Here is an 88,347-nt window from a genome sequence, read left to right on the forward strand (position 1 = left end):
ACAGTAAAAAAGTTCCTGTGAAAGGCACTAACGAAGAAGAAAATAACATCCAAATTTCTTTAGATCCTATTGAAAAATTAATTACACCTGTGAAAATTGATTTAGCACCTATTTTCTTTGAATTTGATAAGTCTAACATTACAGCTCAAGCTGCTTTTGAATTAGATAAATTAGTTCAGATTATGAAAAAATATCCTGAAATAGTTATTAGTGTAACATCACACACAGATGAAAGAGGTCCTGAAGCCTACAACACAGGTCTTTCTGATCGTAGAGCAAAAACAACAGTACAATACGTAATATCTAAAGGTATTAATGCCTCTCGTATTTCTGGTGTTGGTAAAGGTGAATCTGAACCTAAAATAGATTGTTCTGCGGGTTGTACTAAAGAACAACATGCTGAAAACAGACGCTCAGAGTTCCTTATTGTAAGTGGTGCTCCAATGACCGAATAAAAAAAACATTAACTGAAGCGCAGAAATTAAATCTTAAGTTTTTGCATCTAATTGAGGTTATATTAATAGCTATATCTCTGCGCTTCTTTATAAAAAAGAAAACTAATTACACCGTATTTAATTAAATATACCATAAACAGTTTATTGTGAAAAAGACGTTATCTTCTAATACTATTATTCACCAAAATTCATTAAAATTTGAATTAATAGAGTTCTGCAAAAAAAACCAACTATTAACTTATGGTAGCAAAATAGAATTGGAAAAAAGAATAACAGCTTTTTTAAATGGACAAATAGAAAAAGACAAAAGCATACCTTCTCTTAAATGCAAAAGAAGAATTATAAAAAAAGTTATCTAAAATGTAATTTGTATCAGTTTTCAATACAAAATAACTAAACCTAAAGAATTAACCTGCATTTTATAGTTCGCATTTATATTTCTACAACACTACACTAGCCTATTAAGCTTAATGTCAATTCTATAAAACAATAGAATAGCACACATTAGAAAAACAAAACACACTTACAAAATCATTGTAAAAAAAAGCTCAAAAAGAGAGCATTCTGTTTTTAGTTTCGTGCTTTAATCTTTAAAATTTGCAATACCTTCTTTTAACCAAGCATTATAATCATCAATATTTGGAGTATAAGCAACAGGCTCATTAAGATTTTCTTCATTATGATCCATTAAAACATAATACGGCTGTGTGTTGGTTTTATATTTAATGGTTTGCATTTCGCTCCATAGCTGACCTTTGTTTCTTAGTTTTTTTCCTGGTCTTAATTTTGAATCTGGTGCTTCGCCTTCAGGAAAATCTATTTGTTCATCTACGTATAGTGAAATAAGCACAATATCATTTTTAAGCTTAGATAACACTTGAGGATCTACCCAAACATTTTGTTCCATCTTTCGGCAATTAACGCAAGCCCAACCTGTAAAATCGAGCATTACTGGCTTTCCTACTTTTTTAGCATAAGCCAAACCGGTTTCGTAATCATTAAATGCTAAAATATCATGTGGTGCTAGCAAATGAGCACCCTCAGGAATATCAGTTGAACTTACAGAACCGCCACCTTTAGAATTCCCTACTCCATATGGAGATTCAGAATAATCCAACGGAGGAGGAAAAGCACTTATAATTTTTAAAGGTGCTCCCCAAAGTCCTGGAATCATGTAAATGGTAAACGTTAGCGTTAGTAAACCAAATAATAAGCGTCCTACTGAGATATGCTTTAATGGTGAATCGTGTGGTAATTGTATTTTCCCAAAAAGATACAACGACAGTGTTCCAAAAATAGCAATCCATATCGCTATGAATACTTCACGTTCTAAAACATGTAATTGCAGTACTAAATCGGCTTGCGATAAGAATTTAAAAGCCAACGCCAATTCTAAAAAGCCTAAAACAACTTTTACTGTATTTAACCAACCACCAGACTTTGGTAATGAATTTAACCAACCTGGAAAAGCAGCAAATAATGCAAAAGGTAATGCGATTGCAGATGAAAAGCCTAACATTCCTATTACGGGTGCGATACCTCCTTTTGAAGCCGCTTCCACCAAAATAGTTCCAACTATTGGCCCTGTACAAGAAAACGACACAATGGCTAAGGCTAAAGCCATAAAAAAGATGCCAACAAGTCCACCTCTATCAGCTTGCCGATCAGCTTTATTTGCCCATGAATTTGGTAATACAATTTCAAAAGCACCTAAAAATGAAATGGCAAAAACCACTAATAATATAAAGAAAATAAGGTTAAACCAAACATTTGTGGCTAAGGCATTTAAAGCATCGGCACCAAAAATTGCTGTTATGATTGTACCTAACAAGACATAAATTACAATAATTGATAGTCCATAAATAATAGCATTACGGATGCCTTTGGCTTTAGATTGACTCTGTTTTATAAAGAAACTTACTGTCATTGGTATCATTGGAAACACGCATGGTGTTAATAATGCGACAAAGCCTGAAAAGAAAGCAATAATAAAAATAGACCATAAACCTTTACTTGACTCCTCGCCTTCTGTCTCAGAAGCTAATATATCTGTTGTTGCTGCAACAGTTTGAGTTAAATCGTATTCTAAATCTACATAGGTTGGCGCTGTACACTGGGTATCATCACAAGACATAAAACCAACCTCTGATACGACTTTAGAAATTGTAGCATCTGAAATTTTAATTTTCTGCCTGAATTGCGCCTTATTTTTAAAGTATTTAATCTTCATATCAAAGACCTTGTCTATACTTTCTTTCCCTTTTTCTTCGTTGGTAGACCCCACTAAAGTAACACCTTCTTTTAAGGTATAGTCAAAACTTGTTGGAATTGGCCCACCATCAGCAACATTTTGTGAATACAATTTCCATCCTTCATCTATTGTTGCTGTAGAAACCAAAATCAATTCGGAATCATTTATTTTTTCAACAGAAGTACTCCATTTTACGGGCTCTAAGATTCCTTCTAAACTACCCATTGCGTTTGTAGTAGCATCAGTTAAATCCAGAGACATTTCTGCAGAGTTAGCTTCTACAACCTCAGCGTTCTTTAAATTATACTGAAGGTCTATATAGCTTGGCGGTAAACATTTTTCATCGTCGCAGACCATAAACTCAACCTCCCCTTCTACTAAGGACAATTCCTTATTTAAAACTTTAATACGTTGTCTAAATTCTGCTTTACTATCGAAAAATTTAATTTTCATCTGAAAAATAGGATCATCTACTGTCTGACCTTCATCTTCAGAGGTTTTACCAACTAATTCAAAATTTTCATTTTCTGTATATGAAAAGTCTGTAGGAATAGGCCCATTGTCGGGTACACTTTGTGAATACAAATGCCACCCAGAATCAATAGTTGCTATAGAAATAAGGTTATATTCTGTATCGGAAATTTTTTCAACTTTGGTTTCCCATTTTACGGGATCAAAAACTTGAGAGAATAAATTAAATGAAAAACAAAATACAAAAAGGCTAAGTAGTAGTACTTTTTTAATCGTCATAAATAAAGCATTAAAACACAAAAATAATTGAAGTGTTTTTATTAATAATTAACAATCTACTAATTTATAAAAACCTTAGGAATTTCGTTTGTTTTTACAATAAAAAAACCGAACTAGATGTTCGGTTTGTTTGTTTTAAGATTTAACTTCAATCTTTATTTTATCGGAATGCTTCCATTTGGAAATTCCTCCTTCTAAATCGTATATTTTTTCAAAACCAGCATCTTTCATTTTTTTAGCACATTTAGCACTTCTCCCTCCTGACTTACAATACAATATTACGGGTTTCTTTTTATCTAATTTATTAATGTCTTCATCAAAAGTTGGAGACATAAAATCTATATTTTGAGAATTGGCAATATGAATTTGTTCGTGTTCTTTTGGAGTTCGCACATCGACTAATTGAACATCTTCCAATTCTAGAATAGATTCCATTTCTTCAGCCGTTACTAACTTTACTTCAGTAGTATTATCGAGTTTTTTATCTAAACAGCTTACATTAAAAACCATTGCTGTAAAAAGACAACAGATCACAAATACTTTTTTCATAATTACTTGAATTAAAATTAGTCTTTAAAGGCAACATCTCCTTGCCATTCGCTAAATCCTCCAATTAAATTATAAGCGTTATTAAAACCTAATTGATTCATTATTGCACAAGCCTGACCACTTCTACCACCAGATCGACAATACACATAATAGTTTTTAGTTTTATCTAACTCTTCAAGCTCATAAATAAAACCTTGACCTTTATAAATATCTATATGAATAGCATCAGTAATTATACCCATATCAACTTCTTCTTGTGTTCTAACATCTAAAACAACTGAATTATTGTCTTCTTCAAGTTGTTTTTTCCAATCTTCTTGGGATAAATCTGCCATAGTCTTCTTAATTATTAGTGCAAAATTAACATTTCATTGTGATATAGACGTAAAAAAACCCGAAGTGTTACATAACGGGTTCATTTTTTAACATATCTAATCTAAAAAGCACAAGCTCATGTCTATTTAATTACACTTTAATAGTACAACCTATTGCTTTTGTTTCCTTTACTTTAACGACTTCTCCTTTTAATAAAGCATCAACCGCATTTTCTACATATTTTACTTTTACAGCTTTCGCATCTTGGTAATTATCGTCTATCGCCCCAATATATTTTACTTCGTTACCTGCTATTGTTTTTTCTAAAATGTAAATATGTGGTGTCTTTGTTGCACCGTATTGTGGATAAATTTTCTGACCTTTATCTGTTAAATAAGGAAACGTAAAGCCTTTAGATTTTGCTCTTTCTTGCATTGCTTTCATGTTGTCGCCAGGCATAACATCTGTATTGTTTGGCATAATAGCGATAACAGGAAAACCTTTAGAAGCATATTTTTTATTTAAAGCCTCTATTCTATCTTCATAAGCTACAGCATAAGGACATGTGTTACAAGTAAAAGTCACAATAAAGCCTTTTGCATCTTTATAATCTGAAAGTGAAACCATATTGCCATCAATATTCTCTAGATTAAAATCTGTAGCCATATCTCCAACATTATACCCCTGACCATTTAGTTTTGTTGTAATAGCAGATAGTGTAACTAACATTACCGTTAGTAATTTTAATATCTTCATCTGTTTATTATTTTAAAAATTGTTTGAGTTCGGTTTCTAATTCTTGTTGCGTGAATGATTTTTCGTAAAACTGTCGTTTGTCATTACTGTAAATAATTGTCGCTGGTATTGCACCAGACCATTCTTCTGCTATTGCTGGGATCCATCGGTTTTGATCAACATCATCTAAAGCAACAACCTTAGCTTTTAAATTATTCTTTTCTATAAATGGCTGTAAGGCAGTGTCATATTTATTTGGAAAATCTAAACTCACCAATAATAGCTCTACACCTTTGTCTTTATACTTTTCATTGACAGCCTCAAAATAAGGCAATTCTTTAATACAAGGTGCACACCAAGTTGCCCAAAAATTTACAATATGAACTTTACCATCCGTTTTATTAAGTAAAGGTGCTAAACCATCATAATCATAAACCTCAAATTGACGATCTGCCTCTAATTGTGCTACATTAGGTACGATCTCAGGTTTTATAATCTCATTTGTAGTAGATGTATCCTTACACGACATCAAGATTAATAAAACTAAAACTGCTACATTTTTCATCTTATAAATTTATTAATCAAAGTCTATAACTTTATAAATTTAACAAAATATTAATTTCATATATCAATAAAAACTATACATTTGTATATACAATTGTTGTATATGAAAGAATTGAATGACATATTAAAAACAAAAGCTGACTTACCGATATCAAGAGCGACAGTAATTAACATTTTTCATACCACCACTTGGATAAAAGATGATTTGTTATTGGAGCTAAAACCTTTCGATTTATCCTTAGAACAATTCAATGTGCTTAGGATTTTAAGAGGTCAAAATGGAAATGCCATAAACTTACAAGACATACAAGAACGTATGGTAAATAAAATGAGTAATACCACGAGACTGGTTGATAAGCTGATAAAGAAAAAATTTGTAAAACGTACGATTTGCAAATCCAATAGAAGAAAAGTTGAAATCGTTATTACAGATTTAGGTTTAGAAACGCTAAAAACAGTAGACCCAATTATAGATCACACAGAAAAAAACATTACAAAAAACTTAACTCAAGACGAGTTAACACAATTGAACACCCTTTTAATAAAACTTAAAAACAAATAATTATGAAAAACAGAAATTCAAACATTGCCATGCTATTAGTTTTAGCATTATCATTTATGTCTTTTACGACATTAAAAGACAAAACCGTAAAAGTTGAAGAGAGCTCAGTAATATGGAAAGGCTATAAAGTAGGTGGAGAACATACTGGAACGATTAATCTAAAAAGCGGTACTTTATCATTTGATGGCAAAACGTTAACTGGTGGAAATTTCACCATAGATATGACCTCTATTAATACCACAGATTTACAAGGAGAATACAAAGGAAAATTAGATGGCCATTTAAAATCTGATGATTTCTTTGGTGTAGAAGAGTTTCCTACAGCAACTTTAGAAATTACATCTGTGACAGGTCAAAATGGTACTTTTAATGTATATGCAGATGTTACTATTAAAGGAAAAACGGAAGCGATCTCTTTTCCAATGTTAATTAAAGGCAACACAGCAACCGCAAGTTTAAAAATTGATAGAACAAAACATAACATCACTTACAAATCGCCTTCTCTTTTAGAAACCTTAAAAGATAAAGCTATTTATGATGACTTTGATTTAAATGTAACCCTTAAGTTTTAATCCCCCAATAACTAAATTTAGTCACATTTAAATTTTGATTCCTGTTTTAGTAAAAAAAACTAATACAGGAATCTTTTTTTCTTAAAGTGTTTGAAATCCGAAATTTGATTTCTATCTTTGATGTTCAGATGAAAATAAATACAAATCATACTTGGTGGTGGAATTTCTCAAACTTACGTTCGTGAAATAATCCTTGGTATGTAATACATATATAAAAAAAGGCTTGTCATTCACGACAAGCCTTTTTTTTATTTAACAAGGCTTCAGAAGCTATTAAATTGAAACCTGTCTCTGCCTAAAGAGATATCAAATTGAATTTGACATAAAATGAAAACATTTAGTTTAAACACACATTATAAAAAAATCTTAGCAGACACCATTACTCCTGTGAGTATTTATCTAAAAATTAGAGATAAATTCCCCAACAGTATTCTGTTAGAAAGTAGTGACTACCATGCTAACGACAACAATTTTTCTTATATATGTTGCAATCCTATTGCTTCTATAAAAGTTGAAGGCAATACCATTTACCAAACCTATCCCGACGGTAGTTCTAAAAATAGCCTTATTGAAAGCGACGGTGTTGTTGAGGAAATTCACAAATTCACACAACGTTTTAAAGTGGATTCAAATAAAGCATTCAAATTTATTAATAATGGAATTTTTGGATACACTGCATATGATGCTATTAAATATTTTGAAGACATTGAGATTTCAAAAAAAGACCATTCAGTGTCTATTCCTGAAATATACTATGCTGTATATCAAAACATCATCGCGATAGATCATCAAAAAAATGAAGCGTATATTTTTGCTCATTGTTTTCATAGCGAAAATAATATTGACGACATTTTACAATTGATCCAAACCAGACAATACGCTTCTTACGATTTTAAAACTAAAGGCAGTATTGAGTCAAATCTTACAGACGACGAATATAAAGCACACGTAGAACTGGCAAAAAAACATTGTGGTCGCGGAGATGTCTTTCAATTGGTACTGTCCAAACAATTCTCGCAACAATTTAGTGGTGATGAATTTAATGTTTACAGAGCCTTAAGAAGTATTAACCCTTCCCCTTACCTATTCTATTTTGATTATGGGAATTTTAAAATATTTGGCAGCTCACCAGAAGCACAATTAGTAGTTAGTGATGGTAAAGCCGAAATTCACCCTATTGCTGGTACTTTTAAACGAAGTGGAAATGACCTTAAAGACGCGCAATTAGCTGAAGAATTAATAAAAGATGATAAAGAAAACAGCGAGCATGTCATGTTAGTTGACTTAGCCAGAAACGACCTAAGTAGAAACGGAAGCAATGTTACTGTCGAAAATTATAGAGAAGTACAATTCTTCTCTCACGTGATACATTTAGTAAGTAAAGTTACAGGTACAATTCACAAAAATACCGACACCATGCAAGTGGTTGCAGACACATTTCCAGCCGGAACCTTAAGTGGAGCACCAAAACACAAAGCCATGCAGTTGATTGAAAAGTACGAAAAAACAAGCAGAGGTTATTATGGTGGAGCTATCGGTTTTATGGATTTTAACGGTAATTTTAATCATGCCATTATGATTAGAACATTTTTAAGTCAGAATCATAAATTATTTTGGCAAGCAGGCGCAGGATTGGTTGCCAAATCTAATCCCGAAAGTGAATTGCAAGAAGTTTATAATAAGCTTGGTGCTTTAACAAAAGCGATTGAACAGGCTGAAGAGATTTAAAATATAATTAAAAAGATACCTGCTTTCGCAGGCATTTAAGATGAAAAAAATATTAGTCATAGACAATTACGACAGTTTCACATACAATCTAGTTCATTATTTAGAGGACTTAGATTGTGAAGTCACCGTAAAACGAAACAATAAACTAACGCTAGAAGAAGTCGATGCTTTTGAAAAAGTTGTGTTGTCTCCAGGACCTGGTATTCCAGATGAAGCCGGTTTATTAAAACAGATTATAGAAACTTATGCACCAACCAAAAGTATCTTAGGGGTTTGTTTAGGGCAACAAGCTATTGGAGAAGTTTTTGGAGGTTCATTAGAAAATTTAGATAATGTGTATCATGGTGTAGCCACTAGCATTACACTTTCAGTGGATGATGAATCCCTTTTTAAAGGCTTAGGCAAAACTTTTGAAGTGGGCAGATATCATTCATGGGTCGTTAATGCCAATTTACCAGATTGCTTAGAAGCCACGTCTTTTGATAATAACGGTCAAATAATGTCATTAAGACATAAAGTTTACGATGTAAAAGGTGTGCAATATCATCCGGAATCGGTGTTGACACCAGATGGAAAGCGGATTTTAGAAAATTGGGTAAACAGTGAGAAGTGAGAAGTGAGAAAAAATTAAAATATAATTTGGGAAGAATACAATATTTAGTAAAAATTAATGCCCCAAATTTCGACATAGTCGGAAACATCAAAAATCAGAAATAATGAACGAAAGAACGAAGATGCGAGGCGTAGCCTCAAGCACGAAGTTCTGAAAGTGAATGATGCTTTAGCAATTTCCTATTTTTGATTGTGATTTTTTGGTTCGTTTTGTATCAAGACAAAATGAACAGAACTAAAAAAGATATTTAATTAAAAAGATATTCCGTTTTACGGAACATTGATATGAAACAATTACTAAACAGACTCATCAACCAAGAAAGTATCTCTAGTGAAGAAGCAAAAAACGTCTTGGTCAACATATCCGAAGGGAAATATAACCAAAGTCAAATTGCATCATTCTTAACCGTTTATATGATGCGAAGTATCACTACGGAAGAACTTCGCGGTTTTAGAGATGCATTATTAGAGTTATGTATTCCTGTAGATTTAGACAATTACGAGACTATCGATTTGTGTGGAACTGGAGGTGACGGAAAAGATACTTTTAATATTTCAACCTTATCATCATTTGTGACAGCAGGTGCTGGAGTTCATGTTACTAAACATGGAAATTATGGTGTGTCTTCGGCTTGTGGCTCTTCAAATGTTATGGAACATTTAGGCATAAAATTCACAAATGATACCGACTTTTTAAAACGTAGTATAGATGAAGCCGGAATATGTGTTTTACATGCACCTTTGTTTCATCCTGCTATGAAAAATGTAGCACCAATCCGAAAAGAATTGGGTGTAAAAACCTTTTTCAATATGTTAGGCCCCATGGTAAATCCTGCATTTCCTAAAAATCAAATGGTCGGTGTTTTCAATCTTGAGTTATTAAGATTGTACAGTTACTTATATCAAGAATCGGATAAAAATTATGCCATTGTGCATGCTTTAGATGGCTATGATGAAATCTCATTAACAGGAAAAACGAAAGTGATTTCTAATACTTCAGAAACCTTATTTGAACCGCATGACTTAGGAGTCAAACAAATCCAACAGTCTGAAATTTTTGGAGGAAACAGCGTAAAAATGGCTGCCGAAATTTTTAAAAGTGTTATCAATTATAAAGGTACAGAAGCACAGCACAATGTGGTGTGTGCTAACGCCGGACTAGCCATTGCTACGTCCAAACAAATTTCACATAAGGAAGGATTTGAATTGGCCAAAGAATCACTTGTAAGCGGAAAAGCAAAACAGAGTTTAGATAAACTAATTGAATTAAGCAAATGAACATCTTAGATAAAATAGTAATAGACAAACGCAAGGAAGTTAACCTTAAAAAAGGACTAATTCCTATTCAAGCTTATGAACAACTACCTTATTTCGGAATGAAAACAAGGTCATTGTCAAAAATATTACGATCGAGTAACACAGGAATAATTGCCGAATTTAAACGCAAGTCTCCTTCTAAATCTATTATAAATGATACTGCTCTGGTTGAAGATGTTGCCATTGGTTACGAAAACGCAGGAGTATGTGGCATGTCTATTTTAACGGACGAGATTTATTTTGGTGGTTCCATGGACGATTTAATGATTGCCCGAGAACATTGCGAATTGCCTTTGCTTCGAAAAGAATTTATAATTGATGAATATCAGATTATTGAAGCCAAAGCCATTGGTGCAGATGCTATTTTACTAATTGCAGCCATATTAACCAAAGCTGAGATTAAGCAGTTTTCTGAATTAGCAAAAAGCCTCAATCTCGATGTGTTATTAGAAGTCCATAACGAAGACGAATTACACAAATCCATTATGCCATCTTTAGATATGCTAGGTGTAAACAATAGAAATCTAAAAACATTTGAAGTCAGTTTAGACATCTCAAAACAATTAAGTGCATTGATCCCAAATGATTTTGTAAAAGTGTCAGAATCAGGTATTAGTTCAGTGGACACCATCAAAGAATTACAGCCTTATGGATACAAAGGTTTTTTAATAGGTGAAAACTTTATGAAAACAGATAATCCTGGAGCAAGTGCTGGTCAGTTTATAAAACAGCTAAGTAAATAAGTTGTCATTCCGCACGTGATGCGGAATCCACTATGAACTATAAGACTAATAGATTCCTGCCTTCGCAGGAATGACAGAAATTAACGTTAAGTGACCTGCAAGGTTTATAAAAGCTAGCAGGTCTAAAATTGAAAAGAAACAAATTAATTTTAACGTCACTTCGAGTGATATTTGAAGTACGAAAAAATTATATCGAAAAGAAATAAATAGATTCCTGCCTTCGTAGGAATGACAAGAATTAAACAAATAACGTTAAGTGACCTTCAAGGTTTCAAAAACCTTGTAGATCTTAACACATAACATACATAATAATTTAAAAAAGTCGAATGCGTGATGAGATTCCCGCTTTCGCTGGAATATATGAAACTAAAAGTCTGTGGCATGAAATATAATGACAATATCCAAGCTGTTGCTAACCTGCAACCAGACTATTTGGGCTTTATATTTTATGACAAATCAGCTAGACATTTTGATACTACGATTCCTGAATTGCCAAAAACCATTAAAAAGGTTGGTGTCTTTGTGGATGAAAAACTAGAAATTGTGAAAGACACTATTAAAAAATTCGACTTACAAGCCGTGCAATTACATGGACACGAATTACCAGAATATTGTGCAGCAATAAACACTGCTCAAGTTATAAAGGTGTTCAGCATTAAAGATGAATTCAACTTTGATGTGCTGCAACCTTTCGAAGATGTCTGTAATTATTTCTTATTCGATACCAAAGGAAAATTACCAGGCGGAAACGGTTACACCTTCAACTGGAATGTATTAGAACAGTATCCATCAACCAAACCTTATTTTTTAAGTGGTGGAATTGGATTACATGAAATTGAAAAAATAAACAGCTTTAAAGAAAGTCTAGCTTCAAAGTACTGTTATGCTATTGATGTGAATAGTAAATTTGAAATTGAACCTGGATTGAAAAATATTGAAGAGTTAGAAAAGTTTATAACTCATCTGTCATTCTGCACGTGATGCGGAATCCACAATGAAAATTAAAAATAATAGATTCCTGCCTTCGTAGGAATGACAAAGGCTTATGAAAAACACATACAAGATTAACGAAAAAGGGTATTACGGTGAATTCGGTGGAGCATACATTCCCGAAATGCTTTATCCAAATGTAGAAGAATTGCGTCAAAACTATTTAAAGATTATGGCTGAACCTTCGTTTCAAGAAGAGTTCAATCAACTTTTAAAAGATTATGTTGGTCGTCCTTCTCCTCTCTATTTTGCGAAACGTCTTTCAGAAAAATACAATACCAAAGTCTATTTAAAACGTGAAGATTTAAATCATACTGGAGCCCACAAAATCAACAATACCATTGGTCAAATTCTAATGGCAAAACGTTTAGGTAAAAACAGAATTATTGCCGAAACCGGAGCTGGTCAACATGGAGTTGCAACCGCAACCGTTTGTGCTTTAACAGGTATCGACTGTGTGGTTTATATGGGAGAAATTGATATTGCACGTCAAGCCCCAAACGTCGCCCGAATGAAAATGTTAGGCGCCAAAGTGGTTCCTGCGTTATCTGGTAGCCGAACGTTGAAAGATGCTACTAATGAAGCTATTCGCGATTGGATTAATAATCCGGTTGACACGCATTACATCATTGGTTCTGCTATTGGACCACATCCATATCCTGACATGGTGACCCAATTTCAATCTATAATTTCCGAGGAAATAAAGTGGCAATTAAAGGAAAAAGAAGGTCGAGAAAATCCGGATTACGTCGTCGCTTGTATTGGTGGAGGAAGTAATGCCGCAGGAACCTATCATCATTTTTTAGACCATGAAGATGTTGGTATTATTGCTGTAGAAGCTGCTGGAAAAGGCATTCACTCAGGTGAAAGTGCCGCAACTTCTGTTTTAGGGAAAGAAGGTATTATACACGGTTGCAAAACCTTATTAATGCAAACCAAAGACGGACAAATTACAGAGCCCTATTCTATTTCTGCAGGGTTAGATTATCCTGGTGTTGGGCCGTTACATTCACATTTGTATAAAACAGGTCGTGGTGAATTTTATTCAGCAACCGACGATGAAGCTATGGATTCTGGTTTAGAATTAACAAAATTGGAAGGTATTATTCCGGCTATTGAAAGTTCGCATGCTTTGGCTATTTTTAAACATAAAACCTTTAAACCTAGCGACGTTGTTGTGATTAATTTATCTGGTCGTGGTGATAAAGATTTACAGAATTATATCGATTATTTTAAGTTGTAATAAAAATTTAATGTGATACTTTGATAGAAGAATTTGGCTTTTTCAATTTGTCATTTGAAATTTTAAGCAATACATTTACAGTTACCAATTATTTATACTTAAAATATGTCCGAAACGGTTTTAGAACTTAGAGATGCTACGATTTATCAAGGTGACAGTATGGTGCTGTCTAAGGTGAATTTTGAAATGCAAAAAGGCGATTTCGTCTATCTTATTGGGAAAACAGGAAGTGGAAAAAGTAGTTTCATGAAAACGCTTTATGGTGATTTACAACTAACAGAAGGTGAAGGCTCTGTGGTTGATTTCAATTTAAAAACCATGAAAGAAAAAGATATTCCGTTTTTAAGACGAAAATTAGGTGTTGTATTCCAAGATTTTAAATTACTGCCAGATCGTACGATTAATGGCAATTTAGAATTTGTATTAAAAGCAACAGGTTGGAAAGAAAAAGACCGTATTAAAGATCGTATTGATGTTGTTTTAGATAAGGTAGCCATGAAGACTAAAGGCTTTAAATACCCTCATGAACTTTCTGGTGGGGAACAACAACGAATTGCTATTGCACGTGCTTTGTTAAATGACCCTGAATTGATTTTAGCAGATGAGCCTACCGGAAATTTAGATCCTCAAACCAGTATTGAAGTCATGGAAGTATTGCAAGACATTAATAAAAACGGTAACACCATTTTAATGGCCACACACGATTATGCTTTACTTTTAAAATACCCAAGCAAAACCTTAAAATGTGATGAAAACAAGGTTTTTGAGGTGGTGCAACGTAAGAGTTAAATACAATGTATAGAAGCTTAAAAAAAGTTGCAAAACAGATTCTTCCAAAACAACTTTTGGAAAAAAATGAATTCTTTTTAAGAAGACTCATAAGTGTAAAATACAAAGGAAATAACCTTCAATGTAATATCTGTAATTTCAACTTAGATCGTTTTATTGAGTTAGATGATAAGGATTTATTATGTCCTAGGTGTGGTAGTAGAAGTCGTACAAGACGATTATATAAGCTATTAAATGAGAAGAAAATATTAAACGGAACTGTTTTACATTTTTCACCTCCACGCGCACTTTCTGAGCAACTCAAAAAACTAGACACTATTAATTATTACAGTTCTGATTTTGAAAATGAATTTATTGCAGATTATAATTACGATATTACAGCAATAGCATGTGAATCTGATTTTTTTGATGCGATTATATGCTATCATGTTTTAGAACATATTGAAGATGATACCAAAGCCATGTCTGAACTGTTTCGTGTATTAAAACCCAATGGTATATGCCTTATACAAACCCCTTTTAAAGAAGGTGACATTTATGAAGACTATAGTATAACTACTAAATCTGCTCGTAAAATTGCTTTTGGACAAGACGATCATGTTAGGGTGTATTCTGTTGAAGGTTTGAGGAACAGATTAGAAGCTAAGGGTTTTAAAGTTGACATAGCGTCTTTTGATTCTAATACAAAAGATATTTTCGGGCTACAACCCGAAACAGTAATGCTAGTTAAAAAATAAATTTAAACACTTTTTATAATTTATGATTTCTGTATTAATTCCTGTTTATAATTATAATATTTCCGAGCTGGTTTCCGAAATACATAAGCAGTTATCTCATACAGATTATCCTTTTGAAATCTTATGTTTTGATGACTGTTCTAATAATGGGGATTTACAAGAAATCAACAAAACCATAAATACCTTTTCGTATTCCAAATATGTCATTCTTCCAGAAAACATAGGACGAAGTGCCATAAGAAACCAACTTGCTAAACAAGCAAAATACGATTGGTGTCTTTTTCTCGATGCTGATGTTATGCCAAAACACAATAACTTTATTGAGCGATATCTCGAAGCTATTTCAGAAAAAACTGAAATAATTTATGGCGGTATATTATATCAAGAAAACCGTGTTAATGATAGCTCCTTATTACGGTGGATTTATGGAAATGAAAGAGAAGCATTACCTACAGAACAACGCCAAAAGCACAAATATGTAAGCTTTTTAACTTTGAGCTTTTTAATTCATAAAAGTGTGTTTCAAAAAGTAAGTTTCAATGAAGACATTCCGAATTTAAGACATGAAGACACCTTGTTTTCTTACAACTTAAAAGAACAGAATATTGAGATTGAACATATTGAAAACCCCGTTTATCACCTCGGCATTGAAAACAGTGAAACATTTCTACAAAAATCTCTAGATTCCGTAGAGGCGATCAATTTATTTGTAAAACAAGATTTATTACCTTCAGATTATACTAAAATTACAAAGGTGTATGCCTCAATTAAAAACAACCGAATTTCGAAATTACTTTCAGCTATCTATGTAAAACACGAAAACACTTTCAGAAAAAATTTATTAGGAAAAAAACCGTCACTCAAGTTTTTTGATTTGTACCGACTTACGTATTATTGTTATATAAATTCGAAAAAATAATGGCTTTTTTTTCTATAATCATATCAGTCTATAACAAAGAAGACTACATAAAAAAAACGCTAGAAAGTGTTATAAATCAATCATTTATTGATTTTGAAATTATTGTTGTTAATGATGGCTCAACGGATAATAGTGTAGCAGCAGTTGAATCATTAAATGATAAACGTATCCAACTAATAACCACTAAAAACCAAGGTGCATCTCATGCAAGAAACGTTGGAATAAAAGCTGCTTCTGCATCATACATTGCACTTTTAGATGGCGATGATTCTTGGGAAAGCGAATACTTACAACACATGGTTGATGCGATTATTAAGTTTCCTGATTTAAAAATATTTTCAGCAGGAGTATCTCAAAAGTATCAGAATAAAATTGTACCAGTCACGTATAGCTTCAACCAAAAGGAACTCTATGGTATTCATAATTATTATGAGTCTAGCCGGAAATTTTCGATAATTCACAGCTCAAGTGTTGTTTTTAATAAATCAATTATAGAAAAAACGGGGTATTTTGATACGTCTATTGTATCTGGGCAAGATACTGATATGTGGATTCGGTTTGGTTTGTATTTTGACATTCTTTTTATAAACAAGCAATTGGCTCATTATAATTTTTATCCTTCAAGTTTGTCTAACACTACATTTGATCTCAGTAAAAAACCAAAGTTTGATAAATATCAAATTGAAGAAAAAGAAAACAAAGCCTTAAGCATTTTTTTGGATTTAAACCGTTATTCAATGGCTATACTTAGTAAGTTACAAAATGACAAAAACCACTTTTTATTTTACACTTCGCAACTAGACAAAAGCAATTTGAGTTTAAAACAAAATTTCTTATTACGTAGTCCTAAATGGTTGCTAAAATTATTGCTTCAAATAAAATCTTTGAAAGGAGAAAAGGTATTTTATTCTAGTAATTAACCTTTAAAAACCTCATAATCCCTTATATATTCGGCTTCATCATATTCCGTAGATGCCAAAACAAAACAAACCGCTCCGGAAGAGAAATTATCTATTTCTCTCCAAATACCCGTTGGTATATACAAGCCTTTATTAGGTTTGTTCAACATTATTCGTTTTTTAGAATTACCATCATCTACAACAACCTCAAAACTGCCACTTAATGCAATAATAACGGATTCTTGTTCTTTATGAGCATGTCCTCCTCTACTGCTTTCTGTAGGCACATCATACAGATAATAAACACGTTTAATACTAAAGGGAATGGTCTCTTTTTCTATAACCGCTAAAAAGCCACGTTCGTCATGAACTTTAGGGATATCAATTATGTTAACATTGTTTATAGTATTCATGTTCAGTTTTATTTTAATAAGTCTTGCCATACTTTGGTAATCTCTTGCCGTGAAAATTTACGGACACTAGATTCAGCATTAGCCTTACAATGTTTGTATAAATCAGTATCAGAACTTAATCGAGTTAAAGCATTTGCTAAAGCTTCTGTATTATAATTTTCTATTAAAAGACCATTATGTTCGTTAACTATGATTTCATTGGGTCCTGATTTACAATCTACAGAAACCACAGGAGTACCCAATACCAAAGACTCTAAGAGAACTCTTGGAAATCCTTCATACCTGCTAGTTAATACTGTAAATAACGCATTTGCTATGACTTCATTTGGGTTGGACATATAAGGCAAAAAGATAACATCATTTGAAAGATTCAATGCATCAATACGCAATTTAAGCATTTCAAAATCAGAACCTTCACCTAAAATTTTAAGTTTAATCCCTGCTTCTGCTAGTGATGAAGCAGCATAACCATCAAGCAACAGAGAAATATTTTTATGCGTATCGTCTAATCTTCCAAAAAAAAGAATATAGTCCTCAGAACTAGTTCGTTCAGATGCAATTGTTTTATTTTCAATGGTATCAACAGGATTATGAATTACTTTGGTATTTTTAAAACTATAATCTTCAATTAGCTTTTCGCATATTCCTTTAGAAACACCAACAATTTTATAAGCATTACCATATAAAAATTGTGCTAAAATCCTATTAGAATGCACATACAAGTCCACTTTGTAATTTCTCACACAATATATGGTCTTATTTGGTTGGTATACTAATTTTGAAATTATAAACTCTTTAAATAAACCTATTCGAGTTCGGTTATCAATGACATAATCAAAATTATGTCTTCTTAAATACCGTTTAAAAACTCGCAACCGATTTAACCTCCCTAAAACAGAATCATTTTCATCTTTTAATGCGCCTAAATTGAGTAACTTTCCTTTGTATGGAAATTCAATTGTATTTAACACACTCACTACGTGAATATCAAAACCAACATCAAAAAGCATTTGGGATAATAAGCCAGAAGAGCGTTCTGCACCACCTTTACCTAAAGAACTTACTACAATACAAATCTTTTTTTTATTGGCTTTTGTCATTAACGAGTATCTTTGAAACAAATGTAACGATATAAATGAAACATGCTTATTTGAATTATAGTATATGTCTCAAAAAAAAGTTCCATTTACTCACTCAATTTAACAATAATGAGACAATAGTCTCAAAATAAAACACCTCTATTTTTACATGAAAATTTTATTAGTTGGCGAATATAGCAGGCTTCATAATTCTTTAAAAGAGGGATTAGAATTACTTAACCATGATGTTACAATTGTGGCTGCAAAAGATGGCTTTAAGAATTATGAAGTGGACTTCCCTATTTATAAAACATATGAAAAAGGATTTCTAAGAAAATTCAAAAATCTTATTTATAGATTTACTAAAATTGACCTTGAATCAATTCAAATTAAAAAACAAATCATTAATCTGAAACCCAAACTCAGTGATTTTGATGTTGTTCAATTTATTAATGAAGCCTCATTTTTATGTACTGCCACTATTGAAAAAGAGATTTTCGATTTAATTTCAACTTGGAATAAAAACGTTTTCCTATTGTCTTGTGGTACCGATTACATAAGCGTGAAATATGCGTACGATAAAAAATTTAGATATTCAATTCTAACTCCTTATCTAAATGGAAAAGATCAAATTTTAAGCTCTTATGGTTTAAAATATTTAGAGCCCGATTTTGTAGAACTTCACCATCATATTTATAAATCTATCGTTGGCGTTATAGCATCCGATTTAGATTATCATTTACCACTATTAAATCATCCTAAATATTTGGGACTCATTCCAAATCCGATAAACACGGAACAATTAGAGTTTAAACCATTAAAAATTGAAGATAAAATCGTCATATTTCATGGTATAAATTCAAATAACTATTACAAAAAAGGTAATGATATTTTTGAAGAAGCCTTAGCGATTATAAATCAAAAGTATGCAGATAAAATAAAAATTATAACTGTAAGAAGCTTGCCTTATAACGAATACATAAAAACTTATAACGAAGCACATATAATGCTCGATCAAATTTATGCTTACGATCAAGGGTTTAATGCTTTAGAAGCTATGTCCAAAGGGAAGGTTGTTTTTACAGGTGCAGAAAAAGAGTGGCTAGAGTATTATAATATTAAAGAAGATACTATTGCTATAAACGCTTTACCAGATGCTAAAACCATTGCAACTAAATTAGAGTGGTTAATTCTTAATCCTGAAAAAATTCTTGAAATTTCGATACAAGCTAGACGCTTTGTAGAAACACATCATAATTATAAAACTTGTGCTGAGAATTACCTAAAAACGTGGCAAAATCATATTTGAGACTACTCCGTTTTTGAGGCCGTTTGATTGTAATAACCTCTAATTACAAAAACTACGACTATAAAGTAGATAATATACCTTACGAAATGCGCAATAACAATGCCTTCTGTACCATAGTACTGAATAAAGACTTTTGACAATACAAAAAACAATCCTAGAGAAATTATTTCAGTAAACACAAAACTTTTTACTAGTCGTTTAGCTAAAAACTGATGGGATAAGACTAAGGCGCCTAATCTTACAAAATCACCTAATAATTGCCATTTAAACAAAGGTTTCATTCCTGTAAAATCTGGGTAAATAAAAAGAATAATATAGTCTTTAAGACTATAAACTAAAAGCATTCCTAATCCAAAGATTGGCAGTATGGTTTTATAAATATTGACTACTTCAATCTTAAATTCGTGCTTATTATGGATGCTGGCGAATTTTGGTAACACATACAGCGTAAATAATCCTGTGGCAAACACCATATAGTTTTTAGAAATAAATGTAATTGCGGTCCAATACCCAGCTTCATTAATGTTTATTTCATCTGTGACCAAGGTTCTTATATTCAACTCTATATAATTCAACAAAAATGAAGATATAAAAGACATTAATGTAAATGCTAATAACTTATTTTTATAAATAAGGCTAAGCGTTAAAGACTTAAACTTTACATAGGTTTTTAACGTTTTTCCAAATACAAATGCCAAAACAACTAACTGAATCACTGGTGCTAGTACAATGGCTATAATTACGCCTTTTAATTCTGAAGTATATAAACCAATAACAACAGCAACGGTTGCCAAAAGATAACTGATGAGTTCTATTTTAGCATAGCGTTTATAATCTGATAAACCACTAACTACAGCATTAACCACGCGGCTTCCAGCAACAAAAGGCACAATAACCGCTAATAACTGAAAAATATAAATATACTCCTGAGAATGAAAAAGGTAGTTGGACAAATACGAGGCTCCAAAAAATAAAACAGCTGCAGAAACAACGGAACCAATTATAGCAAAAATGGTTACAGTTGAAAATACTTTTGAAAGTTCTGGCTGATTGTTTTTAAATTCAGCGACATACTTTACAACACCATTAAATGTTCCTAAGGTAGATGTACTTGTGAGCATTGCTAAAACATTCCTCACCTGACCAATACTTGCATAACCAGCTTCTCCAACAGTAACCGCAAGTAAACGCTGAATAAATGCAGAAACTATTAACCTAATAGTAATAACCACTGCATTAAGTGATGTAATCTTAAGCACGATATTATTACTAATAAATTTTGGAAGCTTCACTTGTTGGTTTTTATTAATTATCTAGGCCTTCTTCGGTAATAACCCCAAACAAAGAACTACTAAAAAGTAATAGTATTATTCCAAAGTACATAAAATAGCTTAAGCAGTGTCCCATTACTGCGCCTTTAAGTCCAAATTCATCAATAAGATAAATACTAGAAAAAAACATAACAACAAATAAGAACACTTCTAAAATAAGAAAGTGAGCAAACATCTTTTTTGCCAAAAATTGATAAGCAATAACCATAGAAAGTACACGTGCAATATCTCCTAATATTTGATAACCAAATAAATCCTCAACAGGTTTAAAGTCTTCAGTAAACAATAAGTTTACTAACAGAGATCTACTAAGGTAAATAATAAGTAACAATACTAAAAACACAGGCATTATGGTTTTATAAAAGCTAAAAACTTCTTTTCTAAATGCTGTTTTTGAATTGATTTCAGAAAATCGAGGTAAAATATACAGTGCCATTAACGAATTAATAAACATGAGATAATAATCTGAAACTCTGGTCATCGCTGTCCAATATCCAGCAGATTTTATTCCTACCTCATCAATGAGGTAATTCCTAATTATAATCATAACAATAGGTAAAGCAATAGCACTAACCAAAGCCATTATCATATAAGGACTCAGTTTATTTAAAATAGACAAACTTACTTGAGTAATCTTAATTGAAGACACTAAGCTTTTTCTGAATGCGATACCTACAATAGTAATAAGTAAATTTAATGCTGGTGTTATAACAACAGCCAATAATGCACCATCAATATTCTCTTGATAAATAAGAATTAAAGTCACTAAAAGTCCTAAAATTTGACTAAGAATATTAATAAGCAGTAAAAATTTATGCTTAGAAAACCCATTCATAATGGAAAACGCAAACATGTTTAAAGCATAAAACGGTAAGACAAGCGCCAAGGTTTCAATGACATAAATATAGTTGTAGTTTGAAGAAAATATAATATCATTTATAAAGCCTGCATTGAAATAACATACAAAAGCCAAAAACACAGAAGAAAAGAATCCGAAGTAAAATACTGTAGATAAAGTCTTGGTAAGCTCAACTGCATTATCTTTAAATTCATTAACAAATTTAACGACACCTTTGTAAAGACCTGAAATTGCTAAGGATTGAATGGCACTTAAGAAATTTCGTAAATTCCCAATGAAGGCCATACCTTGTGGACCTATGTAAATAGCTATGAACTTAGAAATTAAAATTCCGGCAATAATCCTAAGGCTAAGATTAGCCATATTTAAATTCGCTGCCTTTACTAAAACTTCGTCATTTATGTAATTAAAAAGCTTTTTCAATTAGTAGATATTTAAAATGTCTATAACAGTTTGAATGTCATTATCTGTCATTACAGGACTTATTGGCAAACTTATAATTCTTTTATGAATCTTTTCTGTAAGCGGCAGATTAAAATACGAAAATGTTTGCAAGGCTTTTTGCTGGTGTGGTGGAATTGGATAATGGATTAACCATTCAATAGCATTTTGATCTAAAAACTTAGTAAAATCTGCTCTATCCTCAACCTCAACAACAAATGCATAAAACACATGATTCTGAGATCCATCGTAAAACGGAAGTTTAATTTTTAAATTATTAACTCCTTTTAAATAAGCTTTTGCAATTGCACGTCGTCTTTGATTGTCTTTATCTAAAGTTTTCAGTTTGATACTTAAAAAAGCTGCTTGTATATCATCTAAACGGCTATTGTATCCCACAATTTTATTGGTATACTTTTCCTCGCTTCCATAATTACGCAGCAATTTTATAACTTCAATAAGTTCTGAATCATTGGTTGTAACTGCGCCTCCATCTCCGAGTGCTCCCAAGTTTTTACTAGGATAAAAACTAAATGCTGCGGCATCTGAAAGGTTACCTGCTTTAGGTGAAGTTGAAGTTGAACTGTCCTTTTTAGAATTTAAAATTGCTCCATGTGCTTGAGCTGCATCTTCTATGAGCAATAAGTTAAAATCAGACGCTATTTGCTGTAATGCTTCAACCTGAGCTAATTGGCCATATAAATGTACCATAATAACAGCCTTAGCTTCAACAAATAAGCTGTAATTAGTCTCTACTGAGATATTATAAGTCTCTGAATTAGGCTCAACTAAAACAGGAATAAGTTCGGCATGTAAAACCGACAAAATTGTGGCAATAAAAGTATTTGCAGGTACTATGACCTTATCTCCTTTTTTTAATTTTCCGAGATGTATATACCCTTTTAATATCAATGTGAGCGCATCTAAGCCATTTGCTGTACCTACACAGTGTTTTGTTCCGCAATAGGCAGCAAACTCATTTTCAAACGCTGTAACATTTTGACCTAAAACAAAATGAGAATCATCCAAAGATTTACTAAAAGAGGCTTGAAATGCATCGCGAAAACGGTTATTGATTTTATGTAGATCTAAGAATTTAATCATACCAGCACATCGTCGAACACGTTAAAATTTTCTGTAGTTATATTATAAAATTCTTGTGAAATTGAACGCGCCCCAAAACCCTCTTTCCAAAATAATAAGCCCTCATTTATGTGTTGACCTTGGTTTATATTAGACGTTCCAAAATTGAAATATTTTTTACTTTTAAAGACATTTTCAATGAGGTGATGATGCAGAAAATCTAAGCTTCCCAATTTATTTTTATCTACATTGCCGGAAATATATTGGCAATGTGCTACATTTTGTGTTTCAAAAATAGTCGTTCCACCAACAATTTCTTCTTTATAAAACACATTAAACTGTCTAATATTATTTGGAAATCGTGATTTTAAAAGTGTGATTTCTTCTATACTATGCACGGGTTTTACCGCATGTTTTATTTCTAAATTTGGAATTAGAATGGTATTCCAAAATAATTCAAAAGTTTGTGATTCTAAAACTTTTAATTTCGATTTAATTCCTCTTTTAAAACCTTCTTTTCTGCTGTTTGAATATGATTTATACTTTAAATCTACCACTGAATGCAAATCTGTTCTTAATAACTCAGCATTGGTTTTAAATAGTATATAAGCTATTGGATTATTAATCTGATTTTGCAGATAAATAGCTGGAAGTTCTTTTAAGATTAAGTTGGTAATTTTCTTTTGGTATAAAAACTCCAAAATTGATTTAAATACTTGAATATAATCGGTTGTTTTTATTTTTTTAGAATAAATTAAACTACCATAAGTCAATCCTTGATGCGAATACAACGAATTATCTACCAAATTTGCAGGCAATAAGGCAATAAGCTTTTGCTTTTTATAAATTAATAAGGAAAAGTCATGAAAAATATGGCTGTGATAATCCATAAATTCACGCTGGAACAAAAAGGTGTTTTGGTTGCTGTTCAAAACAAAATTGTTCCATGTTTCTTTATCCGAAGATTTATATAAAATGACTTTGTATTCTGACATTAATCAAAAATAATCCTATTTTTTATTATGTTATAATTACAGAGGTAAAATTACCATTAGAATTTATATTTCAACAAATTAAAATTTAAATTATCTACATTTGTAACTTACATATCTTTAATTAATAAATGGAATATCAGAAGAACAAGTATTTAACTAAAGAAACCCGTTTTTTATTGATTCTTTATTGCGGTGTCTTCCTCTTTTGTATCTTTTCAGATCCAATTTATTCTCACGACACATACAGCTATTTAAAAGCTATGCCCTACCGTCAATTGGGCTATGTAATTTTTTTAAAAAGTTTTAGTTTCCTTTTCGGTTTACATTTTGATGTAGTAGTTGTAACTATTCATGCCATATTTAGCTTATTTGGTGTTCATTTTTTTTATAAAAAAGCAACTTCACTATTTAATTTAAACAATCTCTATAAATTCTTCATAATAGCAATATTATTATTTCCATTTTTCCCACCATTACTTATTGCTAATAATTTGTGCTCGGAAGGTCTTGGTTATGGACTATATCTTATATTCATTGCCATTGGTGTAGATATACTTTTTAATAACAAACAAGAATATATTAAATATTATATCATTGTATTTCTTGGATTAGTTTTTATGAGAAGTCAATTTATAATTTCTACTTTAATTTTCGCAGGAGTCTATTTTTTAATACATAGAAAATATATTTTCAAAAGAAAGCATTTATTAACCATTTTAGTTATGTGTGGTGTGGTGTTGATTGCAAGCTTAACAGAGCGTAGTTATCATAAATTAAAAGATGGTTTTTTCAAACCTACACCATTGGGTTATACGAGTGCCTCAACAGCTCCAATTTATCTTTCTGATAGTACAGATTATTTGCTTATCGAAGACAAAGATTATAGAGAAATACTAAAAATTAGCTTTGATACTTTAATTAAAAAGGATTTACTCCTAAAAGCAAACGAAACCCCAAAACAAGACTACTTATTTTTCCATAACAACCTACCTAAAATATGCAACCAAACTGTTAGAAAACAAGGTGTTGAATACTATTTGAAAAAAGAACAACCAAAAGAATGGAGTTTTAATCAAGCAGCTTCTTATCCCTATTTTGAAACTGAAGCAGCTTGCAAAGTTTACACATTTACCTTAATTAGAACGAATTTTGGAAAATGGTTACAGTTGTTTTATACTAATATTACTCATGGCTTTTATACTCCACTACTCTTTTTCTTCGTGGTAATTATGTTCTTTTTTAGTTTGATAAAAACAACTTTCTATTATAAAAGGAGTTATGCTATTCTATTTTTATTATCGTCATTAATTTTATCAAATGCACTTTTTATAGCTTTCGCAAGTCATTCTATACAACGCTATCTATTTTACAATTATGCTTTGTTATTTTTGTTGTTTATTAGTACAATCAAATTATTAAAACGTGAACAGTAAAATTGAACTTTCTATAGTAATGCCGTGCCTAAACGAAGCAGAAACGCTTACTATTTGCATAACAAAAGCACAATTATTTCTTAACGAGAATAACGTTAACGGAGAAATTATAATTGCAGATAATGGAAGTACTGATGGCTCTATTGCAATTGCTACATCATTTAATGCAAACGTGGTCCATGTAGAACAAAAAGGTTATGGAAGTGCGCTAAAGTCTGGAATTGATGCTGCAAAAGGTTCATATGTTATTATGGGAGATGCTGATGATAGTTACGATTTCTCTAACCTTCTGCCATATCTAACAGAGCTAAGAAAAGGCAAGGATTTAGTAATGGGAAACCGGTTTAAAGGTGGTATAGAAAAAGATGCGATGCCGTTTTTACATAAATATTTGGGCAACCCTGTATTATCTTTTATTGGACGTTTATTTTTCAAAATTAAGATTGGTGATTTTCATTGTGGGTTAAGAGGTTTCTCTAAGAAAGCTTATAACATTATGAATTTAAAAACTTCAGGTATGGAGTTTGCGTCAGAAATGGTTGTAAAATCTAAGCTAAATAACTTATCGATTGCAGAAGTGCCAACCAAATTACATAAGGATGGCAGAACTAGACCTCCACATCTAAATACGTGGAGCGATGGCTGGAGACATTTACGTTTTTTAATGCTTTATGCTCCAAATTGGCTTTTTCTATATCCTGGAATCCTATTGGCATTCGTTGGAATTGTAATGTCAGTTATTCTTATTATAAACCCAATTAAATTTGAAAACTTCACTTTAGATGTACACACCTTACTATATACCACTGCATTTTTATTAGTTGGTTTTCAATTTATCATTTTCTATGGCTTAACAAAGATATTTGCGGTTGAGAATGAATTACTACCTAAATCTAATCGTTATAACAAACTCTTCAAATTTATTAATCTCGAAAAAGGTTTAATTGTTGGGATATTACTTTTACTTATCGGAGTGTTTTTAAGCTTTAAAGGTATAGCTTCTTGGAAGGAAATTCATTTTAGAGAATTAGATACTAGTACCACATTGCGAATTATAATTCCTGCTATAACAACTTTACAACTTGGGATTCAAACTATATTGTTTAGCTTATTTTTTAGTATTTTAGGGCTTAAGAAGTAAACTTATTCTAATTTTTCAAAAACAAATAAATTATTCAGTCCTAGTTGAAATCGTTTATGTTTTATAAGTTTGAATTGTTCTGAATTAAATATCAACGGCATATCTTCAATCTTAAAACCATAATGTTCTTCTAAAGACATACCATCAATTAATCTCAATTTGGTTAAAACCCAAAGAATATGATCTACAAATGGGGAGGGAACAGTTATAATTATTCGTCCTTTTGGGTTTAAATAATTGTAACAATTATTTTTGAGTTGAACTTGTTCTTCTGTAGGAATGTGTTCTAAAACGGCAAGCATCGTAATTCCATCAAAGGTCTGATTTTTTGGTAAATCATTTGGGAACTTCCCTGGAATTAGCGTGTAATTTTCTTTTTGAATTGTTTCCGTTAATAATGGATCTATACCAATACTAAATGAAATTGGTTTCGTTTTTAACTTTTCAAATAATGTGTTATCGTAACAACCAATATCCAAGATGCTGTCATTAGCTCTTACATGAGGCGTTGTCATTTTTATGCGCCAATCTCTTAAAAACCGATCTATAAATTTCATTTATATGTTGAATTATTTCAAATTTAAAAATACGAGAAAATAAAAAAAGAGAAACACTTTTCAGTATTTCTCTTTTATAAATCTATCAATTAATTTGTAATTACATATTCTTATTACGCTTACGATCTACTTCTTTTAAATAGATTTTACGTATTCTTAAGTGGTTAGGCGTTACTTCTACATACTCATCTTTCTGAATATATTCTAAAGCTTCTTCTAATGAAAACTTAATAGCTGGTACAATCTTAGCTTTATCATCTGCTCCAGAAGAACGTACGTTACTCAACTTTTTAGTTTTAGTAACGTTAACTGTCATATCATCTCCACGAGAGTTTTCACCAATAACCTGACCTTCGTAAATATCTTCACCTGGATCTACAAAAAACTTACCTCTATCTTGTAATTTATCAATAGAATAAGGAATAGCTTGTCCGTTTTCCATAGAAACTAACGACCCATTTTGACGTTCTGGAATTCCACCTTTTAACGGTTTGTAATCTGTAAAACGGTGTGCCATAATAGCCTCTCCTGCTGTTGCAGTTAATAATTGATTACGTAAACCAATAATACCACGAGAAGGGACTATAAATTGACATACCATACGGTCGCCTTTAGCTTCCATACTTATCATTTCACCTTTACGCATCGTAACCATTTCAATAGCTTTACCTGAAACATTTTCTGGCAAATCAATAGTCATTTCTTCAAAAGGCTCACATTTAACTCCATCAATTTCCTTGATGATTACTTGCGGCTGTCCAATTTGAAGTTCATAACCTTCACGACGCATTGTCTCAATTAAAACAGACAAGTGTAATACACCACGGCCAAAAACCATAAATTTATCTGCACTATCTGTTTCTTCAACACGTAATGCTAAATTCTTTTCTAACTCTTTAGTTAAACGGTCTTTAATATGACGAGATGTTACAAATTTTCCGTCTTTACCAAAAAAAGGCGAATCGTTAATAGTAAATAACATGCTCATTGTTGGCTCATCAATAGCAATGGTTTTTAAACCTTCAGGATTTTCAAAATCGGCAACAGTATCACCAATTTCAAAACCTTCTAAACCTACAATAGCACAAATATCTCCCGTTTGTACTTCGTCTACTTTTAAACGTCCTACACCTTCAAATGTATGTAGTTCTTTAATCTTACTTTTTACAATAGAACCGTCTCTTTTTACTAAAGAAATCTGCTGGCCTACTTTTAAACCACCTCTTGTTAAACGACCAATAGCAATTCTACCTGTAAAAGAAGAGAAATCTAAAGATGTAATTAACATCTGTGTAGTGCCTTCATCAAATTTTGGCTCAGGGATATGCTCAATAACCATATCTAATAAAGGCTCAATATTTTCAGTTTCATTTTTCCAGTCATCACTCATCCAGTTGTTCTTTGCAGAACCATACACTGTAGGGAAATCTAACTGCCATTCTTCTGCACCAAGTTCAAACATTAAGTCAAAAACTTTCTCATGTACCTCATCTGGTGTACAGTTTTCTTTATCTACTTTATTTACAACCACACAAGGCTTTAAACCTAAGTCAATTGCTTTTTGTAGTACAAAACGCGTTTGAGGCATTGGCCCTTCAAAAGCATCTACTAAAAGTAAAACACCATCAGCCATATTTAATACACGCTCTACTTCTCCGCCAAAATCGGCGTGACCAGGTGTATCAATAACATTGATTTTAGTGTCCTTATATATAACGGAAACGTTTTTAGAGGTAATTGTAATCCCTCTTTCACGTTCTAAATCGTTGTTATCAAGAATTAAGTCCCCTGTGTTTTCGTTCTCACGAAACAATTGACAGTGGTACATAATCTTATCTACCAATGTGGTTTTACCGTGATCGACGTGCGCAATAATTGCAATATTTTTAATCTTAGCCATAACTGATGCTGATTTTTAAGCGTGCAAATGTACGGTTAATTCTGCTTTTTTCGTTAATTAAATGTTATATTTTAATTATCAAGCAATTTGAGTTCATATCTTTAGTTAAATAATTGATTTACAATACAAAGCCTATCTGAAAAAACCAATCGTTAATTAGGCGTTTATAACTGTAGTTTTAAACCCCATTTAAACCTTTAATTATTAACAAATGCAAACCATTAATAAATTCACCAAGTTTATCCCTTACCTCTATTTTTTATCGGTAATTACCTATTGGTTTACTACTATAAATAAAACGGAAGGTATTTCTGCTTATCCTATTTTATTATTTGGAATTCCTTTTTTATGGCAACTCATTACACCTAATAGGAAGCTAAACTTCTCATTAGGAATTGTTTTTGTTTGCTTATCGTCTTACCTAATACTCGCTTATCTTTTTAACTTACTCAATATTATTCATTGGACAGATACAGCAAGAAAACTACTTTTCTATGGTGGTGTTTTAGTTGTTGGTAATTTTGTAATGTCGCTTTGGATGATACGAAATAGTATAAAAAAAGCATTTTAAATATTAAAAAAAGCCCTGAATTTTATACTCAAAACACAAATAACTAAAAATCTTGGTCCCAACTAAACATTCATAATCGTATCTTTGCACCTTAATTTTAAGTTTAAAGCTTTGATAACAATCCCAAAATTAAAACACACGCAATCCAATAATTTCTTTCTACTTTGTGGCCCTTGTGCTATTGAAGGCGAAGATATGGCACTTCGTATTGCAGAAAAAGTCATAAAAATTACAGACAAACTGGAAATTCCTTACGTTTTTAAAGGTAGTTTTAAAAAAGCGAATCGAAGTAGAATTGATAGTTTTACAGGAATTGGGAATGAAAAAGCTTTAAAAATACTAAGAAAAGTTTCTGAAACTTTTGATGTTCCAACAGTGACAGATATTCATGAAGCATCTGATGCGGCAATGGCAGCAGCATATGTAGATGTATTACAAATTCCTGCATTTTTGGTGCGACAAACCGATTTGGTTGTTGCGGCAGCTAAAACAGGAAAAGTAGTTAATTTAAAGAAAGGACAATTTATGAGTCCTGAAGCCATGAAACACGCTGTACAAAAAGTAAAAGATGCGGGAAACGAAAACGCATGGATTACAGATAGAGGAACAATGTTTGGCTACCAAGATATGATCGTAGATTTTAGAGGTATTCCAACCATGCGCCAATATGCACCAACAGTTTTAGACGTTACACACTCATTACAACAACCTAATCAAAGTATTGGTGTTACAGGTGGACGACCAGATATGATTGAAACAATTGCTAGAGCTGGCGTTGTAAATAATGTAGATGGACTATTTATTGAAACCCATTTTGATCCTGCAAACGCCAAAAGTGATGGAGCAAATATGTTACATTTAGATAATCTAGAAGGTTTACTAACTAATTTGGTCGCCATTAGAAAAACTATCAATTCATTTTAATTTCATTTTCTAGACATATTTTGTAAGCAATCGTATTTGATTGTGACTATCTCTTTTTTACTCCAAGCTTATGACAATTAACTTTAATAGAGCCTTAATTATTGGGGTTACTCTTTTTTATTCAACCTTAGGTGCACAAACACAAGAAAGTCCAAAATACACGTCTTCTAATAAAGGTAAATTCTTTATAAGTTGGGCCGGAAATAGAGATTCATATTCAAAGTCCGATATAAGGTTTAAGGGAAAGGATTACGACTTTACAATTAAAGATGCCACAGCTAAAGACAAACCTAAAGGCTGGCATGTAGATTATATAAATCCAACACGGATAACTATTCCGCAAACTAATTTTAAGCTCGGGTATTTTATTTCTAATCATTATATGGTTTCATTTGGAGTAGACCACATGAAATACGTAATGAACCGAGACAAATACAGAACTGCAGATGGTTATATCAATTTACCTGAAGATGAATTAGGAAGCACCTACAATGGGGTTTACGATAACGAAACCTTATTTGTATCTTCAGATTTATTAAAATTTGAACACACAAACGGGCTTAATTATGTCTATACAGAATTTGCTAGATACGATGATATATCCTCAATCTTCGGAATTAAAAATACGGATACCTTTCAAATAAATATCACAGAGGGATTGGGTGCAGGTGTGCTTTATCCTAAAACCAATACTACACTTTTACAAAAAGAGAGGTACGATGAGTTTCATGTATCTGGCTATGGTTTATCTGCTAATGTTGGATTAAATTTTACTTTCTATAAACACTTTTTTGTTCAATTAGAGGCAAAAGGTGGTTATATAGACATGAATGATATAAGAACCACAAATGATTCTGCAGATAGAGCAGAACAGCACTTTTTATTTTTTCAACGCATCATTGCTTTTGGTGGCATTTTTAGAATATAAATGATACAGGTTAGACAAGCACAAATAAAAGACAGTCTAGAAATTAGATCAATTTTTAGAGATACTATTATTAATGTTAATGCAAAAGATTATTCAGAAAAACAGATTGCTACTTGGGCTTCTGGTGCTGAGGATATTGAACGATGGGAAGAACGCATTAATACACTCTATTTTATTGTTGCTGAAACAGAAAACAACATTGTAGGATTTGCCTATTTAAAAAATGGCAATTATTTAGATGGCCTTTTTGTTCATAAAGATTTTCAACGTCAAGGTATTGGGTCAAAATTATTACGAATTGTAGAATCGCAGGTTATGATGAATGATTTTGAAGTTATTAAATCTGATGTAAGCAAAACGGCTTTACCTTTTTTTGACAACAAATATTACGACGTAATCAAAAAGCAAAAGAAGAATTATAAAGGCCTTGTTTTTGAGAATTATTTGGTTGAGAAACTATTTTAACCAAACTAAAATTCTGTAATTATTTTACAAAATCCTTAACTCCTGCTTTAATTTCTATATCAACATAATTAACTCTTGGCACTATTGGACAAGAAAATTTTTCATTGTACACACAAGCTGGATTGTAGGCTTTGTTAAAATCAATTTCTAAAGTATCTCCATCAGGTATTTTTAAATCTAAATAACGTCCACCTCCATAAGTTGAATCTCCATTGGTCTGATCTAAAAAGGGTAAAAACAAATAATCTTCAAAACCTTCCGTCTGCATTAATTCTTCACCTTGATACACGTTTAATTGAAATGATTGTCCTTTTATTTCAAACATTACAACACCATAAATACGCTCCTTAGAAAGTCTATCATCTGTTGTTTTCATATTAAACCACTCACTATCTGGTGTACGTTTTAATACCGCTTTTACAACAAACGTAGAATCAAATTTAAAAAAGTCTAAACCTTCAAATGTTTTTAAATCTTTTGCTTTTAAGGGAGATTTTGAAGCATCCTTAAACTCTGCATTCATTTTTTTCTGAAATGGCGTTTCGTCAACAATCCTTTTTTTACTTTCAGAACAACCAAACGTAAAGATGACCAAAAAAAACAATACCAAATTCTTCATTTCAAATTAATTTAAACTTCAAAAATACAACATATAGAATTTCATTTTAGTTTTATGAGATATTTAATAGTATACATTTTATAATTATCTACTTTAAATGTAATTTTAAACACTTATGAAAGAATTAGATTTAGACGTTTTAATTATTGGAGCAGGCCCAATAGGAATTGCCTGTGCTTTAGAATGTAAAAGGCGAAACTTAAATTATGTTGTACTTGAGAAAGGTGCTTTAACCAACTCATTATTTAATTATCCGTTAAACATGACCTTTTTTTCAACGTCTGAAAAATTGGAAATTGACAACATTCCTTTTATCAGTAACAATCCTAAACCAACACGAAACGAAGCTTTAGAATATTACAGACGTGTTAGTACTTCTAACGTATTAAAGATTCATCTTTATGAAAAGGTAACAGAACTCAACAAAACACCAAACGGTTTTACTATTCAATCTAACAAATCATTATACAATGCTAAAAATGTTATTATAGCGACTGGTTTTTATGACATCCCTAACCTCTTAAATGTAGAAGGTGAAGATTTACCAAAAGTGTTTCATTATTACAAAGAAGCACACCCTTTTTCGCTACAAAACATTGCCGTTGTGGGCGCCAGTAACTCATCTGTAGATGCCGCTTTAGAAATTTATAGAAAAGGCGGAAACGTTACCATGGTTGTTAGAGGTGATGGCATTGGAGAACGCGTAAAATATTGGGTAAAACCAGATATTTTAAACCGTATTGAAGAAGGAAGTATTAAAGCCTATTTTAATTCTGAAATTAAAAGCATAAAACCTTCCGAAATTATTATAAATACTCCTGAAGGTGAAAAAACAATAGCTAACGATTACGTTATTGCATTAACAGGCTACAGACCTAACTTTGAATTTTTAGAAAACGCTGGAATTGATTTTTCAAAAGATGGCAAATCCATTCCAAATTACAATCCAGAAACCATGGAGTCTAATGTAAAGGGACTTTATTTAGCTGGAGTGATTTGCGGAGGAAAAGAAACCCATAAATGGTTTATTGAAAACTCTAGAATACACGCGAAACGGATTACTAAACATATAGATAAAAACAGATAAATTTAGATTTTTATTTTACAGGTTTTATTTCACTGTATTTTATAACATGAGACAGCACAATTTGAGTCTTTGTTTCTCCGTATGTTATAAGCTGATCTATAAAAGCTTCTAAGTGTTTTTGATTTTTTAGAACAACTTCCATTACAATGTTTTCATTTCCTGTAATTCGGTAGCAATTCACAACCTCATCATAAGTTTTAACCTTAACCAAAAACGGTTTTAGCATTCCCATAAATGCACGTAATGTAATTAAAGCTTTGAGTTGATAACCCGCTTCAAAAGGAGACACAAAAGTGGTATAACCTTGAATAATTTCGGCATCCTCCATTTTTTTTATACGCTCAGAAACCGCAGGCGAACTAATACCTACACGTCTTCCTATTTCGGCATTAGACATACGTGCATTTTCTTGCAGGCACTTTAAAATCTTCCAATTTAAATTATCTATATTCATTTAAAGAAACTAAGGTAAAATAACATCAATATTAAAGTAAATATACAAAACGACTTTAAATATTAAAGTTCAATTTCATTTTTAGTGCTTAAATTCGTGTGTATTGCTATTAAAATTATGAGTTACCACCTACCATCGCATTTTTCCGAATTGCCTGTTTACCAAAAGGCTATGGACATTATTGTACTTTCACGAAGTATTTCAACCTACCTCAATCAAGATTTATCATATTTGAATGCTGATGGTTCAGAGGATGAACATATTTATTTTACAGGAGATATTATACAGCAATCTACTAATCTGGCCCCTCAAATTATTAATGCAGAACAAGAACGTTGTTCTCATAAAAAAAGTAAACATTTAGAAAGTTTAGATCGCCTAACCACTCGGTTATATAGTAATTGTAGGCGGTTAGAAAAATCAAATAGTAATGGAAGGGATTATTTACCTATTCTTAGAGGTGAATTAAAAAAGTTTAGAAAACTAAAGCGTCATTGGATGATGACCTTGTAATGCGCCATAACGCAGCTCTGTTCATGTCCTCTCGGAATTAATTCATCGTTTATATTATTTGCTTTTTATTAGGTGCGCATTACTCATAAAAGCATTTTGGTAGTTCTTTATTCTAGAATTCATATCATCTGCAATAATTACAAACTGACATTTATTAAGACTCTCTGATAATCGTAAAATATGATTATAAGCATTATTTCGACCTAAATAATCGGCATCTTCAATAGCAAATAGCTGAACTTCTCCTAAATGAATTCCATTTAAAAAATAAAGTTTACTCAGACGAGACGGAGTTGCGATTACAATATCTTGCCCATAATACACTTCTGTTTTCTGCTTTTCAATATCGTATTCATCATAAAGTGCATAAATTCTTAAATCTGTGTTTTTGGTAAATCTTTCATACTCCTCCATTAATTTTAGAACATCAGCTTTGTCTTTTGCAACAATAATTGCACGCGGAGAATCCTCAAAAGCAGCTGCTTTTAATTTATGAATAGCAGTAATTATGAGTGCCGTACTTTTACCACTTCCTTTGGGTGCAATGACATAAGCATCTGATCCCCCTTTTAAAATGGGTAATACTTTTTTCTGAAGCGGATTTGAAGTTTCATAACCAGCGTTTTCTAAAGACGCTTTTAATAAAGGATGTAATTTTTTGAAAGACATGTATGCAATTTTTAATAGTAAATTAAAGATTTACTAATGGCTGCAAAGATACCACTAATGACAGACTTTACAGTCGGCTTTGTCTTGTATTTCTCCAACTAAATGGCCGTCTTCGTTCATTTTAAAACCACAGCAATCCATAAAACCTTGTGCAATCTGTTTTCTTGCACGTTGAATTTGAGATTTCACCGTAGGTAATGATAAGTGTAACTGATTGGCAATCTCTTGTTGTTTTAAACCTTTAATATCGGATAAAAACAAAGGATCTCTATATTTTTTAGGCAAGCTTTTTATAATACCTCTAAGGCAGTCTTGCTCTGAATGTTGATGAGTTTCTGGTTCTGATGCTACTTCTAAATCATCTACAGCAAGTTCTTTTTTACGCGCTCTGAAATAATCTAAAATAGTATATCTAGCAATTGAAAACAACCATGGTTTTAGCTTGTCTTCATCTTTTAAAGTATGCAATTTCGTATGAACTTTAATAAAGGTCTCCTGAAGAATATCTTCTGTAACCACAGGATTCTTAACCTTACTTAAAATAAAGTGTCTTATATCTTCTGCATAAATACCCCAAACAGCTTTCGTAGTCATATTCTAAAGTAATTAAAATTAGTTCGGACACAAAACTTTGCATCCGAACTAACACTAATTTAACAATTGCAATTTGTACATGTACAATTATCGCATGTACAGTTTTGACAATTTCCTTTTGAGCAACCCTCACAGTTGCAAGTACAATCTTTATTTTTCATGATATCTGTTTTTTATATTCATATAATAGACGAGATAATCCCAAAAAAGATGCAAAAAAGATGATAATATTTATTGATATTAAATCATTTCACCAATACCAATGCATCATGAGTAATTGGAAAATTACAAGAATTGGCTATAAAGCATAAGCTGTTGGCTTCTTTATGTAAACTCAATGCCAATTCTTTTTGATTAACATCCTTTATCGTTACTACAGGTTTTAATCGTACGGTTTTAAAACTTCCGCTTCCCGAAGCATTCACTTCTAAATCACCTTCGGCATTATCTGTATAACTTAAGACTTCTATATTATTTTGAGCACAAACGTATAAATAAGACATCATATGACACGATATTAAAGCAGACAATAATAAGTCTTCTGGATTATATAATGTATCATCTCCTCTAAAGGGTTTCGCTGCGGATACGTGTAATGAGGTTGCCTTATTGTCTATTAACACCTCGTGATTTCGACTGAATGCTCTTGGGTTCTGTGTACTTTCGCCTTGGTTAACTGTCCAATTTACGTTTGCTTTAAAGGTGTGCTTAATAGACATGGTTTTTCTATTTTATAAAAAAAGCGCTTCAATTGAAACGCTTTTTTAAATTTATTTGTTGAGATTCCAAATCAAGTTTCGGGTAAACGATTCACACACTTTTCTAAAAAAAAGAAAAGTAGTTACATATTTCTACGATACTGACCACCAACCTCAAATAATGCTGACGTAATTTCACCTAAACTACACACTTTACAAACTTCCATTAAAGCTTCAAATATATTTTCGTTGTTTATGGCACGTTGTTGTAAGTCTTTCAGCAATGCTTTTGTATCGTTTGCTGCATGAAGATTTGCTAAGGTTTTAATCTGAAACTGCTTTTCTTCTTCCGTTGCTCTAATGACTTCCGCAGGCACAACTGTTGGAGACCCCTTACTACTTAAGAACGTATTTACTCCAATAATTGGGAATTTCCCGTTGTGTTTTAAGGTTTCGTAATACAAGCTTTCTTCTTGTATTTTGCTACGTTGGTACATCGTTTCCATGGCACCAAGAACACCTCCTCTTTCTGTAATTCTATCAAATTCTAAAAGCACAGCTTCTTCTACTAAATCCGTTAATTCTTCAATTATGAAAGAGCCTTGGATTGGATTTTCGTTTTTATTTAATCCTAATTCTTTATTGATAATTAATTGAATTGCCATCGCACGTCTAACCGATTCTTCAGTTGGTGTTGTAATAGCCTCATCATACGCGTTAGTGTGTAATGAGTTACAGTTATCATAAATAGCGTATAATGCTTGAAGCGTTGTACGAATATCATTAAAGTCAATTTCTTGTGCATGTAAACTACGCCCAGAGGTTTGAATATGATACTTTAACATTTGTGCTCTTGCATTGGCGCCGTATTTGTGCTTCATGGCTTTTGCCCATATTTTTCTGGCAACACGACCAATTACAGCATATTCTGGATCTATTCCGTTTGAGAAAAAGAATGATAGGTTTGGACCAAACTTATTAATGTCCATACCACGACTTAAATAATATTCCACGTAAGTGAAACCATTAGATAAAGTCAACGCTAATTGCGTAATTGGGTTGGCTCCTGCTTCTGCAATATGATATCCAGAAATTGATACCGAATAGAAGTTACGAACGTTATTCTCTATAAAATACTCTTGAACATCTCCCATTAAACGCAGTGCAAATTCTGTAGAGAAAATACACGTATTTTGTGCTTGATCTTCTTTTAAAATATCTGCCTGAACCGTTCCTCTAACCTGAGCAATGGTATTCTTTTTAATTTCTGCATATACGTCTGCTGGCAATACTTGATCACCAGTGACACCTAATAACATTAAGCCTAAACCATTATTCCCTTCTGGTAACTCTCCATTATAAGATGGACGTTCTTTACCTTTATAAAGCTTCGCTATTTTAGTCTCTACTTCTTTTTCCAGTCCATTTTCTTTAATATACAATTCACATTGTTGGTCAATGGCAGCATTCATAAAGAAACCTAATAACATTGGCGCAGGACCATTTATCGTCATACTTACCGATGTCATAACATTTGCCAAATCAAAACCAGAATACAGTTTTTTAGCATCATCTAAACAACAAATACTAACTCCTGCATTACCAATTTTTCCGTAAATATCCGGTCTTAAATCGGGATCGTTTCCGTAAAGCGTTACACTATCAAAAGCAGTAGATAAACGTTTGGCTGGTAAGCCTGCACTTACATAGTGAAAACGTCTGTTAGTACGTTCTGGCCCTCCTTCTCCTGCAAACATACGCGCTGGATCTTCGCCTGTACGTTTAAAAGGATATAATCCTGAAGTATATGGAAATTCACCTGGTACGTTTTCTTGCAATGTCCAACGTAATAAATCTCCCCAAGCTTGATACTTTGGTAAAGCAACTCGTGGAATTTGTAAGTGCGATAACGACTCAGAATGTGTTTCTATTTTTATTTCTTTATCTCTTACCTTAAAGCTATAAATTGGATTTTTGTATTTGTTTACTTTCTCATCCCAACCTGTAATGACTTCCCAATTGTAAGGATCTAAGTTTAATTTTACACGGTCGAATTCGCTAACTAAAAGTTTTACAAAATCTTCATTACCAGCATTCTCCGAGATAGATTCTGAAGCAATTCCTGCTTTGTCTAATTTTGGTGTTACTTCTAAAACAGATTCTAATGTTTTATAAATACCGTATAAACGTTGTGCGACTTCAACTTGCGTATCTGCTGTTTTATCGTACGCGCGATTATTCTCAGCAATTTCAGATAAATAGCGTGTTCTTGATGGTGGAATCACAAAAATTTTCTCACTCATTTCCTTAGAAATTTTGAAAGTCGATTTTAATTCTGAGTCTGCCCTTTCAACCAATTTATCCATAATGGCTTTATAAAGCGTATTCATTCCTGGATCGTTGAATTGTGAAGCTATAGTACCATAAACAGGCAAATCGTCTTGATGCACATCCCAAAGATTATTGTTACGCATGTATTGCTTTTTCACGTCACGCAACGCATCTAAAGAACCACGTTTATCAAACTTATTAATAGCTACCAAATCTGCAAAATCTAACATATCGATTTTTTCAAGTTGTGTCGCTGCACCAAATTCTGGTGTCATAACGTATAATGCCACGTCTGAATGTTCCATAATCTCAGTATCAGACTGACCAATACCAGACGTTTCTAATATGATTAAATCGTATTCTGCAGCTTTTAAAACTTCAATAGCTTCGTTTACGTATTTTGATAAGGCTAGGTTAGACTGACGTGTTGCTAAACTACGCATATACACTCTTGAGTTGTTAATCGCATTCATACGAATACGATCCCCTAAAAGTGCTCCTCCTGTTTTACGCTTAGAAGGATCCACTGAGACTAAACCAATGGTTTTTTCTGGAAAATCGATTAAAAAACGACGCACTAGCTCATCGACTAAACTGGATTTACCAGCTCCACCTGTTCCTGTGATACCTAAAACTGGTGTTTTAGACGTTTTATTTTTAATATGAATTTTGTCTAATGTCGCTTTTGCAACTTCAGGGAAATTTTCTGCTGAAGAAATAACTCTAGCAATTGCTTTTGGGTTTTTAGTAGGAAGAATATCTACCTCGTTACTTAGTGTATCTCCAATAGCAAAATCGGATTGTTGTACCAAATCATTAATCATGCCTTGTAAACCAAGTGCTCTTCCATCATCTGGAGAATAGATTCTGGTAATTCCATAATCCATTAATTCTTTAATTTCTTCAGGGAGAATAACTCCACCTCCACCTCCAAAGATTTTGATATGACCAGCTCCTTTTTCATTGAGCAAATCATACATATATTTAAAATACTCGTTATGACCACCTTGGTAAGAGGTCAATGCAATCGCATTTGCATCTTCTTGAATCGCCGTATTCACAACTTCCTCTACACTTCTATCGTGACCAAGGTGAATGACTTCCACTCCTGTAGATTGAATAATACGACGCATTATATTTATAGCAGCATCGTGTCCATCAAAAAGAGATGCGGCTGTTACTATACGTACTTTATATTTTGGTTTATAAGGTGCAACTTGTTCCATTCTTAAAAATCTTGCTTATTTGAGTGGCAAATTTAAGGAATATTCAAAAATCTAAAGCAATAATCATCAATTATCTAAAACTTAAAGAAAGTCAGGTTCACGCGGAATTTTAATTAATTTTAACAATTCATTAAAGATCAATTTTATGCAAAAAATCACATTACTTATTCATTGTGAAGACCAACCCAACATTATTGCATCTGTAACTAATTTTATAGCTACCAATGATGGAAACATCGTTTATATAGATCAACATGTTGATAGAGAACAAAATATCTTCTTTATGCGTTTGGAATGTGAATTTGCATCTAACACATTTGCTCTAGAAAACTTCAAACAACTTTTTAGTACAACCTTAGCTCAGAAATTTCAACTGGAATGGAAAATTTTTGCTGCTGAAAGAAAACCTAAAATGGCCTTGTTTGTTTCTAAGTACGATCATTGTTTATACGATATTTTAGGACGTTATAATTCTGGAGAATTGTTTCTTGAAATTCCATTTATCCTAAGTAATCATCTCGATTTAAAACCTATAGCAGACAGTTTTAATATTCCGTTTTATCATGTTCCGATAACTGCATCTACAAAAGATGAAGCCGAACAAAAACAATTAGAGCTATTGAAATCGCACGCTATTGATTTTATTGTTTTAGCGCGTTATATGCAAATTGTATCTAAAACTTTAATTGATAATTATCCTAATAAAATAATTAATATTCATCATTCCTTTTTACCTGCATTTGTTGGTGCCAAACCTTATCATTCAGCTTATAAACGCGGAGTAAAAATTATAGGCGCAACCAGTCACTATATTACAGAAGAACTCGATGCAGGACCTATTATAGAGCAAGATGTGGCGCATGTGTCCCACACGCATTCTATAAAAGATTTAATTGCCAAAGGTAGAGATTTAGAAAAAATCGTTTTATCTAATGCTATTAAGCTTCACACAAAAAGAAAGGTTATGGTATATAACAATAAGACAATTATATTCTCTTAAACATTAAAACACATACATTAAAACAAAAATTAAAGTGACTATTCATATTAACAAGTGTCTATAAATTAAGAACAATTTAGCTTTAAAATTTAAAGCATTTTTACCTATAAGAATTATCTTTACCAACAATTAAAACTACAATCATGATTAAAAGAATTTTTGCCCTACTAATTATTTTCAATTTAACAGCTTGCGCCGAGTTACAACAGGTTGTTGATTCTTTACCACAAGGTACAAGTGATGTTATAGGCAACGCTGATATCGCAGCAGGATTAAGAGAAGCGCTAGACGCAGGTATTGAGAAACAAGTAAGCAAATTAACCGCTGAAGATGGATTCTTTAAAAATGAATTAGTAAAAATAGTTTTACCAGAAGAACTACAGAAAGTAGACAGTGCACTTCGTAAAATAGGATTAAGCAGTTTAGCTGATGAAGGCTTAAAAGTTTTAAACAGAGCTGCTGAAGATGCTGTATCGGAAGCTACTCCAATTTTTGTAAATGCCGTAAAAGATATCACTTTTGATGATGCTAAAAATATTCTTTTAGGAGAAGATAATGCAGCAACATCATATTTAACATCAAAAACGCAGACCGAACTTTATAGCAAATTTCAACCTGTAATTAATAATTCATTTAGTAAAGTTGGAGCAGATAAAATCTGGTCTAATCTAATTACTAAATACAATAGCCTTCCATTAACTAGTGATGTAAACCCGGATTTAACGGATTATGTTACTGGCGAAGCTCTAAAAGGTGTTTATACAATGATTGCTGTTGAAGAAAAAGAAATTAGAACTAAAGTCTCTTCTCGAGGAACGGATTTATTGAAAAAAGTATTTGCTTTACAAGACTAAAACGTTAAAGTCATTATTTTTTGCTACAATTTTCTGTATTTTTAAAAGATAAATCACTAACTTTCAACGACTAACTAATATTTTTTTTCGTTGTGGCCCATATTGATAAACTTCTAAATAAAAGGAAAAGGCTAAATCATAAATATAAGCAGCTTATTGAAGATGCTTATAATTTAAGACAAACAGACCACGCATTAAGTGACTTTTCAGAATACAAAGCCACAAAAGTTCTCAATAAACTTAACAAGCTTAAATTTGTTGTTGGAGACGCGAAATTGCACGCTAATTAATTAAAAACCTTAAGTAATTAAACTACATTTAATTATATCCTAATATTAGCATAACATTTAACTTATAATATATCAACATCTTTGTAATGCAAAAGATTGAGATAGTAATAATTTTAATTGAAATTATGAATTAAAAGTCGGTATTTAATTAAATACCGACTTTTCTATGTTATAGTATTTCACATTTAATCATATCCTAATATTAACATAACATTCAAACTAAAGAATATCAACATCTTTGCAGTGCAAAAAAGATTAAGTTAGTTAAGTTTTAAAGCAGTTAGTTAGTCAGAAGTCGATATTTAGTTAGGTATCGACTTTTTTTATGTTTATTAATGAAGTGTTTGAAAATAGCTATAAGACTTTAGTAAACGACTACCATACCAAGAGAACAACTCTCCATCTACAACTTTTATCGTTTTTTCTGGGAATTTTGATTGCAACTCCACAACGTGCGCTTCTTTAAACGGAAAAGGTTCACTAGAAAGAAAAATCAGATCGGCTTCTTTTAATTTTGGATCATTTAAATCGATTTCAGGATAGCGTTTTTCATTGCTATAACTATTAATAAATCCAGCTTCCGTAATCATAGCATCTATAAAATTGTCTGATGCAGCAACCATCCACGGTTTTTTCCAAATAAAATAAGCCACTTTTAACTTATCTATATGTTGATATTGAAGTTGAAATGCTTCGCGTTTTAATTGAATATTGGCTACTAAAGTTGACGTGGTCCTTTTAATATTAAAAATCTCCCCATACATGGTAATGAGCTCAAAACAATCTTCTAAATTATAAATATCGCTGACGTGAATAGGCGCAATAGCTTCTAGGCTTTCAATAATATCCTTTGTATTTTCTTCTTTATTGCAAAGAATAATATCTGGACGAAGCGCTTTTATCTTTTCAAGACTAATTTGTTTTGTACCACCAACAACAGCTTTAGATATTCTAAGGTGCTTTGGATGCACACAGAACTTAGTCACACCTACAATTGAAGCTTCCAAACCTAAATCTACCAATAATTCGGTTTGCGAGGGCACTAACGAGATGATTCGTTTGGGTGTTTTTTTGAGTTGAATTTCTCGTTTAAGTTGATCTTTCATTTAATTTCACTTTCTAATCTCAGTTTACATGCTAAAACACACTGAAGACTGTGATTGAGATTATAAACTCAGAATTTCTGACATCTGCAACTGTAATTCTTCAGCTTTTTGAGCTGCAGCTTCTGCAAAATCTCCATCTTGAGATGCATAAATAATGCCTCGAGATGAGTTAATTAATAAGCCAATCGATTTATTCATACCATACTTACAAACCTCTTGAAGGTTTCCACCTTGAGCACCAACACCAGGCACCAATAAAAAGCTCTCAGGAATAATTTTTCTAATATCTGCTAAAAACTCAGCTTTAGTGGCACCAACCACATACATTAAGTTTTTAGCATTTTTCCAAGATTTAGACGTTTCTAAAACCTGTTTATACAACTCTACTCCATCGACTGATTTTGTTTGAAAATCAAAAGCACCTTGATTAGAAGTTAAGGCTAAAAGTATGGTGTGCTTATCTTTAAAAGCTAAAAAAGGTTCAACTGAATCTTTTCCCATATAAGGTGCAACCGTAACACTATCAAACCCTAAGTCTTCTAAAAAAGCTTTAGCATACATGGTGCTTGTATTACCTATATCACCTCGTTTTGCATCTGCAATGGTGTAAATTTCTGGATGATTTTTGTTAAGATAATTGATGGTTTTTTCTAATGCTTGCCATCCTTTTATACCGTATGCTTCGTAAAATGCTGTGTTTGGTTTATAAGCTACGCAAAGATGGTGGGTTGCCTCTATAATTGCTTTATTGAAAGCGAAGATAGGATCCTCTTCTTTTAATAAATGCTTTGGCATTTTATTTAAATCGACATCTAAACCTATGCAGAGAAAGGATTGCTTTTTTTTAATTTGGTCTATAAGCTGTTGTGTGGTCATAGTATAAAAAAAGCCTCAAAAAGAGGCTTCAATTTAAATTACATCATCGTTCGCCTTTAACAACTCAGTGTTTTCAGCTAACATTAATTCGTCTATTATTTTTTGAATATCACCATTAATGATATTTGATAAATCATAAAGGGTTAATCCTATTCTATGATCTGTTACTCGTCCTTGAGGATAATTGTAGGTTCTAATCTTAGCAGACCTATCTCCAGAACTCACCATACTTTTACGTTTTTCAGAATCGGCAGCTTGTTGTTTTGCTAATTCTAAATCGTATAAACGCGAACGTAATACTTTTAAGGCTTTTTCTAAGTTTTTATGAGATGATTTCTGATCTTGACAACTTACAATCATACCTGTTGGTTCGTGATGTAACTTAATAGCCGAATACGTTGTATTTACTGACTGACCACCAGGACCTGTTGATGTGGTACGCTCTATACGTACTTCCGTCATGTCTAATTCATAATCAAACTCTTCCGCTTCTGGCAATACCATAACGGTTGCCGCACTTGTATGCACACGACCTTGAGTTTCTGTTTGTGGTACACGTTGCACACGGTGTACACCAGCTTCAAACTTTAAAGTTCCGTACACATCTTCTCCAGAAACTTCAAAAATAATTTCTTTAAAACCACCAGATGTTCCGTCACTCTGACTTACCACATCGACTCTCCAGCCCTTATCACTACAATATTTAGAGTACATTCGGTATAAATCACCTGCAAAAATACTCGCTTCGTCACCACCTGTACCTGCACGTACCTCAACAACAACGTTTTTAGCATCATCAGGATCTTTAGGAATCAACATAAAACGAATCTCCTCTTCAAGTTTATCAATGGTTTCTTTTGATTCTTCAAGTTGCATTTTAGCCATATCTACCATTTCAGCATCAGAACCATCTGCAATAATTTCTTCAGCTTCAGAGATATTATCTAAGGCCTCTTTGTAAACCTCACCTTTGTCTACAATTAATTTTAAATCCTTGTATTCTTTCATCAGCTTCGTGTAACGTTGCTGATCTGATATAATATCTGGTTGAATGATAAGATCATTTACCTCATCAAAACGTTGTTTTATTATCTGTATTTTCTCTAACATCTCTCTTCAAAATTGGATTTCAAAAATACGATAAATTATGGATTTTGAAACGTTGGATATCAGGACATTTTAACTTAAAAAAAATAAAACACCTAAAACATACGTTATCTATCAAGTATGTATCGATTCCTAGCTATACTTGCATTTTACAGACCGTTTGTGGTTTGGTCTTTTATTGCGAATGCTATTATCGGATTTTTCAATCCTATTATAGCACCAGCCTTAGTAACCAAATTATTTCTTACGATTTTTGCATGGTATTATGTGAGTGAAACCAATAATAAGCGAAAATTAACCTTTTATAAAAATTTAGGTATTTCTACTTTAAAGCTTTTTTCCGTTATATTTATTCTAGACTGCATTTTAACCATTATCTTTCTTACAATATTTAAGGAATTCACTTGATAACAAAATGATATTTGAATTAGACAATGTAGAACTTTACTTTAAAAACAAACGCATTTTATATGGTATTTACTTAAAAGCTGAAACAGGAAAAGTAACAGCTATTTTAGGTAGAAATGGCTGTGGCAAAAGTTGTTTGCTCAATATTGCTTTTGGGAATCTGAAACCGAAATACAAATTGGTAAGACTAGACAACAAACCGCTTTTAAAACCTTTATTTTATACAAAAATTGCCAAATATTTACCACAATATAATTTTATTCCTAGCGAAATGAAGCTTTCATTTGTTTTTAAACTATACGCTATAGACTGGACTATTTTTATTGAAAATTTTAAAGCATTCGCAATCTATAAAAACTCAAAATTTAAAGCTCTATCTGGTGGTGAAAGGCGAATTATTGAAACTTATATTATTTTGAAAGCAAAAAGTAAGATTGTATTTTTAGATGAACCTTTTTCGCATTTGTCTCCATTACATATTGAAACCGTAAAACAACTTATTGAAGAAGAAAAAAAAGAGAAAGCTATTATCATTTCAGATCACATGTATCAACACATCATTACGTCTTCTGATATTATATACTTACTAAAAAACGGTACCACAAAGAAAATTGAAAAACTTACAGAGCTTGAAGATTATAAATACTTAAGTGAAGGTAGCCTTAGAAGCTAAACATGTAATACACTCATCTAAGACGAGCCATTTGATTTTATAATATTATCTAAATCTACAACCACACCAACACCTAAAATTTGTTTCCACTGTAACTTTGGACCTTCAATTACAATTTCTTCATTGGTCATTTCATTGGTTTCAACTTCAACTTTTATATCATCATCGTATCTGATATGCGACCCTAAAGTCGCTTTAACATACCTATTTACTTTCATGTCTAGGTTAAGTTCCCATTCAACATCTATATTTCCAAAACTATTTATATAATCTGTATATAAACGCAATAGACTGGTTATTTTAATATTCTCAAAGACCTCTTCTTCGTACTGGTTGGTTAGCAAAATACCCAATTCTTGTCTAACTCTTTTTCCATCTCTAAGGATATTACCATCTAAATCATAAATTGCAGGATCTACACCAAAAGACCCTTTGTCTGCCAAATCTTTATCTAAAACAAATGTGGTTTTTAAGGTAAAAGGCGAAGCATAAAAAGACAAACGTTCTATATGTCTACCATATTCCATTCCCAACCCAAAAAACATATAACCAGGTGCTAAAAATCTTGATATAGGCTCATCTCTATTAGGATAATTATATCCATTAGCTAACTGCGTGTTAAAACTAAACTTTGCCGAATAAAACCAATTACTTTTAGGATCTAATTCTAGGCCTGCATTAGAAATTACCTCAAAAACATCTTCGGTTTTTCTAATGTCTTCAGCTTCTTGCTTGTTTAAACCATAACGCACGTTAAGATTAGAGTTCCAAAACCATTTTTCTTGTTTGTATTTTGCTATTGCTTTTCCTGTTACGATTCCAGAAATAGAGTTTGTTCCTCCCGAATTCCAATTTGTAAACGAAACTTGATTAAGTGTTAAACCTACCTCTTTTTTTGTTCTCCATCCCAACTCTATAGGTTGGTCCTTTTTCTTCTGAAAATACAAAGAATCAGGTTGCGCAAATAGCATGCTAGAACATAACACAAAAATGCTAAAAAGAAACCACGAAAAGTTTTTCATACTTAAAATAAGATTAATATGTAAATGTTCCGTATGCGCTTTTTATAGTTAGTGCCTTTTGATCTGAAGCTTCTACTCTACCTATTATTTTGGCTTCTACATTAAAAGATTTAGAAATCTCAATAATAGTCTTAGCTACTTCTGGTTTTACATACAATTCCATACGATGTCCACAATTAAATACTTGATACATTTCTTTCCAATCTGTTTTAGATTGTTCTTGAATGAGTTTAAATAACGGAGGAACATCAAACATATTATCTTTAATGATGTGAAGATTATCTATAAAGTGAAGTATCTTAGTTTGTGCACCACCACTACAATGCACCATCCCATGAATATCTTCGCTTGTGTAAGTATTTAAAATTGCTTTTATAATTGGAGCATACGTTCGTGTTGGAGATAGCACCAACTTACCTGCATCTATTGGAGAATTTTCAACAGGATCTGTAAGTTTCGTTTGTCCAGAATATACTAATTCTTCTGGCACTGAAGCATCGTAGCTTTCCGGATACTTTTCGGCTAAATATTTAGAAAACACATCGTGTCTTGCCGATGTTAAGCCATTACTTCCCATGCCTCCATTATATTCGGTTTCATAAGTTGCTTGCCCAAAAGATTCTAAACCAACAATAACGTCACCATCAGTAATATTTGCATTATCAATAACATCGCTTCGTTTAATACGAGCCGTTACTGTAGAATCTACAATTATAGTTCTTACTAAATCCCCAACATCTGCAGTTTCACCTCCTGTAGAATGAATAGTAACTCCAAAGGACTTTAAATCTTCTATTAATTCTTCTGTGCCATTAATAATTGCAGATATAACTTCGCCAGGAATTAAGTTCTTATTTCTTCCTATAGTCGAAGACAACATAATATTGTCTGTTGCACCAACACAAAGTAAGTCATCAATATTCATTATTAACGCATCTTGTGCAATGCCTTTCCAAACTGAAACATCTCCGGTTTCTTTCCAGTACATGTAAGCTAAAGACGATTTAGTACCTGCACCATCTGCATGCATAACAAGGCAATAATCCGCATCATTAGTTAAATAATCTGGTACTATTTTACAGAATGCTTTAGGGAATAAACCTTTATCAATATTCTTTATCGCATTATGAACATCTTCTTTAGATGCTGAAACACCTCTTTGCGCATATCTTTTACTCACCGAATTACTCATAAAACTATTGTATTTAACATTGGTGTTGCAAAAGTAAGAATTGCGTTTAATTATATGGAATGATTAGATTGGAATTAATTACTGTTTTCATTTTTCTGCGTAATGCTTCTTTTTTCTTTTGGCCTCCAAAGTAGATATTAAGGCCTAAACCCATCCTAAAGAGTAAATCATCTGATTCTCCTTCTATAAATCCGTCGAGTTCGTCGGTAAGCATATAATTATACTCTCCAAAGAGTTTTACACCTATACCTTCTCTAAAAATAAACTCAACCCCTAATCCGCCTTGAGCTTTTGTAGCTGTTAGTTCAAAATCATTAGATGCATTATAACCACTTCCAGCATATAAATAAGGCGAAAATTTTGTGTATGGACTGAATAGGAATTCTAAATTTAAATCAAAAGACATAAAACCTTCGTTATAAATATCTTTTATAACAACGTTATATTTATTGTACGTAAAATTAATATTTAGATGACTTGTAATATGATGTTTATAGCCAATTCTAAAATACACATCAAACTCAGATTCTGGATAATCTCCATCTATTATTGCTGAACCAGCTGCTAGGTCAACAGCATTGGAACCTCTATAATCAAAAAAAGCATACCTACGATTAATAGATTTTTCACTACGTTCGTCGGTTTCTTGAGAAAATGAAAAATTAAAACTAACAATAGTCATTGCTATGCTTAATACAATAGCATTGATTTTAGGAATCATATATCTCTAATTAGAAGACAAGTCTATTTTCAGTGTAGATTTTTAAGGAGGTGTGCAATATAAAAAAATATTAATGATTTCATCGAAATCAAAAAAAATATAGGAATAAAAAAAAAGGATAAAATCAAATTATTGATTTTATCCTTTTATCTTAATAGCTGTGAATACTTAATTTTTAAGATTCAGCTTGTAGTGTAGATTGTATCTTTACAACATCTTCATTAGTCACTTCATTTAAATCATCAGAATTATCTTGTGAAAGAATTAAAGTTGCTCCAACAAGGATAGCTACACTAAGTAGTAACTTTTTCATTTTTACAAATATTGATTAATAGCCCTACAAAAATACAACATAACCGCATTATGGAAATAGCTATTTTGTTTTTTTTAATGCAAAACCACTACCTTTTCGACAACTAGTTTGAAGTCATCGACAAACGACACAAAACAGATTTTGTTCATATCATTTTATACGTAGAACTACGTATATATTAAGCGTAATTTCATATTAACACCAACTTAAATACCTGTAACGTTACTATTTAGTAAACAAAAGTTCTCTGTATTTTGTTAATGGCCACAATTCATCATCTATCATTATCTCTAACTTATCACAATGGTATCTTATCTCTTCAAATAAAGGTTTTACTTTATTACAATACCCATCTGCCTTCTTTTCTATATTAGCTTGTTTATTGTAAACTTTTCGTTCATCTGTCATTTTAGTTACTAATGAATTAATAGCTTCTATATGCTGTGATATTTCTTCTATTAATGCCATCTGTTCTTTAGCAAAATCTTTAAAACGATTGCCATAAATAGCTTTTAATCCTGTAACATTTTCTATTAAAATATTTTGATATCTAACCGCTGTTGGCACCACATGATTTCTAGCAATATCTCCAACAACTCTACTTTCTATTTGGATATGAAGAATGTAATCTTCCATTTCAATTTCGTAACGCGCTTCGCATTCTACTTTATTCATCACTCCTAAATCATTAAAAAGCTTTAAGGTTGTTTTATCCATTTTTACCTTCAAGGCTTCAGGAGTTGTTTTATTATTGCTTAAGCCACGTTTCTTAGCTTCCTTTTCCCATGCTTCACTATAACCATTACCTTCAAAAAGAATTGCTTTTGACGTTTTTATATATTCTCTCAATACATTGAAAATGGCATCATCCTTTTTCATGCTTTTCTTATCAATCAATTCATCTACTTCAATTTTAAAGTCCATTAATTGTTTAGCAACAATAGTATTTAAAATCGTCATTGGGTTAGCACAGTTAGCCGTAGAACCAACAGCTCTAAATTCAAATTTATTACCTGTAAAAGCAAAAGAAGAGGTTCTGTTTCTATCCGTATTATCTAATATTACTTCTGGTATTTTACCAACAACATTAAGTTTTAAGTCGGTTTTCTCCTTTGGTGATAATTTACCTTTAGTAACTGTTTCTAACTCTTTTAAAACTTTAGTGAGTTGTTCCCCTATAAATACTGAAATTATTGCAGGAGGCGCTTCATTTGCACCCAATCGATGATCGTTACTTGCAGATGCAATGGCAGCCCTTAATAATTCTTCGTGTGTTTGAACCGCTTTTATAGTATTAATAAAAAAGGTTAAAAACTGAAGATTACTCATTGGTGTTTTTCCTGGCGACAACAAATTGACTCCTGTATTTGTACTTAAGCTCCAATTATTATGTTTTCCCGAACCGTTAACACCCGCAAAAGGCTTTTCATGCATTAATACTGTAAAGTTATGACGTTTAGCTATTTTCTGCATAATATCCATAAGCAAAGTATTATGATCTACAGCTAAATTTGCCTCTTCATATATAGGAGCTAATTCAAATTGATTTGGAGCTACTTCATTATGCCTCGTTTTTGCAGGAATACCAAGTAACATACAATGATGTTCTAGATCTCTCATATAAGCTAATGCTCTCGCAGGTATGGTTCCAAAATAATGATCATCTAACTGCTGTCCTTTTGCTGGGTGATGACCAAAAACGGTTCTCCCTGTAAGCAAAATATCGGGTCTTGAAGCTGCTAAAGTACTATCAATTAAAAAATACTCTTGCTCCCAACCTAATGACGCAGATACCTTTTTTACATTTTTATCAAAATATTTACAAACGGCAACTGCAGCATTATCAACTGCTTGCAGAGCTCTTAAAAGTGGAGTTTTATAATCTAGTGCCTCACCTGTGTACGACACAAAAACGGTAGGAATACACAAGGTATCATCATATATAAAAGCAGGAGATGTTGGATCCCAAGCAGTATAACCTCGCGCTTCAAATGTATTTCTTATCCCTCCGTTAGGAAAACTAGAAGCATCAGGCTCTTGCTGCACTAGCTGATCACCTCCAAATTTCTCAATTGCAAGCCCATTTCCTATGGTTTCAAAAAAAGCATCGTGTTTTTCTGCCGTAGCTCCTGTTAGTGGCTGAAACCAATGCGTATAATGAGTTGCTCCTTTTGAAATAGCCCATTCTTTCATACCTGTAGAAATATGATCTGCTACTAGACGATCTATTTTAGTACCTTTTTCTATAGCCTCTAACACGCTATTTAATGCCGTCTTAGTTAAATATTGTCGCATTGCTGCTTCATTAAATACATTAGACCCAAAAATCTCTGAGCGTCGTTTGTCTATTTTAATCTTTAATGGCTTTCTGTTTATAGATGCTTTTACAGCATGAAATCTTAGTGTTGACATATTAATAAAATTTTAAGGCAAAAATACGAAATATTTAAAATATGTACATATACCCATTTAAAAATAGGGTTGTTGACAATAATTAGCAACATTTTATCTAAAATACCCTATTTTTTTTGACCTAATAAAAAAAAAAGCAATATTTGTATCCTATTTAGATATAAACAAACAATTTATTATGGCAAAAATTAAATTAGAATACATTTGGTTAGATGGCTACTTCCCTACGCAAAACATGAGAAGTAAAACCAAGGTAGAAGAGCACGAAAACTTTAAGGGTACAATTGAAGAGTTAGGTATGTGGTCTTTTGACGGGTCATCAACTAGACAAGCTGAAGGTGGAGCTTCTGACTGTTTATTAAAACCTGTAGCAATTTATCCAGACCCTGATAGAATTAATGGATACTTGGTAATGACAGAAGTTTTAAACGCAGATGGAACACCTCACGTTTCTAATGGTAGAGCAACTATTGATGATGACGACAATGATTTCTGGTTTGGTTTTGAGCAAGAATATTTCATCATGGACTCAAAAACACAATTACCTTTAGGGTTCCCTATTGGTGGTTATCCTGCTCCACAAGGCATGTACTACTGCTCTGTTGGTGGAAAAAACACACATGGTAGAGCTTTAGTTGAAGAGCATGCTGATTTATGTATTGATGCTGGTTTAAATTTTGAAGGTATCAACCAAGAAGTTGCTTCTGGTCAGTGGGAATTCCAATTATTTGCTAAAGGTGCTAAAAAAGCAGGTGATGAAATATGGATTGCAAGATATTTATTAGACCGTTTAACGGAAAAGTATGGCTACTACATTGACTACCACCCAAAACCTTTAGGTAAAGATATGGACTGGAATGGTTCTGGTATGCATGCCAACTTCTCTAACGAAGTATTGAGAACATGTGGATCTGAAGAAACTTACGGAAAAATCTGTGAAGCTTTCCGTCCTGTTGTAAAAGAACATATTGAAGTTTATGGTGAATTTAACGACCAACGTTTAACTGGCTTACACGAAACAGCATCTATTAATGATTTTTCTTGGGGAATTTCAGATAGAGGCGCGTCAATTCGTATTCCTATTATCACCGTAGAAAAAGGTTGGAAAGGCTGGTTAGAAGACAGAAGACCAGCGTCTAACGGTGACCCATACAAAATTGCTGGTAGAATTATTAAGACCGTAAAAAGTGCCGATATTTCTTAATTATTAATATTATAAATAAAAAAAAGCCTGTATTATCTACAGGCTTTTTTTGTGCTTATTATTTTAAAGCCACATATATAAAGACCAAATAAGCTCCAAACAATAACATCCCCTTTAACCTTCCTATCTCAAATCGTTTTGGAATCATAATTAAAGGAATTAAAATGGCCGCAAATGCAATCATCCACCAGATATTAGTTGATAATATTTCTGGAGTTGCCGGATTTACAGCAATTGGTTTAACAACTGCGGTTAAACCTAAAACAGATGCAATATTAAAGATATTAGAACCGATAAGGTTTCCTAAAGACAATGCTTTCTCTTTTTTTAATGCCGCAATAACAGAAGCAGCAAGTTCCGGGACACTTGTACCAATAGCTATTACAGTTACAGAAATAGCATAATCACTAATTCCAATTGCCGTAGCTAATTGTTTTGCTCCTTCAACTAACCAATCTGATCCAAAATATAATCCCGCAGCACCAATTAGCAACCACATTACAATTTTAAAGTTTGAAACTACTGCGAGCGCATCATCGACTTCCTCCATACTTGCCTTAGTCGATTTTCGAGAGCTTTTAATTAAAACAATTAAAAACACAATTAAAGCTATAAATAAAATTGCTCCTTCTATAGCTGTGAGGATATTATCATTCCATAAAAAATAATATAACACAAAGGAAGATAGCATCATCATTGGCCAGTTTAATTTATAGAAATCTTTATCAACTGCCAAAGGAGAAATTATTGCTGTAATACCTAGAACTAACCCAATATTTGCAATATTAGAACCAATCACATTTCCCAATGCAATGTCAGATACTCCATCTAAAGCAGCCTGTAAACTCACCAACAATTCTGGTGCAGAAGTAGCAAAAGACACAACCGTCATACCTATCACTAGCTTAGACAACTTAAGCTTAAAAGATAAACCAACAGCAGCTCTTACCAAAAAGTCCCCACCAACAACCAATAACGCTAAACCCGCTATTACTAGAAATACACTCATCTCTTATATCTATTATTTATTGACGTAATTTATTAAAAACGCAAAGATAACACTTCATTGTACAGAAACTAAAACTATTTTTTTCGTTAAATAACTACAATTTTAGTTATACAACTAAAAAAATAGTTATATTTGAATTCAACTAGAAAAATGCACCATACTCCTATGCAAAAACTAACAAATAAAGAAGAAGAGATTATGCACATTTTATGGAAGCTAAACAAAGCTTTTGTCAAAGATGTACTAGCAGAAATAAAAGTAGATAAACCTCATTACAATACACTCTCTACAATTATTAGAAATCTAGAAGAAAAAGGATATGTAAGCTATAATGTCTATGGAAAAACACACCAATACTACCCAATTATATCTAAAGAAGATTATAAAACCAAGTTTATGAATACTGCTATTGAAAACTACTTCAATAGTTCGTATAAAAACGTTGTATCCTTTTTTGCTAAAGAAGAAAAAATTAGTGTTGATGAGCTTAAGGAAATAATTGAGCTAATAGAAAACAAGAAATAATATGGAATATCTTTTAAAAGCTTCCATGGTAATTGCTCTATTTTATTTATGTTTTTTTATTCTACTAAAGAAAGAAACGTTTTTTCAACACAATAGAGGGTTTTTGTTAATAGGTTTAATAATCGCTTTAGTATTTCCCTTAATAGTAATTCCTGTCTATATCCCCATAACACCTTCAACAATAAGCGAAACGCTATTTGTTAAACCGACAGTTTCAAATTACAACACCTTAAAACCCGCAAACACTTTGGATTGGACAACTCATATTCCTATGATTTACAGCGTAGGATTAATGGTCTTTTTAATTCAATTTATATTTCAATTTGGATCATTAGCGCTATTGCTATTTAAAAACCCAAAAACTACAGATGACATTTACACCTATGTTATTGTAGAAAACAAATTATCACCTTTTTCATTTTTCAAATGGATAGTCTACAATCCTAACTCCTATAAATCAGAAGAACTCGATCTTATACTTACACATGAAAAAGTACATGTTAACCAATGGCACTCCATAGACATTTTATTTACTCAATTAACATGCATTGTATTTTGGTTTAACCCATTGGTATGGTTATACAAAAAAGAAGTAAGACAAAACTTGGAATATATCGCCGATACTCAAACACAATCAAAATCTAACACAAAAAAAGAATACCAGCACTTATTATTAAAAACAAGTATCGCTAATCATGATATTTTACTAACAAATAATTTTTACAATTCATCAATCAAAAAACGAATTCTTATGTTAAACAAATCACGATCAAACAAAAAAAATCAATTGAAGTACCTTTTAATTCTTCCCCTTTTAGCTGGTTTACTAATGAGTATGAATACGGAAACTGTTTATATTGAAGCACAAAACAACAGCATTAAAAACACCAGCACCGCTACTAAAAATTCCTTCACAACTGAAAGCATCAAGGTTAAGTTCACGAAAAAGATGACCGACAATTGCTTAAGTGAAATAAAAACATGGTTAAAATCTAAAAATATCACTATGATTATAAAACATATAAAGCGAAACAGGAACAACGAAATTTCGAATATAAATATTGATTTTATAACAGAAAGCGGCACCACAAATTACCATGTTAAAGACAAAAATGGTATCTCTCCTTTTGAATTTAAAATGGATGATGACGGTAGTTTTGGAGTTGAAGTCGTCCAACCAAATGAGCAAAAGAAAACAACCTTTATAATCGAAGAATTACGTGATAGCTTAGATGTTATAGTTGAAGACTCAACCTATATTGTCACTCAAATACCAAAACACGAAACATATATTAGAAAATTAAATACTACTGTAGTTTCAGATACTATTTATTTCTCAATGGATTCTTTAGAGATTAAGAATCAAATCAACACAAAACCTGATTTTTATTATGAAGATGGCTCTAAACCCAAAATTATAAGTCAAGAAGTCATCATTCATAATCCAACCAATAAAGCAATTTATAACTCACGTTATGATTCGCAGAATCCAAAACCATTAATAATTGTAAATGGTAAACCTACTACACCAGAATATTTAAAAACTATCGATGCTAATGCTATTGAAAGCATGACTGTTTTAAAAGGAGAAGACGCACTAGATGCTTATGGTAAAAAAGGAAAGCATGGTGTTATTACTCTAACAACAAAACCACCTCAAACATACAACAACACAGAAATCCAATTTTTAAATAAAAACAACTTTTTATACATTCTAGATGGTAAAGAAATATCTAAATCAGATTTATTAAAAGTATATTCAAAAGAAAGGGTTTCAAGTTTAATAATTTTAAAAGGAAAAGAGGCAAAAGAAAAATATGGTAAAAAAGGTGCCAATGGAGTTGTAGAAGTGATTTCTAAAAACAGCAACAAATTTACTCAGAGTAAAACCATTAAAAAAGATAACCCATGGAAAGTCGTTGGCAAACCAAAAATAAATAGCTTGACTTATATTGACGATGAAGATGCTTCAAAAAATGGATCCATTGCTTATATTTCAAAATCTACACCAGATCAAATTTTAGATTTTCACGTAAATGAACTTAAAAGAATTGGAATCACGGTTAAGTATTCCAAATTAAAACGAAACAAAAAAGGTGAAATTACAAGTATAAAAATCAGCCTCGAAGATAAAAATGGATATAAAAGTAGTGCAACCTGGAAAGCTACTGATGGTATTCCGAATATAGAATTTGGAAAATCAGAAGGTTCATTAATAGCGAGAACTCAATAGAAAAGCCATAAATATGAAAAAAGCCAAACTATTTAAATACAGTTTGGCTTTTTTTATTGAAGTAATATTATACGTTAATCAACAATAATTTTCTTGATTACAGAACGATTTTCACTTGTTAACTTCAATAGATACATGCCAGACGTAACATCTAAATCTATATAATCTGCAACAGATTGCGATTGCTTTAGACGTTTTCCGTCTACAGAGTAGACTTCAACTTCTGCATTAACAGTTAACCCAGAAATATAAACACGCCCTGTTGTAGGATTTGGAAACACACGAACATTAAGTTCTGTATCATCATTTACACTTAAAGGTTGGCTCCAATTTTCGCCAATCATATTTCCCCAAATATATTCTACCATATCTGGTTGGTCTATAAATGGATTTCTATTCTTTTGCCAATTATAAACGATATTATTTCTATTCATTTCAAAATCATCTGGCGGATCATTTCTATGCCAATCTAACAAGGTTGCCAAATCTCCAAATTCACCAACATTACCATCAGGAAAACCATTTACTATTTCTAAACCATTGTAACGAACAGCCATATAAAACACACTTCTGGCCACATCACCTTTAAATTTCCCTAAGGTGCCAACTGGCCCATTATACTCACCATAAAATTGATTATTTCTACTACTGTTTTCTGGTCCATCAGCTGCTCGTAAAGCGTGTGCATCAGAGTTTCCATGACGTAAAGAATCGGCTTTAGTTGTCCAATAGATATCAATACCATCTGCAATTTCATCCTCTTCTATACTATCAAATCCACCTCGAGATCTAGGAAATGTATGCTCTCTATTCCATTTACCTGTACTCAAAGAACTTGTTTGGTAATCTAATTTTGATCTTCCTTCTTCCAAATACACCAACCAAACCTGATTGCTGTTTTCTGGATTTTGATCTGCTTCTTTTAAAATATCAATAACATCTGTATAAGTCTGTGCTCTAACTGTACTTGGATCTGCAATTATACCCTGCATTGCCTGTCTTAACGCAACATCTGCCAACCCGTCTAAGCTATCATAATAGCCATCTGGCTGTGTACTTTGTACCATACCATAAGTAGGCTCTAATGGTGTTCCCCATGCTGCAACGGTATAATCATTATCTACCACCCTAACCTCAACAGCTCCGTTAGATGCCACTATAGGCTCTACTAAATCTAAAAATCTAATTTTTAAAACCTCATCACCTTCATCTTCAGTATCATCAACTAATGTAATAGTTGTGCTTGTTGTATTTTCACCAGATAAAATAGTAAGATCCGTGTTTCCTGTATAATCTGATGTATTAAATCCATCATTATCTAAACTAATAGTAAAATTAAGATCTGAAGTCACATTGGCTTCAGCAGTAAATGTTATATCAAAAGTAGCACCTTCATCATATTGCGTTTCTGCAATTGAAATTTCAATAGGGTTGATAGAAATACCTGAACCATCATTTTCTCTTCGAGGGGTTGGAGGCTCTGCAGAAAAGGTTACACCGCCCATACCATCTACAAAACGCTGAATTGATTTAGGATTTGCATTAGTTCCATTATCATTATGCTGTATAGTTTGCCCTAATTTCGTTAATAAACCTGTAGCATCTGAATCATTAGTACCATAAACCATTGCATCAATTAAATTGGTTTGAGACGCCACTGTTTCCTCTGGAAAATCATTTATCGAAGCTTGATAAATACCCACTGCATCTGGCCCATTTTGTATTACATTTTCTGCCATTAATGACTGCGGAAAAGGCGAAACATTTGCACTACCAACAACTAATAAACCATTAATATCTGTTGTTAGACCATTTAAATCATATACAAAATAACTAGCATCTCCACCACTACTAGAGCCATTAAAAAATACCAATATGTAACCATCTGTTGAAAAATTGGGTGTTGCCGATTTTAATTCAATAAACTCATGAGTATCTATACTAGGAGTATCCGCATCTAACTCATTAATAACCAAAATTTGAGACCAACTAAATCCCGAAATCAATAGTAATACTATAAAAGTAATTTTTTTCATCGCTTTATTTTTCACAAAGATAGTTTATTATTACATCTAAATGTTAAATGCCAATTAATTACAAAACACACCTTAAATAAAACATGAAATTTATCATAAAATAAATTTCAAAAAAAGATGAATTCTTAAAATTCAGCCCTTATAAAGACCAAAGCCCTCTACGATTTCGAAAAGCACTCCAAAAAAGCCCTACAAAAGTTACAATATAAAAACACAAAAACTACTTTATATATTAAATTAAAACTTCAAATAAGACAAGTCACATAATATTATAACAATTATTATCTTTTTAGTTGTAATTTAGAATTCAAATTTGTCGATTTACACAAAAACATTTGGAACATAATGAGTTGAAAATATATATTGAAAACTCAATCAAACAAACAAATCATTTTATTAACCCTAAAAACCAAAAAACTATGATGACATTAGCAAAACTGATTATTGAAATTATATTAGCAATATTTTAAAAAATTAAAAAACAACCAAAACAAAACCACCAATCAAAAACAAGTAAGACTTAGTTCTAGAATAAGTTTTACTATTTTTGCTAAAGATTTATTATTCAACCTCTAATGAAAAACAAAATCTTTAGAATTCTGGCTCAACTAAACAAAGCCATACTTCCATCTTACTCCAAAAAACAATTAGACCTTAGCAAAGCTTCTAAGCTACAACTTGCCATAATAGCTTGGCGTGTTTATGTAACTAAAAATGCACTTAGTTAATTAAAGACTTAGTGTTTGCCTATTTGAATTAAAAATCCATACCATTTATTGCACTACGCAATACAAGCTTTATAGTCATTTCATTAGCTCTTAAGCTATAGAAAGGCTATTGCAATAATGCTCTAAAACTTTCCAATTTTATGAGAAATTTAAGACTGTAAATTTCATCAAACTACTGCATGGTGTTATATTTAGTACATTAACCTTAAAAACTAAAAAAATAATGAAAACCTTATATGAAGCAACTACAAAAGCAGAAGGTGGCAGAACTGGACACATCACATCAGAAGACGGTATTCTAGATCATAATTTATCGGTACCTAAATCTATGGGAGGTGACGGTGGAAATGGCACAAACCCAGAACAACTTTTTGGTGCTGCCTATGCAGCATGTTTTGGTGGCGCATTGCAATCTGTTGCTAAAAACGAAGGTATTAAAATTGATGATGACGCATTAAGTGTCACAGCTATTATTGGCTTTTGTAAAGATGAAGATGGCTTTTTCTTAGAAGCGACTTTAGATTGTTACATCCCAGGAGTTGATTTAGAAACTGGTGAAGATTTGGTAGAAAAAGCACATGAAGCCTGTCCGTTTAGCAAAGCTACACGCGATAATATTACAGTAACCTTGAATTTATTACTAGACGAATAAGGCTCAGCTATTTTTAGCTCGCCAATAATCTAATTAATAAACCACGTTTATCGTTATGATTTTCGTGGTTTTCATGTTTAATAGAGTAAATTTTCTGCAAATAAAAAAACCAACACTCTCAAAAATCGCTTGAAAGCATTGGTTTTATTAGTGACCTCGACAGGATTCAAACCTGTAACCTCTTGAGCCGTAATCAAGTGCGCTATTCAGTTGCGCCACGAGGCCTTTTTAAGTGGGTGCAAATATAATACATTTATTAAATGATTGCCAAATTATTTATTTCAAATTTTTAAATTACTATTTTTGAAATATGATTTCTAAAGAACTACTCCAACCTTTTAATTACTTATTCGATTCAGAAATAATCGATAGTATAGCCAATGTTGCGTTTCTTAAAACCTTTAAAAAAGCGGATATTATTATAGACATAGGTCAAGATTTAAATTTTATTCCGCTTCTAATTAAAGGCAATATTAAAGTTTTACGAGAAGACAACGATGGTGATGAACTTTTATTATACGTTTTAGAAACGGGAGATACTTGCGCCATGTCATTAACCTGTTGCATGGTTAAGTCTGTAAGTAAAATACGTGCCATTGCTGATGATGATGATGCCACTGTAATAATGATTCCTATAGAATACATGAAACTATGGTTTAATTCTAATGAGAGTTGGAGAAATTTTATCTTACAAAGCTATCAAATTCGTTTTGACGAAATGTTAGAAACCATTGACACACTCGCCTTTATGAAAATGGACGAGCGCTTATTTAAATACCTTACAGATCAGGTAAAGCTATCTGCTTCTACACATTTAGAAATGACACATCAAGAAATTGCAGAAGACTTAAATACATCTAGAGTCGTAATTTCAAGACTATTAAAACAACTCGAAAGAGAGAAAAAAATAGAACTTGGTAGAAACAAGATTAGTGTTTTAGAATTTTAGTCACATTTATTACATTACCTAAATAACAGAACTTTATTTTTGTCTTATAATTAATTTTATGGAATATATTTTACAACCTTGGCCTTGGTATGTCTCAGGTCCATGCATTGCTATTGTCATGTTTCTTCTACTCTATTTTGGAAGAACTTTTGGCATGTCCTCCAATCTCAGAACCTTATGCGCTATTGGTGGCGCAGGCAAACGTGTAGCGTTTTTTAAATTTGACTGGAAAAGTCAACGATGGAATCTCGTCGTTGTACTTGGTGCTATTTTTGGTGGTTTTATTGCACATTATTTTTTATCAAATCCTATACACATGGATCTTAGTGAAGCAACAGTTAAAGATTTAACAGCGTTAGGTTTTAATGATATAGGGCAAAGTTTATTACCACCAGAACTATTTCGTTGGAATTCCGTTTTTAGTCTAAAGGGAATTCTAATACTCATCATTGGAGGTTTTCTTGTTGGGTTTGGTACACGCTATGCTGGCGGCTGTACTTCTGGCCATGCCATAACAGGCCTAAGCAGCTTACAATTACCTTCACTCATTGCTGTTATTGGCTTCTTTATTGGCGGTTTAATTATGATTCACCTTATTTATCCAATACTCTTTTAATTATGGGAAAATATATCAAATTCTTTATTGTCGGAATATTCTTTGGAATAGTACTCGTTAAATCAGAAGCAGTTTCATGGTATCGTATTTTCGAAATGTTTAAATTTCAATCCTTCCATATGTATGGCATTATTGGAACAGCTGTTGGAACAGGAATTCTACTACTATTACTTTCTAAAAAAAACAACGTAAAAACCATTAAAGGCACAACCTTAAACGTCCCTTTAAAAGAACGTGGCTTTACACGTTATATCATTGGCGGAACTATATTTGGCTTAGGTTGGGCTTTATGTGGTGCCTGTCCTGGACCAATGTATATTTTGTTAGGTACAGGAGCTTTTTCTATTATAATTGTCATTATTGCAGCATTATTAGGTACTTACACCTATGGGTTGCTAAAAAACAAACTTCCACATTAATATGGAATTAATTGAAATACTAGGCTATATAGGTGCTTTAATTGTTGGACTTGTTTTAGGTCTTATAGGCGGAGGCGGTTCTATTTTAACCGTTCCTATTTTAGTATACTTTTTAGGATTTAGCCCAATCGTTGCTACAGGCTATTCGCTTTTTGTGGTAGGCAGCACCGCATTAGTAGGAACCATACGAAACATCAAAAAAAATACAATAGATTTTAAAACGGCTATAGTATTTGCAATTCCTTCAATAATTACGGTTTTTATGGTGAGACGTTTGGTCATACCAAATTTACCCGAAGTCATATTTTCTATTGGAAACTTTAAACTTACCAATTCACTTTTCATCATGTTGCTATTTGCTATCATTATGCTTTTAGCTGGTTGGTCAATGATTAAATCTAAAACCATTAATAGCGACAATGTCATTAAAACATTTGACAACACCCATTATTTTGCTATTGGTACTCAAGCCATAGGTATTGGAGCTCTAGCAGGTTTAGTTGGTGCTGGAGGCGGATTCCTAATCGTCCCTGCACTAGTGCTATTGGTAAAACTCCCTATAAAAAAAGCCATTAGTACGTCATTATTTATAATCGCCATACAATCGCTTATAGGTTTTTTAGGAGATTTAAAAACGTTACAAATTGATTGGCAATTTCTAATCACGTTTACTGGAATCTCAATTGCTGGGATTTTTATAGGATTAGCACTTTCTAAAAAAATCAGTGCAAAAGGATTAAAACGAGGATTTGGCTATTTCACCATATTTATGGCCATTTATATTATATTCAAGGAGCTCTTTTAACAGACTTTGTGATAATTATCACATTTCAAAAAATGAAGTTTCGTAAATTTGCAATACAAACAAATAAAGAATGAAAATAGAACAATTATATACAGGCTGTTTAGCACAAGGTGCATATTATGTTGAATCTGAAGGTGAAGTTGCTATAATTGATCCGCTTAGAGAAATCCAACAATATGTTGATAAAGCTAAAGCTAATAATGCCAAAATTAAATATATTTTAGAAACGCATTTCCATGCTGATTTTGTATCGGGACATGTAGATTTAGCCAATAAGACTGGTGCTACTATTGTTTTTGGACCAGGGGCTACTACAAAATATGATATCCATTCTGCTAAAGATGGAGAGGAACTAAAAATTGGAAACATAACTATTAAAGTCTTGCATACACCAGGACACACTTTAGAATCTGCAACCTATTTATTAATTGATGAAAACGGAAAAAATCACGCTATTTTTTCTGGAGACACACTATTTTTAGGCGATGTTGGAAGACCTGATTTAGCTATTAAATCTGATTTAACTAAAGAAGATCTAGCTGGAATGTTATTTGATTCTCTTCGAAATAAAATTATGCCTTTAGCCGATGACATTATTGTTTATCCTGCTCATGGCGCAGGCTCTGCTTGTGGAAAAAACCTAAGCAAAGAAACTGTTGGTGTTTTAGGAGAACAGAAAAAAACAAACTATGCTTTACGTGCAGATATGACTAAAGCTGAATTTGTAAAAGAAGTGCTTGATGGTATTGCACCACCACCACAGTATTTTGCAAAAAATGCTATGATGAACAAAATGGGTTATGATGCTTTTGAAACCGTTTTAAAAACGGGTGATGTGGCACTTAATCCTGATGAATTTGAAGCTATGGCCAATCACGAATCTGCTTTAGTGTTAGATGTACGACCACAATCTGATTTTATAAAAGGCCATATTCCAAATTCTATTTTTATTGGACTTAATGGGCAGTTTGCCCCTTGGGTTGGCGCCTTAATTAAGGATATTAAACAGCCAATAGTATTAGTTGTTCCTGAAGGCAAATCTGCAGAGGCCGTGACAAGACTTTCTCGTGTTGGTTATGATAATACATTAGGCTATCTTAAAGGTGGCTTAGACGCATGGAAACAAGCAGGAAAAGAAGTAGAAACATTAGATTCTGTTTCTGTTGAAGAATTTGCAAAAAGAGCAAAAGCAAATCCCATAAACATCTTAGATGTTCGTAAAGATGGAGAATACCAATCGTCTCATATTATAGATGCACAACATTTATCATTAGATTTTATTAATGAAAAGATGAACGAAGTAAGTAAAGATAAAACCTATTACGTACACTGCGCTGGAGGTTACCGTTCTGTTATTGCTGCATCAATTTTAAAAGCTAGAGGCTATGATAAACTTATAGATGTTGATGGCGGCTATAATGCAATTAAAGAAACGGATATAAAGACAACCGATTTTGTTTGTCCTTCAACTTTATAAAGTCAAAAATTATGAAAAACACACTTAAAATACAAAACTTAAAATGTGGTGGCTGTGCTAATACTATAGTAACACAGTTATCTAAACTCGACGGTATTTCTGAAGTTGTTGTAGATAATGACACAGACGAAGTAAGCTTTCTTGCGTCAACAGAAAACGACATAGAAGCTGTAAAAAATAAATTATCTCATCTAGGTTATCCCATTCTAGGAGATGCAAACTCTTTACCTAAAAAAGCGAAATCTTTTGTGAGTTGCGCTGTAGGCAGAATATCTAAATAAAATCAATAATTCTACATTACAAATAAAAAATCCCACTTTGAAGTGGGATTTTTTATTAAACTATTTCAGCACTGAGTCCTGCTTGTAAAAGCTTGGAACATCGTGGCTCTAAATCTTCATAAGAGCCTGTTTTTACAGTACACTTTCCTTTATAATGCACTAACAAAGCACATTGTTCTGCTTGTTCTGGCATATGATCGCAAGCGTAAATAAGGGTGTCAATAACATGGTCAAATGTATTTACATCATCATTAAACAATACGATTTCATTTTGTTTTAATTCTTCTTCTTTTAGAAGTAGCTCTACGGCATGTTTTTCTTTTGTCATAGTGGATATCTTTTTAAGTGCTTCTAGAGTACTCAATGTGACAGGCTCTATTTTTAATTACTACTAATTTATAAATTTTAACGAAACCCACTGCCCTTTTTGTATAGTTTCCTCCAATTTTAACATCTGCTTATTGCATTCTGCTTCAATTATTGGAATATCTTCTTGGTAAAAACCACTTAAAAATAGTGTTCCGTTAGGATTTAAACACTTAGCATAACTTGCTATATCTGCTAACAAAATATTCCTGTTAATATTAGCAATGATACTATCGTATTGTTTTCCTTCTAATAAAGCTACATCACCTTCATAAACCGAAATATGCTTACAATTATTTCGATTGACATTTTCTAAACTATTCAAATAGCACCAATTATCAATATCAATAGCATCGAGTTTAGTTGCTCCTACTTTTTCTGCTAAGATTGCCAAAACACCAGTTCCGCAACCCATATCTAAAACAGTCTTATTCTTAAAATCATTTTTCAAGATATGCTGAATCATCATATGAGTCGTTTCATGATGCCCTGTACCAAAACTCATTTTAGGCTCAATAATTAAATCGTATTTTGTGTTTGGTTTGTCATGAAAAGGTGCTCTAACAGAGCATACATCATCAACTATAATTGGGTTAAAATTCTTTTCCCATTCTTCGTTCCAATTCGTTTGCTCTATTTCCTCTGAAGTATAAGAGATTTCAAACTCATCTGATTTTAAAACGTAAACATCGTCTAAAATAGTTTCACTCCACTCCTCTTTTTGAATGTAAGCCGTAACCCCGTCTTCGGATTCTACAAAACTTTCAAAACCAGCATAACCTAATTCTGCTATTAAAATCTCAACTGCAGGTTGTAAAGGACTTACCTTAAATGTATAACCTAAATATATTTCAGACATTTATTTCTTTTTTTTGCAAATTTACTAATCATTAATTTAGTTACTATTACTTTTGTTGCAAATTAAAATATTATGAACAAATATATTGTTGCTATTCTTTTTTTGGTTTTTTCTCAAATATCTATTGCCCAAGACAATAATGATATAAAACTATCTGCACTACCTTATTATAGTTATGGTAAAGGTTTAGGCATTACCTCTCCTGACAGTATTTTTAAATTAAATATTCGTTTTAGAATGCAAAACCGATTTACTTATTTAAATAACGACGATGAAGATAATGGATACGAAGCCATGATTAGACGTCTACGTTTACGTTTTGATGGTTATGTTGGGGATCCTAGCATAATTTATGTCATTCAATTATCATTCTCTCCAAATGATGTAGGAGCAATTGAAGACGGCGACAACCTTAATATAATTAGAGATGCAATTGTATTTTACAGACCTGATGAGCATTGGAATATTGGTTTTGGACAAACCAAACTCCCAGGAAACAGGCAGCGTATAAATTCCTCTGGTGCTCTACAGCTTACAGATCGCTCAATAAACAATTCCCGCTTTAATATTGATAGAGATTTTGGACTACAGGTCTATTATTTAAATGAATTAGAACATAAATTTTCGTACAACATTAAAACCGCGATAAGTACTGGTGAAGGTAGAAATTGGACCAAAGAACCTGATACTGGATTAGCTTTTACAGGCCGTTTAGAACTGTTTCCTTTTGGAGTTTTTAAAAGTAACGGAACATTATTTGAAGGCGATTTAAAACGCGAAAAAACACCTAAACTAATGCTTTCTGGCGTTTATCATTACAATGATGATGCACGAAGAACTCGTGGTACTATTGGAGATGATTTATTTGAAAAACGCGACATACAGTCCCTATTTTTAGATGCCATTGTAAAATACAATGGTTGGGCGTTTCAAACGGCTTATATGAACAGAACAACTGATGATGCCATAACCATTAACCCAGATGATGCTTCAGAATCAAGATCTGTTTTTGCTGGTAGTGGTTTTGACACACAATTAAGTTACCTTTTTAAAAGTAATTATGAGCTTGTAGGACGCTTTTCTTACCAAGAACCACATAAAGACATTGAAATGTTAACGCCACAAACCAACCAATACAGTTTAGGAATAACTAAATATATTTGGGAACACGCTTTAAAATTACAAGCAGAAATTACCAACAGTGAACTCAACTATTTTGATTCTAGTAAAACCAATGATTGGTATTTACGATTTCAAGTAGAAATTGGTATTTAACTCTTGATATAACAATAGTTTTAAGAGTTTCTTTAAACGCAAAAAAAAGTCCTTAAATAACGGAGTGTATTCCATTATTTAAGGCCTTTTATTATGAGTCGTAGTAAACGATATTTAGAAGGCGTTTACAATTGCATAAAAGTCTTCTGCTTTAAGCGCTGCACCACCAATTAATCCACCATCAACATCTGGTTTAGAAAAAATCTCTTTAGCATTTGCTGGTTTTACACTTCCGCCATATAATATTGAAACAGAATCTGCAACGTCATTTCCATATTTATCTGCCAAAGTTTTTCTAACGAAAGCATGCATATCTTGAGCTTGCTCTGGACTCGCTGTTTCACCTGTTCCAATGGCCCAAACGGGTTCGTAAGCTAAAACAATGCTTTTAAAAGCATCTGCACCTAAATGAAACAATGCGTTTTTAATTTGCCCCTCAACAACAGCTTCTTCATTTCCGGCTTTTCTATCTGCTAATTCTTCTCCAAAACAGAAAATAACGCGCATATCATTTGCTAAAGCCGCGTCTACTTTTTTAGCTAATGATTCATCCGTTTCGTTGTAATATGCTCTACGTTCACTATGCCCAAGAATTACGGTTTTAATTCCGATACTCTTTAACATACTAGCACTAACCTCACCTGTGTAAGCTCCGTTTTCTGCAAAATGCATATTCTGAGCAATAACCTCTATAGGTTCTTGGCGTAAAGATTCAAACGCTTGCCATAAATTTGTAAACGTTGGTGCAATCATTACCTCAGCATCTGATGTTTGATTTTGCTTTAACAAATCTGTTATTAACAGTTCTGTTTGAGGTAAATCATTATTCATTTTCCAGTTTCCGGCTACAATATGTTTTCTCATAATATAAGTGAATTGATTTTTTAATTTTAATGCACAAAAATAACACAATAAAGGTGAAAGTAAATTGACAATTATCAGTATTTCATTAAGATAACTTTACTCTAGGATCTAACCAAGCATAAATAATATCTACAAAAATATTAATAGTTATAAAAATGATGGCTATCACTAAAACAGCTCCCATTATTACAGGTAAATCTAAAGTATTTAATGCATTTACAATTTCTTTACCTAAACCATTCCATCCAAAAATGTACTCTACAAAAACAGCTCCTGCCAACATAGACGCAAACCAACCTGAAATAGCTGTAACTACAGGATTTAACGCATTTTTAACTGCATGATTTTTTATAACCTGAAACTCACTTAAACCTTTAGCTCTTGCTGTTCTAATATAATCTTGATTTAAGACTTCTAATAATGAATTCCGCATCAACTGAATCACTACGGCCAATGGCCTAATTCCTAAAACAATGGCTGGAAGTATTAAATTTTTCCATTTAATGGTCATTTTCTCACCAAAATCATCAAGTTCGTACAAGCTTCCTGTCATCTCTAAATTGGTGTACTTATGTAGTACAAAACCAAACAACCAAGCGAACAAAATAGCGCTAAAAAATGATGGCACACTCATACCAAATGTGCTTAATATTTGAATGGACTTATCGATCCAAGTATCTTTGTACAATGCTGAAATGATACCAAAAACAACACCTAAAATAATCGCAATAACAATAGCTGAAATTGCTAAAACAAACGTATTTGGAATAGTTTCCCCAATTACTTGAGTTACTTTTTTGCCTTGCTTGGTAAAAGATTCTCTTAAATAAGGTGTTTTTACAACCGTAGTTGTATTACCTAATGTAAAAAGCGTTGTTGCAGTATATTTATTAGGACTCAAATAAGTATAATCTTTTGGTGTATTTGAATGAAATGAAATGGGCGACAAATCATTTAAATAATATAAAAACTGGGTTCCTATAGGTTTATCAAAGCCATATTTTTGTTTTACCGCTTGTACTTGTTCTGCCGTTTGATTTTGACCTAACATCATCTTAGCAGGATCGCCAGGTAAAATTGTAAATAAAAAGAAAATGACAGTTATAACGCCAATTAAGGTGATACATGCGTAGCCAATTTTATGAAATAAATACTTTATCAAAAACAGATTCTTTTTTTAATTTCAAAATCTAACTATTGAAAACTATTACACAAAGAATATCTAAAGTTTTTCAAAAATTATTTTAGTTAGCATTTAACACCAATCTCAAATTCACGTTAATATTATTAACCACACAAAGGTTACAAACTACAATTCAATAGCTTCAATATCATTCCAATGTGCCTTGTTTACCACTGTTCCACTATTTAAAATAATGACTCCTGGGTTTGCCCTAACAATAGTTTTTACAACTTTCTCGTCACATAAGTAAAATTCAAAATTAAGATTGTAATCTTTTTTTAGCTGTGCTTTATCTGCAGAGCCAGAAGATGTTAAACCAATTACAGTATACCCTTTTTTCATCGCTTCGTCTGTAAACGATTTTAACTTTGCTACACCTTCAGCTTCACCTTTAGTAACATTATACATCGTAATCATTATTAACTTTTCTTTTTCTAAGAAATATTGGGTTAAATCTTCATCATCAGATTCTATAGATAAATCCTGAATTGGAGGCACATAACCTTCATCAATAACTTTAGTTTCTACACCTACATACTCACCGTCTACTTTTGGATAACTTCCATTGGTTACAAATTGTTGCTCTTCGCCATTAACATTAAATGTCCATGTATATTCTGTAATTGCTTTTGGTGCACCTTCTGGAGTCACCATTTGTTCCGGTAAATTTTTACCAATCGCATAAGCTCTAAAATCTATTGATGGTAAATGCATTAAAACGTGATAACCAAACCAAAGTGACAATACAAAACTTAATAGAGCAATTATAGTTGTTGGCAATTTTGTAAAAATAGGTTTAATGTGTTTTATACCTACAAATAGAATTAAAACAAGCACTAACAGAATCACATCTTTAGTAAAACTTTCCCATGGTGTTAGTTTTAAAGCATCACCAAAGCAACCACAATCTTTTACTTTGTCGAAATAAGCAGAATAAAAAGTTAAAAATGTAAAAAAGATAATCATTAATAATAAACTCCACACCGTAAATTTTGGTTTATAGCCTATTAATAGAAAAACACCTAAAACAACCTCAAACACTACGACAATAACAGAAATCCCTAAAGCATAAGGAATTAAAAATTCAATATTTAAAACATCTGAGCCAAAGTATTCTTCAAGTTTGTATGAAAATCCGAGTGGATCATTCAGTTTTATAAATCCAGAGATAATGAATAATATTCCGGTGAATATTCTGCTAAGGTTTATTATGTATTTCATATGCTTATTGTATTCCTTTTGTCCACTAAGAGTCGTCTAAGTGACATTAAATATATGCTTATTTTAATAGATTCCTGTCTTTACAGGAACAACAAGTTAATTACCTTCGTTTAAATGAATTAAAGCAAAAACTGCATAATTTATCATATCTTGATAATTCGCATCAATCCCTTCACTAACAATTGTTTTTCCGGCATTATCTTCAATCTGTTTTACACGTAATAATTTCTGTAAAATTAAATCTGTTAATGAGCTTACACGCATATCGCGCCAAGCTTCACCATAATCGTGATTTTTATCTAACATTAATTGCTTTGTTATGGCAATTTTTTCATCGTAAAGTTTAGTAGCTTCTTCTGTACTTAAATCGGGTTGTTCTACAACTCCCTTTTCTATCTGAATTAGAGCCATAGCACAATAATTAATTATGCCTATAAACTCACTAACTTCGCCTTCATCTACTTTTCTAACTTCGTTTTGCTGCAGCCCTCTTATACGCTGGGCTTTTATAAAAATTTGATCGGTTAATGATGGTAATCTTAAAATTCTCCATGCACTACCATAATCACTCATTTTATTTACATAAAGAGCTCTACATTTGGCAATTACGGCATCATATTGTTTTGAAGTATCTTGCATTGCTATAAATTAAGGTTCCGAAAGAATAAACTCTTGGATTAAAAACGATTCAAATATAAAGCCATGCCCTATATATTAATCTCGATTATCGCGTAAAATTTCCGTAAATTTCGCATAAATAAATTAGAAGTTCAAGATTTGAGGTTTAAAGTTTTCTTAACGTTTTTTTTAGATTAAATTATGAATATTAACTGTAAAGGCAAACTCATAGATTTATCCACACCTAAAGTGATGGGTATTCTTAATGTTACACCAGATTCGTTTTTTGACGGCGGAAGATATAATAACAAAACTGCTATTTTAAATCAAGTTGAAACCATGCTAAGCCATGGAGCTACTTTTATTGATATTGGTGGTTACAGCTCTCGCCCAAATGCTGATGATGTTAGTGAAACTGAAGAATTAAACCGTGTCATACCTATTATTGAATTAATCTTAAAAGATTTCCCTGAAACTTTAATTTCTGTTGACACCTTTAGAAGTCACGTTGCGAAAAAGAGTATTGAAGCTGGTGCGGCCCTAATTAATGATATTTCTGCCGGAAAACTAGATAACAATATGCTTACAACGGTAGGAAAATTAGCTGTACCATATATTATGATGCACATGAGAGGAACTCCTAGGACCATGCAACAGCACACTCAGTATAATGACCTAACAAAAGAAATTATCTCTTATTTTGCAGACAGAATTGCAGAAGCTCACAAAGCAAAAATAAACGACCTTATTATAGACCCAGGTTTTGGGTTTGCAAAAACCACAGAACAAAACTTTGAATTGCTCAATACACTAGAATTACTACAACTAATAGACCAACCTATTCTAGCTGGAGTCTCTCGAAAATCTATGATTTACAAAACATTAAATTCAACTTCAGAAAATGCTCTTAACGGTACCACTGCTTTACACATGGTTGCTTTGCAAAAAGGAGCAAAAATTTTACGTGTACACGATGTAAAAGAAGCTTCAGAATGTATTACCCTTTATAACCAATTGCAATCTAATTAACCCATGCGCTATATATACTTACTTATTATTTTAACATGTTTTAGCTGTAGCAACGAACGTGTTTTACACTTACCGGAAATTGAACAAGCGGAAGTTACAGAAGTTTTAGATGTATCACCTGCTTATATTTTTTATGATGAAACACAAGCTGATTCGACTTTATTAAATCGAAAAAATCTGATTATCTCTACAAATTGGCTAGTTAATGTAGATAAACGATTAACATTAAAACAAGCCATTCCGCATATAAAATTTATACAAGACAAAAAGCGAAATGCCGAAATGCATAAAAATGAAGATGCTAAAAATTATTTTACTTGTAATGATACGAGTATTGGCAATTTGGGATTTTTAGAATTTACAGATGTTTTCTACGAGTTTTCTGAACCAATAGACACCTCTATAAATCTACAGGATCTCGTAGCAGAAAAATTAAAAAACAACCAAACCTCAACAAGTACTTTTTTAGAAATACCATTAGACATAACTAATAACAATAAAGATAAGATTCAACAAGAACTCCAATCTTATATAGAATTATTAGCTCTTAGTACTTCAATTTCTGAAGACATGGTAATAAAAGGCTATGCTATTGATCTTTATTTTGATGAACGTATGAGCTTTCAAGATTACATTTCAGTAAAATCAAAATTATCAAAAATTAAATCTGAAAAAATTATAATTACCAACAACGAATTTATATACTAAAAACATACTCCTTTTAACTTTATTAAAATCGAAAAGGGCTTAATTATTAGAGACGCATTTTCTTTTCTACTAAACATAAATTACTAAATTAGCAGAAACACTAGCCATTTGGAAAATTTACAACTTTGGGATTTTAGATTTATAGACTTCGTGGATGTCTTCCTCGTAGCTATTCTACTCTATTACATCTACAAGCTTGTAAAAGGCACCGTTGCCATCAATATCTTTATTGGTATCCTTGTCATTTATTTTGCTTGGAGATTAACAGACTTCCTCAACATGCAGATGCTTTATAGCATTTTCGATGGATTTATGAAAGTTGGTATTATTGCATTAATCGTTGTGTTTCAACCAGAAATTAGAAAATTTCTTCTAATGGTTGGCTCTACTAATATTGGTGGCAAACGAAATCTTTTTAAAAACTTTAAGTTTCTTAAAAACGACGATCAAACCTCAACAGATGTTGACGCAATAATAAATGCTTGCAACAAAATGGGGACTACAAACACAGGAGCTTTAATCGTTATTGAACGTAACAATAATTTAGATTTTCTAACAGATACAGGAGACGAAATGAACATCTTAGTCTCACAACCTATTATAGAAAGTATCTTTTTTAAAAATAGTCCGCTTCATGATGGCGCTATAATAATAGACAAAAACATTGTAAAAGCAACACGAGTTATTCTTCCTGTGAATAATGAAAAAAACATTCCAGAACGTTTTGGGTTACGACACAGAGCTGCCATTGGTATTACAGAAAAAACAGATGCTTTAGCACTTTGTGTAAGTGAAGAAACAGGACAGATTTCTTATATTAAAAATGGCGAGTTCGAAATGTTTAAAAATACAGATGAACTTAGAGAAAAAATTAAGCAAGATTTAGGTTAATGAATTGTAAAAATTGTAATAACACGCTTAGAGCATCACAAAAATTTTGTGATGAGTGTGGTGCAAAAATTATTCATAATCGCCTAAAGCCAAAAGTATTGGCTCAACAAATAAACGAACAATTTATTTCCATTGATAATAAATTCCTACGCACATTTATTGATCTTTTTAAACAACCTGAAACCGTAATTATAGGCTATATTGAAGGTACTCGAAAAAAATATATAGATGTACTTCAATATTTTGCGATTGCCTTAACTTTAGCCGGAATTCAGGTCTTTTTAATGACCACCTTTTTTAAAGAAGCTTTAGATTTTGGATCAGCATTTATGGAAGGTTTTAATTCTGCTACATCACAAACAAAAAATCCTTTTGCAGATTTTAATTTCGATATTTTCACTAAATATCAAGGTCTTATGTATATCATTTCTGTACCTTTTTCTGCTTTAGGCACATGGTTAGGTTATTATCTACTAGGTGAAAGACGCTATAATTTTACAGAACATTTAGTGATTAACCTATACTACTCTGCCCAAGTCATTATTATTTCGGCTGTTTTAACAATTTTGTTTTTAGTATTCGGATTAGACTATCTAATTGTTTATAGCATTATTGCCATACCAAATTTTGTTTACTTTTTCTACGTTCTCAAACGCATATTTAAAGGACCTTTTTGGGAAGCATTTACACGATTTATTTTTGTAATGATTACCTATTTTATATCATTCTCTATTGTAGGACTTATTTTCTTTATCTTAGGTATTATTATCGCAATAATGGCACATAATTGAATTGTAAAAACTGTCATATAACGCTTGAAGAACACGATGACTATTGTAAAAGTTGCGGTGCTAAAGTGATTAGAAACCGATTGACACTTCGTAATCTTTTTGAGCATATTAGCGAAACCTTCTTTAACTACGATAATAAATTACTCCAAACGTTTATTCAACTATTTAAACAACCTGAAGACGTAATAGTTAGCTATATAAATGGTGTACGAAAAAAATATGTTAACCCTATTAGTTTCTTTGGATTGGCATTAACCTTAACTGGACTTTCAATATTTTTATTGAAGAAATTTTATATGCAGCATTTAGACTTTTCTGGTTTTTTTGGCGACATTAACTTTTCACAAAATGCGTTTGACTCATCATTTAGTTTTGGTTTAGAGTACAATTCCTTAATTTATGTTGCATTTATTCCAATATCGGCAATTATTTCATGGATTGTTTTTATAGATAAAAAATACAATCTCACTGAGCATGCTATAGTTTACTTATACTCCATGTCTTTTTTAATGGTACTGATGTTTTTTATAGCACAAATCGCATTACTCCTTACGCCAAGCAATTACATGCTCTTTAGCCTTCTATTATGGCCGCTAATGTTTTTATATCATTGCTATATTTTAAAACGACTATTTAAACTATCATTAGGAAGTTTAATTATAAAATCTATGCTGTTTTTTATACTATTTTTTGTGACCTATATTGGTGTTTCAATTTTAGTATTTGTAATAATGCTGATTACAGGCGTTGTTAATCTTGAAGATTTTGCCCCAAAATAAGGGTCTTTTACTAAACCTCTTCAGCTTTTAAAAACTGCACTTCGTAAAGATTTTTATAATATCCTGTTTCTTTTTCTAAAAGCGTTTTATGTGTCCCAATTTCAACAATTTCTCCAGCTTCCATAACTATTATTTTATCAGCTTGCTGTATCGTTGCCAATCTATGAGCAATAACAATAGACGTTCTTCCTTTAGTTATTTTATCTGTAGCATCTTGTATTAATTGTTCGGAATATGAATCTACAGAAGATGTTGCTTCATCTAAAATTAAAATACTAGGATTGGTTACATAAGCTCTTAAGAAAGAAATTAATTGACGTTGACCAGAAGACAACATTACACCACGTTCTTTTACATTATAATGATAACCATCAGGTAAACTAGAAATAAACTCATGAATGCCTATTGCTTTTGCTGCATTAACAACATCCTCTTCTGTAATCGCATCGTTATTTAATGTAATATTATTCAGAATTGTATCTGCAAATAAGAATACATCTTGCAATACAACAGCTATTTGACTTCGAAGAGAACTTAAAGTCATATTTTTAATATCTGTATCGTCAACTTCAATAGTTCCTGAATTGATATCGTAAAACCGATTCAGTAAATTTATAATTGTAGATTTTCCTGCACCTGTTGCACCTACAATAGCTACAGTTTCTCCTGCTTCTACATGAAACGATATTCCTTTGAGAACCTCTTCCTCTTTAATATAAGAGAATCGCACATTTTTAAACGAAATATTACCTTTAAAGTGATTAGCTTCAATAGTTCCAGAATCGTCAATATTAGACGTAGTATCTAAAACTTTAAAGACACGATCTGCAGCCACCATTCCCATTTGTAGCGTGTTGAATTTATTGGCTATTTGATTTAAAGGTCTAAACAACATAGGAATAAACATAGTAAAGGAAATTAAATCCCCTAATGTTGTGTCAGGGTTTTCAGAAATAGCATCAAAGCCACCAACTAAAATAACCATTGCCATAGTTAATGATGCTAAAAATTCTGCAATTGGAAAGAAAATAGAATTATACCAAACCGTTTTTAACCACCCTTTTTTGTGACGCTCATTAATCTTCTTGAAATTTTTGTATTCCGTATCTTCACGTGTAAATAACTGTAAGATTTTCATACCAGTTACACGCTCTTGAACAAATGAATTTAGGTTAGAAACCTCTGTTCGCACATCTTCAAATGCACGTTTCATATATTTTTGAAAAATCTTAGTCGCAAATAAAACAATAGGCATTGTTATAAATACAATAAGGCTCAACTTTATATTTATAAATGCCATAAAACCAGCAACCACTAGCATTTTTAAGACATCACTAAAAATCATAAACAGCCCTTGTCCAAAGATATCGGCAATACGCTCCATATCTGTAACAGCTCTTGTAATTAAAACACCAACTGAAGATTTATCGAAGTACGTCATTTTAAATTTGAGCATGTGCTTAAATAACTTCACACGTATATCTCTAACCACAGATTGCCCTAACCAACTCGCATAATAAATAAACAGTAATTGAGAAACAACCTCAAGCACCAATAAAGCTAGCATGATAAGCATGTATAGTACAAAACCGTTGTATTCTTTATTCGCAATTTTAACATCAATAGCTTCCCTTAACACATAAGGTCTAAATGCACCAAACAATGCCAAACCTATTACACAAAATAAGGAAATAACAAAAACTGTACGATAGGGTTTTATGTAGTGCAACAATCGTGTAAACAACGATATATCAAATATTTTTTTTCCTTTTTCTGCCATTTTATGCCGAACTTGTTTCGGTATCTTTTCCGTTACAACGGAAATTTAATTTATTAACTCTCTAATTTAATTGTTTCAGGATAAACTATTTTAACCAAATACAATCCATGAGCAGGAACTGAAAATCCAGCTTCACTTCTATTCTTTGATGCAATAATTTTATGCAAATCTTCAGATTTCAGTTTACCTAAACCAATATTTACCATCGTCCCAACGACGGCTCTTACCATGTTCCTTAAAAATCGGTCTGCAGTAATTGTAAATATGAGCTGATTAGAGTGTTGGGTCCAAAAAGCTTCTTTTATATCGCAATTATACGTTTTTACTTCAGTATTACTTTTAGAAAAACATTGAAAATCTTTATACTGAAATAATATTTTGCAAGCCTCGTTCATAGCTTCAACATCTAAAGGTTGTTGAACTTGGTAAGCAAAATCGTAATCAAACACATTTTTTGATGTCGATATTTTATAATGATACGTTCTACTTACGGCATAAAACCTAGCGTGTATTTCGGGCTTAACTTCAAACACAGAAATCACAGCAATATCTTTGGGTAAAAAAGAATTCAGTTTATAAACTATATCAATAGTTTTAAAGTCGCCTTCAAAATCAAAATGTGCAAACATTTGTGACGCATGAACACCTGCATCTGTTCTACCAGCTCCCATTATAGCTATTTCGGTTTTCAGTATAGTAGAAAGTGCCTTTTCTACAACTTCTTGTACAGAAATAGCGTTAGGCTGATTTTGCCATCCATGATAGGCTTTACCATTATATGATAGTTCAATAAAAAATCGCAATAGAAATCTTACTTTTGTTAAAGTGCAAAGTTACTGTTTTAGTTGCTAAAGAAATCCTAAAATATAAAGTTATAGTTTAGCGATTTCTCTAAAAATAAATATGAAAAAAATACTCCTTTTATCAGACACTCATAGTTACATAGACGAGGCCATTCTTAAACACGTAAAGCAGGCTGATGAAGTTTGGCATGCTGGAGATATTGGTGATTTACAAGTTACCGATAAAATTAAGAGCTTAAAACCCTTACGAGCCGTTTATGGCAATATTGATGATGCTAAAGCACGAACAGAATTTCCTCTTCACAACAAATTTATGTGTGAAGACATGAGTATATGGATAACTCATATTGGTGGTTATCCTCCAAAATACAATAACCGTGTAAAAGAAGCATTAACGGCAAATCCACCAGATATTTTTATCACAGGACATTCTCATATTCTAAAAGTGATGCCAGATAAAAAACTAGATTTATTACACATGAATCCTGGCGCTGTAGGCAAACATGGTTTTCATAAAGTAAGAACCATGCTAAGGTTTAAAATTGAAGGAAAAACAATTAAAGATTTGGAAGTCATTGAGTTTAATTCTTAACTATTAAAAAACAAAAGCATCATGAATACGTTTAGTCCAAATTATTTTTACGATTATTCATAGCATATAACAACCCTAAACCTGCCGTACCTACACCAATGAAGATTGAAGTAACTATAGTAAACGCAGCCAATTTATACAGCAAAAAACTTAAAAGCAAAGCACCCAATACATGTAAAAACACTTGTTTTCTCATTTATATAATTTATTAATTGTTAACCTTTACAGCCCTCAGCTAAATTATAAAATTTTCTAAAACACATAAATTCTTTTAAGAAAACAAAAAAAACCCAAACGGCAGCGTTTGGGTTTTTCACACTAATACTACTAAGATTTTAGGTCTATCGTAATCGATCTACAGATTTTACGAGATCTTCATCCTTTTTAATAGCCTTGTTAGCCAAGACTAAACACACAATAGAAAAAATAGGAAGAAGAATCCCAATACCTTTCTCAGAAACGTTAATTTCTCCAGATAAATTTAGAGATTGATATACAAAGATTCCTAGTAAAACAAAGTTTAATACTATATTGAGTCGTCCCAAAACAAATTGGGATTTCCTGTTTTTAAATCTAAAAATCGAAAATACAGATAATAATGCAGAACCCAAAAATAAACCTAGATAAGTATAATTATCTATCGCAAATACTTTTGCTCCTGAATTATCTGTCCACAAATGAAACACAAATATTAAACCTGCTGAGATAACAGCAGCTAAAAATAAATATAAGGTTTGTATGCGTTGAATCATATCTTTTATTAAAAAAGTTCTGCAAAATTAGCAGTTTATTTTTTAAAAAGATAGAAATTGTTTTAAAATAAAATTGTATTATTGCAATAGAAAGAAGTAACGTACTGAGTTGCATCATTCTAATCTTCCAAATTAATCTCACTTTTTTTCTTTTTATTTCATTTAGAAAATATTGAATTAATAATATCAAAATTATAATACATATACAACATACGAATGTTTGAAATTTCTCAGTTAAAAGCTAAAAAACTTCCTGAATTACAGGAGATAGCAAAACAACTAAACGTACCAAAATACCGTACACAAAAAAAATTAGACTTAGTTTATCAAATTTTAGATTATCAAGCAGCCAATCCTGCTGCTGTTAAAGCTAAAGTGGAAACAGAAGCTAAAGCTGAACCTAAACCAAGTAAGCTGCCACAAAAGCGTGCTAGAGTTCAAAAAGCTCCGCCAAAAGCTAAAGAACAAAAAACGCTAGAATTTTCTGATGATAAAGAAGAAACTAAAGCAACACCTCCAGAGCGCAAACCTCAGCCACGCAAGCCCCAAGAACGTAAGACACAAGAGCGCAAACCTCAAGAAAACAAACCTAGAGAAGATAAATCTAGTACTGACAAACCTACTAACGAAAAGGCTCATAACAAACCTCAAGAACAAAAGAAACCTAACCCTCGTAAAGACGACAACAGACGTTCACAAAACAACAAGGACAACAGGCAACCACGTTCTAAAGATGGTAATAAAAATAACGGTAATAAAGATAGCAGAAATCGCTATCGTGAACCAGACTTTGAGTTTGATGCGATTATTGAAAGTGAAGGTGTTTTAGATATTATGCAAGACGGTTATGGTTTTTTAAGATCTTCGGATTACAACTACCTATCGTCTCCAGATGATATTTATGTCTCTCAATCTCAAATTAGATTATTTGGTTTAAAAGTAGGAGATACTGTTTTAGGTAATGTTAGACCGCCAAAAGAAGGTGAAAAATATTTCCCATTAATTAAGGTAAGTAAAATTAATGGTCAAAACCCTAATGTTGTAAGAGACAGAGTTGCTTTTGAACATTTAACACCATTATTTCCTCAAGAGAAATTTAATATTGCCGAAAAGCAAGCAACAATTTCTACACGTATCATGGATTTATTTGCTCCAATTGGAAAAGGGCAACGTGGTATGATTGTATCGCAACCAAAGACAGGTAAAACCATGTTATTAAAGGATGTTGCCAATGCTATTGCAGCGAATCATCCTGAGGTTTATCAAATGATTTTATTAATTGATGAACGTCCTGAAGAAGTTACAGATATGCAACGTAATGTACGTGGCGAAGTCATTGCTTCAACCTTTGATAAAGAAGCACATGAACATGTAAAAATTGCAAACATCGTTTTAGAAAAAGCAAAACGATTGGTAGAATGCGGGCATGATGTTGTTATTCTTTTAGATTCTATTACACGTTTAGCTAGAGCTTATAACTCTGTTCAACCTGCATCTGGAAAAATTCTTTCTGGTGGTGTTGATGCGAATGCTTTACACAAACCAAAGCGTTTCTTTGGTGCTGCTCGTAACATTGAAAATGGTGGTTCTTTAACCATTATTGCAACAGCGCTTACAGAAACAGGTTCTAAAATGGACGAAGTTATCTTTGAAGAATTTAAAGGAACAGGTAATATGGAATTACAGTTAGACCGTAAGATTTCTAACCGTCGTATTTTTCCTGCAATAGATTTAACATCATCTAGTACAAGACGTGATGATATTTTATTAGATGCAACTACTATTCAACGTATGTGGGTTATGCGCAAATATTTAGCAGACATGAATCCAGTAGAAGCTATGGAATTCATTAACGATCGTTTCAAACAAACTAGAAACAATGAAGAGTTTTTGGTTTCTATGAATGGCTAAACCATTTCAGAATATATATCAAAAAAAAACCTTGAATTAAAAATTCAAGGTTTTTTTATATATCATATTATCCTGATGTTATATTCTGGGTTTATTAATGCCTCTATCGTACATCACAATACTGCCTGCAACAGACACATTAAGACTTAATTGAGATTGAAATTTTACTAAAAAATGACTTTTTTCGATAGCCTGTTTAGACAGCCCATGGTCTTCTGCACCTAATAAATAAACACAACGTCTAGGATGATTAAAAGTTTCTAAAGCCACAGCTTCTTCTGTTAATTCTACTCCAACGAGTCTTGCTCCTTTAGGGATATTATTAAAGAAATCTTCAAAAGTATCGTAGTGAAAATAAGGCATTGATTTAACCGCATTATGGGTATCACAAGCTTGTTTTGCATAACGATTGCCTATTGTAAAAATAAAACTTGCTCCTAGATTCTGAGCAGACCTCCAAAGCACTCCTAAATTTTCTGGCGTTTTCCCATTCTGAATTCCAATTCCGAAAAATTCGTTTGTAAAATTATCATTCATGAATCAAAAATATAAATTTGAGTTATTTTTTGATTAAGAAATCAAAAAAAAGAGGTTGTATAAATATTTAAAATACTATTTATACAACCTCTTTTTGATCTATATTATGCTGTTGCAGCTAACTTAATGTTTTGTTTATACTCTATTGGTGAGCAATTGTATTGCGCTTTAAAGATTTTAGAGAAGTAACTTCTACTTGAAAACCCTAATGAATATACAATTTCAGAAATGTTTAAGTCTGTGTTTTTAATAAGCTCTTCAGACTTCTTAACTCTTACTGATCTTATAAAACTGTTAAGCGTCTTACCATGCATTAATTTGAATCCTTCCTGAACCTTAGCTGGACTTATTGAAATCTTCGCTGCTAATTCTGTAACGCTTAGGTTAGTCTCAGGGAAATTATTAATGTAATCCGATAATTCTTTTATTTGCTTTAATTCAAATGCAGTTAATGATCCTGTTGGATTTTGAAAACTCTTTAGATCTAAAGAATGTTGTTCTATCTCCATGGCTAATACAAAATTCACTAATCCTTGAATTAATAATGTTCTTACAACACCATCTTGCTTTATAGCCTTTAATTGCTTAATGTTTTCTGCAATTTTTAAGTTATAAGAACCTACATAACTATAATCTGCTGTTTTTCCTGAAATAAAAAGTTCTGAAACCATATTATTTATAGGGTGCTTCGCTGAGCTCTTTTCAGAGGTGTTCACCGAAATAATCGTAGAGTTTACATAAACGTCTTTAAAAAAGCTGATATGATTTTCATTGGTCTCAATATTAGCAGAAATTCCTGTTTGAAATGTTTTAACTGTGTTTGAAGACCCATTATTATTAAAAGAATGTTTTAATTTTCCTTCTGAACAATATAAAAAGTTAACTACTGATCGTTTAGAACTTTCAACAACGAACTTAATGTCTTCTTTAAACTTTACATCAAACTCAATGAATACAGTGTTTCTTTCTAGTTCTATACCTCTAATTAAGCCTACACCTAACTCATTATCTATTTTTAACTCAACCTCTTTTAGGTTTGTTGTAAAAGTTCCACCAACTTCATTATTTAAAGCGTGAAACATAAATTGTAAATTATTTGCTTTAATCTCTATAGTTTTCATATGTGTTTGTTTTTGGTTAGACTGTAATTTTTATAAATCCTATTTAATCTTACTCATTAGGATTGTAACTCTTGTAAACTTAAATGGTCTCTTTGGTGCTTACTACGGCATTAAGTTTTGAATACCTTAGTTCTGAATAAACAACTTCAAATTTGCGTTTTGGAAAAATTCTTCCCACTCTTGCAAACTGCTTTTGTAAATGTTTAGATGATATTTTCATGATATAATTGATTGGTTAATTTTCTTATGACAAAGTAACAACCTCTTTAGGCTTGCTATGTTATACAATTCCTCATTTTTGTTACATCATTTCTAATATGTGTTAAACAAAACACAAAAAAGTACAAATTAGAGGTCTATTAAATCAACCATCAACTCCATATAAACCAATGCTTACAAATACACTGAAGAATAACCAGGCAGAATGGGTAATTAAAAAAGTAGATTTAAATAAAAACGTTTAAATTGAAGTAACCTTGAAGAAGGCTTGTGTTAATCTTTAGAATTATTTCTATTGACAACTATAAGTAAGATAATAGCTATTACTAATACAATGTGAATTACAGCAGATAATGCATAAACAAAAAAGCCTATCGCCCAAAGGATAACTAACAGCACTAAAAAAACGTAAAGAAAAGTCTTCATTGTAGAAAAACGATTTTATTAAGAGCTCCAACTCTTTACAGAAATTTGCTATAAACCGGTTAAAAGAAATAGTTTAAGCACTAATAAAAATGAGGAGTAAAACTCATAACAAATATGCTCAATTACAAATAGAGCATGTTATACAATTTCAGAAAATGTTTATACTATTTTAAGGCAGACGATAATGTCTATTATTTTAAAAACGGCAAGTAAATTATAAATGTGGCACCAATATTAGGTTTGCCCTCTGCAATAATAACTCCTTTATGGTTTTCTACAATCTTTTTACAAATGGCTAAACCAATACCTGTACCTGAATATTCAGATTTACCATGCAACCTATTAAAGAGTAAGAAGATCTTTTCGGCATAAGTTTGCTCAAACCCAATACCATTATCCTTAAAGGTAATTTTATGATGAAACTTATATAAGGATTCCTTTATTTGCTCTACATCTCTAGAGCGCACCTCTTCGTGTGTAATTTCTATTATTGGAGGAACATCTTCTTTACTATACTTTAACGAATTGCTTATTAAGTTGATAAACAATTGTTGAATTTGAAACGAAATGACCTCCATTGTTGGTAAATCATCACAAATAATTTTAGCTTGTTTCTCTTCAATACTATCTAAAAGCTCTGTCTTAGCATGCTCTAAGAGCATATTCATATTTGTTTTTAAATATTCCTTTTCTGATGTGTTTGTTCTGGAATATTGCAATAAATCTTCGATAAGCATACGCATTCGCGCAGATGCAGACTTCATTCTTTGAATATAGAGTTGTCCACTTTCAGAAATACGATCCTTTTCTTTAGCCTCTAGTCGTGACATAAAAGTCTGGATTTTTCTTAAAGGCTCTTGCAAATCATGACTCGCAACATAATTAAACGCAGACAGTTCTTTATTGGTACGTTCTAACTCTTGATTACGCTGCTCTATAATTCTGTAGTTTTCAACTTCACTTGTAATATCAATGGTAACACCAAACATTTTTTTATCACCTTCAGTATCATCCATAAGTTTAGAATAAGCCTTTAGATGCCTAATGGTCCCATCTTTGTGTACTACGCGATACGTCGTAAAAGGCAATTCTTCTTCGCGCATCATCATATTAACTTGCTGTCCTAAATGGTTGATATCTTCTTCGTGTACGTATTTATAAAAATTTTCTAAAGTTGGTTCAAAACTTTGTGGCTCTTCACCTACTAGACGATATAAATTATCTGAAAACTCAAATTCATTTTCTTCAATATACCAAACCCAAGTACTGGTATTACTCACAATCTCAGATTGTTTGGTTAATTTTTCAAAAATTTCTAATTCAACATTATTCTCTTTTAGAACTTTTAAATCCTTAGTCATCTTAAAATAAGCTAGTAAAAGAATAACTAATGTTACTATTAATAGGCCATAAAACAACAAGGGTGTTAAACCTATTTTCTCTTCATTAATCTCTTGATTGTGTATTAATAAACGCTGCTCTAATTCTAACATTTCGGTGATATCTGCACGGATTCTGTCCATCTTAATTTCACCTTCATGAAGTAAGAATAATAAATCTTGAGAGAGTATTGCATCATCCTTTGCTAAACTAAACGATTTGTCAAAATTCTTAAAGCGTGATGCAATATCGCTCTTTAATTCCTTGAGTTTTTCTACCTGCTCACCATTAGGAACAATTAGAGTATCTAGCCTAGAAAGGTTGTTGGTTATTTTTTGTAGACTCTCATTGTACGGATTAAGAAATAGTGAATCATGCGTTAGCAAAAAGCCTCTATGTCCTATTTCAGCATCTTTTAGGTTGGAAATAATAAGCTCTAACTCACTTCTTAACGAGTAATTATCTTTAACAACTTTTGATGTTTGAGATAACTCACTAATATGTTTATACGTAAAACCACCTATACATAAAATAACAAAAAGACCAACAACAAAAGCGGTTCTTAGGTATCTGCTGGAAGGTGTTGGCATAGCTTATAATCTTAATAAAAAATTGTCTTTATTTAAACCACTGGTATGATATTGCCAATTGGTAGTTACGACTTCTGAAAGTACTTTTTTAAGTTTTTCAAAATCATTAGGCTTCTTAATATATACATTGGCACCTTTAACAAAGGTGTTTTCGATATCTTCTTCTGATGCCGACGTAGAGTAAATGGCAATGGCCATACCTCTTAATCGTTTAGCCGATTTGATATCTTTTAAACATTCTAGTCCTGATTTTTTTGGCATATTAAGATCTAGAAATAATAAGTTAGGAAGGGTATTATTGGAATCATTTAAATATTCCATTAATTCTATACCATCCTTAAAAAGTAAAACTTTACTTTTAATTTTCAATTCTTCAAAGGCTTCGGTAAAAAATAACCTATCGTCCTCATCATCATCAGCCAAAGCTATATTAATATAATCGCTATTCATATCTACAAACTTATAGTTAGGTTAGTTTATTTGTTTTCTTTTAGCAATAATACGCTGAAAAGCTGAAGGTGTAATACCTGTTGTATTTTTAAATTGTTTACTTAAATGTGCCACACTGGAATAGTTGAGTTTAAATGCTATTTCGGTAAGCGAAAGATCTTCATTTGTCAATAATATCTTAGTGTACTCTATTTTCTGTAATATAATAAAATTTTCAATGGACGTATAAGTCATTTCAGAAAACAAATTAGACAAGTAGTTGTAATTCTCTTCGAGTTGCTCAGACAAATAAACAGAAGTCTTCACATTTATATCCTTTTCATTAAAGACCATATCTACGATGACATCTTTAATTTTTTGAATAACGATTTTTTTAGGGTCTTCTACAACCTCTATTCCGAAACTATTAATATCTTCATGAAACAGTTTTAACCGCTCTTCTGATACTTTATCCATCAATTCTATTTCACCAAAAGCTGTTTGCTGATAATTGAATTGGTGTGCTTCCAATTTCTGCTTTAAAACAGTATTGCAAACTTTAGTAAAATCGAATTTTAACAATAATTTCATTATAAATCGTATAGCACTAGGTTAATATTTACTCTATTTTGATTTTAATCAAATTTAATATTAAAATTCACATAAATCACTATGTTATTTTACAGAATCACTAAAACATAAAGATTGAAACTAAATATTTCTATAGATTGAACTTTTTAAAATGTAAAAAAAGCCGATTATAATAACCGGCTTTCCTTTGTCATATAGATTTAATTGATCTACTAAAATTCTGAATAATTAAATTTTTGACCGCCTATTGAAATATCTGCCATTGCTCCAGCTTTTGATTTTGCAAAAATGACAACCCCATCATTATAATTGACATTTTTACTAGCTCCTTTATCTACTATTACCGCTTTTACTTCGGCAGAAAACTCAAAGTTTCCTTGCTTAAATGCATTTAAGGCCTCTTCTGTTTCAAAGAACACAACTTGTATATAGGCTTCGCCGCCTGCTTGTAAACCAATGTCTAGTTTTTTCATATCAGCCATTCCTATAGGCATTTTGTCTTCATAAACAACACCGTTACCCGAAGCTGCACCTATAATTAAAGCACCTTCTCCTATATTTGGAAACACAACATAGCCTGAAGAATTGCTAAAAAATTTCTCTAATCCAACATCTGAATTCTTTAACGTTGAGATTGCTTTCTCGGCATCTTTCATAACACGTTTATCATCTTTATTTTGAGCAAATGCAAATACAGTTACAAACATCAATGCCATCGTTATTTTTAAATTTCTAATTTTCATAATTTTCAATTTATTGATTAAACATTCATTTAAAAAAAGTCTTAAAAACAGTTAGTCATCTAACTTTCTTTATGGTAAAATTATGAGTATTCTCTATTCTTAATTGATGCAATACAATTAATTATTGATGCTATTAGAGATTGCATTATGATAGAATCATAAAAAAGAAGGCAAATAAAAAAGGCTTCCGATTTCTCGAAAGCCTTGTCTTACTTAGTAGCGGGAACAGGACTCGAACCTGTGACCTTCGGGTTATGAGCCCCAAGACCTCCTTTTTTGAAACCATTTTACTGGGGTTTCACGCTATTATTATGTAGAATCGTGTTCAAAAACGTGTTCAGTTTTATGTTCACTAGTTATACAAATATTTATATGCAATATAAAAAATAATTTCATACCATAAAACATCTTTTTTTTGTTGAATACAATTAATTAGTACTTCGATTAAACCTAGTAATCTGAAAACATTTTCAACATATAATTAGCTATGCGCAAATCATAAAACAACTAAAAAGACTTTAGATATCATAAATAAAACAAAGGATAACAATTACAAAAAACTGCTGTTATCCCGAATATTTACATGATAAATTACTATTATTGTGTTGATATAACACGTTGCCATTAATTA

Annotated in this window: 92 protein-coding genes and 1 tRNA gene; 46 read left to right on the top strand and 47 right to left on the bottom strand. The window is 31.9% G+C overall.

Annotated elements, in window-relative coordinates; genetic code table 11:
- Both KO504_RS01160 and KO504_RS17410 read left to right on the top strand, forming a co-directional pair.
- On the top strand, positions 1–455 hold a 455-nt coding region (locus tag KO504_RS01160; RefSeq protein WP_215924503.1), incomplete at its 5' end, for an OmpA family protein.
- Between the two features lie 146 nt (positions 456–601).
- Complete coding sequence (locus KO504_RS17410) at positions 602–814, top strand: hypothetical protein (protein WP_354667372.1); 213 nt, start codon at positions 602–604, stop codon at positions 812–814.
- Positions 815–1,038: 224 nt separating this feature from the next.
- Here KO504_RS17410 and KO504_RS01165 read toward each other — a convergent pair whose 3' ends face one another.
- From KO504_RS01165 to KO504_RS01185, 5 genes are all read right to left on the bottom strand, one after another.
- On the bottom strand, positions 1,039–3,456 hold the full coding sequence (locus tag KO504_RS01165) for a protein-disulfide reductase DsbD family protein (RefSeq protein ID WP_215924504.1): 2,418 nt from the start codon (positions 3,454–3,456) through the stop codon (positions 1,039–1,041).
- A 135-nt stretch (positions 3,457–3,591) separates the two neighbouring features.
- Entirely contained in the window at positions 3,592–4,005 is a 414-nt protein-coding gene (locus KO504_RS01170; protein ID WP_215924505.1) for a rhodanese-like domain-containing protein, read from the bottom strand.
- Between the two features lie 17 nt (positions 4,006–4,022).
- Positions 4,023–4,340, bottom strand: coding sequence for a rhodanese-like domain-containing protein (locus KO504_RS01175; RefSeq protein WP_215924506.1), 318 nt, complete (start codon positions 4,338–4,340; stop codon positions 4,023–4,025).
- 130 nt (positions 4,341–4,470) lie between these two features.
- Positions 4,471–5,076: a thioredoxin family protein gene (locus KO504_RS01180; RefSeq protein WP_215924507.1), complete on the bottom strand. Its 606-nt coding sequence runs from the start codon at positions 5,074–5,076 to the stop codon at positions 4,471–4,473.
- A gap of 7 nt (positions 5,077–5,083) precedes the next feature.
- A complete protein-coding gene (locus KO504_RS01185; protein WP_215924508.1) occupies positions 5,084–5,620 on the bottom strand; it encodes a TlpA family protein disulfide reductase in 537 nt (178 codons plus the stop codon).
- 102 nt (positions 5,621–5,722) lie between these two features.
- Between KO504_RS01185 and KO504_RS01190 the strand changes: the two genes are divergently transcribed.
- The 12 genes from KO504_RS01190 to KO504_RS01245 all read left to right on the top strand — a co-directional run bounded on the left by KO504_RS01190 (position 5,723) and on the right by KO504_RS01245 (position 16,751).
- Positions 5,723–6,181 carry a MarR family winged helix-turn-helix transcriptional regulator gene (locus KO504_RS01190; RefSeq protein WP_215924509.1) on the top strand — a complete coding sequence of 153 codons (459 nt, stop codon included), beginning with the start codon at positions 5,723–5,725 and terminating at the stop codon, positions 6,179–6,181.
- Positions 6,182–6,183: 2 nt separating this feature from the next.
- On the top strand, positions 6,184–6,753 hold the full coding sequence (locus tag KO504_RS01195) for a YceI family protein (protein ID WP_215924510.1): 570 nt from the start codon (positions 6,184–6,186) through the stop codon (positions 6,751–6,753).
- 327 nt (positions 6,754–7,080) lie between these two features.
- Complete coding sequence (locus KO504_RS01200; RefSeq protein ID WP_215924511.1) at positions 7,081–8,481, top strand: anthranilate synthase component I family protein; 1,401 nt, start codon at positions 7,081–7,083, stop codon at positions 8,479–8,481.
- Positions 8,482–8,521: 40 nt separating this feature from the next.
- A complete protein-coding gene (locus tag KO504_RS01205) occupies positions 8,522–9,094 on the top strand; it encodes an anthranilate synthase component II (protein ID WP_215924512.1) in 573 nt (190 codons plus the stop codon).
- A 284-nt stretch (positions 9,095–9,378) separates the two neighbouring features.
- A complete protein-coding gene (gene trpD, locus KO504_RS01210) occupies positions 9,379–10,371 on the top strand; it encodes an anthranilate phosphoribosyltransferase (RefSeq protein WP_215924513.1) in 993 nt (330 codons plus the stop codon).
- A complete protein-coding gene (gene trpC, locus KO504_RS01215; RefSeq protein WP_215924514.1) occupies positions 10,368–11,153 on the top strand; it encodes an indole-3-glycerol phosphate synthase TrpC in 786 nt (261 codons plus the stop codon). Before trpD ends, trpC begins: the two co-directional genes overlap by 4 nt.
- Positions 11,154–11,513: 360 nt before the next feature.
- On the top strand, positions 11,514–12,134 hold the full coding sequence (locus tag KO504_RS01220; RefSeq protein ID WP_215924515.1) for a phosphoribosylanthranilate isomerase: 621 nt from the start codon (positions 11,514–11,516) through the stop codon (positions 12,132–12,134).
- A gap of 64 nt (positions 12,135–12,198) precedes the next feature.
- The gene (trpB, locus tag KO504_RS01225; protein WP_215924516.1) at positions 12,199–13,386 is read left to right on the top strand and encodes a tryptophan synthase subunit beta; all 1,188 of its coding nucleotides are present in this window, start codon (positions 12,199–12,201) and stop codon (positions 13,384–13,386) included.
- A gap of 105 nt (positions 13,387–13,491) precedes the next feature.
- Positions 13,492–14,175, top strand: coding sequence for a cell division ATP-binding protein FtsE (locus KO504_RS01230; RefSeq protein WP_215924517.1), 684 nt, complete (start codon positions 13,492–13,494; stop codon positions 14,173–14,175).
- 56 nt (positions 14,176–14,231) lie between these two features.
- Positions 14,232–14,912 (top strand): methyltransferase domain-containing protein, encoded by a 681-nt coding sequence (locus KO504_RS01235; RefSeq protein WP_252723592.1) that lies wholly within the window; start codon positions 14,232–14,234, stop codon positions 14,910–14,912.
- A gap of 22 nt (positions 14,913–14,934) precedes the next feature.
- Positions 14,935–15,831, top strand: a complete 897-nt coding sequence (locus KO504_RS01240) for a glycosyltransferase family 2 protein (protein WP_215924519.1) — start codon at positions 14,935–14,937, stop codon at positions 15,829–15,831.
- Positions 15,831–16,751 (top strand): glycosyltransferase family 2 protein, encoded by a 921-nt coding sequence (locus KO504_RS01245; RefSeq protein ID WP_215924520.1) that lies wholly within the window; start codon positions 15,831–15,833, stop codon positions 16,749–16,751. The genes KO504_RS01240 and KO504_RS01245 overlap by 1 nt, the downstream gene beginning before the upstream one ends.
- On the opposite strand, the gene KO504_RS01250 is transcribed toward KO504_RS01245, so the two are convergent.
- The gene (locus tag KO504_RS01250; RefSeq protein ID WP_215924521.1) at positions 16,748–17,143 is read right to left on the bottom strand and encodes a sugar 3,4-ketoisomerase; all 396 of its coding nucleotides are present in this window, start codon (positions 17,141–17,143) and stop codon (positions 16,748–16,750) included. The genes KO504_RS01245 and KO504_RS01250 overlap by 4 nt on opposite strands.
- A gap of 8 nt (positions 17,144–17,151) precedes the next feature.
- Positions 17,152–18,243, bottom strand: coding sequence for a glycosyltransferase (locus tag KO504_RS01255; protein ID WP_215924522.1), 1,092 nt, complete (start codon positions 18,241–18,243; stop codon positions 17,152–17,154).
- A 148-nt stretch (positions 18,244–18,391) separates the two neighbouring features.
- Between KO504_RS01255 and KO504_RS01260 the strand changes: the two genes are divergently transcribed.
- Entirely contained in the window at positions 18,392–19,531 is a 1,140-nt protein-coding gene (locus tag KO504_RS01260; RefSeq protein ID WP_215924523.1) for a glycosyltransferase family protein, read from the top strand.
- A gap of 2 nt (positions 19,532–19,533) precedes the next feature.
- Here KO504_RS01260 and KO504_RS01265 read toward each other — a convergent pair whose 3' ends face one another.
- Genes KO504_RS01265 through KO504_RS01280 form a run of 4 tightly spaced genes read right to left on the bottom strand, consistent with a single transcriptional unit; the run spans position 19,534 to position 24,240 of the window.
- Positions 19,534–20,823, bottom strand: coding sequence for an O-antigen translocase (locus KO504_RS01265; protein WP_215924524.1), 1,290 nt, complete (start codon positions 20,821–20,823; stop codon positions 19,534–19,536).
- 13 nt (positions 20,824–20,836) lie between these two features.
- Entirely contained in the window at positions 20,837–22,144 is a 1,308-nt protein-coding gene (locus KO504_RS01270; RefSeq protein WP_215924525.1) for an O-antigen translocase, read from the bottom strand.
- Positions 22,145–23,266 carry a DegT/DnrJ/EryC1/StrS family aminotransferase gene (locus KO504_RS01275; protein ID WP_215924526.1) on the bottom strand — a complete coding sequence of 374 codons (1,122 nt, stop codon included), beginning with the start codon at positions 23,264–23,266 and terminating at the stop codon, positions 22,145–22,147.
- Positions 23,263–24,240, bottom strand: a complete 978-nt coding sequence (locus KO504_RS01280) for a GNAT family N-acetyltransferase (RefSeq protein WP_215924527.1) — start codon at positions 24,238–24,240, stop codon at positions 23,263–23,265. The genes KO504_RS01275 and KO504_RS01280 overlap by 4 nt, the downstream gene beginning before the upstream one ends.
- A 260-nt stretch (positions 24,241–24,500) precedes the next feature.
- Here KO504_RS01280 and KO504_RS01285 point away from each other — a divergent pair, with 260 nt between their 5' ends.
- Both KO504_RS01285 and KO504_RS01290 read left to right on the top strand, forming a co-directional pair.
- Positions 24,501–25,673, top strand: coding sequence for a hypothetical protein (locus KO504_RS01285; RefSeq protein ID WP_215924528.1), 1,173 nt, complete (start codon positions 24,501–24,503; stop codon positions 25,671–25,673).
- Positions 25,663–26,814 carry a glycosyltransferase family 2 protein gene (locus KO504_RS01290; protein ID WP_354667373.1) on the top strand — a complete coding sequence of 384 codons (1,152 nt, stop codon included), beginning with the start codon at positions 25,663–25,665 and terminating at the stop codon, positions 26,812–26,814. Before KO504_RS01285 ends, KO504_RS01290 begins: the two co-directional genes overlap by 11 nt.
- A gap of 2 nt (positions 26,815–26,816) precedes the next feature.
- Here the strand turns inward: KO504_RS01290 and KO504_RS01295 are convergent, their stop codons facing one another.
- Positions 26,817–27,371 carry a class I SAM-dependent methyltransferase gene (locus KO504_RS01295; protein ID WP_215924529.1) on the bottom strand — a complete coding sequence of 185 codons (555 nt, stop codon included), beginning with the start codon at positions 27,369–27,371 and terminating at the stop codon, positions 26,817–26,819.
- A 100-nt stretch (positions 27,372–27,471) separates the two neighbouring features.
- Positions 27,472–29,271 carry a translational GTPase TypA gene (gene typA / locus KO504_RS01300; RefSeq protein ID WP_215924530.1) on the bottom strand — a complete coding sequence of 600 codons (1,800 nt, stop codon included), beginning with the start codon at positions 29,269–29,271 and terminating at the stop codon, positions 27,472–27,474.
- 211 nt (positions 29,272–29,482) lie between these two features.
- Here typA and KO504_RS01305 point away from each other — a divergent pair, with 211 nt between their 5' ends.
- From KO504_RS01305 to KO504_RS01320, 4 genes are all read left to right on the top strand, one after another.
- The gene (locus KO504_RS01305; protein WP_215924531.1) at positions 29,483–29,842 is read left to right on the top strand and encodes a hypothetical protein; all 360 of its coding nucleotides are present in this window, start codon (positions 29,483–29,485) and stop codon (positions 29,840–29,842) included.
- A 120-nt stretch (positions 29,843–29,962) separates the two neighbouring features.
- Positions 29,963–30,766: a 3-deoxy-8-phosphooctulonate synthase gene (gene kdsA, locus KO504_RS01310; RefSeq protein ID WP_215924592.1), complete on the top strand. Its 804-nt coding sequence runs from the start codon at positions 29,963–29,965 to the stop codon at positions 30,764–30,766.
- Positions 30,767–30,836: 70 nt separating this feature from the next.
- Positions 30,837–31,694 carry a hypothetical protein gene (locus KO504_RS01315; RefSeq protein WP_215924532.1) on the top strand — a complete coding sequence of 286 codons (858 nt, stop codon included), beginning with the start codon at positions 30,837–30,839 and terminating at the stop codon, positions 31,692–31,694.
- Entirely contained in the window at positions 31,695–32,159 is a 465-nt protein-coding gene (locus tag KO504_RS01320; RefSeq protein ID WP_215924533.1) for a GNAT family N-acetyltransferase, read from the top strand.
- Positions 32,160–32,178: 19 nt separating this feature from the next.
- Here KO504_RS01320 and KO504_RS01325 read toward each other — a convergent pair whose 3' ends face one another.
- On the bottom strand, positions 32,179–32,778 hold the full coding sequence (locus tag KO504_RS01325) for a DUF1684 domain-containing protein (RefSeq protein WP_215924534.1): 600 nt from the start codon (positions 32,776–32,778) through the stop codon (positions 32,179–32,181).
- A 115-nt stretch (positions 32,779–32,893) separates the two neighbouring features.
- On the opposite strand from KO504_RS01325, the gene KO504_RS01330 reads away from it, so the two are divergent.
- Complete coding sequence (locus KO504_RS01330; protein WP_215924535.1) at positions 32,894–33,865, top strand: YpdA family putative bacillithiol disulfide reductase; 972 nt, start codon at positions 32,894–32,896, stop codon at positions 33,863–33,865.
- A gap of 10 nt (positions 33,866–33,875) precedes the next feature.
- Here KO504_RS01330 and KO504_RS01335 read toward each other — a convergent pair whose 3' ends face one another.
- Entirely contained in the window at positions 33,876–34,319 is a 444-nt protein-coding gene (locus KO504_RS01335) for an Lrp/AsnC family transcriptional regulator (protein WP_215924536.1), read from the bottom strand.
- Between the two features lie 117 nt (positions 34,320–34,436).
- On the opposite strand from KO504_RS01335, the gene KO504_RS01340 reads away from it, so the two are divergent.
- Positions 34,437–34,832 (top strand): hypothetical protein, encoded by a 396-nt coding sequence (locus KO504_RS01340; protein ID WP_215924537.1) that lies wholly within the window; start codon positions 34,437–34,439, stop codon positions 34,830–34,832.
- A 54-nt stretch (positions 34,833–34,886) separates the two neighbouring features.
- Here the strand turns inward: KO504_RS01340 and KO504_RS01345 are convergent, their stop codons facing one another.
- The 4 genes from KO504_RS01345 to KO504_RS01360 form a co-directional block, all read right to left on the bottom strand.
- Positions 34,887–35,501 carry a DEAD/DEAH box helicase gene (locus tag KO504_RS01345; RefSeq protein ID WP_215924538.1) on the bottom strand — a complete coding sequence of 205 codons (615 nt, stop codon included), beginning with the start codon at positions 35,499–35,501 and terminating at the stop codon, positions 34,887–34,889.
- Positions 35,502–35,555: 54 nt separating this feature from the next.
- Positions 35,556–36,095, bottom strand: a complete 540-nt coding sequence (locus tag KO504_RS01350; RefSeq protein ID WP_215924539.1) for a sigma-70 family RNA polymerase sigma factor — start codon at positions 36,093–36,095, stop codon at positions 35,556–35,558.
- 245 nt (positions 36,096–36,340) lie between these two features.
- A complete protein-coding gene (locus tag KO504_RS01355) occupies positions 36,341–36,814 on the bottom strand; it encodes an OsmC family protein (protein WP_215924540.1) in 474 nt (157 codons plus the stop codon).
- 122 nt (positions 36,815–36,936) lie between these two features.
- Positions 36,937–40,350: a methylmalonyl-CoA mutase family protein gene (locus tag KO504_RS01360; protein ID WP_215924541.1), complete on the bottom strand. Its 3,414-nt coding sequence runs from the start codon at positions 40,348–40,350 to the stop codon at positions 36,937–36,939.
- 145 nt (positions 40,351–40,495) lie between these two features.
- Between KO504_RS01360 and purU the strand changes: the two genes are divergently transcribed.
- From purU to KO504_RS17300, 3 genes are all read left to right on the top strand, one after another.
- Positions 40,496–41,350 carry a formyltetrahydrofolate deformylase gene (gene purU / locus KO504_RS01365; protein ID WP_215924542.1) on the top strand — a complete coding sequence of 285 codons (855 nt, stop codon included), beginning with the start codon at positions 40,496–40,498 and terminating at the stop codon, positions 41,348–41,350.
- A gap of 143 nt (positions 41,351–41,493) precedes the next feature.
- Positions 41,494–42,204: a DUF4197 domain-containing protein gene (locus KO504_RS01370; protein WP_215924543.1), complete on the top strand. Its 711-nt coding sequence runs from the start codon at positions 41,494–41,496 to the stop codon at positions 42,202–42,204.
- A 92-nt stretch (positions 42,205–42,296) separates the two neighbouring features.
- Entirely contained in the window at positions 42,297–42,494 is a 198-nt protein-coding gene (locus tag KO504_RS17300) for a Lacal_2735 family protein (RefSeq protein ID WP_215924544.1), read from the top strand.
- Positions 42,495–42,826: 332 nt separating this feature from the next.
- Here the strand turns inward: KO504_RS17300 and KO504_RS01380 are convergent, their stop codons facing one another.
- The 3 genes from KO504_RS01380 to prfA are packed head-to-tail and all read right to left on the bottom strand — an operon-like array spanning position 42,827 to position 45,586.
- The gene (locus KO504_RS01380) at positions 42,827–43,600 is read right to left on the bottom strand and encodes an ABC transporter substrate-binding protein (protein ID WP_215924545.1); all 774 of its coding nucleotides are present in this window, start codon (positions 43,598–43,600) and stop codon (positions 42,827–42,829) included.
- A gap of 60 nt (positions 43,601–43,660) precedes the next feature.
- Positions 43,661–44,476 (bottom strand): orotidine-5'-phosphate decarboxylase, encoded by an 816-nt coding sequence (gene pyrF, locus KO504_RS01385; protein ID WP_215924546.1) that lies wholly within the window; start codon positions 44,474–44,476, stop codon positions 43,661–43,663.
- A 33-nt stretch (positions 44,477–44,509) separates the two neighbouring features.
- Positions 44,510–45,586, bottom strand: coding sequence for a peptide chain release factor 1 (prfA, locus tag KO504_RS01390; RefSeq protein WP_215924547.1), 1,077 nt, complete (start codon positions 45,584–45,586; stop codon positions 44,510–44,512).
- Between the two features lie 412 nt (positions 45,587–45,998).
- On the opposite strand from prfA, the gene KO504_RS01395 reads away from it, so the two are divergent.
- On the top strand, positions 45,999–46,664 hold the full coding sequence (locus KO504_RS01395; RefSeq protein ID WP_215924548.1) for an ATP-binding cassette domain-containing protein: 666 nt from the start codon (positions 45,999–46,001) through the stop codon (positions 46,662–46,664).
- 17 nt (positions 46,665–46,681) lie between these two features.
- Here KO504_RS01395 and KO504_RS01400 read toward each other — a convergent pair whose 3' ends face one another.
- From KO504_RS01400 to KO504_RS01420, 5 genes are all read right to left on the bottom strand, one after another.
- Entirely contained in the window at positions 46,682–47,686 is a 1,005-nt protein-coding gene (locus tag KO504_RS01400) for a DUF3078 domain-containing protein (RefSeq protein ID WP_215924549.1), read from the bottom strand.
- A 13-nt stretch (positions 47,687–47,699) separates the two neighbouring features.
- Positions 47,700–48,878, bottom strand: coding sequence for an AIR synthase related protein (locus KO504_RS01405; RefSeq protein WP_215924550.1), 1,179 nt, complete (start codon positions 48,876–48,878; stop codon positions 47,700–47,702).
- Positions 48,879–48,924: 46 nt separating this feature from the next.
- Positions 48,925–49,599, bottom strand: a complete 675-nt coding sequence (locus KO504_RS01410; protein WP_252723594.1) for a porin family protein — start codon at positions 49,597–49,599, stop codon at positions 48,925–48,927.
- Between the two features lie 175 nt (positions 49,600–49,774).
- On the bottom strand, positions 49,775–49,912 hold the full coding sequence (locus KO504_RS01415; RefSeq protein ID WP_215924551.1) for a hypothetical protein: 138 nt from the start codon (positions 49,910–49,912) through the stop codon (positions 49,775–49,777).
- Between the two features lie 225 nt (positions 49,913–50,137).
- A complete protein-coding gene (locus KO504_RS01420) occupies positions 50,138–52,324 on the bottom strand; it encodes a glutamine synthetase III family protein (RefSeq protein WP_215924552.1) in 2,187 nt (728 codons plus the stop codon).
- A gap of 178 nt (positions 52,325–52,502) precedes the next feature.
- On the opposite strand from KO504_RS01420, the gene KO504_RS01425 reads away from it, so the two are divergent.
- A complete protein-coding gene (locus KO504_RS01425; RefSeq protein ID WP_215924553.1) occupies positions 52,503–53,528 on the top strand; it encodes a glutamine synthetase beta-grasp domain-containing protein in 1,026 nt (341 codons plus the stop codon).
- A gap of 58 nt (positions 53,529–53,586) precedes the next feature.
- Here the strand turns inward: KO504_RS01425 and KO504_RS01430 are convergent, their stop codons facing one another.
- A complete protein-coding gene (locus tag KO504_RS01430; protein WP_215924554.1) occupies positions 53,587–54,537 on the bottom strand; it encodes a calcium/sodium antiporter in 951 nt (316 codons plus the stop codon).
- A gap of 165 nt (positions 54,538–54,702) precedes the next feature.
- Between KO504_RS01430 and KO504_RS01435 the strand changes: the two genes are divergently transcribed.
- Both KO504_RS01435 and KO504_RS01440 read left to right on the top strand, forming a co-directional pair.
- Positions 54,703–55,062, top strand: coding sequence for a BlaI/MecI/CopY family transcriptional regulator (locus tag KO504_RS01435; RefSeq protein WP_215924555.1), 360 nt, complete (start codon positions 54,703–54,705; stop codon positions 55,060–55,062).
- 1 nt (position 55,063) lies between these two features.
- Positions 55,064–57,295 carry a M56 family metallopeptidase gene (locus KO504_RS01440; RefSeq protein ID WP_215924556.1) on the top strand — a complete coding sequence of 744 codons (2,232 nt, stop codon included), beginning with the start codon at positions 55,064–55,066 and terminating at the stop codon, positions 57,293–57,295.
- 74 nt (positions 57,296–57,369) lie between these two features.
- On the opposite strand, the gene KO504_RS01445 is transcribed toward KO504_RS01440, so the two are convergent.
- Positions 57,370–59,331, bottom strand: coding sequence for an endonuclease (locus tag KO504_RS01445; RefSeq protein ID WP_215924557.1), 1,962 nt, complete (start codon positions 59,329–59,331; stop codon positions 57,370–57,372).
- A 575-nt stretch (positions 59,332–59,906) separates the two neighbouring features.
- Here KO504_RS01445 and KO504_RS01450 point away from each other — a divergent pair.
- Complete coding sequence (locus tag KO504_RS01450) at positions 59,907–60,059, top strand: SsrA-binding protein (RefSeq protein ID WP_215924558.1); 153 nt, start codon at positions 59,907–59,909, stop codon at positions 60,057–60,059.
- 223 nt (positions 60,060–60,282) lie between these two features.
- Positions 60,283–60,711: an organic hydroperoxide resistance protein gene (locus KO504_RS01455; RefSeq protein WP_215924559.1), complete on the top strand. Its 429-nt coding sequence runs from the start codon at positions 60,283–60,285 to the stop codon at positions 60,709–60,711.
- Positions 60,712–60,862: 151 nt separating this feature from the next.
- Here the strand turns inward: KO504_RS01455 and KO504_RS01460 are convergent.
- A tRNA-Arg gene (locus tag KO504_RS01460) sits at positions 60,863–60,936 on the bottom strand.
- 85 nt (positions 60,937–61,021) lie between these two features.
- Between KO504_RS01460 and KO504_RS01465 the strand changes: the two genes are divergently transcribed.
- The 6 genes from KO504_RS01465 to KO504_RS01490 all read left to right on the top strand — a co-directional run bounded on the left by KO504_RS01465 (position 61,022) and on the right by KO504_RS01490 (position 65,258).
- Positions 61,022–61,660, top strand: coding sequence for a Crp/Fnr family transcriptional regulator (locus KO504_RS01465; RefSeq protein ID WP_215924560.1), 639 nt, complete (start codon positions 61,022–61,024; stop codon positions 61,658–61,660).
- Positions 61,661–61,718: 58 nt separating this feature from the next.
- A complete protein-coding gene (locus tag KO504_RS01470; RefSeq protein WP_215924561.1) occupies positions 61,719–62,276 on the top strand; it encodes a YeeE/YedE family protein in 558 nt (185 codons plus the stop codon).
- Between the two features lie 2 nt (positions 62,277–62,278).
- The gene (locus KO504_RS01475; RefSeq protein ID WP_215924562.1) at positions 62,279–62,695 is read left to right on the top strand and encodes a DUF6691 family protein; all 417 of its coding nucleotides are present in this window, start codon (positions 62,279–62,281) and stop codon (positions 62,693–62,695) included.
- A gap of 1 nt (position 62,696) precedes the next feature.
- Positions 62,697–63,500, top strand: coding sequence for a sulfite exporter TauE/SafE family protein (locus KO504_RS01480; RefSeq protein WP_215924563.1), 804 nt, complete (start codon positions 62,697–62,699; stop codon positions 63,498–63,500).
- 70 nt (positions 63,501–63,570) lie between these two features.
- Positions 63,571–64,977 (top strand): MBL fold metallo-hydrolase, encoded by a 1,407-nt coding sequence (locus KO504_RS01485; protein WP_215924564.1) that lies wholly within the window; start codon positions 63,571–63,573, stop codon positions 64,975–64,977.
- Positions 64,978–64,988: 11 nt separating this feature from the next.
- Positions 64,989–65,258 carry a heavy-metal-associated domain-containing protein gene (locus KO504_RS01490; RefSeq protein ID WP_215924565.1) on the top strand — a complete coding sequence of 90 codons (270 nt, stop codon included), beginning with the start codon at positions 64,989–64,991 and terminating at the stop codon, positions 65,256–65,258.
- Between the two features lie 55 nt (positions 65,259–65,313).
- On the opposite strand, the gene KO504_RS01495 is transcribed toward KO504_RS01490, so the two are convergent.
- Together KO504_RS01495 and prmA are read right to left on the bottom strand one after the other, a co-directional pair.
- Positions 65,314–65,586 (bottom strand): ATP-dependent Clp protease adaptor ClpS, encoded by a 273-nt coding sequence (locus tag KO504_RS01495; RefSeq protein ID WP_215924566.1) that lies wholly within the window; start codon positions 65,584–65,586, stop codon positions 65,314–65,316.
- A gap of 63 nt (positions 65,587–65,649) precedes the next feature.
- Positions 65,650–66,483, bottom strand: coding sequence for a 50S ribosomal protein L11 methyltransferase (prmA, locus tag KO504_RS01500; protein ID WP_215924567.1), 834 nt, complete (start codon positions 66,481–66,483; stop codon positions 65,650–65,652).
- Positions 66,484–66,555: 72 nt separating this feature from the next.
- On the opposite strand from prmA, the gene KO504_RS01505 reads away from it, so the two are divergent.
- A complete protein-coding gene (locus tag KO504_RS01505; RefSeq protein WP_215924568.1) occupies positions 66,556–67,758 on the top strand; it encodes a porin in 1,203 nt (400 codons plus the stop codon).
- 114 nt (positions 67,759–67,872) lie between these two features.
- Here KO504_RS01505 and tpiA read toward each other — a convergent pair whose 3' ends face one another.
- The 4 genes from tpiA to KO504_RS01525 form a co-directional block, all read right to left on the bottom strand.
- Positions 67,873–68,622: a triose-phosphate isomerase gene (gene tpiA, locus KO504_RS01510; protein ID WP_215924569.1), complete on the bottom strand. Its 750-nt coding sequence runs from the start codon at positions 68,620–68,622 to the stop codon at positions 67,873–67,875.
- Between the two features lie 85 nt (positions 68,623–68,707).
- Positions 68,708–69,784 carry an ABC transporter permease gene (locus tag KO504_RS01515; protein ID WP_215924570.1) on the bottom strand — a complete coding sequence of 359 codons (1,077 nt, stop codon included), beginning with the start codon at positions 69,782–69,784 and terminating at the stop codon, positions 68,708–68,710.
- 147 nt (positions 69,785–69,931) lie between these two features.
- The gene (locus KO504_RS01520) at positions 69,932–71,026 is read right to left on the bottom strand and encodes a BT_3928 family protein (protein ID WP_215924571.1); all 1,095 of its coding nucleotides are present in this window, start codon (positions 71,024–71,026) and stop codon (positions 69,932–69,934) included.
- A 96-nt stretch (positions 71,027–71,122) separates the two neighbouring features.
- Positions 71,123–71,665 (bottom strand): DUF1599 domain-containing protein, encoded by a 543-nt coding sequence (locus KO504_RS01525; RefSeq protein ID WP_215924572.1) that lies wholly within the window; start codon positions 71,663–71,665, stop codon positions 71,123–71,125.
- Between the two features lie 180 nt (positions 71,666–71,845).
- Here KO504_RS01525 and folP point away from each other — a divergent pair, with 180 nt between their 5' ends.
- The 5 genes from folP to KO504_RS01550 all read left to right on the top strand — a co-directional run bounded on the left by folP (position 71,846) and on the right by KO504_RS01550 (position 75,842).
- Positions 71,846–72,673 carry a dihydropteroate synthase gene (folP, locus tag KO504_RS01530; RefSeq protein ID WP_215924573.1) on the top strand — a complete coding sequence of 276 codons (828 nt, stop codon included), beginning with the start codon at positions 71,846–71,848 and terminating at the stop codon, positions 72,671–72,673.
- A 3-nt stretch (positions 72,674–72,676) separates the two neighbouring features.
- Positions 72,677–73,381, top strand: a complete 705-nt coding sequence (locus KO504_RS01535) for a hypothetical protein (RefSeq protein ID WP_215924574.1) — start codon at positions 72,677–72,679, stop codon at positions 73,379–73,381.
- A gap of 108 nt (positions 73,382–73,489) precedes the next feature.
- Positions 73,490–74,272, top strand: coding sequence for a diadenylate cyclase CdaA (cdaA, locus tag KO504_RS01540; RefSeq protein ID WP_215924575.1), 783 nt, complete (start codon positions 73,490–73,492; stop codon positions 74,270–74,272).
- The gene (locus KO504_RS01545) at positions 74,272–75,063 is read left to right on the top strand and encodes a DUF3667 domain-containing protein (RefSeq protein ID WP_215924576.1); all 792 of its coding nucleotides are present in this window, start codon (positions 74,272–74,274) and stop codon (positions 75,061–75,063) included. Before cdaA ends, KO504_RS01545 begins: the two co-directional genes overlap by 1 nt.
- Positions 75,060–75,842 carry a DUF3667 domain-containing protein gene (locus KO504_RS01550; protein ID WP_215924577.1) on the top strand — a complete coding sequence of 261 codons (783 nt, stop codon included), beginning with the start codon at positions 75,060–75,062 and terminating at the stop codon, positions 75,840–75,842. Before KO504_RS01545 ends, KO504_RS01550 begins: the two co-directional genes overlap by 4 nt.
- Before the next feature lie 10 nt (positions 75,843–75,852).
- Here KO504_RS01550 and KO504_RS01555 read toward each other — a convergent pair whose 3' ends face one another.
- Both KO504_RS01555 and truA read right to left on the bottom strand, forming a co-directional pair.
- Positions 75,853–77,622 carry an ABC transporter ATP-binding protein gene (locus KO504_RS01555; protein WP_215924578.1) on the bottom strand — a complete coding sequence of 590 codons (1,770 nt, stop codon included), beginning with the start codon at positions 77,620–77,622 and terminating at the stop codon, positions 75,853–75,855.
- Between the two features lie 53 nt (positions 77,623–77,675).
- A complete protein-coding gene (gene truA, locus KO504_RS01560; protein ID WP_215924579.1) occupies positions 77,676–78,425 on the bottom strand; it encodes a tRNA pseudouridine(38-40) synthase TruA in 750 nt (249 codons plus the stop codon).
- Between the two features lie 100 nt (positions 78,426–78,525).
- On the opposite strand from truA, the gene KO504_RS01565 reads away from it, so the two are divergent.
- Positions 78,526–79,017 (top strand): metallophosphoesterase family protein, encoded by a 492-nt coding sequence (locus KO504_RS01565; RefSeq protein WP_215924580.1) that lies wholly within the window; start codon positions 78,526–78,528, stop codon positions 79,015–79,017.
- A gap of 341 nt (positions 79,018–79,358) precedes the next feature.
- Here KO504_RS01565 and KO504_RS01570 read toward each other — a convergent pair whose 3' ends face one another.
- Positions 79,359–79,769, bottom strand: a complete 411-nt coding sequence (locus KO504_RS01570) for a DUF4293 domain-containing protein (protein WP_215924581.1) — start codon at positions 79,767–79,769, stop codon at positions 79,359–79,361.
- Between the two features lie 216 nt (positions 79,770–79,985).
- On the opposite strand from KO504_RS01570, the gene rho reads away from it, so the two are divergent.
- On the top strand, positions 79,986–81,680 hold the full coding sequence (rho, locus tag KO504_RS01575; protein WP_215924582.1) for a transcription termination factor Rho: 1,695 nt from the start codon (positions 79,986–79,988) through the stop codon (positions 81,678–81,680).
- A gap of 78 nt (positions 81,681–81,758) precedes the next feature.
- On the opposite strand, the gene KO504_RS01580 is transcribed toward rho, so the two are convergent.
- The 8 genes from KO504_RS01580 to KO504_RS01615 form a co-directional block, all read right to left on the bottom strand.
- The gene (locus KO504_RS01580) at positions 81,759–82,217 is read right to left on the bottom strand and encodes an RNA methyltransferase (protein ID WP_215924583.1); all 459 of its coding nucleotides are present in this window, start codon (positions 82,215–82,217) and stop codon (positions 81,759–81,761) included.
- A gap of 104 nt (positions 82,218–82,321) precedes the next feature.
- On the bottom strand, positions 82,322–83,338 hold the full coding sequence (locus KO504_RS01585) for a helix-turn-helix domain-containing protein (RefSeq protein WP_215924584.1): 1,017 nt from the start codon (positions 83,336–83,338) through the stop codon (positions 82,322–82,324).
- A gap of 79 nt (positions 83,339–83,417) precedes the next feature.
- Positions 83,418–83,558, bottom strand: a complete 141-nt coding sequence (locus KO504_RS01590) for a hypothetical protein (RefSeq protein ID WP_215924585.1) — start codon at positions 83,556–83,558, stop codon at positions 83,418–83,420.
- Positions 83,559–83,830: 272 nt separating this feature from the next.
- Positions 83,831–83,983 carry a lmo0937 family membrane protein gene (locus KO504_RS01595; RefSeq protein ID WP_215924586.1) on the bottom strand — a complete coding sequence of 51 codons (153 nt, stop codon included), beginning with the start codon at positions 83,981–83,983 and terminating at the stop codon, positions 83,831–83,833.
- Positions 83,984–84,174: 191 nt separating this feature from the next.
- Positions 84,175–85,953 (bottom strand): CHASE3 domain-containing protein, encoded by a 1,779-nt coding sequence (locus KO504_RS01600; protein WP_215924587.1) that lies wholly within the window; start codon positions 85,951–85,953, stop codon positions 84,175–84,177.
- Between the two features lie 3 nt (positions 85,954–85,956).
- Positions 85,957–86,403, bottom strand: a complete 447-nt coding sequence (locus KO504_RS01605; RefSeq protein WP_215924588.1) for a response regulator — start codon at positions 86,401–86,403, stop codon at positions 85,957–85,959.
- 21 nt (positions 86,404–86,424) lie between these two features.
- Positions 86,425–86,973: a helix-turn-helix domain-containing protein gene (locus tag KO504_RS01610; RefSeq protein WP_215924589.1), complete on the bottom strand. Its 549-nt coding sequence runs from the start codon at positions 86,971–86,973 to the stop codon at positions 86,425–86,427.
- A gap of 212 nt (positions 86,974–87,185) precedes the next feature.
- Positions 87,186–87,716, bottom strand: a complete 531-nt coding sequence (locus tag KO504_RS01615; RefSeq protein WP_215924590.1) for a YSC84-related protein — start codon at positions 87,714–87,716, stop codon at positions 87,186–87,188.
- Between the last annotated feature and the right edge of the window lie 631 nt (positions 87,717–88,347).

This window comes from Winogradskyella psychrotolerans, from assembly GCF_018860565.1.
GTDB lineage: Bacteria > Bacteroidota > Bacteroidia > Flavobacteriales > Flavobacteriaceae > Winogradskyella > Winogradskyella damuponensis.

What these genes read in the sequence shown, in the direction of transcription:
- KO504_RS01165 (WP_215924504.1), bottom strand. Translation starts at nt 3,456, where the DNA reads ATGACGATTAAAAAAGTACTACTACTTAGCCTTTTTGTATTTTGTTTT.
- KO504_RS01170 (WP_215924505.1), bottom strand. Translation starts at nt 4,005, where the DNA reads ATGAAAAAAGTATTTGTGATCTGTTGTCTTTTTACAGCAATGGTTTTT.
- KO504_RS01175 (WP_215924506.1), bottom strand. Translation starts at nt 4,340, where the DNA reads ATGGCAGATTTATCCCAAGAAGATTGGAAAAAACAACTTGAAGAAGAC.
- KO504_RS01180 (WP_215924507.1), bottom strand. Translation starts at nt 5,076, where the DNA reads ATGAAGATATTAAAATTACTAACGGTAATGTTAGTTACACTATCTGCT.
- KO504_RS01185 (WP_215924508.1), bottom strand. Translation starts at nt 5,620, where the DNA reads ATGAAAAATGTAGCAGTTTTAGTTTTATTAATCTTGATGTCGTGTAAG.
- KO504_RS01190 (WP_215924509.1), top strand. Translation starts at nt 5,723, where the DNA reads ATGAAAGAATTGAATGACATATTAAAAACAAAAGCTGACTTACCGATA.
- KO504_RS01195 (WP_215924510.1), top strand. Translation starts at nt 6,184, where the DNA reads ATGAAAAACAGAAATTCAAACATTGCCATGCTATTAGTTTTAGCATTA.
- KO504_RS01200 (WP_215924511.1), top strand. Translation starts at nt 7,081, where the DNA reads ATGAAAACATTTAGTTTAAACACACATTATAAAAAAATCTTAGCAGAC.
- KO504_RS01205 (WP_215924512.1), top strand. Translation starts at nt 8,522, where the DNA reads ATGAAAAAAATATTAGTCATAGACAATTACGACAGTTTCACATACAAT.
- trpD (WP_215924513.1), top strand. Translation starts at nt 9,379, where the DNA reads ATGAAACAATTACTAAACAGACTCATCAACCAAGAAAGTATCTCTAGT.
- trpC (WP_215924514.1), top strand. Translation starts at nt 10,368, where the DNA reads ATGAACATCTTAGATAAAATAGTAATAGACAAACGCAAGGAAGTTAAC.
- KO504_RS01220 (WP_215924515.1), top strand. Translation starts at nt 11,514, where the DNA reads ATGAAACTAAAAGTCTGTGGCATGAAATATAATGACAATATCCAAGCT.
- trpB (WP_215924516.1), top strand. Translation starts at nt 12,199, where the DNA reads ATGAAAAACACATACAAGATTAACGAAAAAGGGTATTACGGTGAATTC.
- KO504_RS01230 (WP_215924517.1), top strand. Translation starts at nt 13,492, where the DNA reads ATGTCCGAAACGGTTTTAGAACTTAGAGATGCTACGATTTATCAAGGT.
- KO504_RS01240 (WP_215924519.1), top strand. Translation starts at nt 14,935, where the DNA reads ATGATTTCTGTATTAATTCCTGTTTATAATTATAATATTTCCGAGCTG.
- KO504_RS01245 (WP_215924520.1), top strand. Translation starts at nt 15,831, where the DNA reads ATGGCTTTTTTTTCTATAATCATATCAGTCTATAACAAAGAAGACTAC.
- KO504_RS01250 (WP_215924521.1), bottom strand. Translation starts at nt 17,143, where the DNA reads ATGAATACTATAAACAATGTTAACATAATTGATATCCCTAAAGTTCAT.
- KO504_RS01255 (WP_215924522.1), bottom strand. Translation starts at nt 18,243, where the DNA reads ATGACAAAAGCCAATAAAAAAAAGATTTGTATTGTAGTAAGTTCTTTA.
- KO504_RS01260 (WP_215924523.1), top strand. Translation starts at nt 18,392, where the DNA reads ATGAAAATTTTATTAGTTGGCGAATATAGCAGGCTTCATAATTCTTTA.
- KO504_RS01275 (WP_215924526.1), bottom strand. Translation starts at nt 23,266, where the DNA reads ATGATTAAATTCTTAGATCTACATAAAATCAATAACCGTTTTCGCGAT.
- KO504_RS01280 (WP_215924527.1), bottom strand. Translation starts at nt 24,240, where the DNA reads ATGTCAGAATACAAAGTCATTTTATATAAATCTTCGGATAAAGAAACA.
- KO504_RS01285 (WP_215924528.1), top strand. Translation starts at nt 24,501, where the DNA reads ATGCCCTACCGTCAATTGGGCTATGTAATTTTTTTAAAAAGTTTTAGT.
- KO504_RS01295 (WP_215924529.1), bottom strand. Translation starts at nt 27,371, where the DNA reads ATGAAATTTATAGATCGGTTTTTAAGAGATTGGCGCATAAAAATGACA.
- typA (WP_215924530.1), bottom strand. Translation starts at nt 29,271, where the DNA reads ATGGCTAAGATTAAAAATATTGCAATTATTGCGCACGTCGATCACGGT.
- KO504_RS01305 (WP_215924531.1), top strand. Translation starts at nt 29,483, where the DNA reads ATGCAAACCATTAATAAATTCACCAAGTTTATCCCTTACCTCTATTTT.
- KO504_RS01315 (WP_215924532.1), top strand. Translation starts at nt 30,837, where the DNA reads ATGACAATTAACTTTAATAGAGCCTTAATTATTGGGGTTACTCTTTTT.
- KO504_RS01320 (WP_215924533.1), top strand. Translation starts at nt 31,695, where the DNA reads ATGATACAGGTTAGACAAGCACAAATAAAAGACAGTCTAGAAATTAGA.
- KO504_RS01325 (WP_215924534.1), bottom strand. Translation starts at nt 32,778, where the DNA reads ATGAAGAATTTGGTATTGTTTTTTTTGGTCATCTTTACGTTTGGTTGT.
- KO504_RS01330 (WP_215924535.1), top strand. Translation starts at nt 32,894, where the DNA reads ATGAAAGAATTAGATTTAGACGTTTTAATTATTGGAGCAGGCCCAATA.
- KO504_RS01335 (WP_215924536.1), bottom strand. Translation starts at nt 34,319, where the DNA reads ATGAATATAGATAATTTAAATTGGAAGATTTTAAAGTGCCTGCAAGAA.
- KO504_RS01340 (WP_215924537.1), top strand. Translation starts at nt 34,437, where the DNA reads ATGAGTTACCACCTACCATCGCATTTTTCCGAATTGCCTGTTTACCAA.
- KO504_RS01345 (WP_215924538.1), bottom strand. Translation starts at nt 35,501, where the DNA reads ATGTCTTTCAAAAAATTACATCCTTTATTAAAAGCGTCTTTAGAAAAC.
- KO504_RS01350 (WP_215924539.1), bottom strand. Translation starts at nt 36,095, where the DNA reads ATGACTACGAAAGCTGTTTGGGGTATTTATGCAGAAGATATAAGACAC.
- KO504_RS01355 (WP_215924540.1), bottom strand. Translation starts at nt 36,814, where the DNA reads ATGTCTATTAAGCACACCTTTAAAGCAAACGTAAATTGGACAGTTAAC.
- KO504_RS01360 (WP_215924541.1), bottom strand. Translation starts at nt 40,350, where the DNA reads ATGGAACAAGTTGCACCTTATAAACCAAAATATAAAGTACGTATAGTA.
- purU (WP_215924542.1), top strand. Translation starts at nt 40,496, where the DNA reads ATGCAAAAAATCACATTACTTATTCATTGTGAAGACCAACCCAACATT.
- KO504_RS01370 (WP_215924543.1), top strand. Translation starts at nt 41,494, where the DNA reads ATGATTAAAAGAATTTTTGCCCTACTAATTATTTTCAATTTAACAGCT.
- KO504_RS01380 (WP_215924545.1), bottom strand. Translation starts at nt 43,600, where the DNA reads ATGAAAGATCAACTTAAACGAGAAATTCAACTCAAAAAAACACCCAAA.
- pyrF (WP_215924546.1), bottom strand. Translation starts at nt 44,476, where the DNA reads ATGACCACACAACAGCTTATAGACCAAATTAAAAAAAAGCAATCCTTT.
- prfA (WP_215924547.1), bottom strand. Translation starts at nt 45,586, where the DNA reads ATGTTAGAGAAAATACAGATAATAAAACAACGTTTTGATGAGGTAAAT.
- KO504_RS01395 (WP_215924548.1), top strand. Translation starts at nt 45,999, where the DNA reads ATGATATTTGAATTAGACAATGTAGAACTTTACTTTAAAAACAAACGC.
- KO504_RS01400 (WP_215924549.1), bottom strand. Translation starts at nt 47,686, where the DNA reads ATGAAAAACTTTTCGTGGTTTCTTTTTAGCATTTTTGTGTTATGTTCT.
- KO504_RS01405 (WP_215924550.1), bottom strand. Translation starts at nt 48,878, where the DNA reads ATGAGTAATTCGGTGAGTAAAAGATATGCGCAAAGAGGTGTTTCAGCA.
- KO504_RS01410 (WP_252723594.1), bottom strand. Translation starts at nt 49,599, where the DNA reads ATGATTCCTAAAATCAATGCTATTGTATTAAGCATAGCAATGACTATT.
- KO504_RS01415 (WP_215924551.1), bottom strand. Translation starts at nt 49,912, where the DNA reads ATGAAAAAGTTACTACTTAGTGTAGCTATCCTTGTTGGAGCAACTTTA.
- KO504_RS01420 (WP_215924552.1), bottom strand. Translation starts at nt 52,324, where the DNA reads ATGTCAACACTAAGATTTCATGCTGTAAAAGCATCTATAAACAGAAAG.
- KO504_RS01425 (WP_215924553.1), top strand. Translation starts at nt 52,503, where the DNA reads ATGGCAAAAATTAAATTAGAATACATTTGGTTAGATGGCTACTTCCCT.
- KO504_RS01430 (WP_215924554.1), bottom strand. Translation starts at nt 54,537, where the DNA reads ATGAGTGTATTTCTAGTAATAGCGGGTTTAGCGTTATTGGTTGTTGGT.
- KO504_RS01435 (WP_215924555.1), top strand. Translation starts at nt 54,703, where the DNA reads ATGCAAAAACTAACAAATAAAGAAGAAGAGATTATGCACATTTTATGG.
- KO504_RS01440 (WP_215924556.1), top strand. Translation starts at nt 55,064, where the DNA reads ATGGAATATCTTTTAAAAGCTTCCATGGTAATTGCTCTATTTTATTTA.
- KO504_RS01445 (WP_215924557.1), bottom strand. Translation starts at nt 59,331, where the DNA reads ATGAAAAAAATTACTTTTATAGTATTACTATTGATTTCGGGATTTAGT.
- KO504_RS01450 (WP_215924558.1), top strand. Translation starts at nt 59,907, where the DNA reads ATGAAAAACAAAATCTTTAGAATTCTGGCTCAACTAAACAAAGCCATA.
- KO504_RS01455 (WP_215924559.1), top strand. Translation starts at nt 60,283, where the DNA reads ATGAAAACCTTATATGAAGCAACTACAAAAGCAGAAGGTGGCAGAACT.
- KO504_RS01465 (WP_215924560.1), top strand. Translation starts at nt 61,022, where the DNA reads ATGATTTCTAAAGAACTACTCCAACCTTTTAATTACTTATTCGATTCA.
- KO504_RS01470 (WP_215924561.1), top strand. Translation starts at nt 61,719, where the DNA reads ATGGAATATATTTTACAACCTTGGCCTTGGTATGTCTCAGGTCCATGC.
- KO504_RS01475 (WP_215924562.1), top strand. Translation starts at nt 62,279, where the DNA reads ATGGGAAAATATATCAAATTCTTTATTGTCGGAATATTCTTTGGAATA.
- KO504_RS01480 (WP_215924563.1), top strand. Translation starts at nt 62,697, where the DNA reads ATGGAATTAATTGAAATACTAGGCTATATAGGTGCTTTAATTGTTGGA.
- KO504_RS01485 (WP_215924564.1), top strand. Translation starts at nt 63,571, where the DNA reads ATGAAAATAGAACAATTATATACAGGCTGTTTAGCACAAGGTGCATAT.
- KO504_RS01490 (WP_215924565.1), top strand. Translation starts at nt 64,989, where the DNA reads ATGAAAAACACACTTAAAATACAAAACTTAAAATGTGGTGGCTGTGCT.
- KO504_RS01495 (WP_215924566.1), bottom strand. Translation starts at nt 65,586, where the DNA reads ATGACAAAAGAAAAACATGCCGTAGAGCTACTTCTAAAAGAAGAAGAA.
- prmA (WP_215924567.1), bottom strand. Translation starts at nt 66,483, where the DNA reads ATGTCTGAAATATATTTAGGTTATACATTTAAGGTAAGTCCTTTACAA.
- KO504_RS01505 (WP_215924568.1), top strand. Translation starts at nt 66,556, where the DNA reads ATGAACAAATATATTGTTGCTATTCTTTTTTTGGTTTTTTCTCAAATA.
- tpiA (WP_215924569.1), bottom strand. Translation starts at nt 68,622, where the DNA reads ATGAGAAAACATATTGTAGCCGGAAACTGGAAAATGAATAATGATTTA.
- KO504_RS01520 (WP_215924571.1), bottom strand. Translation starts at nt 71,026, where the DNA reads ATGAAATACATAATAAACCTTAGCAGAATATTCACCGGAATATTATTC.
- KO504_RS01525 (WP_215924572.1), bottom strand. Translation starts at nt 71,665, where the DNA reads ATGCAAGATACTTCAAAACAATATGATGCCGTAATTGCCAAATGTAGA.
- folP (WP_215924573.1), top strand. Translation starts at nt 71,846, where the DNA reads ATGAATATTAACTGTAAAGGCAAACTCATAGATTTATCCACACCTAAA.
- KO504_RS01535 (WP_215924574.1), top strand. Translation starts at nt 72,677, where the DNA reads ATGCGCTATATATACTTACTTATTATTTTAACATGTTTTAGCTGTAGC.
- KO504_RS01545 (WP_215924576.1), top strand. Translation starts at nt 74,272, where the DNA reads ATGAATTGTAAAAATTGTAATAACACGCTTAGAGCATCACAAAAATTT.
- KO504_RS01555 (WP_215924578.1), bottom strand. Translation starts at nt 77,622, where the DNA reads ATGGCAGAAAAAGGAAAAAAAATATTTGATATATCGTTGTTTACACGA.
- KO504_RS01565 (WP_215924580.1), top strand. Translation starts at nt 78,526, where the DNA reads ATGAAAAAAATACTCCTTTTATCAGACACTCATAGTTACATAGACGAG.
- KO504_RS01570 (WP_215924581.1), bottom strand. Translation starts at nt 79,769, where the DNA reads ATGATTCAACGCATACAAACCTTATATTTATTTTTAGCTGCTGTTATC.
- rho (WP_215924582.1), top strand. Translation starts at nt 79,986, where the DNA reads ATGTTTGAAATTTCTCAGTTAAAAGCTAAAAAACTTCCTGAATTACAG.
- KO504_RS01580 (WP_215924583.1), bottom strand. Translation starts at nt 82,217, where the DNA reads ATGAATGATAATTTTACAAACGAATTTTTCGGAATTGGAATTCAGAAT.
- KO504_RS01585 (WP_215924584.1), bottom strand. Translation starts at nt 83,338, where the DNA reads ATGAAAACTATAGAGATTAAAGCAAATAATTTACAATTTATGTTTCAC.
- KO504_RS01590 (WP_215924585.1), bottom strand. Translation starts at nt 83,558, where the DNA reads ATGAAAATATCATCTAAACATTTACAAAAGCAGTTTGCAAGAGTGGGA.
- KO504_RS01595 (WP_215924586.1), bottom strand. Translation starts at nt 83,983, where the DNA reads ATGAAGACTTTTCTTTACGTTTTTTTAGTGCTGTTAGTTATCCTTTGG.
- KO504_RS01600 (WP_215924587.1), bottom strand. Translation starts at nt 85,953, where the DNA reads ATGCCAACACCTTCCAGCAGATACCTAAGAACCGCTTTTGTTGTTGGT.
- KO504_RS01605 (WP_215924588.1), bottom strand. Translation starts at nt 86,403, where the DNA reads ATGAATAGCGATTATATTAATATAGCTTTGGCTGATGATGATGAGGAC.
- KO504_RS01610 (WP_215924589.1), bottom strand. Translation starts at nt 86,973, where the DNA reads ATGAAATTATTGTTAAAATTCGATTTTACTAAAGTTTGCAATACTGTT.
- KO504_RS01615 (WP_215924590.1), bottom strand. Translation starts at nt 87,716, where the DNA reads ATGAAAATTAGAAATTTAAAAATAACGATGGCATTGATGTTTGTAACT.